Genomic DNA, 113,713 nt, shown 5'->3' on the forward strand with positions numbered 1-113,713 from the left:
CGCCAGGTCGCCGTGCGGCTTGAAGAAGAGCACGTGGTCGGCGAACTCGCTCGTGCGCGTGCGGCGCGTCGTCAGGTCGATGATCGTGACCTTTTCGCCCCGTGTGCGACGGTCCACCAGGCGCGAGAACAGCACAGGGTGCATCTCGGCCATGTTGTTGCCCCACATGATGGCCACGTCGCACCGGTCGAGATCGTCGTAACACCCCGGGGGCTCATCGACCCCGAACGTCGAGAGGAAGCCAGTTACGGCGGATGACATGCACAGGCGCGGGTTGCCGTCGATGTGGTTGTTCCCGAGGCCAGCCTTCATGAACTTGTTGCCGATGCAGCCCTCCGCGATCGTCCACTGGCCGGAGCCATAGAGGGCGAACCCCTTCGGGTTCTCGGCGATCTTGTCCGCGATGATCCCGATCGCTTCGTCCCACGAGATCGGCGTCAGTCGGCCGTTCTTGCGGAGCATCGGCCTGGTCAGTCGATCCTCGCCGTAGAGGATCGCTCCGACGTGGTAGCCCTTCACACACAGCAGGCCCTTGTTCACCTCCGCTTTCTGGTCGCCCTGAATGGCGACAACGCGGCCGTTCTCCGTGGCCACCATGACGTGGCAGCCAGTCCCGCAGAACCGGCACGGGGCCTTCTCCCAACGGAGGCCGGACCCCGGAAGGAGCGGCAGGGCGAACGACCGCGTCGTCCCCGCCGCCGCGGCCGTGGCCGCTGCCATCGCAGCCGACTTCACGAACGTGCGCCTGTCAACCGTCAGCATCGTCGGCTCCTTCCTCGCCGCCCCCGAAATCCACGAACGCCACGTCCACGAAACGCACACCGGGCGTGTTCCTCAACGTGGCGAAGACCTCCTCATCCTCGAAGCGGGATCCCGTCTCGACCACGATCGGCAACCGCTCGCCGGCGCGCTCGCCCAGCGTGATCCGGGGATCGCGCTCCAGCACGTGGATCGCGCGCTCCGCCAGCGGCCCGTCACGTTCGAGCGTCAGCACCAGTCCGCTGATGGACACGCGAGGGTCTCCTCTTCTCCATTTTGCCCGATCTGGTCGGGCGTTGCTTGATCGTCCACTCATTCACGATATCATCATCGACTACTCTTTTTGTCCGTTGACTGTAGGCTTTCAGACTTCATGCGGTCCTCACCCGCCGACTCCCCGATGCCCCGCTCGACAGGCCCGGCATGGGCTGGGTGGCTCTTTCTGCCCGGGTTTTTTCTCCTAGCGGGGTTCATGGCGCTCGACCCGATCGGGCCGCGCGTTCCCGATGCCGAGCCGGTGATCGTTTCGCGGCATGACCTCAACGTCGGTCCGCAGCGTGCCGCGATGGACGACCCTCCGCAGGCCCTCATCAACGGCGTCCCCCAAGGGTGCCAGGACTGCCATCGCATCTTCGTCTCGGTGGACAAGCCAATCGCCGAACTGAGCATGCACCACGAGATCGTCCTGAGTCACGGCCTCAACGACCGCTGCTTCAACTGCCACGACCGCAACGATCATGACCGGCTCCGCCTTCACGACGGCTCCACCGTACCCTTCTCGCAGGTTGCCACGCTGTGCGCCCAGTGCCACGGCACCGCCTACCGCGACTGGCAGCGCGGCACCCACGGCAAGACGCTCGGCTACTGGAACCGTGAACTCGGCGAGGCCCTCCGCCTCCGCTGCACCGAGTGCCACGATCCGCACTCGCCGCGTTACCCGCCGTTCACTCCCTTGCCCGGACCGAACACGCTGCGCATGGGGGATCAGGACGCGCACGGTCATCACGGGCCAGGTCGCCACCATCCGCTGCTGCGCCGGATCGGCGAGCCGGAGCATCACCAACCGGGGGGAAAGCCATGAGACTCCCCATCCTGAAAAGCCCCTCGAACGGGCACGGCGGCGGCGGTTCGTGCGGCAGCGGCTGCGGTTGCTCCTCCGGCAACGGGGGCACTCCTGCCGCGGATGGTCCCGGCATGTCGCGTCGCAGTTTCCTCCGCACGGGCACGGCGGCGGCGGGGGGGCTGACCGCGCTCGCGGCCGCGCTCAGCCCGCTCCGCGAACTCGAACGCGAGGACGCCCCAACCCTCGAACAGTTCCTGCAGAAGCACTACAAGGAGATGACGCCAGCGGACATGGAGCGTGCCCTCGAGCGCATCCGCGCTCAGGTCGAGCGCCGCTACGGCGTTCGCCCGGAACTACGCGACTACAAGCCCATGGACGGCGTCGAGTTCGTCTATGCGCTGAACATCAGCCGCTGCATCGGATGCCGCAAGTGCGTCCACGCCTGCGTCGCCGAGAACAACCAGAGCCGCTCGCCCGAGGTCCAGTACATCCGCGTGATCGAGATGCCCCGCGGCACGATGGACCTCGAAAAGGGCAACCACCACTACGACCGCCCGACCGTTCCCGATGAGGGGCACTTCTACCTGCCCGTGCAGTGCCACCAGTGTGCCAACCCGCCGTGCGTGAAGGTGTGCCCGGTGGAGGCAACATGGCAGGACGCGGACGGGATCACCGTCATCGACTACGACTGGTGCATCGGGTGCCGGTACTGCGAGGCGGCGTGCCCGTACTGGGCGCGCCGCTTCAACTTCTCGAAACCGCGCCTGCCCGCCGACCAGGTGAACCCGAACATGGGCTACCTTTCCAATCGCCCGCGCGACAAGGGCGTCATGGAGAAGTGCCACTTCTGTCTCCAGCGCACTCGGCAGGGGCGCATGCCGGCCTGCCTCGAAGTCTGTCCGACCGGCGCGCGAAAGTTCGGCAACGTGCTCGACCCCGAGAGCGAGGTCGCCCAGATTCTCCGTACCAAGCGGGTGTTCGTGCTCAAGGAGGACGCGGGCACGCTCCCGCGCTTCTTCTACTACTTCGATGAGCGCTACCCCAGCGGCCTCGACCCAGAGGCCGCCGAGATCGCGCGACGCCTCGAAGCCGAGGAGGGCGAGCGTTACGGCCGCCTTCCAGGGGAGGACGGCCCCGAACTGCGCTGGCGCGACATTGCGGACGGCGCGATGGGGGCGCTGGCGTGAGAACCTACCTCACCTTCCTGTGGCGCTGCTTCCGCCTCTCGTTCGTCGGCGACGGGCGGTACTACGCCTGGATGTTCTTCCTTACCGCCGTCGCCCTGCTCGGCCTGAATGCCTATTGCCGGCAACTCGTGCATGGTCTCGCCGTCACAGGGATGACCGACCAGGTCTCGTGGGGTTTGTATATCGCCAACTTCACGTTCCTTGTCGGCATGGCAGCCGCGGCCGTCATGCTCGTCATCCCCGTCTACGTCTACCGCAACCGCGAACTGCACGACCTCGTGATCTTCGGCGAGCTCTTCGCTGTCGCCGCCATCATCATGGCGCTCCTCTTCGTCACCGTGGATCTCGGCCGACCCGACCGCTTCCACCACCTCTTTCTCCGCTTCAACTTTCCCATCTCCATGCTCACGTGGGACGTTCTCGTGCTCAACGGCTACCTCCTTCTCAACCTGCACATCTGCGGCTACCTCATCTACTGCGCATACAGGGGGCGCAGGCCGGGCAGACTCTTCTACCTGCCCTTCGTCTTCATCGCCATCGTCTGGGCGGTGAGCATCCACACCGTCACAGCGTTCCTCTACAGCGGCCTCGGCAGCCGCCCGTTCTGGAACTCCGCCGTCATCGCCCCGCGGTTTCTGGCCTCCGCGTTCGCGGCCGGGCCGGCATTCCTCATTCTGACGCTCGGCGTGCTGCGTCGCATCGGGGCCTATGAGGTGCCGCCGAAGGCGTTCCTCACGCTCCGCAACATCGTGACAGTCGCCATGACGATCAACATGTTCCTCCTCGGGTCCGAGGTCTTCACCGAGTTCTACACCGACTCGGCCCACACCGCCTCTGCCCGCTATCTCTACCTCGGCCTCGACGGGCGAGCGGCCCTCGTTCCGTGGATCTGGTCGGCGATCGCCATGAACACCGTCGCCCTCGCGCTCCTCTACCTGCCATTCTCACGCCGCGAACGGTTCCTGCACATTGCCTGCGTGCTGATGATCGTCGGCATCTGGGTCGAGAAGGGCATGGGCCTCATCATCCCCGGGTTCGTGCCGACGCCCCTCGGCGAAATCGTCGAGTACACGCCCACGCTCAACGAGTCGCTGGTCTCCGCAGGGATATGGGCGTTCGGCCTGCTGCTCTTCACGATCATGGTGCGCATCACCGTGCCGGTACTGTCGGGCCGGCTCACGGAGCGGAGCGGGTACACGCCCGAGGCGCCGCCGCGTGCGCCGGGCCACGCCCACGCGCAGGAGGGCGCCGCGTGAAGCCGCACGTTCCATCCGCCGATGACGCCCGCATCGCCCTGCACGAGCACCTCGTGGAGAAGGCGACGAGCGCGCGCCTCCGCCACGGCCTGCTGATCGACGCGGACGCGATCCTCCGCATCCTCAACGACCGCGAGACCGTCCGTTACCCGGTCGAGGTCGCGTTCGACGCTCGTCCGCTCGAACCCGGCGAGTTTGCCTACCCGCGGCCGCTGGGTGAGCGCCCCTCCGACGGCTTCCGCCTCTGCCTGCACCCGTGGTTCGAACCGATGCCCGAGGTCTGGCCGCTCCTTATCGCCTATCACCTGCCGACCATCAACTACGGTGAGATCGCAGGGCCGGCCGAGGCGGAGCTGTTCGGTGCGGCCCTGCTCGGCATCGAACGAGAAGAGTATTACAACGCGTTGTGTGAACTCGCGGACTCCATCCCGGGGGAGAACTGAGCGCAGCAGATGATCCGCAGGACAAGCGGGAAGCGTTCCTGGGCCGAGCCGTACCGCATCAAGATGGTCGAGCCGCTCCGCATGACTACGCGCGCGGAGCGTGAGTGCGCCATCGCGGAGGCCGGCTTCAACACGTTCCTCCTCCGCAGCCGCGACGTTTACATCGACCTTCTCACCGACTCCGGCACCTCCGCCATGAGCGACCGCCAGTGGGCTGGGATGATGCTCGGCGACGAGGCGTACGCCGGCTCGGAGAACTACTACCACCTCGAAGACGTCGTCCGGCGACGGTACGGGTTCCGTCATCTCATCCCAACGCACCAGGGCCGAGGCGCGGAGCACATCCTCTGCCGCCTGCTCGTGTCGCCGGGCAGCATCATCCCCGGCAACATGTATTTCACGACCACGAAGGCGCACCTCGAGCTCGCCGGCGGCCGGTTCACAGACGTCATCGTCGATGAGGCCCACGATCCGCTGAGCGAGGCGCCGTTCAAGGGCAACGTGGACCTGCGCAAACTCCGATCGCTGATCGAGTCCGTCGGCCCGGGGCGCATCCCATTCATCTGGGTGCAGTGCAACGTCAACATGGCGGGAGGGCAGCCGATCAGCCTCGCCAATCTCCGCGCCGTCTCCGACCTCTGCCGCTCCCGTGGCATCCGCGTCATCCTCGACGCCACCCGCGCCGTCGAGAACGCCTGGTTCATTTCGCAGCGAGAGCCTGAGCACCGGGGCCGTCCCATCGCGGACATTCTCCTCGACCTCTGCGCCTGCGCGGACGGCTGCACCAACTCCGCCAAGAAGGACTGCCTCGTCAACATCGGCGGCTTTCTCTGCCTGAACGACGATGCGCTCGCCGGGAAGGCCCGCAACCTCGTCGTCGTCTTCGAGGGCCTCCACACCTACGGCGGGCTCGCGGGGCGCGACATGGAGGCCATGGCGATCGGCATCGAGGAGTCCATCCAGGAGGACCACGTCCGCGCCCGCGTCGGACAGGTCGAGTACCTCGGCACCCTCCTGCGAGAGGCCGGGGTTCCGATCGTGCTGCCGATCGGCGGGCACGGCGTGTTCATCGACGCGGCTCGCTTCCTCTCGCACATGCCGCGCGAGCAGTTCCCCGCCCAGGCCCTCGCCGCCGCGCTCTACGTCGAGTCGGGCGTGCGGGCCATGGAGCGCGGCGCGGTCTCCAGCGGCCGCAACCCGGACACCGGCGAGAACCTCTTTCCCGCTCTTGAACTCATCCGCCTCACGATCCCCCGCCGTGTCTACACCCAGGCCCACATGGACGTCACCGCGGAATCGGTGATCGAGCTCTTCGAGCATCGAGACCGCATCGTCGGCCTTTGCTTCACGCACGAGCCGGAGTATCTCCGCTTCTTCCAGGCACGGTTCCAGCCCGTGGTAGGATCGAAGGTGCTGCTCGACGCCGAGCACGGAGCGACGGCTCACGCCTGAGCCGCGCCGGAGCGACCATGGGCTACGCCCTGCCTCTGCTCGCCGATCGGACAACGGGCCAAAGCCCGCTGCGCCCTCCTCCCGCGCCGGTGGCGGCGACCGCACCGGGTCGCATGATCGACTCCCTCGGTCGGACCATCCGCGACCTGCGCCTCAGCCTCACCGACCGCTGCAACTTCCGCTGCGTCTACTGCCTCGAACCGGACGCACGCTTCATGCGCCGGCTCGACCTGCTCACGGATGACGAGATCGTCCGTGTCGCAGCCGCCTGCATCCGGCTGGGCGTTGAGAAGATCCGGCTCACAGGCGGCGAGCCGACGCTCCACCCGCGGCTCGCGTCCGTGATTGGTCGCGTCGCGGCTCTCGGAGTCACGGACCTTGCGCTGACGACGAATGGCTCGCGCCTCACTCCGGCGTCCCTCGCCGAGTGGCGAGCCGCCGGACTCACACGGATCACCGTCAGCCTCGACAGCATCCGGCCGGACCGCTTCGCCACGATGACCCGAGCGCGAACCACTCCGGAGCAGGTCATCGAGGGTGTGCGCCGAGCCATCGACGCCGGCTTTGTCCCCGTGAAGATCAACGCTGTCCTCATGCGAGGTTTCAACGAGGACGAGATCGTCCCGCTCGCCGCGCTTGCACGCGAACTCGGAGTCGAGATGCGATTCATCGAGTTCATGCCGCTCGACGACGCGCGGGGCTGGGACCGCTCCCTCGTGGTGCCCGCGTCGGAAACGCTCGAACGAATCGCTGCGGAGTGGCCCCTCGTGCCGGAGGGACGCGACTCCGACTCCTCCACCGCTCTCAACTTCGTCTTCGCGGATGGCGCGCTTGGCCGCATCGGCCTCATCGCGCCGGTCACCCGTCCGTTCTGCGGCCGGTGCAGCCGCCTGCGCATCACTGCCGACGGCAAGGTCAGGCCGTGCCTCTTCAGCACGCAGGAATGGGATCTGCGCTCGCTGCTGCGAGGGGGCGCGAGCGACGCGGAGGTCGACCGCTTCCTCATCGACGCCACGTGGACGAAGCAGGCGGGCCACGGCATCGAATCCGCCGCCTTCCGTCAGCCGGATCGCCCCATGTCCGCGATCGGCGGCTGAGGACACGCTCCTGTCGCGCTCTCGAAGTCCCGGATCGTGTTGATGTTGATCACCTCTGACACTGGGAGCGGGACCGTCGTCCACCGCTCTTGTTCAACCAGTCGCCACAACTCCAGCCGCGTGCCGGCGATCGCGCGACGCAGCGTGTTCTCGCACTGCGGCCGATACACGCCGAAGCAGGGTTCGATTCTCGCTGTCGCTCCTACCACCGCTGCCGCGCCGGTTTCGGCCGCCGCGGCTTCGAGCACGGCCCGCACGCCCGTAGCTGTCACGCTGGGCAGGTCTCCCGGAAGCACGAAGACGGCACACCCGAACACATCCAGCGCGGTCACGATGCCCCCGATCGGTCCCATCCCCGGGAAACCGTCGGCCAGGTGCGAATCGCCCCGCGTGGCCACCGCCGGATCGCAGTCGCCGACCAGCGCGACACATCGCCCGAACACCGCACGCAGAGCGGCGATCGGCCGATCAATCAGCAGCCCCCCCCCGAGAGGTTCGCGCAGCTTGTCGCGTCCGAACCGGCGACTCCTCCCGCCCACCAGCACCACGGGCTGCACGCGCTCGATCACGTCAATCTCCGTGCATCACGACCCGCCCGCTGGTCGGTTTCGCGTCCGCGCGCCCGTCGTCCTGTACCTCGCCCCGCAGCGTTTCCACCGCGTGGGGAAGCACGTCGAGCAGCGCGGCCAGTTGCTCCGTCGCCCCGCGCACCGACCCCGGCAGCGTCAGGATCAGCGTTCGTCCGGCGACGCCGGCCACGCCGCGCGAGAGGTACGCCCTCGGCGTGATGCTCAGGCACCGCGCGCGGGCCAGCTCCATCAACCCCGCGTGCGGCCGCTCGATCACCCGCATCGCCGCCTCGGGCGTCACGTCCCGTGGCGCAAGGCCGGTTCCCCCGGTTGTCACGGCAAGGTCGATCCGTCGCACAGGCTCAGCCCAGTTGCGGAGGGCACACTCGATGCGCTCGACCTCGTCGGGCACGCACACCGTTTCCACGATCTCGGCTGCCAGCCGCTCGCACAGCATCGCGGCGAGCGCGGGGCCGGACCTGTCCTCGGCCTCGCCGCGCGAGCACCGGTCGCTCACCGTCAGGACGGCGGCCCGGATAGCGTTCATCGCGAGTCCTCCGCGAGGTAGTGCCCGCTCCGACCACCCCATTTCTCGACCACGCGAAGCCGCTCGATCGCCATCCCGCGATCGACCGCTTTCCCCATGTCGATCACGGTCAGCGCTGCAACAGCCGCCGCCGCGAGCGCTTCCATCTCGACGCCGGTTCTGCCGTGGGTGCGGACCTCTGTCGAGATCCGCACTCCCTCGTCGACGGTTTCGATCGTTACTTCGGCATGATCGAGCGGCAACTGATGGCAGAGCGGGATCAGGTCCGCCGTTCGTTTCGCCGCCATGATGCCCGCGAGGCGTGCCACGTCGCGCACGCTGCCCTTCCCCAGCGCATCGCGGCGCACCAGTTCAACCAGGGCGGGCGACATGCGCACGAACGCCTCGGCCCGGGCGCCGCGCGAGGTGACCGCCTTCTCGCCCACGTCCACCATCCGGGCACGGCCGTCCGTGCCGACGTGTGTCATCCTGGCCTGGCCCTCATCGTTCTTCACGCCATGCCTCCGCCCGGCGTCCAAGCGTAGAACGGCCACGGCCCTGGGCCGCTCTCGCCCGGGGGGATCTCGACAAAGCCATCACTCGCGCTCACCGCGATCACGTCGCCGGAGCCTTTCGTCTTCACGCGCACCGCCCGTCCGGGCGTGGTCAGTCGCACGGGCCGATGAAGCCAGAGGGAGATCGCTCGCTCCGGTTCGCCGTCGAGCACGACCATGCCGTCGGCGCCCCATACATGATCCATGCCCGCTAGTCGCGCCAGCGCTGGCGCGCCGAATCTCCGCGCGGTGACCATCACCGAAACCGGGTTGCCGGGGAGCGCAAGCACGGCCTGGCCGCGCGACCCCACGCCAGCGAGCAGCGGCTTGCCCGGCCGCTGCGACACACAATGAAACACACGCTTCACGCCGAGCGATTCCAACACCCCCGGCACGAAGTCCCGCTGTCCCATCGATACGCCACCAGATACGAGCACGGCATCGGCGGCTTCGAGCGCGCGTCCCAGGGAGGCGCGCAACAGTGCTTGTTCATCCGCGCTCCGTTCGGTCGAGACCAGCATCAGCCACGGCACGCAGGCGACAAACGCTGTCAGTGCGGATGAGTTCGAGTCCCGCAACTGCCACGGCTCTACCCGGTGCTCCGGCGGCAGGATCTCGTCGCCCGTCGCCACGATCGCCACGCGCACGCGACACCGAACCGTCGGCGACGCCACGCCGAACGCGGCGAGCGCCCCCGCGACCGGAGGGGTGATCAGGCGACCAGCCTTTGCAAATACCGTGCCTGCCGGCCCATTCTCGCCCTGCCGCCGGATGTTCTCGTCCTCGTTCAATCGCGCGATCAGGTCCGCGCCGACCTCGATCCATCCGTCGCCTTCCACGACGTCCTCACGGCGCAGCACCGCTGTCGCGCCGTGCGGCACGGGCGCGCCCGTGACGATGCGAGCCGCACACACCTCACGCAGCGTTTCTGGCGCTCGCCCGATCGCCGCCTCGCCCGCAACGCTGATCCGTCCGGGCCGCAGGCGCGCGAGATGCACCGCGTACCCGTCCATCGCGCTGACCGTCAGCGGAGGGCTTGGCCGATCGGCGGCGGCATTCTCCGCCAGTACTCGACCGGCGGCCTCACGAAGTCCTACGCGCTCGGTCGCGACCGGGGATAACCGTTCCAGCAGCGCCCGCAGCGCGTCGCCCGGCGACGGCAGCGGGTGTTCCACGTTCATCGGTTCTTCTTCCGCTTCTCCCCACCCTTGCTCTTCTTGCCGTCCTTCGCAGACTTCGAGATCACATCTTCGACCCACCCTCGGTTGCGCATCATCGGCGGGAAGCCGATGGTCGGTGCGCACAGGTGTGCGACGTGCATCAGATCGTCCTCAGTCCACCCGGCCGCGAGTGCCTTGCGGCAGTGCGAGTGCGCCGCTCCCTCCAGCCCCGCGCCGAGCGAGATCGCCAGCTTGACCAGTGCGATGGTCTTCAGGTCCAGAGGCCCGGCGTTCGCGCACGCCTCGCCGAAGCGCTCGTAGGCCGCGAGCAGTTCGGGCTGTTCCTTGCCGATCCGTCGATACGCAGAGGGGAGGCTCATGCCGGGTTCTCCTGGATGGCTGGACGGTTCGATGCCGTGATCGTCCCCGGATTGTTGACCTTATACACTCCGCGTGATGGACGTCGCAGTCTTGCTCTTCGGTCCGGCCGCCGCCGTCGCGGGTTCGTCGGTGGTCGCCGTCCGGGCCGGCACGAACCCGACCGTCGCGTCGCTTGTGCCGCTGTTGCGAGATGCCTGTCCCGCAATTGCCCCGATGCTGCCGAGCCTGCGGATCGCGTTGAACGGCGAGTTCGCGCTTCCCGACGCGGTTGTCCGGGCCGGCGACGAAGTAGCCCTGATCGGCCTGGTTTCGGGGGGATAATGACGATCAGCGTCCAGATTGCGGACGGTCCGCTCGGAGCGCACAGGCTTGAGCCTCCGCTTCAGGGAAGCGGGGCGACAGTCGTCTTCGAGGGCATCGTGAGGCCCACCGAGAACGGTCTGCCGATCGACGGTCTGCACTACGAGACCTATGAGCCGATGGCCCAGCGACAGATGCACGCCATCGCCGCCGACCTCATGCAACGCTTCGGCCTGCTCCGAGTCGGCGTCGAGCACAGCCGAGGTTTCGTGCCGGTCGGGGAGCGTTCCTTCCGCCTCGTCATCCTCTCCGCCCACCGACGCGAGGCACTCGACGCGATGGACGAGTTCATCGATCGTCTCAAGCGGGATGTCCCGATCTGGAAGCGCGCCTCACCGCCGGCGGCGAGGCAGGAGAAACCTCAGGCCAGTGCCGAGTCGCCGTGAACAACTCGAGACGGGACATAGCGATGACGCTGGGCACGCCCCGCATGAACCCGGCCGCGGATCACATTGGACGGCGAATCACGACTACGGGCAGCCGGTCACGAATGCGTTGAGGAACGTCAGGAAGTCGAGCGTGTCCACCTTCGTATCCCCGTTGAGGTCCGGGTTGCCGATGTTCGTCGAGCCGGTGAAGTCATTCATGAAGGCCAGGAAGTCCTGCGTGTTCACCGTCCCATCGCCGTTGTAGTCCGCGAGGCAGTCGTCGCACTCGACGGCGACGATGGAGAACGCATCCACTCCCGCCTCGACTCCGGAGAAGTTGTTCCAGGACGAAGCCGAGAATCGAACCCGGACCTGCGATGAGAGCGGGACGTGCTTGTCGAGCCGCACGGTGTTCCGCTCCCAGCCCGGTGTGCTGAGGTGCGTCGCGATCTCCACCCACGCCGTTCCGTCGTGGCTCGCTTCTACCCGGAGCGGCGTGCTGCCGAGCGTCGTCTGGTGCCACGCGGCGTAGGAGACCTCGGCCGCCCCGGCCTGACTGAGATCGAAGGGGGGGGACAAAAGGATCGTCGGCCCGCCGATCAGCATCTCCCCGGGCACGGCTCCCGTGACCCACGCCATGCCCGAGCCGTCGTGATCTCCCTGCGGCTCGTACTCGTTCGCGGCGATCGGCTGTGTCCGTGTCCACGCGCCGGACTGCACCGACTGATTGGTCGTAGTCCAGCCGAGGTCCGTCGAGAAATCGTCGGCGATGACCCCCGCCTCTCCCGTCGCGGCGATGAGCGGATGGCCGCCCCCCAGCGAGGCATTCAGCACGTCGATGTAGAGCAGACCGTCCGTGTCCGCTGCGGAGAACCAGAAATCGGCCTCTTCATAGCACTCCATGGCGGGGATGGACGCCGTGTACACGGCCGCTGATTCCTGCGTCATCACGAACTCTGACGTCGCGCCATCCCTGCGGACGTGCAGCCTGACTGTCGCCGGATCCAGCGTTACGCCCTGCTCCACGATGCCGACCCGGACGGGCACGTTCACGCCCGGCTTGGCGAGCGTCGGCAGGCCGTCGGGGTAGTCGAACTGGAGCGAGTCCGTCCCGACGCGAACCAGGAAGAGTCCGCGTTCGATGTCGCTGATGGCGATGGTTCCGCTCGGCAGGAAGGGGTAGCAGTCCCACGCGCCGTGGTACCCGGGGGCGTCGCTCTCGGGGTGTGTATCGAACCACGCGATCTGCTCGGCATTCAGCGGATCGCTCACGTCAAACACACGCAAGCCAGAGAGGTAGTTCGCCTGGTAGGCCTTCCCGTCGAGAATGTACAGGTTGTGGTCCGTGCTCGTCTTCCCGCTCGTGAACCAACCCTTGTATACCGGGGAAGCCGGATTCTGCACGTCAACCACGTGCGTCCGGGTGGTCGGCGCCGGGTCCGGTTCGTCCATCTCGTCGTTGATGAGGAAGTACTTGCCGTCCTCTGTCAGCCATCCCTGGTGGCAGTACCGCGTTCCGGGGTACTTCAACCCGCCGATCCTGACCATATTGGACTTGTTCGTCACGTCCACGACGTCCAGCCCAGCCGATCCGGTACAGCAGTAGGCGATCTCTCGGCCCGCGAAGGGGCCGCTGGTGTACGTCACGATCTGCGCTTCGTGCACGTACCGCGTGTTCCAGCTCCCCACGATCTTGGGGTCGGTGGGGTCCGTGGTGCTGACCGCCACGAGTCCGCCGTTGGCGATGTTCGCCCCAGCCAAGTAGAGGTAGCCGGAGTCCGGGTTCGACGCGATGGTGTGCGTGGACGAATGACCGTTCTGTGTCTTGTTCTTGACGTGAACGACCGTACCACTATCCACGCCGCTCAGGTCGATGACCTGGATGCCCAGCCCACCCTCGCTCACCGCGTAGGCATGGTGCCCGATCACCTTGAAATCTCGCCACAGGCTTGTTGCGCCCGGAACATATCCGACGAGCACCGGCAACGTGGGGTTTGTCACTTCCAGCACGGCCGTCCCGCGTCGCAGGCCGAGCAAAATGTACTCGCGCCCGCTCGGAGAGACGTATCCCCAGCAGACATTCGCTGAGATCTGCGTGTCCGGGAACAGGTTCAGAGGCATCCACGACAGCAGCGTGACGTTGTGCGCGTCGAACTCAGCGATGCGCCCGTTCTCGGGCTTCAGCGGCCCGGACACCAAGGGGCCGTACACCGGCACGATCTGGTCCATCAGTTTGCGGCGATCGTCGTCCTGACCCGACACCGTGCTCGGCGACGCGACCAGGCCAAGAAACATGCCCGCGGACACTGCCGACACGAACCCTTGAACACAACGCCCTGCCTTGACGCCCATGTGATGCACTCCCAGCCAGATGCTTTCCAGCCCGTGTCAATCTACCAGATAGGCCGTTGCAAGGGAAGCAAGCCGACCCATAACGTCGCCCCGAGGAGGGTAACCCCCTGCGCCGACAGACAATCCCCTGATCCCTCCCAGGCCGCACATCTTCATTCCCGCTCTCCGACTGCCGATACCCCTTGCGGGTTCACGACCAACGGGAGGTGGTGCTGCGCCATGACTCAGAGCGGCGATCAGCCACATGCGGAAGCACGGCGGAGGCGTTCATTCGCTCCGGGCCGCTTCACCGGGGAGTCCGCGCCGGTCTGGGCGGCGTTGGCGATCATGCTGGTCGTGGTTGGTTCGGTGGGGGTAACAGCGTGGCTCACGGTTCGCGGTCACGCGAGGGCGATGAGGGAGGCGCGGGCGGCGCAGGTGGAGAACGCCTGCCGCTTTGTTGCCGAGGCCGCGTCTCCGCTGCTCGCGGCGGGTGATCTCACGGCCGTTCGCCGCATCGTCATCGACGCCGCTCGTGCGAACTCGCTCGACGACCTGCGGATCGTGCTCGGGGACGGTGGGGTTCTCGCCGCCGCCGACCCCGCGAAGATCACTCTGCACCTGCTGCCGAACAGACTTCCGGAGGTTTCGATCGCGCCCGCTGCGGCAAGCGACTCGCGGATTGTGCAGATCGCGCAGCCGGTTGACGTGCCGGGACGCGGGCGTGCTCGCCTGGAGGCGTCGGGTCCTGCCACCGTGCCCACGGGGGCGATGCGCGACGCGCAGGCCGCCGCGGGCATTGTCGGCGCTGTTGGGCTGGTCTCGCTCCTGCTCGTCTCACGCGTGCTCCAGCGTCGGCTCAGGGGCATGGCCGCCATTCGCGCCAGCCTGATCGCCTTCGAGCGGGGCGAGCGTGCATCGGCAACACTCATCGTTGACGAATCCCTCGGCGGCGAGGCCCGCGCGTGGAACGATCTGCTGGCGTTGCGAGACCTGGAGCGCCGCGCCGAGCGCGCGAAGCACGCGGCCGATGCGATGGGGGCGCATCGCGCCCAGCGCGGCGAACTCGACGACGCATGCGATGCGCTCTGGCAGGGTCTCATCCTCATCGACGAGAACCTGCGCTCGAAGTACGCGAACGGCGCGGCGGCGGTCTTCCTTCGCGCCAAGCGGGACGAGATCGTCGGGAGCGAGATCACGAAGTTCGTCGCGGACGAGCGGCTCGTGAACACGATCCGCGGCGTCGCCTCCGGCGTCATCCGCAACCGCCTTGCCGTCGAGGTCGAACGCACGGGGGACAACGGTTCCGGCGTGCTGCGATTCAGCGTGCGGCCTGTCCGGCGGGAGGATTCCGCGGCCGCGATGATCCTCATCGAGGACGTGACGCAGCAGCGCGTCGCCGACGCCGCCCGGAACGCCTTTGTCGCCCAGGCGTCCCACGAACTGCGCACGCCGCTGACGAACATCCGTCTCTACGTCGAGCAGCTCCTCGACGGCGAGCCGACGCCGGCCGACCGTGCGCAGGCCATCAACGTCATCAACCAGGAGAGCAGGCGGCTGGAGAGGATCGTTTCCGACATGCTCTCCGTCGCTGAGATCGAGGCGGGCCAGCTGCGCATCGTCGAGAACGATGTTCGCCTCGACGCCCTGTTCGCCGAACTCGAAGCCGACTACAGGGCACAGGCCGAGGAGAAGGGCCTCGACCTCCGGTTCGACCTCCCCCCCAAGCTTCCGGTCATCCAGGGCGACCGGGACAAGATCGCCTTGGCGCTCCACAACCTCATCGGCAACGCGCTGAAGTACACGCCCGCCGGAGGCTCGGTGCGCGTCATCGTTGCCGACGACGAGGAGAACTTCACGGTTGACGTTGTGGACACCGGCATCGGCATCTCGCCCGAGGACGCCGAGCGAGTCTTCGACAAGTTCTACCGAGCCAAGGACCGCCGTGTCACGGAACTCACGGGCACCGGCCTCGGCCTTGCGCTGGCACGAGAGGTCATCCGTCTCCACGGCGGCGACGTCACCGTCCAGTCCGAACTCGACAAGGGAAGCACCTTCACCCTCTCGATACCGATTCATGCGAGGGCCGCGTAGCGCACGCGCCCGGGGAGGGGCGACATGCAGATCATCGAGCAGCGACAGGGCGCCGTCACCGTTCTCAAGCCGATCGGGCCGCTGGTCCAGAAGGACGCCGATGCGCTGAAGACACGTGCGGCGGACGTCCTGCGCAAGAGCCTGGGACGGTTCGTCATCGACGCTTCCGCCATCGCGTACGCCGACAGCCGGGGCCTCGAAGTCCTCGTCGAACTCACGGAGGAACTCGGCACGGGCGGTCAGTCCCTCAAGATCAGCGCGGCCAACGAAACTCTCCGCGAAGTGCTCGAACTCACCGAACTCGCGCCTCTCTTCGAGTATCACGAGGACGTGAACTCCGCCGTGAGGAGCTTCCTGTGAGCGCGACGCCGTACAAGAAGATCCGCGTCGGGGAGGTGCTCCTCCAGGCGGGGCTTGTCAATGAGCAGCAGCTCCAGCGAGCGCTCGAGGACCAGAAGTCCACGGGCCAGATGCTCGGCGAGATGCTCGTTGAGCAGGGTGTCATCACCAGCGCCGCGCTCGTCAGGGCCATCGCGGACTGCCTTGGCGTCAGGGGGTGCCACCTCCGGCACGGCCTGATCGACCCCTCGCTGCTGCAGCTCATCGGCGAGGAAGAGGCCGAGCGACTCAAGGTGATTCCGCTCTTCCGCGTGCGAGACGTGCTCACCGTCGCCATGGCGGAGCCGCAGTCCCTGCCCACGATCGATCGGCTTCGTGCGGTCACCGGCTGTCGCATCAGGCCCGTCTTCGCGCTCGAAGGCAACATCCTTGAGTACATCCGCAAGTACGCCGGCGGGAACGTTGACGTTGACGAGTTCCTCACGTCGCTGGCCCAGACGGACGTGGAGGTCGTCGAGCGGGAGACCGTCGATGAAGGGCCGTCCACCGACCTCGACAAGATGGTCGCCGGCAGCCCGATCGTCAACCTCGTCAACGTCGCGCTGCTCACCGCCGTGAAGGACCGGGCGAGCGACATCCACATCGAACCAGACAAGCGCGGCACAAGAATCCGGTACCGCATCGACGGCGTGCTTCGCGACCTGATGAAGCCCCCCCCGGGCATGCACGCCGCCATCGTGTCGCGCGTCAAAGTCATCGGCAAGATGGACATCGCCGAGAAGCGGCTCCCGCAGGAGGGCCGCGTCCGGATCGTCGCCGAAGGGCGCGAGATCGACCTGCGTGTCAGCAGCCTGCCCACACTGCTCGGCGAGAAACTCGTCGTCCGCATCCTCGACAAGCAGAATCTCCGTGTGCGCCTCGAAGACCTCGGCTTCCGCCAGGACGCCATGGAAACCTTCAAGCGCATCCTGCGGCAGTCGCACGGACTCGTGCTGGTCACAGGCCCCACCGGCTCGGGCAAGACGACCACGCTCTACTCCGCTCTCGACCTCCTCCGCAGCCCGGAACGGAACATCATCACCGTCGAAGACCCGGTCGAGTATCAGCTCGATCTGGTCAACCAGACCGGCGTGAACGAGTCCATCGGCCTCACCTTCGCCCGCTGTCTGCGGAGCATTATCCGCCAGGATCCCGACATCATCATGGTCGGCGAGATCCGCGACGAGGAGACAGCCCGGGTCGCTGTTCAGGCGGCTCTGACGGGGCACGGCGTGCTGGCCACTCTCCACACGAACGACGCGCCGGGAGCGGTTGCACGCCTCCTCGACATGAACGTCGAGTCGTACCTGCTGTCGAGCGCGCTCAACGGCGCGGTCGCCCAGAGGCTGGCACGCACGATCTGTTCGTCCTGCGAGACCAAGTACTACCCGGCCGAGCACGTTCTCAGGGATGCCGGGCTGGACGGCCTTTCCGGGCGGGCGTTCAAGAAGGGCGCGGGGTGCCAGTCCTGCCACAACAGCGGGTACCACGGGCGGTTGGGCGTCTACGAGGTCATGGAAGTGACGTCCGACGTTCGCCAGTTGATCTACCGCGCCGTGCCGTCCCACGAACTCCGTAGGGCGCTGAAGACCCACGGGTACAAGTCGCTCCGCGAAGAGGGGGTGCTTCTCGCGCTCGACGGCAAGACAAGCCTCGAAGAGGTTCTGCGTGTCACCAAGACCGATGAGGGAGGAGATGATGTGACCGAGGTCGCTCCCGCCGTCGAACTCCGGAGGGCCGCATGAAGTTCGAGTGCGTCACCTTCGATCGCAACGGCCGCCGGCAGACCGAACGGGTCGAGGCGGCTTCGCGCGCGGAGGCGACCGAACTTCTCGGCCGCAAGGGGCTGTTTGTCCTTGAGGTCAGCGAGGCGAGCGAGGCTGCGCTCACGTCCGCAAATGCCAGGCGCGGGATTGCTCTCAGGGGTGCGGACAGGACCAAGTGCCTGGCGGAGTTCACGCGCCAGCTCTCGATCCTCGTCGGCACGGGCACGCCCGTCGTTCAGGCGATGGCGGCCGTAGAGCGTCAGACGAAGAACGAGACGTTCCGCGCGGTCGTCGCCGATGTTCGACGGAGGGTCGAGGAAGGATCGACGCTTGCCGACGCGATGGAGAAACACCCCCGCGTCTTCGACGCGGTTGCTCGCAGCCTCGTCGCCGCGGGCGAGTCCGGCGGGCATCTCGACGACATGCTCGCTCGCCTGGCCGCGCTCATGCGCCAGCAGGAGGTCATGCGCGGCTCCATTATCGGGGCGATGGTCTATCCAACCCTCCTGATCGTCGTTGCGTTTTCCGTGCTCATTCTTATGATCGCCTTTGTCATCCCGCGATTCAGCGGCCTCTTCGAGACCCTCGACGCTCCACTTCCGCCCACGACCGCCCTGCTCATGTCCACCAGCGAACTCCTCCGCGCGTACTGGTGGGGGGTCATCATCGTGCTGGGGTGCATCGGCGGGGGCGTGTTCTACTGGCTCGCAACGCCGAGCGGGCGAGAGCTGCTCGACACCCTCGCTGTCCGCGCTCCCAGGCTCGGCAAGCTGGTCCGCAGTCTCGTCACCGCCCGCATCGCTCGGTTGCTGGGGGTGCTGCTGGAAAGCAGGGTTCCGCTCCTGGAGTCGCTCGTGCTCACCCGGCAGGCGATGACCAACTCGCACTACCGGGCGCTGCTCGTGAAGATCGAGGAAGCGGTGACTCGCGGCGAGGCCATGAGCGACGCGCTGGCCGCCTCGGACCTCGTCACGCCGTCGTTCGCCGAGGCGGTTCGCAACGGCGAGCAGGGAGGGCGGGTGAGTTCCGTTCTGCTCAATCTTGCCAACTGCATGGACGAGGACAACGCGATGGTCGTCAAGTCCGTGACCAGCATCATCGAGCCGTTGATCCTGATCGGGCTCGGGCTTGTTGTCGGCTTCGTCGCCATCAGCATGTTCCTGCCGCTCTTCGACGTCACCTCCGTTGTTCAGGGAGGACCGTGACATGTCTCCGGGACTCGCGTCGGCCCGCCTGCGTTCATTCATCGGCATCGACGCCGGCGCGCACAGCGTCAAGGCCGTCCAGTTGTCGCGCGCGCCCGGGCGGCGACTCCACGCCTGCACGACCATGCGCCGCACCGCCGAGGGACAGATCACGCACGATGAGGCGGCGGCGCTCGCAGGGCTTCTCGCACGCCAGGGCTTCTCGGGGAACGATGTCGTCCTGTCGGTTCCGTGGTCTACGCTCCTCACGGGTATCCTCGATCTTCCCCCGCGTTCGTCCGGCGCGCCGGTCGAGCAACTCGCCCGCGTCGAGCTCGCGCGCATGCACAAGTGCGACCCGGGTGCATTCGAGATGGCCTGCTGGGAACTGCCGCCGTCGTCGCGTCGCGGCGCGGGAACGCCCGTCATGGTGGCCGCCTGTCCGCACTCTGACGCGGACGCGCTGATCGACACGTTTGAGGGCGCGGGCCTGCGGGTCGCCGCGCTCGATGTCGGCACGCTCGCGGCGGCACGCGCGTGTTTCGCGAAAGACGCGATCTCGGGGGCGCTGCACGGGCTGATCGATCTCGGGCACGCGGCAGCCCGTCTCTCACTCATCCACCAGGGGGCGTGCATCTACGCTCGCTCCGTGCCCGAGTTCGGCATCGCCTCCCTGCACGCGCGGCTTGCGGCCTCGCTCGATGTCGATGCCTCTGTCACCGAATACCTCGTCGAGGACGTCGGCCTGGCAGAACCTGACAACGCTGAACAGCCGAATCAGCGGGCGTTGCACGAGGCGCGAGCAGCCATCGCCGATCACGCGGCGGGCATCGTCCGCGAGTTGAACCTGTCGCTTGCCTACGCCTCGCACCGATATCCGGACGTGCAGGCCACGGGCGTTGTGCTCTACGGCGGCGGCGCGATGATTCCAGGCATGGCTCCGCACCTGGCCGATCTCACGGGCCTGCCCGTCCGTGCCGCGGAAACGGCCTCTGCTGTTGACGTGCCCGCGCGTCTGCTTTCCCGCGCGGCACGGATTCCCCTCACGATCGCGCTCGGACTTGCCGATCGGACCGACGGATAAGCCATGGTCGCCGTGAACCTCATCCCCTCCTCTCGCCTGCACGCGCGAATCCGTGCCCGCCGCGTCCGCGCGTGGGCCGTTGTCTCGTGCATCTACGCGCTCGCGCTCGCCGCTGGGTGCCTCGGCCTGCGCATCGGGCTCGAAAGCGATGACGCTCAGGCCAGGTCCGTTATCGTATCCGCTTCACAACAGATGGACGCGAGCCGCACCGCCATCGCGCGGCTGAAGTCGGAGCTGGCGGACGTTCGACGCCGTGCCGAAGCCGCGCGACAGATCACCAACCGGCCGGACTGGAGTGTGCTGCTCGCGTTGCTGTCGCGCGACCGCGGCGATGACCTCGCGCTCGTCAGCTGCCATCTCGAATCGCTCGACGAGGGCGGGTACCGGCTCTCGCTCGGGGGCGTGAGCCGGACCCCGGAGCACATCACGGAATTCACGCTTGCGCTCGAACGTTCGGGGGTGTTCGATCGTGTCCGTCTCGTCGAGACCGTGCGTCGCGCCACGCCGCGCGGCGAGGCGGTCGCCTTTTCGCTGGAATGCAGACTCGGCTGGCCCAGGGGGAACTGACCGATGCCTGATCCGAAGCCAAACCGCCTCGCGATCGACGCCCCTGCGATCGGGCTGCTGGCCGCCCTTACGGCCGGAGCGTGGTTCATCGGCGTCCAGCCCGCGCTGAAGGCTCGCGCCGAGCGAGAGACGCTCAACGCTCAGGCGGATACGCGCCTTGCGGAACTCACGCTCGCGCAGCACGAGCAACGGTTGCTTGCCGAATCGCTCGCTGAGGCACGCCGCGTGCTCGAGAACGTCACCGTTCAGCTTGTTCCCAGCCGGCGCATGAACGAGCGTGTCGCCGGCCTGACGAATCTCGCCCGCGAGAACGGGCTGCAACTCGACGAGATCAAGCCCGGCGCTACGACCCGTGAGGAACTTTTCGACCTCGTCGAGATCCGACTCTCCGGACAGGCGTCATATCCGGCATCGGCCGCATTCTTCAACGCTCTCCACACCAACTACCCAGACACGGAGGTCGCCTCGTTCCGCCTTGTCGCTCGCGGCGCGGGCGAACTGCCCGCGGATTCGTTCCAGTTCACCCTGTTGTGGTACGCCGCGCCGGCGGACGCCGCGGAGTAGTTTTTTGACGCCATTTCCCTTGCCCTTGCGTGCCGCGTATTCGCTTGTTGGGGCATGAGGCTCAACAAGCAGCGCAAGGTGTATCTCGGGTTGCTCGCGGTGGCGGGGCTGGCGCTCGCGGCGGACCAGCTGTTCTTCGGCGTTTCGGGGCCGCAGGGGGCTTCCGCCGCCATGCAGACATCCCTCCCGGCCGCCGCAGTCGCAACCTCGCCGACTGGACAGGCCGCTGCGCCGACGGACACCGCCAACGCCCGAATCGCCGGGGCAGCCAGGCTCGCCCAGATTCTCGACACGCTTTCCCGAACGGAGAACCTGACAGCCGCTTCGGCGACCGACGCCTTCGCCATTCCGCAGGAATGGTTGCCCGCTGCCGCGACGAACGACGCTGCGGCCGATAACCGCGACGACTCCGCGACCGTTCCCGCAAGCGCCCCCGTCTCAGAGACGCCGGTGGTGTCCGCAATCATGGCGGGCGGAGCAAGGCCTGCTGCGATCGTCAACGGCCGCCTCATGACGGTCGGCCAGGAGCTGTCGGGCGTCAGGCTGGTCGCGGTCGAAGCAGGAGTGGCGTATGTCCGCACTGCGGATGGCGTCGTCCACGAACTCCGGATTCGGACTCCCGGTGAGCAACCCCGGTGACCGGTGCTCTTCCCGGGGCGCCGTCGAACCGAGTGAACTTGTACGGGGTTTGACGATCGTCGCAGTCCGCCGCGGATCGGAAGCCTTAAGACGAGGGCGGGGGGGGTCGATTTATTCCATATTACCGGCTGCCGGGTTGCCGCCGGTTCCTGGGTCGGACACCGGAAGGAACACACGAGATGCACACTCACACGATCCATCGCAACAGAGCGTTCAGCCTCATCGAACTGGTCATCGTCGTCGTCATCCTGGGGATCATCGGCGCCATCGCCATCCCGCGGATGAGCCGCGGTGCGGCCGGCGCGGCGGACTCCGCGGTCGTCTCCGATCTCGCGGTCCTGCGCAGCGCGATCGACCTCTACCACACCGAGCACGGCGGTTCCTACCCCAGCTTCGCCAAGTTCGAGGAGCAGCTGACCCAGTACTCCGACATCAACGGCAACACCTCCGCCACCAAGGACACCACGCACATCTACGGCCCGTACCTGCGCAGCATTCCCAAGCAGAAGGTCGGCCCGAACAAGGGCTACGCAGGCGTCACCGATACCCAGGGTACCGCGAACTACGGCTGGTGGTACATCGCGTCAACCGGCACCATCAAGGTCAACGCCGCCGACACGGACAAGGACGATCGCGGCGTCGCCTACACCTCGTATTGATCCGGCCGCGTGAAGGTCTGACACGCTCGCTCGGAGGGCCGAACGCCTGAACGGCAACCCGATCCAGCCCACGACGATTCGACCCGGGACGCCCGCGACTCTCGCGGGCGTCCTGTCCAACCGGGGGGGTAGTCGGCGCAGCACGCAGCAGCCCGACAAACCGGGAATTGCCGGACCCAGCGCCATGTCACGAGCCTTCACCCTCATCGAGTTGTCCATCGTGATCGTCGTGGTCGGCGTGGTCGCGGCCGTCTCGTTCCCGAAGTACGCCGAGTCGCGCTCCCGGTACCAGGTCGAACTTGCCGCTCGGAAGGTGTGCGTAGACGCCACCTACGTACAGAACGACGCCCGCTACGGCAGCGTGACCCGCGTCATCGAGTACGACCTGCCCACCGACACCTACAAGTTCGCCTACGCCAGGCCCGGTGCTTCCGCGTCCGAAACCGCTCTCGTCATCCTCCGCGACGAGCCGTTCCGCGTGATGCTGCTGAAGGCGGACTTCAACTCCTCGTCCGTTCTCACGTTCAATGGCTTCGGGGTTCCCGTCGCGGGCGGCGACCTCGCGGTCGGCGCCAACACCAGGGGAAAGTCGATCACGGTCGATCCCGACACCGGCGCGGTGACGACCGCCACGCTGGACGCCGCGACCGTCAAGTCGCTTGCGGACGCGAGCGGCCCCTCGAAAGTGACGCTCACCGACGCCAACGGAAATCCCAAGGCCCCTGCGATGGTTGTTCCCAAGTAGCACGCGATGCGCAAACCCTCACCCAGCACGTCGCGGGCCTACTCCCTCATCGAACTGACGGTGAGCCTGGCGATCGTCTCGATCCTCGTGACGGCCATCGGCTCGCTCATCATCCTTGCCTCGAAGGCCATCCCGCGAGACGACGGCGTCTTCGCCGCCGCGCTCGGCGGGGCGGGCCTCGCCGAGGAACTGATCGACGACGCAGCGTTCGCGCTCGTCTTCAACGAGGTCTCGAAGACCGCGGTCGAGTTCACGCTCGCCGACAGGACAGGCGACGGCAAAGAGGAAGTCGTGCGCTACGCCTGGTCCGGCACGTCCGGCCAACCGCTCATGCGCACGATCAACGGATCGTCTCCCATCATCGTCCTGCCCGACGTGCGATCCCTCGAGTTCTCCGCGACCACACGGCCCGGGAGCGTGTTCCTCGGCAGCGACCAGTCCGCTTCATCCGGGGATATTCAGGAGTACGACTCGGCGCTGCCGCTCTCCCAGCAGGTTACGAACTCGAACTGGTTCGGGTTCTACTGCCCGCCGCCGCAGGCCTCGGGCGCTACCGGCTGGCGCATCACGCGAGTGCGAGTCAAACTTCTCCGTTCCGGATCCGGCGGCGGCACAGGCGATGTGCAACTCCGCAAGCCGAAGGCCGACGGCACGCCAAGCACAACGGTCTATGCCTCCGCCGCCTTCAACGAGGACAACCTCGGCGTCCTGCCCTCATGGCAGACCTTCAACCTCGATTCCGGCGTCGTTCCGGCCGGCCAGGGCATCTGCATCGTCATCCGCGGCACCAACGGGTCGAACGCGACCGGCGTCAGCTACTTCTCGTCCCTCGGCATCCCCGTCGGAACAGTTGGCATGGCTTCTACGAACTCCGGGAGCACCTGGACCACCTACGGAAGCACCTGCGCCCTCCATGACATCGACGGCACCGTCTACCTTACGAGCGAAGGACTCGTTGCCCGCGACTATGTGGACTTCCTCACGGTACGCATTCGCGCGGGCGCGTCCCAGACTGCCATCGAGAAGACCATCAGGCCGCTCAACCGCCCGGAGGTGCTCGATTGAGCCGAGGTCCGGCCTCCAATGCCGCCCGCGTGCAGGCACGAGGCTTCAGCCTCGTGGAGGTTATCGTTGCGATCCTTGTGCTCGCAGCGCTCCTCGCGGCATCGCTGAACACCGTCGCGGCCTCCGCCTCCATGCAGCGGCACGCCGCGGATCGCGCCCGCGCCCGCGTGCTCGCACTCGACCTCCTCAATGAAGCCCGCCGACATCCCTACGACGACCCGATCGCCGGCAGCGGCACCGGGCCCGGCGCCGGAGAAATCAACGGCACACGCTCGCTCTTCAACGACGTGGACGACTTCAACGGCTGGTCCGCATCGCCCCCGCAGCGTACCGACGGATCGGCCATCCCGGGATTCGACGGCTGGACCCGGGCCTGTACCGTCGAGTACGTCAGCGTCGCGAACCCTGCGACAACGGTGCTCACCGATTCGGGCGTCAAGCGGATCACCGTGACCGTCTATCGCGGAAAGCAACCCATGGCGACAGCGACCGGACTCCGCACCCGCGCCCTCGACAAGCACCTCGACTGACGGAGCGACACGATGCGCCACACGCCGACATCACGCCGACGCGGCAGCATCTACCTGCTTGTTCTCGTCACGGTCACCACCGTCACCGTCCTCGGCCTGGCGAGCCTGAGCATCGTCTCCTCCCGGCGCATCGAGTCCGAGAGCGTGGGCGCCGTCATGGACGCGCGCGCCGCGGCCGAGAGCGGGATCGATCTCGCTCTCGCGATCATGCACGACACGCCCGACTGGCGATGGTCGCTCCCCAACGGCGACTGGCGCGCGGATGCGCCACTCGGAGCGGCCACCTACACGATCAACGTCGTCGATCCCGCGGACGGCAACCTCGCCGACGACCCCTGCCAGCCCGTGCTCGTCACCGCGACCGGCCGGGCGTCTCGCGCCAGGTCGATCGTCTCTGTCCGGCTTGAGACCGAGGGACCGTTCGAGGGTGCGTACACCGGGGTGATGACCTCGCTCGCTCCGGTTTCCTACTGGCGGCTCAACGAGAACGCCGGCACGACCGCGATCGACACGATGGGCGAACGCAATGGCGCCTACAAGAACGGAGTTCTGCTCGCACGGCGCACCGGCCTCGGGTGCTCGACCGTTGCTTGGTTCGATGGGGTCAACGACTTCGCCGAGGTTGCCCATCGGAGCAAGTACGAGATCAAGCAAGGCTCCATCGCGCTCTGGCTGCGACCCGAGAAGGTGACGACGCGGATGGGCGTGCTTTCCAAGGCCGCGACCGGCTTCGGCAGCGGGGGGTACCTCGAGATCTTTGTCGATGCCTCGCGTATCCGCGCCCGCATAGCGGACAGCTCATCCTGGAACGTCGTGCGTTCCTCGACCATCGTGCCTGACCGGTGGTACCACGTCGTCCTCACATTCGGCGACGACATGCTTCTTTACGTCGACGGTGTCCTGGTCGATTCACGCGACTTTGACGTGGGCATCGACAAGAACAAGGAGCCGCTCGCCCTCGGCGTCTCCACGGTCAACTCCTCCTCAGGCTCCACCAACGGCTGGACCTCCCCCTTCAAGGGGTCCATCGCCGAGGTGGCGTTCTTCAACAAGATCCTCACCGCGACGGATATCGCCGACCTCTACGCGGCCTATCCACCTCCGCTCAGGATGCGCGTCGTTTCAACCAGTTGGGAACGCATCGCGGACTGAGTGACCGGCTGTCACCTGTCATTACGATCGCTTTGCTGCTTTGCTGCTTTGCTGCTTTGCTGCTTTGCTGCTTTGCTGCTTTGCTGCTTTGCTGCTTTGCTGCTTTGCTGCTTAGCCCGCCTCCGCCCTCGGGTGCGCCTGGTCGTAGGCATCGCGCAGCCGCTGCGTCGTCAGGTGCGTGTAGACCTGCGTGGTGCTCAGCGATTGGTGCCCGAGCAGTTCCTGGACGCTCCGCAGGTCCGCCCCGTTGTCCAGCAGGTGGGTCGCGAAACTGTGCCGCAGCGTGTGCGGGCTGATGGACGGGTCGAGCCCCACGCCCCGCAGGTACTTGTCCAGTTTCCGGCGTACCGACCGGCTGCTCAGCCGCTTCCCGTGCTTGTTCAGGAAGAGCGGGCTGTTGCGACCGGTCGCCCATGCCGATGCGAACCGCGGGTCGTTCTTCGCCATGTCGAGATAACGCCGCACGGCGTCCAGCGCGTGCGAACCCAGCGGCACGATCCGCTCCTTCTTGCCCTTGCCCTGCACGCGAAGGGCCTCGCCGGTCATGTCCAGATCACCGATCGTCAGGCCGACCAGTTCGCTCACACGGATGCCGGTCGAGTACAGCGTCTCCAGCATCGCCCGGTCGCGCCTCCCCAGCACGTCGTTCTCGTCCGGGGCTGCGAGCAACCGCTCCACCTGATCCACCGTGATCGCCTTCGGAAGCCGCTTGCCCTGTCGCGGCGTGCGGATCAGCGTCATCGGGTTCCCCGAGGCCAGACCTCGCCGATCAGCCCACTTGTAGAACGATCGCAGGGTGGCGATCTTCCTAGCCATCGTCGCCGCGGAGTAATCCTGCTCGCCCAGGTGCGAGAGGAATCCTCGGATCAGGTCCGCGTCCGCGGTACAGATCGTTTCCGTCAGCGTCGCGGGCGCGATCGTGCCGGCGACCGCCTTCGCTTCGCCACCGGCGGCACGCCGCTCGTAGGCAGCCTTCTCCGCGATCTCGTTCGGCCTGACGCCGGACTCTTCCGTCAGGTACTCCACGAACTGCCGCAGGTCTGCGCCGTAGCACCGTGCCGTGTACGGGCTGAAATGCCGTTCGTCCGTCAGGTAGGACGAAAACGCTTCAACAATCGCCAGCGTGAACATCACACACACTCCTGGTCCGAAGCAAGGCGCCCGCCTTGCTTCGTCGCTCCGTCATCGTGTCGCTTCACCACCCGCCATCGCGGCGGCGATCTGGCGCGCCACGAGCGCGCCCTCACCCACCGTCAACTGCCCCGCGGTCAACCTCGCCACGGCCCGCATGAGCGTGGCTTCGTCGCCGCGACGGCACGAGAACCGCCAGGTATGCCGTCCCTTCCACAGTGTGACGACGACCTCACCGCCCGATCCGAGCCGCGCCGCCGCGTGCGCCCGCCGTGTGTCGCGTGTTCCGGCGTCCATGCCGTTGCTCCCGTCTCGCCGGCCACGCCGGCTCTCGGGCCGACGGCTACCGGGCGTCTGTCACACGTCCCTGCCCACCGACCCGAGCCGCTTCACGTTCGAGCAGCCGGCGGACGACAAACTGCGACCCGAACTCCGTGTACAACTCCATGCTCGCGGTGTACCGCCTCCATCCGAACGCTCCATCCGGGTCGTGTCTTCCCTGCGAGTACGACCGCAAAGCGATGAGCACGTCGTGGCTCTTCGCATCGAGGTGCGCGCTCACAGCAGAGGCCGGCGTCGTCGCCCACGTGCTCGCGTCCGTTCGTCCTGTTCCGTCCGTCGCGAGCCGCCGCGGATCGACCCCGCCGGCTGTTCCCGCCAGCCGTCCGCTCCGAGCCAGCAGCGCGAGCGAAAGGCCGTAGGTGGGGGGGTCATATGGGTCATACGCCGTGACGGAGCCGACCAGCAGCCCGTCAACGCCCATCGCCGATGCCAGCGCCTCCGCGTCCTCCGGCGTGCGGATATCGTCGATCCCGATCGCCGCCATCGCTTCGAGCGTCCGGTTCACCGGCAGGCATGTGATCCCCAGCACCTGCTGCGCAGCCGCAACGACCTTGTCCGTGAGCAAGAGCGTGTCCGGCACGCTCGTCCCGGACTCGTTCCGCAGCGGGGCGGCCGCCCAGATCACCTCGCCGACCGTCGCCGCGTACGGCGACACCAACACGTGCGGCCGGATCAGCGCGGACTCACGCCGTCCCGACCCGCCGCACCCCGTCGGCGCACAAACGACCGCAGCGAGCGCAGCCGCGCACGCGGACACGCGCAATCCCCGCCCGATCATGGCGAGTTTCACCGAGAGCATGGTCTGTACACTTGTCATGGCTTCCTGCCGTATCGCTCGGGGTTCCACCCCTCGCACTCGCAACCCTTGGGCCAGTCGGCGCCGACCCGCTACGCACACAGTCGTCAGTCGCTGGACTCGACCTGGGCGATCGGCCCGCCGCTCGCCGCGGCCGACGCCAGCACGCGCCCCGCATCAACGCTCCAGATGCTCTCCGTCCCTGTTCGGTTCGACACGAAGTAGACACGCCCGTCGCTCGCCCACACGGGCAGGTGATCGCGCCACGGCCCGCCGGTCAGGGCGACCCGCCACGATCCCTCGACGTTTGTCATCCACAACTGGCCCGACGCCGCGGCCCCGTCCGTTGGCACGACGGAGTACACAACGTGCCGGCCGTCCGGGCTCCACGACGGGTTGATGCACGCCGCATCCGGCAGCGACACGAGGTGCATCGGCGACCCCGCCTCACCCCCGGCGAAGTCCATCATCCACACGCCGTATGCGCCGTCGTCGCGCTCTCGCGGCCGCTGATACACGATCCGATCCGCGCCGCCCGATCCCGTCCCCTGCACCGGGCACCAACGCGGCAGCAGCCCCTCGCCGATGTACCGCGACACCGAAGGGTTGTCCGCATCGACAACCCACAACTCCCACCGTCCGGACGAACGCCCCTGGCGACAGAACACGATCTTTGTCCCGTCCGGGCTCCACGACGGATGCAGATCGGGCGATGCGTCGCGCGTCAACTGCACCGGCCTGCCGCCCGTCACGGGCATCACGTAGAGGTTCCACGCACCGTTCCGGTCACTCACGAACGCGACGCGCTTGCCGTCGGGGCTGATCGCCGGCATCACCTCGCTCGACGACTCGTCCGTCAACTGCGTCAGCACGCTCCCGCCGACGTGTTTCAGGAACAGGTCGGGCGTCTCGCGGTGCCGCGTGCTCGCGAAGACTACGAATCGGCCGTCAGGCGAGACGCTCGGGTCGAAGTCCGCCCCGACGCGCCCGTCCGTGAACGGCGAGGCGTTCGCGCCAACCGAGCCGCCGCCGTGGGCTGGCCCGACCTGGGCGATCAGTCCGGGGATCGGCTCCGCATGGTTCGGCGTGGTTGGCTGTTCAGCGGGTAATGCCGCGGTCGAGGACCGCTGTCCGAACCCGCCGACACTGCACCCCGCTGCCGCGATTATCGTCGCCGCGGCCACTGAACCCGTCGCCAGTCTCGCCTTCGTGCTGCGATCCATGCTGGAGCCCCCGTGCCGCTCTGGGCGAACCAACCGGGCCGCACAGCGCACCCTCCTGCGCCGCCGACCATTACCGTCGCGGCAAGGCCGGCTCCCCTGGCCTCACGCACCCGCGACACGCCCCTCGGAGGGGCCTTATCGGACGCGCCTCCCCCGGCACTTGAGCCGAGAAAAAGCCGCCCAGCACTGTGGATCGGCCCCCAGACGCCCCGACATGAGTCCAGTAATCCAAAGTCCTGTGAACAGCAATGCGGTAGGGCCGGCGGACGCGGGGCTGGTCTCTTGACGACGGCTCGACCTGTCCTGAACGAGATGCCCTCGGCCCGGGATTGCCCTTGGCATGTACACCACCCCCAGTTGTGGGCGAAGCTGCTTCACAACGAGGAGGACTCGCCCTCCAAGGGAACGGGGCGGGTGTCGGGGCGTCAGGGTGGTTGCCCCTCGGTTCAGGCAGTTTGGCGCTTCGAGTAGGATGTACGTGCAACTCTGGGCACGAACGGGGTTCGCGTCGAGGCATATCAGGGGAGCACTTCGAGGCGATCGCAACATGCACGGTGACTTGGCGCGCCGATCCGCAAGTGAGAGGGCAATGTCGGCACATGGGCGGAGGTCGACCACGCTCATGCATGCGTTCTTGGCTGGAAGCTTCGCACTTGCGGGGTGTGGTTCTTGCGTGAAGCAAGACCTGCCGCAGGTCGGCACGTACCGCGTCGGCGTGATGGCAACAGTGAGAGAGGACCATTCTCGACAGGAGCAAGCAGTCTGGCTTCCCGGCGACAGAGACGGTGCGGGTCGGGTTGCCCGTCCGCTGGTTTGGCTGGTCTGGTATCCCGCGGTTGCATCCGCAAGGGAAGAGCCGTCGCGCGCGCACGAGATGGAGGTTCTATCCGGGAGTCCGAGCGAGGCTGCCTTCGCGAAGTGGTTCGAGGCCTACTCTGCCGGTGTTTTCGAGCAGAATTCGCCGCAGCCTGCGGTCGAAACTCGCGACTCTGATGGCACCGGGGTAGCGATCCGTCGCCCATCCGAGCTCGGCACGGTGAGCGCGGTTCCGAACGCACCGCCTGCTCTTCCTTGTGACGGGTTCCCGATCATCGTCTATCACTGCGGGGCGGCCTCGAGCTTCGTTGAAAACGTACCCATGTTCGAAGATCTCGCGTCGAGCGGGTATATCGTTGTAACAAGCGACTTCCATGCCTCGGGACGCGAGGAGTTCTCGATTGATGGCGCCGAGGCGTCGACCGAAGACGTAGACGTGCTGCTTTCGTGGGTAGCGAGTCTTCCGTACGCGGACGTGACTCGAACCGCCATGATCGGCCATAGCCTCGGAGCACAGGTGGCTTTGCGGCATGCGGCGACGTCCTCGAATCCGATGGCTGCCTACATCTTGCTTGAAACAACTCAAGACCCTGCTCGCGTGACGACCACGTGGATGTGGTCGTTCCTTGAGCCGGTGCTTGCTCGCAAGGAGTCGGTACGTTCGCCCCTGCTCTTCGTGGCCGAACCCCACGCAGGATTTGAACTTGGAGACTTGCTGGTGAACGCCGATCGTTGGTACCTCACGCTCCGCGGGATGGGTCACGACGATTACACCCGCGTGGGACTTGCCCGGACCGTTCTCGGCGGCGGTGAACCAGCGAGACAGGCACGCGACGGCCACGAGGCTGTCATGGTCGCCATCGAGTCATTCCTGAACGTCCACCTGCGTGGCGGGCATGCGCACGATGAGTTTGTCGCCTGGATGTCCGCATCGCCGGGCCTGGATTCTCCGTGTCTCGAACACGCGCCACCAGGCACAGGTTCTCCTCGGTATCCGATCAACGCGGATCGCGCCCCTACCCCTCGAGAGGCGCGAAGCCTGCTCGACGACGGTCTGGATGCATTCCTGTCGATCATCTCCGAACATCGCTCGCAGTGGAGCGGATCGGCGATCTACGACGGGAAGTACCTCTATTGGCAGATTCTGGGTTTATTGGATCAGGATCGTGCGGCGGATGCTCGTCGGCTGTGGTTGGGCTATCGGGCACTTGCGCCCGACTCCGACCGGCTGCCGCGACAGTTCGAGTCGCTGGCGGACGTCCTGGAGGCTCATGGAGCAGTTGATCAGGGGGTCAGGCTGCGCCGATATGCGGCAATCTTGCTCGGCGTCAGCGACGCCCCTGCGAGCGGTAATTGAGGGATGGTGCGGTGTCGCTGCGCGCGATCCAAGGCGATCGTTGCAGCCATGCGGGTGTCACGCATCCGACTCACGCGCCATGATCGCGGGTGTTTCACCTCTCCGGACCCACCGTGCCCCCGGCCCGCGCGGCTCGCGGCTCGCCAGCAGCCGTTCGAGATAGTCCGCCAGCCGCTCGTCTGTGAATCCCTCCAGAAAGTCGCGCGAGCGTCCTCCGGTCAGTTCCAGGATCCGGGACATCAACTGTTCACGGCTCAGGCCCCCTGACCCGCTCTCTCGCGACGAGCCGCGACCGTGAGCGTGCGGCTGTCCCTGCGAGTTCTCACTCGCCGTCGCTTCGAGCCTCGCCTTGCGCTCGCGTTCCTCTCGCGCCCGGATCGTGCCGCACGCCACGCCCTCGAACAGGTTGTCGGTCATGGCCGGATTCTCCACGACGTCTCCAGGCCTCCCGCCCGTGCATCGCCTTTTACCGCCGGCCTCCGGCCGAGCCGCCATCCTCGTGCCCCCCGCACGAAGCCGACCACTATCGGCTTCCATCTTCGGGACCGGCCAGAACCGCGTTCATCGCGCATCGCTTGCGCAACCGAATCACGCCCTACCCTCCCGCGTGATCGCCTCCGACCGCCTCGTCCTCTGGCATCGCACACCCGACGGTGCCGAACTGCTGCGTGCTTTCGCCGATGCTGAGCCGCCCTTCGCCGTGTTCGCCGACTCGAACCCACTGGCAGACGATCCCCGCGTTCTCGCGGTTGAGTTCGCGGGGGCACCGCGCCTGCTTCTCCCGACCGGTCGTATTGACGCCACAGACCCGGCCGAAGCCGCCGTCCGAACCTGGAGCCGCCAGTCATGGGCCACGCTCTCCCGCTTCTGCGGCGAGGTCACCAAGTCCGGCCTGCGGCTCTGGCTCCTGCCCGCCGCTGGCGACGTGCTTTCGGATGCCCCTCGAACGGCCGCGTTCTTGGCGGAACATCCCGGCCTTGGGTTCGTGCTCGAACCGGCCGCGCTGCTCACGCCCGGCATGCTCGACCACGCCGACGACCATCTCGACCGCATCGCCGGCTCGCTCGGCCACCACTCGGCCTGCGCGGCGTTGTTCATCAGCGACGCGAAGGTCTCCGCCGGGTCGCTCGTGCGGTGCCAAGTCGGTCATGGGGCGATCGGCGCGAGGCGACTTGCTCGGTTCCTCACGGCCTGCCGCCCCGACGTTCCGGTCGTGCTCTTGGCCGACGCCGCCGAGGAGCAGCAATCCGCTCTCGCCGACGCCGCGCGGGCGATGCCCTAGACTGATCCCCGCACGCGGAGCCGACCATGCCGAATCTCGATCACCCGACCTTCGCCCTCGTGAAAGGCCACTTCCCCGGCAAGCGCTTCCGTGCCACGGAGTTCCGCGGACAGTCCACGCTCATCGTCGAACCGGCGGACCTGCACGAGGTAATGCGACTCCTGCGCGACCACGAGTCCGCCCGGTACGACTTCCTCTCCGACGTTCTCGGGGTCGATTACCTGAACTACCCCGCGAGGATGCCCGGCCGGTTCGCGGTCGTCTACAACCTGGTCTCCACCTTGCGCGACGACCGCTTCTTTGTCAAGACCTTCCTCGACCCCTCGATCCCCACCGACGGCATCGATGAAGACCCCGCGCTCTGGGTCGATTCGGTGACGGACCTCTGGCCCGGCGCGGAATGGCGCGAGCGCGAAGTCTTCGATATGTACGGCATCCGCTTCCGCAACCACCCCGACCTGCGCCGCATCCTGACGTGGAAGGATTACCCCGCCCACCCGCTGCGCAAGGACTACCCGCTTCGCGGGCGTGGCGAGCGCGAGTCCTACCGCGTGATCGACCGTTCGAGCGCGTGAGTCAGCGCGGTGCGCGGGCCGGCCCCGGTTCGCGCACCTCGATCCGGTCCGTCACGAGATTCCAGAAGATGCGCCGCGCCGTCACCGGCGAGGTTCGCCCGACCTCGACCACCGTGACCACCCCCCCTTCATCGGCGAAAGCCTCGGCTGTGCCCGCGATCGCGTCGTATTCCAGCCGGTGCCCGGTCAGCTCGTGCCGACCGGATCGCACCCAGACCTTGCCGACGGCGGTCGCGTACTCGAGTTCGCCGCTCAGGTCGCCGGCCTCGTCGGCGGATGCGTTGCGGATGCGTGCGGTGATCGACTCCGCTTCGAGGTCGGTCCGCAGGCTGTCGGCAAGCCTTCGATGGCTCAGCCGCACGCCGCCGTGCATCGTCGCCTCGCTCTTCGCCTGATCGACGTGGAACGACTGAGACCAGTCGAAGAGCGCGGTGCCGCGGTTGCCGTCATTCGAGCCGGCTTCGGTGTCCGCGCGCAGGTCCGCGACCATGAGCCGACCCGCGCCCGGCACGTCGAGCGTGCCCGCCGTGTTGTCCGCGATGATCTCGTGCCCGAAGAGCGTGAAGGCCCGCGCCAGCCGTGGGGGCGCATCCGGGCCGGCGTCGATCGAACGCGTGCTCTCAACGGATGCCGGAATCGGAACGGTGTCATCGTCCGCTTCGGGCGGTGCGGCCCAGGCGTGCATGCGCAGCACGCGCCGCGAACGCGACTGTGCCGCCGGGTCCGTCGAGTCGAGCGTGACGGCCTCGCCCTCGGGCGCCGGTTCGAGTTCGACGCGAACGCGCTCCGCCCGGATCGTGTCGCGGGAGACCGGGTCCGGCTCGCTGATCGCAACGACATCGCCGGTCGCTTCAAGGATGCCGGTCCGGTCGTCGAAGGTCATGCCCGCGGCCCACTCGGCGTGGGTGCGTGTGGGCGGCTCGCCCGGGTTGCGGGTGCGGTGCTCGAACGTGCCCGCCCCGAGCGAGGTCGCGGTGCGGCGCGTGCCGTCCAGGCGGACCTCGTCGCCGGTGATGCGCGTCCCCTCGCGTTCGACGAGCGTTCCATCACCCGCGACTTCGAGCCGCTGCTCGTCGAGGTTCGCCCAGAGCGATTCGCCCTCGATGCGCAGGCGATCCGAGCGGCGCGAGAATCGGACCTCCCCGCGTGCGGAGACGGTCTGCGCGACCACCGCGCCGCGGTCATCGGTCGTCAGGTCGGCGTCGATCGCGCGGGCGCGAACCTCGGCGTCGTTCTGCCGGAAGCGACCGTTCCCCTCGGCGGTGACGCGGACGGGATCGACGCCGTCGCCGGCTTCGTTGGCCACGAAGTCGATGCGGAGCCTGTCCCACGGTCCGCCGCCACCGCCCTTGCCGTCGTTCACCACGGCCGCGCCGATCGCGTCGATGCTGCGCAGCCCGGCGGCCTGCGGGGCGTTCGGCTCGAAGACGGCGCGAAGCAGGTCGGCTTCGAGCGAGGCATCCTCCTCGGCGGCGCGCACCTTGCCGACGAAGTCCGCTCGCAGCAGTTCGCCGGTCATGGTGCCGTCGCGCACCATGAACCAGAGGTCGGCCCGCTCGCCCCAGTCGATGCGGCTCAGGCCGTTCATCGACGAAGCGACGCCCGAGCCGCGCGCGACGGCGACGCCCGTGTCGAGCGGGAGCTCGAGCCTGCCGACGCGGACCGAGCCGCCGGATTCGCCCGGCTGTTCCAGCAGCACGCCTTCCTGGCCCTGTCCGCTGAGGACGACGACCCGGCGCGTCGCGGCGTAGTCAACCTGCGCGGCCCGGCCCGTACCGCCCGATTCGGTATCGGCGAGCTGGACGACGCCCGTCTCTTCAGCGGTGATGCGAGCCGCCACGTGGTCTTCGGCGAGTGTGGGCGGACGATCCGCGAGCGGACGGATCTCGAGCGGCCCGGTCCACGTCAGCTCCGCCGGGCCGTCGGCCGCGGGACGACCGAAGACGGGAACGGCGGCGGGGGTCTGCGCTTCGGGCGGGCGATCGGCTTGCGGCTTCGGCGCTTCACGGACGACGGCTTCCCCGGTACCTTCGCGCGGCGTGACGCGCGGCGGGGGTGTCGGGGCAGGTTCAGCCTTGCGGGGTTCGCCGATCGCATCCTCGGGAAGCCGGTTGTCGAGCAGGCGCGTCCAGACGCTCATCCGGTCGCCGCGCACGGACTGCGAGCCTTGCGTCAGCACCACCTCGCGCTGAAAGAGCGCGTGATAGAACGACTCCTTCGGCTCGACGGCCGGGGCAGGCTCGGACGCTGGGGGGGGTGGCGGCGTGCCGGCCGCGCGGTCGGCCCGGACGGTCGCGCCCGGCCGTGCGTCGGCTTCGGCCCGCGTGGCGGCAGGCTCGGGCCTCGCGGCCGCCTCGCGGCGCTCGCGCATGCGGGCGGTCGAGCGGGCCCGCTCCGCGGGATCGACGCGGAGGTACTCGCCGCGCGCGACCGTCGCCACCTCGAGGCGTTCGAGCACCTGGTTGACGAGAATCTTCACGTCCGATCCGGCGAACTCGACCCCCTGGCCGTTGAGCAGGAGGCGGTCCGGCGTCGAGACCTCGCCGAGCGTGAAGTCGAACGTGAGCGACTCGGTGCGCGCTGTGAGGGCAGGTTCGTCGGAGTCGATGTCCGGCCTCGTGCCGTCCGCCGGCATCTCGAAGAGACGGATGACGACCGATCCGACGAAGCGCCCGGACTCCGGCTCGCGCGAGCGGTCGGGCATGTAGAGCGTGCCCTCGTTCGCCTCGACGTGCACGGCCCGCCCGTCCTTCAGGAACATCCAGGCCCTCGGCGTGCCGACGTGGTACCGCCCCGGGTTCGTCGGCTGCACCGTGCGCGAGCGCAGTTCCCCGGCGAGCCGCGTCGGGTCGTTGCGGTCCATGACCTGCACGAAGAGGCCGGACGCGCCCGTGGGCTGCGGCTGGCCGCCGAGCAGCGTCGCGTCGCGCGCGCCGGGCGGGATGAGGTCGGGGAAGTCGCCCGGGTTCGTGCCGTGCTTCGCCCCCGGGCCGCGCACCGCGAGGAACACGACGGCGACCACGACGACGCCCGCCAGCGCGATCGACGCGAGCATGACGGTTCGGCGCGGGTCGCGGGGGGGGGCTGGGTCAGGTCTGGGTGCCATCGTACCTCCGGAAGAGCGGCGTGAGCGCGTCGCGTGCTTCGAGCAGGTGCTCGACGGCCTCGCGGACCGCGCCGCGGCCGCCGGGCGCACGCGTCACGAACCGTGCCCGCTCGCGCACGCGCGGGTCCGCGTCCGCCACCGCCATGGGATAGGCGACGAGGCGCATGGCGGCGAGGTCGGGCCAATCGTCGGCGAGGTAGGCCGCGCGGTCCGGCGCGACGCCCGTTCGCCGGCAGACCTCCCGCACGGCATCCCCCTTGTCGCCGGCGGCTTCGATGACGGATTCGATGCCGAGTTCCGCGGCGCGCCTGCGCACGGCCTCGCCGCCGCGGCGGGTGACGATCGCGCACGCCCCCCCCGCCTCGACCCACAGCTTCACGCCGAAGCCGTCGCGGACGTTGAAGGCCTTGGTCTCGCCGCCGCGGTCGTCGTAGACGATGGACCCGTCCGTCATGACGCCGTCCACGTCGAGGATCAGGAGTGTGACGGAGGCGGGGACGCTCACGGGTCGTTCCTGACGAGGCGCATGGCGACGAGGTCCTGCACGTCGAGCAGCCCGACGGGGCGGCCCTCGCCGTCCACGACCGGGATCTCGTCCTGGCGGTGCTCGCGCACCATGCGGACCGCGTCGCGCAGCAGGGCGTCGTGCGGCAGCGAGCGCGGCGAGCGCGTCATCACCTCGCTGATGGGGCGTGCGAGTTCGGCCGCGTCGCGCAGGATGAGCCGCCGCAGGTCGCCGTCGGTGAAGATGCCCGAGAGCCTGCCGCTCGCCGGGTCCACCAGCAAGATCGCGCCCGGTCGTCGGCCCGCCCGCGAGGCTTCGCGCAGGGCGTCGGCGACGGAGCGGTCGTGGGGGATGAGCGGCGTGTTCACGCCCGCGCGGAACCGGAGCAGTTCGGTGATGGGACGGAGCAGGCCGCCCAGCGCCCCGCCGGGGTGGCGCTTGGCGAAGTCGGCGTCGGTGAAGTTGCGCCGGCGCGCGGCGGCGAGGGCGAGGGCGTCGCCGAGCGCGAGCGTCGCGGCCGTGGACGAGGTCGGCGCGGAGACCGGCCCTGCCTCGTCGCCGTCACCGAGCGTGAGCGCGACCGTGGCGAGCCGTTCCAGGCTCGACCGGGGCCGGTCGGGGTCGCGTCCGTCGCCGCCGGTGATCGAGATGATCGGGATGCCGTCCTGCCGCAGGACCGCCGCGAGGTTGACGACTTCGTCCGTCTCCCCGGAGCGGCTGAGGGCGATGACGGTGTCGGCGGGTCGGAACCGGCCGAGGTCGCCGTGGGCGGCCTCGGTGGGGTGGACGGGGTGCGAGGGGATGCCGAGCGAGGAGAGCGTCGCCGCGATCTTCGCCCCGATCAGCCCGCTCTTGCCCAGCCCGGTGACGAGGACGGCGCCGCCCGCGTCGGGGCACCGGGCGAGCAGGTCGACCGCGAGCGTGAACCGCGAGTCCAGCTGGTCGGCGAGGGTGTCGAGGGCGTCGGCCTCGGCGCGGATCACGCCCCGGGCGAAGTCGAGTTCGGCCTCGGCGGGCGGGTTGGCGGTGGGGGGCGCGGTGGGCGGCTGCGCCGGTCGGGTCCGCGGCATGAGGGAAGGGTACACTGGCCGGGAAAGCAAAGCAGCAGCAAGGGGCGGACGGACCGGACGGGGATTCGTGGGGGGCGGGGTTCGCAAGGAGCGGCGGGTGGCGCAGGGCGAGTACACGGTGCGGCTGGAGGCGTTCGAGGGGCCGCTCGACCTGCTGCTTTACCTGATCCGCAAGGCCGAGGTGGACGTCGCGGACATCCCGGTCGCCACGATCGCGGACCAGTACCTCGGCTCTCTCTCGCACGTCGAGCGCGTGGACGTGGAGCGGGCTGGCGAGTTTCTCGTCATGGCCGCGACGCTCATGGAGATCAAGTCGCGCCTGCTCCGGCCTCCATCCGAGGGGGGGGCACGGGCGGGTGAGGGTGAGGGGGGGAGCGGGGGAGGAGAGTCGGGCCGCGAGGCGGACGACCCGCGGGCCGAACTCGTCCGCCAGCTGCTCGCCTACAAGATGTACCGCGACGTGGCCGACGAGCTGGCCCGCCGCCACGACGAGTGGCAGCGGCGTTTCCCCGGCGGGCGGGCGGGCTTCGACCGGGCGGCGGCGGCCGACCCGCAGGGCGATGAGCAGATCGACCTGGAGGACGTGTCGCTGATCGATCTCGTCGAGGCGTTCCGGCGCATCAGCGAGACGGTGGCCTTCGATCGGCTGGGCGAGCACGAGGTCGTCGCGGACGACACGCCGATCGAGCTGCACGCCGAGGACGTGCTGGACCGCCTGCGCCGCGAGCCGGACGGGATCGAGCTGCGCGCCCTGTTCGCGGGGCGCACGCGCCCGGAGGCGATCGGGCTGTTCCTGGCTGTGCTGGAACTGGTCAGGCGGCGTGCGATCTCGGTGATGCACGAGGCCGAGAGCGGCCGGTTCGTGCTGCGGCTGCGCGGGGAGGATGACGCGCTGCCCTCGCCCGCGCCCGGCGAAGATTCTTAGTTGTTCATTTGGCCCTTTGGCGCTTTGGCCATTTGGCGATTTTCTCAAGTGAAACAGGGCGCCGGGCCTTCGCCCGACGCCCCGCGTGCTTCTGATCGTGTCGGCTTGCTAGGCAGCCAGGCGGACGCGCTCGCCCTGCTCGGCGTTCTCGTCCTGCTCGCCCGCGGAGGCGGTGAAGACGGAGACGCCGCCGACGCCGAAGTTGACGACGAAGAGCGCCGGCTCGCCGCGCCTGGTCGAGCGGACGGCGGTGACCCTGTAGAGGACGGTGGCGGCCCCGGCGGGGAGCGACTCATCGGCGAAGGTGCGTTCGCCGACGGAGCCGACGAAGACGTACGCCCCGTCGCCGACGCGGCGCTGCACCTCGTACATGGTTCCCGCGGAGCCTGCGGGGTTGTCGCACTTCCAGCGCAGGGCCAGTTCGCCGCTCTGCATCAGCGAGACGCGGGGCTGGTAGGGCGTGCCGGGGGCGGGGGAGGGGGCGCGGATGCTGCGCGAAACGCCCCGGCGCGTGCGGGAACCGCGTGCGGACCTTCGCGGAAGCCCGCAAACGGTCGCTGTTGATCCATCAACAGCCGTTGTTGCTGCATCCACGCTCGCCGTCGGGCCATCGACGGTCGGCGTTCATGGGCCGGCGACGGGCGTGGACCCGGCAGCGGACGGGTATCGCGGATGGTGCGCGGGGACACATCGGCGCAGGGCCGCACCGCCGCGGGGCCGGGGGCCTCACGCCAGGCGCGAGAGGAACCCACCCAGCGCCGCCACGCCGCGCTCGACCTGGCTCTCTGAGCAGGCGAAGGTGATGCGGACGTGGTTCTTCGCGCAGCCGCCGAAGTCTTCGCCGGGGACGATGGCGACGCGGGCCTCGTCCAGCAGCGCCTCGCACAGCGCGAGCGACGAGTCGATGCGCCGGCCACCCGGCGACGTGCGGCCGAAGTGCGATGAAACGTCGGGGAAAACATAGAACGCGCCGGTGGGGCGCACGGTCCGCACGCCGGGCACGCCCGCCAGCAGCCGCGTGATGAGATCGGCCCGGCGCGCGAAGGCGTCGCGCATGCGCCCGGCGTCGGCGGCGCACTCGGCCAGCGCGGCCCGGATCGCGGGGTAGACGAAGGAGGTGATGTTGGTCGTCATCTGGCCCTGGAGCGTCGCCATCGCGCCGATGAGGCGCTTGCCGAACTCGCCGGGCATCGCGGCGTAGCCGACGCGCCAGCCCGTCATCGCGAAGGCCTTGCTCATGCCGTTGACCGTGAGAACGCGGTCGGCGACCTCGGGGACCGAGCCGATCGAGAAGTGCGCGATGCCGCCGTAGACGATCTTCTCGTAGATCTCGTCGGAGATGACGACGAGGTCGGGCGCGGTCGAGCGCGCGGCGTCGGCGATGACGGCGGCGAGCGCGCGCAGCTCCGACTCGGTGTACATCGTGCCGCAGGGGTTGCTCGGGCTGTTGAGGATGAGGAGCCGCGAGCGAGGCGTGATGGCGTCGCGCAGCTGCGCCGGCGTGATCTTGAAGTCGTTGGCCGGGAGCGTGGGCAACTCGACGACGCGCGCCCCCGCGAGTTCCGCGATCGGCGCGTAACTCACCCAGCCGGGGACGGGGATGATGACCTCGAGCGGCGCCTGCCCCGGCGGCGGCGGGTCCAGCAGGCACTGCATGGCGACGTAGAGCGAGTGCTTGCCGCCGGAGGAGATCGCGACGTGGTCGCCGGTCAGGCCGGGGATGCCGTTGTCGCGCGTGAACTTGTCCGCGATGGCCTGGCGCGTGGCCGGGTCGCCGAGCGTGGGCATGTACTTGGTCTGGCCCGCGAGCAGGGCGTCGATCGCCGCCTGCTTGATGGGCTGCGGGGTGTCGAAGTCCGGCTCGCCGAGCGTGAAGTCGAGGACATCCACGCCGGAACGCTTGAGGGCCTTGGCCTTGTTGCCGAAGGCGACGGTGACGGAGGGCTTCAGGCCCTCGACCCGGCTGGAAAGCCGCATGGGTGTCCTCCCGGCCGGCGGTCCGACGCCGGACGGAGGGAGGATACGGCCCGTGGGTGAAGCGCGGGGGGTGGGAGGAGCGCGGCAGGCCCGATCGGTTGATGGCCGGGCAGCCTCGGCCTAGGATCGGCCCTCGACGGGATGGCTCGGCGCGGTGGGACTGCGCCGGGCGACCGTGCCACCCTTCAGGCCAGGAACCAACGCGCCATGGCGACCGCCGCCGAGACCCGCAGACAGATCGTGACGGACTTCGCCCGCCGGGAGGGCGACACCGGCTCGCCCGAAGTCCAGATCGCCCTGCTCACGGACCGCATCAAGCAGGTCTCGGAGCACCTGCGCTCGCACCGCAAGGACTTCCACACGCGGCGCGGCCTGATCATGATGGTCGGCAAGCGCAACCGCCTGCTCCGGTACCTCGCCAGGACCGACCGCGACCGCTACCTGGACACCATCCAGCGGCTCGGCCTGCGGAAGTGAACCAGCACGGGCCTGTCCGCGCGAGCGGGGAGGCCCGATTCGTTTGAGAACGCGGCCTGCCGGTCCTCAGCGGCAGTGGGCAGGCGGCAGCCGATCGTCGTGGGAACAGGCTGCATCCTGCCTTCTGCCTCTCGGGTGGCCGGGGGAGCCGCACACGCACGTGCCGGCCCGCGATGCGCCCGCGAATGGGCGCGCGCCGACCGGCGATGATGAAAGAGGCGGAAGCACATGGGTCAGTATGCGTCGAAGTTGGGCGCGGTCCGCGTCGAGCGCGAGATCGGCGGTCGCACGCTCGTCCTGGAGACCGGCCGGATCGCACGGCAGGCGTCGTCGGCGGTGTTCGCCACCTACGGCGAGAGCACGGTGCTGGCGACCGTCGTCCGCGCGCCCGCACGCGAGGGGCTGGACTTCTTCCCGCTCACGGTGGACTACCGCGAGAAACTGCCCGCGGCGGGCAAGTTCCCGGGCGGATTCCGAAAGCGCGAGGGCGCGCCGAACGAGAAGGAAATCCTCACGATGCGGATGATCGACCGCCCGATCAGGCCGCTCTTCCCCGACGGGTTCGTGGACGAGATCCAGGTCCAGGTCTGGGTGATGAGCCACGACGGCGAGAACGACACCGACGTGCTCGCGGGGACGGCGGCGTCGGCCGCGCTCGCGATCTCTGACGCGCCGTTCGAAGGGCCGACGGCGACCGTTCGCGTGGCGCGCATCCACACCGACGACGGGCCGCGATTCGTCGTGAACCCCACCGTCAGCCAGATGGACTACTCCGACCTCGACCTCGTGCTCGCGGGGCACAAGGACGGCGTGAACATGATCGAGGTCGGCGCGGCGGAGATCACCGAGGCGGACATGGTCGAGGCCATCCGCTTCGGGCAGTCGCAGATCGCCGAGACGCTCGCCGCGATCGAGGAACTGGCCGCGAAAGCGGGGCGCGAGAAGCGCGTCGGCGACCTCTCGCTCCCCGACCCCGAAGTCGTTGCGAAGGTGAAGGCGGTCGCCGAGGCGCCCCTGACCGCGGCCCGGAGACTGCCCGGCAAGCAGGAACGCAACGACGCGGTCGATGCCCTGCGGGCGAGGGTGCTCGACGAGCACTTCCCCCTCAGGACCGGCGGCACGTACGAGGAGTACGCGAAGTCGGCCAGGGCGCGCGCACAGGCGGTCGAGGCCTTCCGCACGCTGGAGAAGAAGATCACCCGACGCCTCATCGTGGAGAGCGGCGTGCGGGCCGACGGACGGAAGTTCGACGAGATCCGCCCGATCGAGTGCGAGGTCGGCGTCTTCGCCCGCACGCACGGGTCCGCTCTCTTCCAGCGCGGCGAGACCCAGTCGCTCGTCTCCTGCACGCTCGGCACCGCCCGCGACGAGCAGATCGTGGACGGGCTGATCCCCGAGTACTCCAAGAAGTTCACGCTGCACTACAACTTCCCGCCCTTCTCGACGGGCGAGGCCAAGCGCATCATGGGGCCGGGGCGGCGAGAGATCGGGCACGGCGCGCTCGCGGAGCGGTCGCTCATGGCGATCCTCCCTTCGCCCGACGTGTTCCCGTACACCATCCGCGTCGTCAGCGACATCACCGAGTCGAACGGCAGCTCGTCGATGGCCTCGGTCTGCGGCGGGTGCCTCGCGCTGATGGACGCGGGCGTGCCCATCACCGCGACCTGCGCCGGCATCTCCGTCGGCCGGTTCACGGATGACTCCGGCGGGAGAGAGGTCTTCGTCACCGACATCATCGGCGAGGAGGACTTCTTCGGCGACATGGACTTCAAGGTCTCGGGCACCCGCGGCGGGATCACGGGGATTCAGCTCGACCTGAAGGCCCGCGGCCTGAACGTCGAGCAGATCACCCGCATCTTCGAGCAGGCCCGCGTCGCCCGGCTCAGGATCATCGACCGCATGGAAGCGTGCATCGCCAGGCCGCGCGAGTCGATCTCGGTCTACGCCCCTCGCCTCATCACGCTCAACATCCACCCGGAGAAGATTGGCAAGCTGATCGGGCCGGGCGGGAAGACCATCCGCGCCCTGCAGGACAAGCACGGCGTCACGATCGACGTCGAGGACGACGGCACGGTGATGGTCTCCGCGCCGAACGGCGAGTCGATCGACGCCGCCCGGGCCGAGATCGAGGCGCTCTGCGAGGAGATCAAGGTCGGCACGGTCTACAACGGCAAGGTGATCTCGGTGAAGGACTTCGGCGCGTTCATCGAACTCGCGCCGGGCACCGACGGCATGTGCCACATCTCCGAACTCGCGGAGGGCTACGTCAAGAGCGTGACCGACGTGGTGAAGGTCGGCGACATCGTCAAGGTGAAGGTGATCCTCGTGGACGAGCAGGGCAGGATCAAACTGAGCCGGAAGCAGGCGATGTCGGAGCAGGCCTCGGCCGCGGGGGTTTGAGCAACCTGGGCCGTCGGGGGTGGTGTGCGCTAACCCCATTCGTGGAGGGTGTTTGCGCGCGCTTTGCTCCTCCTGCGCCTGTCCGGTTGACCGCCGGCGCGTTTCTGGTAATCTGGACAAGGTCCGTGGTCGGGCTGTCGTGGCATCGCGACCGCGGCGCTCGCTCGTGCGTGCCGCGATCCGCGGCAGATGGTGCAGGGGGTTTGTGTTGAAGTCCCGGCATGACAGCAAGTTCTCGTCTCTGCCGTTCGTTGGTGCGGGTGTGGGCGTCTTCACGCGACGTTGGGGGATCGTTGCATGACCGAGTTGCCGCCGCAGACCATCACGGAGACCGAGGGTGTCGTGAAGTGGTTCGACCCGCGCAAAGGGTTTGGTTTCATCATCGGCCCCGATGGGCAGGACATCTTCGTCCATTTCTCCGCCATCGATGGGGATGGGTTCCGCGCGTTGAAGGATGGCTCGTCGGTTGTCTACGACGCCCAGATATCGGACAAGGGCTGGAAGGCTACGAGAGTGCGCCGCTCGGACCCGGTGGTGACGGTGATGCCGAAGCGGAACTACGCCCGCACACCGAGGCGGTGAGCGAGCCGGCCCCGGCGCGGGGGCGCGTCTCGCGGTGAACGAAGGTTGGCCGGTATCCTTCGGCACGCTTGATCCTCGTCAACACCGCCATCGCGATCTCGACCGAAGCCCGACTTCTCCCGGGGTGGTTTGCGCCAGCGATGATCGGCTTCGCCGTCGGGGTCGCCTTCGCCGCGCTGATGGCGAGGGGGCTGCTCCGACGGCAGGTCAGGCGGGTCCGGGCCGCGGAACGCAGGGCGCGGGGGGCAGAGCGACTGGCCGAACTCGGAGCGATGACGAGTGGCCTGGCGCATGAGATCAAGAACCCGCTCTCAACCATCGGCCTGAACGTGCAACTCCTCCGCGAGGGCGTCGGCGAGATTCCGGGCGAATCGGACGAGAAAGGACGGCTGCTGCGGCGACTCGACTCCCTCGGGCGCGAGGTCGATCGGCTCCGGGGCATCCTGACGGACTTTCTGGAGTACGCGGGCGAACTCCGCCTCGACCCCGCGCCAACGGACCTGAACCGGGTGGTCAGCGAACTGATCGACTTCTTCATGCCCCAAGCCGAGCGGCATCGCGTGCGGCTTCGGGCGGACCTGGCGCCGGGTTCTCTCGCTGCCGTCGTCGATGCGGCCCATCTGAAGCAGGCGCTGCTCAACCTGATGCTCAACGCCGTGCAGGCCATGGCGGGTCTGGGCGACGACCGCCCGCGTGAACTGATCGTTCGAACAGGGCACGAGGGCGCGAGTGACGGTGCATCGTTCGTCATCCACGTCATCGATACTGGCCCGGGCATCCCTGCGGAAACACTCGGTCGAATCTTCAATCCCTACTTCACCACGCGATCGGGCGGCACGGGACTCGGCCTGCCGACGGCGCGGCGGATCGTCGAAGCGCACGGCGGCCGGATCGAGGTCCACTCCGAGGTGGGCAAGGGCACGGACTTCACGGTCGTGTTGCCGGCGCAGGGCTCAGAGGAAGAGGAGCGGGAGTAGCGTGGCCTGCAAAGGCGCTGCCCCATGACACGGGAGGAAGAGGAGGGGAGCGGGCGAGTTTCCACCATCGGCGCATGGTTAGAGTGTGCCGTACACACCACCGATGATGGTCGCAGCCCGGCGGAGTTCGTCCCGCGTGTTCAGGATGTCGGGGCAGAGTCGCACGTAGCCGGAGGAGGGGTCGTGCGGCGCTGGTCTGCTGTCGGTGTTCACGCCTGCCTCGTGCAGCCGTCGCGTCATCTCGGCGTGCTGGGGAGTCGGGACGAGCAGGAAGGCCCCGTGCGGCTCGACATCGAGCACAGGAACGCCTGCTCTTGCCATCTCATCCTCGAGGTAGGCCTGCTGTTCAAGGCTGTAGCCGCGCAGCCGCTCGACACCGAGTGCGAGCGTGAGCTCCAGCCCTGCGAGCGACTGGAAGCAGGTGAGGACGGCCGGGGTCGCTTCGAGCCAGGCGTCCCCGCCGGGGCTGAGTTCCGGCCGCTCGGGTCGCCGGAACGCGAAGGTGTCGCGTTTGGCGAACCAGCCGGTGTCCGTCGTAAAGAGAGCGGGAAGCGGGCCTTGTTCGAGGTGCCTGGGGTTGATGGCAAGCCATCCCGCGCCGGGGCCGCCGCGCGTGTACTTGTAGTTGCCGCCGATGGCGAAGTCCGGGCCGAGACGGTCGAGTTGTAACGGGATTGCCCCGGCGGCGTGGTAGGCGTCGAGCAGGATGAGGGCGCCGGCGTCGTGGGCTCGCGCGATGATGCGGTCGAGGCCTTCGAGAACCTGGCCAGTGACGAAGTAGACGACGCTGACGACGACGAGGTCGGTGTCGGCATCGATGGCGTCCATGATCGCGTCGGCGGAGAAGAGGCCGCGATCGTCCGGCGCAACCCAGCGTACGTCCGCCCTCCCCTTGCGCTGGTAGGTCTTGAGGATGAAATCGACCGAGTCGAACTCGCCCCGCGTCGTGACGATCCGCGGACGGTGTGTCGGGAGCGAGTTGATCGCGGCTCGCAGCCCCTGCCCCGCGGAGACGCGCGGCACGACGGCGTCCGGCCGCGAGCACCCGACGAGCGCGGCGAGCATCGCGCGAGAGCGGCTCGATGCCTCGATCCAGGACGGCCATGCGCCGTCGAGCCGCTCGTACCACAGGTCGAGGGCGTGTCGGATGTCGTCCGCGGTTCGGTCGAGCGGGCGGCCGAGCGAATGGTTCGAGAGGTAGATTTCATCCCGGCGCAGCACGCGAGAGAAGAGCGGGTGGACGTGGCGAACGAGGTCTTCCTCGGTGAGCGCGCCGTCGCCCATCGCTCGCACGGCATCGGCGATCTCCGCTCCGAACGAGACACCGGGCGGGGGGGATTCGAGAACCTGCGTGCCGTGTGCCATCACATGCCCCCCGGGCCTTGGACGAGGGTGCGGACGTCCCAGAGTTCCGGGAAGAACGTGCGTTCGGTGGCGTGCTTCAGATAGGCGACGCCGGCGGTGCCGCCCGTGCCGCGCTTGAAGCCGATGATCCGCATGACGACCTTGAGGTGGCGGAACCGCCAGAGCGCGTACTGCTCGTCAACGTCCACGAGTTTCTCGCACATCTCGTAGGCGTCCCAGTGCGAACGCGGCTCGTCGTAGATTCGCTTGATCACGTCGATCACGCCGGGGTGCGACTCGTGCGGGCGCGAGGTATCGCGGCGCAGTACGTCATCGGGGATCGGAAGCCCGCGTCGAGCAAGGTGGCGGAGGAACTCGTCGTAGAGGCTGGGCGCCCGCAGGGCCTGCTCGAGTTCGGCGTGCGTCTCCTTCTTGTGGCGGAACACAGCGAGCATCCGCTCGTCCTTCGCACCGAGCAGGAACTCGACCATACGGTGCTGGGCGGATTGCAGCCCGCTCGCCGGGCCGAGCACGTGGCGGAACTGGACGTACTCGCTCGGCGTGAGCGTTGCGAGCACGCTCCACTGGTCGAGCAACTGCGACTGAACATGCTTGACGCGGGCGAGAATCTTGAACGACGGTTCAAGTTCATCGCGCCGCACGTGCTCGATCGCGGCCCGCAACTCGTGGATGATGAGCTTGAACCAGAGTTCGGTGGTCTGGTGCTGGATGATGAAGAGCAGTTCGTCGTGATGGGGGGGGGAAGACAGCGGGCGCTGCGCGCTGAGCAGCGTGTCGAGGGACAGGTACCCGGCGTAGTCGAGTCGGCCTTCGAGGTCGGTGGTCATGTCCACCCGCGACGGCGGGCCGGATTGGTCGGAGGGCATCGGTCGCTCCCGTCGTGCTCGCGGGGCGGCAGTGCCCACACGCCCCGGTTCGGGAGCCTAGACAATCGGTCAGACAGCCGGTGGCCCGAACGGCGGCTAGCGAACGATGCTGTCCAGCGAGCCGCGGTCAGCGGCGGCGAGGTCGTTGCGGAGCAGCGCGGCCCGGCGGGCGTGGACCGGCTCGATGCTGGAGCCGTCGCCGGCCAACGGCTGGAAGACCACGCCCCGCAGGAGCATGGATTCCTCGGCCGCCGAATACCCGCAGCCCGTGGCGGCCAAGGCGAGGGCGATGAGGCCCCCGAGGGCGGCTCTGCTGCTCATTCGCGGACAGATCATGGGAGTCTCCAAGCCTCGCAACCTGTGCAGTCTCCCTGCCATACCGATATCACCATCGGCCGTGGCGGGGGGCCGCTTCGGTCGAGTTATCGTGCGCAAGTCGATTGCCGGGTCAGGAGTGCCGCCGAGGCGGGTTGTGGGGGCGGCACCTGTCGCTAAGTCCTGTATTCCCGGTCTCTTACAGGTTGTTCGACATTTTTGTGACCTCCGGTTCCAGTCAATATCGGACTTCAGCCCGCGTGGCCATGCGCTGTCGATCGGTTTAAGTTCGGGTATCGCAGTCGGTCGGTGAGGCCGATCGTGTGCTGTTTGACGGTTCCCGACGTGGCACTACCATCGAGCCGCATTCACCCGATCTGCGCGATCGACGACTCACGGACGACACGAGGCGATGGCATGAAGACGGCATTCAGCACGGTGGCCTGTCCGGAATGGACGCTGGGGCAGGTCTTCGACTTCGCCGCCCATCTCGAGTTCGACGGCGTCGAACTGCGCACGCTCGGGTCCGCATCGACCGATCTGGCGTGCGACCCGGCCCTGACTGACCCCGACAAGACGCGACGGCTGGCCGTCGAAGCGGGTCTGGCGATCCCGTGTCTGGCTACTTCGGCGAGGTTTGACGCGCCGATCACGCCGCCGGTCGTGGGGCTGGTTCTGGGCGACCCCATGCGGCAGGTTCGCCTGGCTCAGCGAGAGGTTGAACTGGCGGACAGCCTTGGGTGTGCGTTCGTGCGTGTCTTCGGGTTCGAGGCGCCGAAGCGGGAGAGGGTTGAATCGTGCATGAGCCGGATCGCGCCACGACTTCGAGCTGTCGCGGACTCGGGGCGTGCGCGCGGGGTGCGGATCGTCGTCGAGAACGGCGGATCATTCCACACCGCTTCGGACCTCATGGACCTGATCGACCGGGTGGGGCATCCGATGCTCGGAGCCGCCTACTCGGTCGCGGTCGGGCATGCGGCGGGCGAGCAGCCTCGCGACGCCATCCGCACGCTCGGCGATCGGCTCTGGATCGCCAGAGTGAAGGATCTGGCTGGCGGACAGCCGTGTGCGCTCGGCCGCGGCGACGTGCCCTGCCGGGCAGCGGTGGACGCCCTCTCGGAAGAGAGCTTCGGCGGCTGGCTCGTCTACGAGTGGGACCGGCTGTGGTTGCCGGGCCTGGATCCCGCGGAGCAGGCGCTGCACGCTGCGGACGAGACGCTGCACAAGTGGATCGGCGCGACGCGAGCGGCCGGCGGTGCCGTCTCCGGCAGTCGATCATTGGCCGTGGTCTGATCGTGCTGGAAAGTCGGTCGGCGTGGTCTCTAGTGTTGCGACGGACGCAACGGCAGTCGCGGCCTGAGCAGGCCCGGAGGTGCGGTCATGGCCATTCGGATCGGGATCAACGGGTTCGGACGGATCGGTCGGCTGGTGTACCGCATCGCCGCGGAAGACCCGCGTTTGGAGATCGTGTGGGTCAACGACCTGGTGCCCGCCGACAACCTGGCGTACCTGCTGAAGTACGACACCATGCACGGCCGATTCACGCTCGGCGGCAAGCCGGCGGTGATCGAAGCGACGGATTCGTCGTTCACCGTGAATGGGCGCGCGACACGGACGACGGCCGAGCGCGACCCGTCGAAACTGGCGTGGGGCGATGCGGGCGTGCAATACGTGCTCGAATCGACGGGATTGTTCACCGACTACGAGGGCGCGCATAAGCACGTTGAGAACAACGGTTGCCGGCGGGTGGTCATTTCCGCCCCGACGAAGAGCACCGAGCAGGTGCCGACGCTCTGCTACAAGGTGAACCACGAGCAGTACGACCCGGGGAAGCACGACGTGGTCTCGAACGCGAGTTGCACGACGAACTGCCTCGCGCCGGTGGCCAAGATCATCCACGATTCGTTCGGGCTTGATGAAGGGCTGATGACGACGGTGCACGCGGCGACGGCCACCCAGCCCACGCAGGACGGCCCGAGCAAGAAGGACTGGCGAGGCGGCCGCAACGCCTACCAGAACATCATCCCGGCCAGCACGGGCGCGGCCAAGGCGGTTACGCTCTGCATCCCGAGCCTCAAGGGCAAACTGACCGGCATGGCCTTCCGCGTGCCGACCGCGGACGTCTCGGCCGTTGACCTGACATTCCGCACCGCACGCCCGACCACCCTCGACGCCATCCATCAGGCGATGCGGCAGGCGGCGGAAGGGACGATGTCCGGCGTGCTCGGGTACACCGACGAAGAGGTCGTGTCGAGCGACTTCATCGGGGATCGCCGCTCGTCGATCTACGACGCCAAGGCGTGCATCCAGTTGAACGATCGGTTCTTCAAGGTCGTGTCGTGGTACGACAACGAGGCCGGATACGCAGCGCGGTGCATCGACTTGATCCGCTTCATGGCAACACGCGACGGCGTCGCCTGAGCGTGCAACCGCGGGGAGTCCCTCGGTTCAGCGGCATCGGTCGCGTCCATGGTTCGATGGCCTTTGTCGGCCCGGGCGCCTCTGGTACAGTGGCTTGGCGGGAACGCCGCGAGTCTTCGGAGGCCGCCCGTGCGGAGAGCGACAATCGGTTGCGCGTTGGTCGCGTCGTGCGCTGCGGGCGGGCTTTCGCGCGCTGTGGATGAAGCGAGGCTCGTGGCCGTGCGCGACAACACCCTCTGCGAAACGGACGACGGCTCGCTGAGCAACGGTGCAGGGCAGCACTGCTTCGCGGGCACGACCGCGCTGGGAGAAAAGCGGAGGGCGTTGGTCGCGTTCGACGTCGCGGGCGTGGTGCCCGAAGGCTCGGTCATCCTCCGCGTGACGCTCACGCTCCAGATGTCGAAAACGATCGTCGGCGGCGTCGATGTCGCCGTCCATCGCGTGGTGCGAGACTGGGGCGAAGGAGCCTCGGACGCCGTTGGGGCCGAAGGCCAGGGCGCGGCCGCTGAGCCTGGCGACGCCACGTGGCTCCACACGTTCTATCCGGGCGAGTTCTGGGATGCGCCGGGCGGTGACTTCGATCCGACGTCTTCCGCGAGCATCGTGGTCGGCGCTGTCGGGCCGTATGTCTGGGGTTCGACCGGCCGCATGGTGGCCGACGTGCAGGCCTGGCTCGATGATCCGGCGTCGAACTTCGGCTGGATCGTGATCGCCGACGAGAGCGTGATTCCCGGCGCGAAGCGGTTCGACACGCGCGAGAACCCCGACCCCGCGGTTCGTCCGGCGCTGTGGGTCGAGTTCCAGCCGCCGTGCGTCGCGGACTGGAACCGCGACGGCGAGGTCACGACGCTCGACTTCCTCGCGTTTCTCAACGACTGGGCCGGGGGCGAGGAGCGCGCCGACCTGAACGGCGACGGGACGGTGAACACGATCGACTTTCTGGCGTTCCTGAACGCTTGGAGCGCGGGCTGCGGCTGAGCGAGATCGGGCGGTCTGCCGGGGAGGTGCGAAGATGGTGTTGAAACGTGCGATGATGACCGCGGCGACGGTTGCGGCAGCCGTGCTGACGCCGATAGCGATCGGGCAGCGAACGCCGGAGGTCGCTCCTCCTGCCGCGCTTGTTCAACCGCGCTTCGCGGTCGAATCGGTCGTCCCGCCGCCCGAGTTCCTGGGGTTCGATCGCAACGGCGTCGTCATCGTCCGTTTCACGCTGCCGATCGATCCCGCGACGCTCGACGCGCTCACGCTGAATGTGGCTGGGCGTTGGAGCGGCCCGGTCGCGGGCGAGCACGTGCTGCTGGACAGCCGCACCGTGGCCTTCGTGCGCCCCCGGCCGTACTCGCCCGGTGAGCGTGTGACCGTTCAGGTCTCGCGTGGGCTGAAGGCGATCAACGGTGACTCGCTCGATCGAGGGTTCACGTCGGGCTTCTGGGCACGCACCGGGCCGGGTTCGCTGAACTTCACGATGACGGGCGTGCTGATCCCTGGCGACGTCCCCTACGGCGCGCACGGCGGTGATCTCGACGACGACGGCGACCTCGACCTCGCCGTGCCGAACGAGGCCACTTCGAACGTTTCCGTCTTCCTCAACAACGGCGACGGCACGTTCACCGCACCGGTTCACTACGGCGCGGGGCTTCACTGCAGCCCGAACGAGGGGCTGGACCTCAACGGCGACGGCATCGTGGACCTCGCCGTCGCCAACATCCTGGACCACAACGTCTCGATCCTGATCGGTGTCGGCAACGGCACGTTCCTGCCGCAGGTGAAGTACGCCGTGGGACAGCAGCCTCGCGGGCTGGCGGCGTTCGACGCCGACGGCGACGGCTTCCCGGACCTCGTGACCGCGAACCGCGTCTCCTCGACGCTCTCGTTCCTGCGCAATCGCGGCGATGGAACCTTCGACCCCGCCGTCAGTTTCGATGCGGGCGTGAACGGCGAGACCGGCGTCGTCGCAGCGGACATGAACGGCGACGGCGTCATGGACCTGATCGTGATCGGGTGGAGCAACTCGCGCATCTCGACGATGCTCGGCAACGGCGCGGGCGGATTCACGCTCCACGGGTCGATCCCCACCAGTTCGCGCCCGTGGATGGTCGCGTGCGGCGACCTCAACGGCGACGGCATCCCAGACGCCGCCGTCGCGTGCTCGTCCGCCGGGCGTGCCGCCATCCACTTCGGCGACGGGCTGGGCGGGCTGGGGCCTGAGACGTGGTTCGATTCAGGCGAGTTTCCGATCGCCATCGATCTCGGCGACCTCGACGGCGACGGCAGCCTCGACATGGTCACGTCGAGTTACGGCTCCGGGGACTTCCACGTCTACACCAATAACGGCAGCGGCGTCTTCACGATGCGCTTCACGCTCCCTGCGGTCATGGCCGGCTCGTGCGCCGTCCTCCACGATCGCGACGGCGACGGGGACACCGACATCACCGGGATCGACGAGAACGCGGACCGGATCATCCTCTACCGTCAGGACTGACGGACCCGACAAACGAAAACAGCCCGGGCGCGCGTGGCCCGGGCCGGTGTGGTTGCGCTCGCATTGAGCGATCGGATCAGTTGCGCCCGTACTTCACGGAGCAGCCGTAGGGCTTGGCGTAGGGCGTGGCAACGGTGCTGCCGGCGAGGACGGCTTCCAGCGCGTCCTTCACGTAGTTGGTCTGGCCGAGGCGGTTGGGGCTGGAGTCGCTGTCGATCGCGCCGGCGTACGCGACGATGCCGTTCTTGTCGATGACGAACATGGTCGGCGTGTTCTTGGAGCCGTAGGCGCGGCCGGTCTCGCCGGTGTAGTCGTGGAGAATCGGGTACGCGATGCCCCACTCCTTGCGGAACTTCTCGTTCACCTCGGGGCCGGTTGTCGAGTTCCCCTCGTGGCCCGAGTTGATGGCGAGCCAGACGACGCCCTTGTCCTTGTAGGCTTTGGCAAGGTCCGCCATCGTCTTGTTGTGGGCGTGGTGCTTCACGACGTAGGGGCACTCGCCGTTGAACCACTCGAGCACGACGACGTTGCCCTTCTTCACGTACTCGCTCAGGACGTGCGTCTTGCCCTCGGTGTCCACCAGCTTGAAGTCCGGTGCCTTCTGGCCGACGAGTTTCTCCGTGTCGGCCATCTTGACGGCGGCGGGTTTGACGGCGTCCTGGGCTGATGCGAGCGGCGCCGCGAGCGTCATCGCGCACGCAGCGACGAGAGCGGCGATCGCGCCGGACTTGCGGGAACGGGTCAGCATGAATGGCCTCCTTGTGCGTTGTCCGGGAGGGCCGGCGCGTCGGCGACGCGGGGACCGGTTACACACCCGGGCGAGCCGCGGACGGCGGCTCCGTGAACACTCGGTACACGGCCGACGGCCCCTCGCCGATCGGCCACACTTCCATGACGCCGTGGACGGGTTGATCGCCCTCCCGGAAACGCACGGCGAGCCGACCCCCTTCGGCCACGCCGTCGTCAATGATAGATACCGGCTCCAGCGAGTCGCGCCGCGGATAAAAGGCCACGCGGGAGGCGTTTGAGGCCGTCAGCACGAGCGTACGGTTATCCCATTGGAGCGAATCAGGGGGAATCTCTCGGGGGAGGCGTGCCCGCGCCTCCTCGAAGAGCCGCAGGTCCCGGGAGACTCGCCGAGGCTCGCCGGGTCGGCCGATCAGGACGCGGGCCTCGAGATAGGTCGACTCCGGCAGGCAGAGGTCGGCGCAGACCAGCCAGGAAAGCGAAATCCTGAATCGCTCGACCCGACCCGGGCGCGCGGATGCGGGTATTTCCAACGGCAGCAGGAGGGTGGCACGATCCTCGTAGACGTGGTCGAGGATGCTGGCGGAGGGAAAGTAGCGCTTCGGCGCGGGCCAGTGGATGTCGCCCAGTCGCCATCCCTCCGGAAGGTCCGCTTCGATCTCGACGGCCATGCCGGAGTCGTTGATGCCGTCCCAGTAAATGTGCCATCCTTCGTCGATCTCGAACGTGACGCCGATCCAGGCGACTTCGCCGGGAGACGCGGCGAGATGTTCGACCACGATCCGTGGCCTGGCGTGCAGGGCCTGCTCGGGCTGGGTGTGCGCGAGTGTCGCGCAACACGTCGCGACCATTATGGCGCCGAGCTGGAGCATCAGGTCTCTCCCGGGGGCTCACCCCGGTCGTCGGGCGGATCATGCCGTACAGCCCGACTATTCTCCCCGCATGAGGACTCGGAATCGACCGTCGGGGGCCTGGATTCTGGCGTTCGGGATCGGCACGGTGGCCGGAGCCTTCCTTTCCGGCTGCGGCACGACCACGAGCGACCGGCACCTGGAGCGAACGAGGATTTCGACGGACGAGGTTCGCCGTCTGACACAGGAAGCAGAGCGGCAGCCGAGAGCGATCGTGCTGCTGGACACCCGCTCCGAGCAGGAGTTCCGAGCGAGGCACATCGCGGGCGCGCGCCGGATCGACCTGACAAAGCTCCCCGTGCGCGGCGGGCGAGACCCCGATCTGGAGTCGTTCCGCAACCTGGTGGTGTACGGGAACAACCGCGGTACCGCGACGACGAAGGCTGTCGGCAAGCGGCTCATGGAACTCGAGTACAAGAACGTTCGCTGGTTCGCGGACGGGCTTGATGCGTGGGTCGCCGCGGGTTACCCGACGGCAACGAGTGACTGAACCCCTCAGATCGGCGCTTTGTTTGCTCGCGAGCGTGATGGCGAGTGAGATTCGCTGCGGGTAAAGGAAAGCGGAGCGGGGCCAGATGGCACACCGCTCCGCGAGGGGGGCGTTGTTGGCTGGTTGAGTCAGCCGAGCGTGGGAACGGCGTTGGTGAGTCCGAAGGGCGCGCCTCCGGTGCCCCAGCCGCCGCGGAGGAAGAGGTCGTAGTGGCTGAAGCCCACGATAACGGGGATGGGCGCGGTCGCGGAGATCGAGAAGAAGTTGAGTCCGGGTCGGCCGAGCACGGCGAAGGGATCGAAGTGGGCCGGACGGTTCGCGTTGGCCTGGAAGGCGGAGCCGAGCACCTCGTGGAGTCGGACCTCGGTGAAGGCGCGTGCGCCGACGGGAACGACGAGGGTGTCATCGGTGCCGTCGAGGAAGAGCAGGCGGACGGAGATGTTCGTGGAGACGGGCGTCGGATTGTAGAGGGTGAGGGTCTCGAAGTAGGACTCGCCGGCGAGGACGGTGTTGATGAAGGCGTCGCCGAAGAACCACCCGGTCGCGGCGAGGTTTGCGCCTCGGACGTCGTGGCCTTCACCGAATCGGCGTTCGGAGCCGAACGCGCTGACGGGGACGTTCGAGGTGAAGCGGACGCCGACCGGCTGGCCGGCCGCGAAACCGAGGTCGCCGCCTGCGAGGACGAGGGTGCCGCGCGCGGGGATCTCGACGGTCTTGACGACGTCCGGCAGAGCGACGCGGATGTAGCGCCCGCGGACGGTGACGGAGGCAGGGACGGGGTTGGAGTTGTACAGGACGAGTTCGGCGGTTGAGCCGTTGCCGTTGGTGAGTCCCGGGACGGCGCCGATCGTGGTTCCGCCGGTGGAGTCGCCGAGGGAGCCGAAACCGGCCATGCCGGGCGAGTCGTAGTGGCTGATGGCGGCGACGATGCCCCTGAAGGCGGCGGCGTTGGCCGGATCGGCGGCGGCGGCGGTAACACGCGCGCCGAAGACGCCGGTCGGGAGCGTGTTGATCTCGCTGATGTTCCACCCGCCGCGACGCAGCCCGCCGACGGTGGACGTGAACGAGATCTCGTTGCCGTTGGTGTCGTGCGCCGTGAAGGTGACGTTTACGTCGAAGTCGAACGGGTTGTAGAAGACGATGAAATCGAAGATGGAGCCGGGCACGCGCTCGACACGCGCGAAGGTCCAGATCGTGGAGATGCGTCCGGTGAAGGCATCGCCGATGGCGCTGTTGAAGTCGTAGCGGGCCATGGTCGCGGCGAGCGGCCCGCCGATGGACTCGACGATGACGGAGTACGGTTCGGTGCGCGCGCCGACGGGCGAGCCGTTGGCCGCGTCGCTGATCGTCACGCCGCCGCGGCTCCCGGCGGCGATGGTCTCGTTCTGGACGATGACCTGATCGCGGTCTCCGGTTTCGTAGCGGAGGGTGATGGTGTAGGTGACGGGGAATGGATTCGGGTTGTTGAGCGAGACGAACTCGCGGATCGTCGAGCCGGTGAAGCCCTCGGGGTAGTACAGCTTGAAGACGGCGGGCGGCGTGTCGAGTCGCAGGGTGTACGAGCCGACGCCGTTGCCGAGGCCGGTCACGATGATCCAGAACTGCTGGCCCGCACCGGCAACGTCGTAGGCAAGATTCGCGGACGCACCGGGGATGCCGGTCGCGTCGAAGGCGTGGACGGCCTCGAAGTTCGGTGCGTTGAGGATGGTGACGCTGGCGTCGAGCAGGGAACCGGTGGGGGTGACGACCTGGACGTAGACGCGGCCGACGCCGAGCGTGGTGAAGGTGAAGAGGTCGCGTTCGCCGGGTCGGGAGATGACGCCGCTGATGGAGCCGTCGCCGTCCTCCGTGCTGAGGGTAATGACGGTGGGGTTGTCGAAGTCCACGTCTCCGTCGCCGCCGCCGGAGCCGTCGCCGGGCGGGCCGTCGACGTGGAGGCGGTACTCGCCGGTGCGGTTGTTGAGGTTGGCCTCGACGAGGACGTAGTAGCGCTGGTTGATGAAGGTGTTGGTGAGGACGATCGCGACGGCTTCGCCGGGTCCGGTGCCGATGACGGGGTTTACGGACACGTCATCCGTCACGAGGTTGAAGTCGGCGTCGAAGATCGACAGCTTCGCCGTCATGGCGATCTGGGTGGTGTCGAGCGGGGTGAGGGTGACCGTGACGACGCCGTTCGCGATCGTCAGGAAGGTGAAGAGGTCGGAATCGCCGAGCGGGAAGATCGTGGGGTTCGACGGGTGGCCCATCGTCGTCGTGCCGACCACGCCGTCGCCGGTCGCGGCGTCGAGCGGGATGGGGGTGGCGAGGAACCACTCACCCGCGTTCGGGTGGTCGTCGATCGGGGGGACGAGCATGTTGACGGTGTACGCGCCGGTGCGTTGCGAGCCGGACGCGATGGTGGAAGCCTCGATGAGGATGAAGTAGGTCTGTCCGCGGACCACCTGGCCCTGGATGGCGGCGGGGATGACGCCGTCCACGGGCGCGACCACGTCGTTCCCGCTCGAGTCGAGCAGCGAGACCTTCGGCAGGAAGTTGCTGCCGGTGGGACGGCTGATGGTGATGCGAGCGAGGCCGCCGGCCGGCGCGGTGAAGCGGAAGAGGTCGGTATCGCCGATGACCTCGATGATGCCGCTGGACGCGCCTTCGCCCGTGCTGGAATCGACGGCGATGGGCGTGGCGAGCGAGAACTGTCCCTCGTCGGCGTGATCGTCGGTGGGGGGGAAGCCTATGTCGAGCCGGTAGTTGCCGAAGTCGGTGTTGGCGTTGGAGCCGCGAACGACGAGGTAGTACCAGGGGTACTCAAGCCCGGTGGCGTCGCTGATCCGGTCGCCGTTGACCGCGAAGACGACGCGGGCGTTGGTGTCCGTGCCGCTGAGATCGTCGTTGCTGCCGATGCGGAGCAGGATCGTGTGTCCCGCGGGATCGACGGAGGTCTCGTAGACGTCGAGCCTGGGGTTGAAGCCCTGCGTCAGGCTGGTGACAGTGGCGGTGAACTGGGCGAAGTCCTTCGAGCGAACCTTGAAGACGTCCGAGTCGCCCGAGCCTTCGATGCGCCCGGTGGCGGAGCCTGAGCCGAGGAAGTCGAAGACCTCGATCTCGGTCGCGTTCTGGACGTCGCGCCACATCGCATGGTCGTCAACGTATCGCAGTCCCGAGAGCGTGAGGTCGTAGACGCCGGACGTGCCCCCGCCCGCGCCGATCTCGATGAAGAAGCGTTCGCCCTTGGCGACGGGGAAGGTCAGCGTGAGTCGCCCGTCGCTCGCGGCGGTGCCGAACGCGAACGGGTTGAACGCCCCGCCCTCAAGGCGATAGACGACGACATCCGGGATGAGCGCGGAGCCTTGGGCGCGGTTGACCTGGAGAGTCGCGGTGCCGTTGATCGGGGCGATGAAGTTCAGGAGGTCGGGCGTGGTCGCGCTGGCCGTGCTGGAGTTGGTCGCCACGCCCTGGTCGTCGATGGCGAGCGTGGGCGAGTTCTGGAGTGCGTTGTTGGTCGATGGGACCGTGTGAACGAGCAGGTTGTACGCGCCGGTGAGGTGCTGCCACTGGACGGGGAGGGTCGGGTCGTCGAGCCAGGCGGCGTAGTTGTCGCGCTGACCGCTCTCGACCTGGATGTAGTACACCTCGCCCTGGGTGACGGGGAAGACGATCCTCGCATCGCGGTCGTGGAAGGTGAAGGTGCCGAGCGAGCCGATGAAGGCTGCCTCGGTGACGCCGACCATGGCCGGGTTGCCGGCGTTGAAGGCGATCTCTTCGAGGTCGCGGTTGAAGATGCGCAGTGCGGAGTGGAAGTTGCTGTTGTAGGTCTTGCTCTTGCTGACCGTGCGGACGGTCGGCAGTTCGGCCTTCTCCTGGTCGGGCCGCTCGTCCCAGTCCACCTCGATCTCATCGAAAGTGCGCGTGATGGCGGTGCTGTTGATGCGGACCTCGGCGAAGCCGTTGCGGGGGGCGGTGATGAAGTACAGGTCGGAGTCGTTCGGGTGCATGATGACGCCGCCCGAGGACTCCTGAATGATGCCGATGCCGTTCTCGACGATCGTCGGGTCCTGGTAGTAGCCGGGGAAGCCTTCCGGGATGACCGCGCCGTTGATCGAGTAGGCGCGTTCGTAGTGCGCGGAGCGGTCGAACCATCCGCTCGGCCCGCCGACGGGGGCGGTGCCGTCCCCTGTCGCGGGGTTGAGAGCGATTTCCGCAGCAGCCGTCCACTGCCCGGCGTTGGTGTACTCCTTGATGCGCGAGAACGGGGCGCCGTTGAAGTCGCCCTCGCCGATCGTCCACTGCTGCGGGTCAACGATGTTGGCCGGATCGGTAGGGTCGAAGGAGGCATCGACGATGACCTCAACGGAATAGCGGCCGGTGCCGGTGCCGGAAACCTCCAGGTAGTAGGTTTCGCCCGCCCAGGCCTCGATGCCGATGACAGGGCCGTTGAACGTCCAGTTGGGGTCGAACCACGGATCGACGGGGACGGCACGCCTGGGGTAGCGAGCGGGATCGATCATGCCCGCAGGCTCGCCGCCCATGGAGGGATTGAAGATGAAGTCGTTGAACGGACCGCCCGTCGGGTAGACGACGTCGCCGTTGGAATCGAAGACGCGGATCTGCGTGTTCAGGAAGTTGAAGGGCGGATGCAGCGGATCGACGATGTCGTCCGGGTACATCATCACCTGGATTTCAATGCGTGTGGAGGGGCGGTAGCCCTCCCACCAGATGCGGTCGTCCGTGCCGCCCTCGTCCTGCGGCCGGGTGTCGGTGCGGCCGGCGAAGTCGCCCAGCATGTCCACGGGCGGGACGAAGGCGAAGAGGTCGGTGTCCGGCTCGCTGTGGAGGCGCCCCGTGGCGTGGCCCGTGAAGACCTGCGCGTGGTCGGCGACCGGCGCGTAGGTCCAGCCGGGGATCATGGTGTTGAAGTCGGTCGGGCTGGTGGCCGCGCGCGGCGTCGTGTCGCCGATCCAGTTCCACACGATGGGCGTCGCGTTCGGGAAGTCGCCTGCGTTCGCGTGGTCGTCGACGTTGCCATTGTTCAGCGTGTGCGGCGACTCGATCTGGATCGCGTAGGTCGCGCCGCCGGAGACAAAGTTGTCGATGGTGACGAAGTAGGTCTGGCCGCCGATCAGGTCCACGTCGAGTTGGGGGCTGTCGCCGAAGAAGTCGGTGCTGATGGCGATGAGGTTCCCATTCGGACCGTAGAGGCGCATCGTCGGGTCCACGACGAAGGCCATGCCGACGCCGGTGGCGGAGATGATGGTTCGGCCGGTGCCGAGCGCGACGAAGGCGTGCGACTCGATCCCGCCGCCGTTGACGCCTGTGAAGCCGACGAAGCCGTATCGCCGGACAGGGTCGAGCGAGAGGCTGGCAGCGGAGGCGTCCGTGACCAGGGAGAAGTCGCCCGACCACGGCCGACCGGGCGCGAACTCGTCGCTGCGGACGCGCACAAAGTACGTGGAACTCGGGCTGCCCTTGAACGAGGTGTAGGCGTTGGTCAGGAAGGCGGTCTGGCTGTCGCCGGCGATGAACTGGCCGGTCGCGCTGTAGACGTCAAGCCGGGTGTCGAGCTGGGCCGCGTTCGCGGTGGCGACGGCGGTGACGAGGCTGTTGAAAGCCTCCGCGCTCCCCGTCTCCAGCCGGTAGATGCGGTCCTGCAGCTGGCGGTTCAGGTTGCCGTTGGTCGTGACCGGGTTCTCGGATGGTGAGGGGGTGATGAGCGTGCTCTGGGTGCTCACGCGCAGGGTGTAGTCGCCCGTCGCGTTCACGCCGGTCTGCTGGTCGCTCAGAACCCGGATGTAGTACGTGGCGATGTTGGTCTGCGGGTCGAAGTGGCCGGTGGTCGGGACGAAGCCGACCCAGGCCTCGGTCGGGGTGCCGGCGGAGAGCGTGCCGCTGTTGGACGAGGAGAAGATGAGGGCCTGGTTGCGGTCGAAGATCTCAAGGCGCGTGTCCACGCGGGCGTTGAAGTCCGCCTGGCTCTGGCCCGCGCCCTTCAGGGCGTCGGCGAGGATGGTGATGAAATCGGAGGTGGTGACCTCGATGCGGTAGAGGTCGTCGTCGCCCTCGAAGTCGATGGCCTCATCGAAGGTTCCGTTGCCGCTGCCGTCGAGCGAAACGAACTGCGCGTTGTCGAAGTCCGGCCATCCGGGCACGCCGTCGAGGAGCACCCTGTTCTCGAGGTGTTCGAGCGGCGCGGCGTGCGCACGATCGCCGAACGGACGCCCCGCGCGTGCGCGGACGCGGCGTGCGGGAGCGGTGTTCGCGTGTGCGCTGGCGTGTGCGAAGTGGCTACGACGCTCCCATCGGCTCATTCGAGTGCTCCCGTCTGTCGCCGTTGTGTCGGCGTGGTTCGGCGTCCCTGTGGGCCATCCGTCGTTGGCCGCCCGTTGTGCGCCCCGCGTCCGGGGCCTGCATCATGCGTGGGCGGGGTGTCGGGCCGGCGCGGGTGGCGGGGTTGGTCGTGGGCTGGCCCCGCTGGCCGGGGCCTGTCGGCCGGCTGCCGCCTCAGCGTATCACAAACCGCATCGGCGCGTCCAGCGGGTTGCGCCGGGTTCCGCCGAGGAGTTTGTTCGGCCCCCGCCTCGCGCGGGAGCGACGGGCACCCCCGGTGCCCCACGATCGGACTGTTCGGCCTGCGGGCATCGAAGGTTCCCCGGGTTCCTGCCTCAGTTCGCCACTGCCCGTCGGGCAGCCCCCTCCGCGAGGATCGCCACCGCATCAAAGACCGGCAGCGGCGACTGCTCCGCGGTCACCAGCAAGGGGGCCTCGGAACAGCCCAGGATCACCCCCTCGCAACCCCTCGCGCCGAGGGTTGCGATGATGTCCATGACCTTTCGCTGCGATTCGGGCACCTGCCGGCCATAGATCAACTCGTTGAAGATGATCGCGTTGATGGCTTCCGCGTCCCGCTCATCGGGCGTGAGGACATGGATGCCCCTGAGACCCAGCACGGTCTGGTAGGTGGAGCCTGCCATGACCAGCCGGGTGCCGATGAGGCCCACGGTTCGGAGCCGGGCCGAGACCACCGATTCCGCCACGAGGTCGGTGATGGTCAGCCAGGGGATCGGGGAACCGACCTCGGCCAACTGGATGGCGTGCTGAACGGCGTTGTCCGGTGTGAGGCAGAACTCGGCGCCGCACCCGGCCAGTTTCTCGGCGGACCGACGCAGCAGGCCGCCGATCCGCATCCAGTCGCCGACCTGAAGGGCGTCGATGTAGGCGCCGAGCGGCTCGTTGTGGATCGAGATGCGTGGGTGGTCGCGTGGCGCGAGTTGATCGGGCGGAATAGCGGCGAGCCGACGGGAGAGGCTGCGGTAGAAGAGGGCCGCACCCTCGGGGCTGACCGCGGCGATGCCGATGTGACGTGGCACTGGCGGCGTGTCCCTTCCGAGCCGGCCCCGGCTCGCTGCCAACCATCCTCGACGGGCGGCGAGCGGATGTCAACGGGAGCGACTGCGCCGGGTCTAAAGTCGGTCGTGGATCCCTTTGAAACCCTCGGATTGCCGGCCCGGTTCGATCTTGACGAGGGCGCCATCCGCCGGGCGTACTTGGCGAGGGTCGCTGCTGTCCACCCGGACGCTGCGGGCGGTGAAGGCGATCAGGCGTCGGTTCTGAACGAGGCGAGGACGGTCCTGAGCGACCCCGAGCGACGGGCGAACGCGCTGCTCGTCCGGCTGGGAGGGCCGTCGAAGGAAGCGGACCGCTCGCTGCCCGGAGGGTTCCTTGCCCACATGATGGAGGTGCGAGAGACGATCGAATCCGACCTTGCCACGGGTGGCGACGAGGCTCGTCAGCGGTGGGAGGCGTGGGCGACGCAGCAGCGTTCGGAGTACGCACGCCGCGTGGGCGAGATGTTCGCCGAGCTGGCCGATCCGGCCCCGATCGATGCACGGCGCGCGATCCGAACGGAACTGAACGCCTGGCGGTACGTCGAGCGGCTGATCGAGCAACTCGACCCGCAGTATGATGCGACGCGCGAGGCCTGAGCGGCGACAACGCCCCGCTCCGGCCCGGAGATACAGCCGGGGTGTTCTTCTGCTCCGGCGGCCGACATGCTCCTTGCCGACCTGCCGCTGATCCTGATGCTTCCGGCGCTCGTGGTCGCGTCCGCGCTCTGCTCGGGGAGCGAGACCGCGGTCTTCGGGATGTCGCACGCGGAGCGGGTCAGGCTCCGCCAGCGCAGCCCCGGCTCGGCGGCCGCGCTGGCGTGGCTGCTGGAGAAGCCGCGCCGGCCGCTCATCACCATCCTGCTGCTGAACATGGTGGCGAACGGCGGCTACTTCGTGGTCTCGTCGGTGCTCGCGCTGCGGAGCGAGTCGGTGGGCGTGCGGGTCGCCGTGAGCGCGGCGTCGCTGATAGCGATCGTGCTGATCGGAGAGATTCTCGCGAAACTCGTGGCGGCGGCGCACCGCGCGACGTGGTGCGTCGTCGCGGCACGCCCGCTCGTGCTCGTGGTGCGGGCGCTGGGGCCGGTTGTCGGTTTCATCGACGGGTGGCTGGTCGCGCCGCTGTCGCGGCTGGCGCTGCCCGGCAAGCGCAGAGCGGAACGGGGGCGGCTGTCCGCCGAGGAGCTCGAGGCGCTGATCGATCACAGCGCACGCCGAGGGGTGATCGACCCGGGGGAGCAGCAACTGCTCGCGGACGTGCTTGGACTCGGTGAACGCCGCGTGCGCGAGGTGATGGTGCCGCGGCAGGACGTGCGCTGGGTGGACGCCGACGCCGCGCCGGACGAGGTGCGCGCCGCCGTCGAAGAGACCGGGCACACGACGCTCCCTGTCGCGCGCGGCTCGCTCGACGACGGCGTGATCGGCATGCTCGACGTCAAGCGGTACCTGCTCACCTGCGAGCGAGCCGGGTCCGCGACGGTCGCTTCGCACCTGCGCCCCGCGCTCTTCGTGCCCGAGAACGCGAGACTCGACCGGCTGCTCGAACGCTTCCGCGAGGCCGAGAGCAGCGTGGCCGTGTGCGTGGACGAGTACGGCGGCGTGTCGGGTCTCGTCTCCATCGAGGATGTCGTCGAGGAACTCGTGAGCCATCAGCCCGACGCGGAAGGCGAGCCGGAGAGCGAGGTGCGCTCGCTCGGCAGCGGGCGGTGGCTGGTGCCCGGCCGGCTGGGCGTGCGTGAATGGGCGGAGCTGCTCGGCGTGGAGACGGCGCTGCTCGGCGCACACCCCAGGGTGGCGACGGTCGCGGGCCTGCTGATCGCGCGCCTGGGGCGCATCCCGGCCGTGGGGGACGAGGTCTCCATCGGCAACGTGCGGCTGCGCGCCGAATCGGCGCGCGACCGCGTGGTGGACACGGTGCTCGTCACGCTCGAAGGGAGCGCGGCGTGACGACGCAGGAGTCGCTCTTCTGGGCCGCGCTCGCCGCGACGGGTGTCGTCGGGTCCGCGCTCTGCTCCGGGCTGGAGATGGGGCTGTACTCGCTGAGCCGGGTGCGGCTGGACCTGCGGGCCGGCGCGTCGCCCCCGGACCGGTCCGCGAGGATGCTCCACCGGGAACTGGAGCGGCCCGATCGGATGCTGACGACGCTCCTGCTGGGCAACAACGCCTTCAACTACCTCGGCATCCTGGGCGTGACGGCGCTGCTGGGGGGAGCGGGCTACTCGGAGGCCGCGATCATCGCGTTCAGCGTGCTCGTGGTGACGCCCGCGCTGCTCGTCGTGGCGGAGAGCACGCCGAAGGAGGTGTTCCGCGTCGGCGCGGATCGGCTGACGCCCGCGTTCGCCGCGCCGCTGGCGGCGATGCGCTGGGCGTTCACGGTCTCGGGGGCGCTCCCCGCGCTGCTGGCGATCGGGCGATGGGCGGCGCGGCTGCTCGGCGCCCCGACCGGCGATACGACCGGCGACGCGCGGCAGCGCGTGGCCGTGCTGCTCATGGAGGGGGCGGGGCACGGCGTGCTCAGCGAGTCGCAGTCGTCGCTGCTGGACCGGGCGCTCGCGCTCCGCAACGCGCGTGTCGGCGACGAGATGGTGGCGTGGTCCGCCGTGAGAACGGTCGGCGCGGACTGGCCGCGCGGGCGGGTCGTCGCTGCGCTGTCGCAGGTTCGGCACACCCGGCTTCCCGTGGTGGACGGTCGCGGGCGTGTCGTCGGCGTGCTCCGGCAGATGGACGTCCTGCTCAGGCCGCGGGCGTCGGTGCGAGAACTGGCGACGCCGGCCTTCCGGCTCGACCCCGGCGCGTCGGTGCAGGACGCCCTGGGCGCGATGAGGCGCGAAGGGGCCACGCTCGCGATCGTCGAGCGTGGGGGGCGACCTCTGGGGATCGTGACGGTCAAGGATCTTGTCGAGCCGCTCATCGGGGACATCCGCGAGTGGTAGGGAGGGGCGCAGGCATGAAACGCAGACCCTGGCAGACCGCGATGATCGTCGTGTCGGCGGCGGTGGTCGTGCTCTCCGCCCTGCACGTCCTGCGGGGCGGGACCGCGCCGATGCCCGCCCCGTTCGCGGGCGGGGCGACCGTCGATGACGCGATCGCGGCGTCGCGCGAGAGCGGCAGGCCCGCGCTGGTCTTCGCGACCGCCGACTGGTGCGGTCCGTGCCGGTCGTTCAAGCGGGGCGCGCTGGCCGACGCACGGGTCGGGGCGTGGATCGAGGCGCACGCGCACCCCGCGCTGGCCGACCTTACCGGCTCGAACGACGCCGGGGCGAGAGAGCTCGCGGAGCGGCTGCGCATCAAGGGCGTGCCCGCGCTGGTGATGCTGCGGGACGGGCGCGAAGTGGCGAGGCTCGAGGGCGTCGTCGGCGCGGACGAACTGCTCCGGTGGCTGGAGCGGGCCGCTACGACAGGGGGTTGATGAACAGGCCGGTCGCCAGTTTCGGGTAGAAGAAGGTCGATTTCTGGGGCATGAGCTCGTTGGCGCGGCTGACGTCGCGCACCGCGTCCAGCGGCGTCGGGCGGACGATCACGGCCAGCTGCGCGAAGCCGGCGCCGCCGCCGGCGCCGGTCTCGACGCCCCGCCCGATCTCCATCGCTTCCGCGACCGAGTGCGGGAACGCCCACTTCACCGGCTTGCCGCCGTTGAGCATCGGCTCGCAGATCTGCTCGACGATCAGGTGCTGCACGATCGCGACGTCGAGCGTCCGCCATGCCCGGGGCTTGTCGGGGAACTGTTCCTCGAGCGGATCGGCGACGGCGGGCACGGCGACGGAGCACAGCCCCGTGGCGAAGTCGATCAGCCCGAAGACGTTCTCGTGCCCCTCGGAGGCGACCTTGCGCATCTCGGCCTCGATCTTCGCCGGGTCGTTCTCCACCGCGCGCACGTCGAGCAGACCCGCCGCCTCTTCGATGAACCGCTCGACCGAGTAGTCGCGCATCCCCCCCAGCACGCGGTGCGTCGGCCCGATCACCAGCCCCGGGTCGGACATCCCCACGAGCACGATCATCACGCGGCGGGCGGGGTGGTCCGCGGGGACCTCGCCGCGCTCCTCGAGGGAGCGGAGGTAGTTGAGGGCCGTGTTGTACCGGTGGTGCCCGTCGGCGATGAAGACGTCCTCGCCCGCGAGCGCATCGGCGTAGGCGCGGATGGCGGCGTCGTCCTCGACCGTCCAGACCTCGTGCAGCACGCCGTCGCCCGTGCGGGCGGTCATGTCCGGCGCGCGGGCGGAGGCGACCGACGCGAGCAGGCGCGTGGCCGCGCCGTCGTCGTCCGCGTGCAGGCCGAAGATCGGCGAGAGTTGGGCCGCCGTCGCCTTCATCAGCGCGAGGCGGTCTTCCTTCGGGCCGGAGAAGGTCTGCTCGTGGGGGAGGATGCCGCCGCCTTCGCGCGGGCCGAAGGGGAGGGCCTCGACCGTGCACGCCATGCCGCTGCGCTTGTGGGTCCTGCCGTCGAACGCGAAGGTCTGCCGGTAGACGAACATGGCCGGGCGCTCGCGCCGGGCCAGCGTGCCGTCGGCGAGCCACGAGCGGTAGAGGTCCGCCGCCGCGGCGTACGCCGAGGGGGGGCCGAGCTCCTTGGCGGGCGTGTGGGGCAGATCGACCGCGACGACGTTGCGGGCGTCGCGGGCGAGCAGGGCGCGCTTCGACTCGGCGTCGAGGACGTCGTAGGGCGGCGAGACGAGGGCGCTCACGTCGCCCCGGCCGTGGGCGTACTGCACCGCACGGAATGGATGCACGTTCGGCATGGTGGTCGGCCCCCGCGACTCCCACGACCCCCACAAGCCGTGTGGGCTGTCGCGTGGCCGAGTATAGGCGGGGATCGCTCCGGACTATGCTTGCCCGATGCCGCGTGCGCTGGTCATCCGGACGGCGGGAACGAACTGCGACGCGGAGATGTGCCGCGCCTTCGCGCTCGCCGGGGCGGAGCCGGGCCTCGTCCACCTGGACCGTCTCATCGCCGACCCGGCGGGCCTCGACGCCTACGACCTGGTCGGCCTGCCCGGCGGGTTCAGTTACGGCGACGACGTGGCGTCGGGGCGCATCTTCGCGGTGAAGGTCCGCGAGCGGCTCTACCCCGCGCTGCGGGCGGCCGTCGAGCGGGGCGCGCCGATCATCGGCGTGTGCAACGGCTTTCAGGCGCTCGTGCAGTGCGGGCTGCTTCCCGGGCCGGCGAAGGGCGAGGCCTGGCCGACAAGCCGCGCGCCCAGGCAGCGGCTTTCGCTGCGCGACAACGCTTCGGCCCGGTTCATCGACAGGTGGGTGCGCATCCGCCCCGAGCCGGACTCGGTCTGCGTGTGGACGAGGTCGCTGGGGGCGGTGAAGTCCGGCTCGGACGACGTGCTCATGCTGCCGATCGCGCACGGCGAGGGCCGCCTCGTCGCCGACTCGCCGGAGACCATCGCCGAACTCGAGCGCAACGGGCAGGTCGCGCTGCGCTACGCCGCGGATGTGAACGGCTCCGAGGAACGGATCGCCGGCGTGTGCGACGCGAGCGGCCTGGTCTTCGGCCTCATGCCGCACCCGGAGCGCTACCTCGACTGGACGCGCCACCCGTACTGGACGCGGCTGTCCGCCGACGTGCGGCGCGGCGTGACGCCCGGGCTGTCGATCTTCCGCGATGCGGTGGAAGCCGCTTCACGCGTCTCGGTCTGAGGGGGGAGTGAGGGGGGAGAACGCGGAGGCGCGGGGGTGGAACGCGAAGGCTCGAAGAGGGTGAAGGGGATTGAACGCGGAGGACGCGGAGGGGGACGCGGAGTGCGCGGAGGAGATGGGGGGCGTGGACGCGAAGGGCGCGAAGAGGGGAGTCGGGGGGGGAGGAAGGATCAAGGGATCGAGCGGGGTGGGGAGGATTGCTCGCCCCTCGAACGCTTTGCGGCCATGCTCCCCCAATAGCGCTTCAGCGTGTCCGGATCATATGATGTGCCGCATTCCGGACAGGAACCCGAATCGGGTAGCCCCGTGAGATCGTAGCAGCAGCGTGAGCAGAGTCTGCCCTTGGCGGCCCTGACATCTCTTACGAGAGAAAGTTGCGCGAGTGCGGACATGAGTTGGCCCGCCAGAATCGCCGCACAGACAATCCACGGATGTACGGGCAGATCAAAGGCATAGCCGCCGAGCAAGACAACCATGCCCACGACAAACCCGGCCAACAGCCACACAATAACCCACCGTCGGCGAGCCATGACGTGCTTCTCTACGGCTCAACGATCACCACGCCGCACGCTTCGAGGTCGAGAGCGAGTTGCTGCTTTGCTGCGTCAAGCGCAATACTATGCTGTGTCCCGCATGCTTCATACATAAGCGCCGATGTAGCGACACACAGACCTACACAGACGACCGACGCGATCCAACTCACGCCAGGAATGACGGTTGCCACAACACCGCATCCAGTCATGCAAATGACGAACACGGCCCACGCGTTGTCGTAGCAAGCCTCGGCGCTCTGGTTCGCGGCATTCACCGCGATATTGTACCGTCTGTAGGCACGCTCAACACAGGCGACGTCGACGCCAGGGACATTCCCTCCCTGCCTGAAAATGGTACTCACGTCCGAACCGTGAATCCACATGGCCTCGGCACTAGTGGCCAGCGCCAACGGAGTCGATGACAAGGTTGTTGCATCGATGATCCTCACGCCGCCGGCGATGCGTCCGGCCTGCGCGAAGACCTCGAAATCCGCTTCACTGAGAACCGCGTTAACGAGGAGCAGAAAGACGTCCTCTTCAACGAGAATCACTCCCCTCGTCCGAATGACTACTCCAGCGATCGGAACCTGTCCCTCATCACCTGAGAGGCGACCGATGACCGGATGGCACGTGACTCCCTGCGCGGCGAGTTCCGGCGTCACGCTTTCGACGTCAACCTGGACTACCCAGACGGCCTCGAACTCGATCTCCCTCTCTTCGTGGTTGATGCCCGTGTAGTAGCCTGGTCCCTGCACGGCCGTGTCGATGACGTATGCCGCGCTCGGTTCCGCAGCGTCGGCGAAGATGGCCTGATGAACTTGGCACTGGAGATCGACCCACGGCTGAATCTCAGGTGGCACTGAGACGCCGCCGTTACAGACAGGATGCTCATCGTCCCACACTGCTCCGTGGGCCATCAGGGGAAGCTGAAGTGACAGAATCAGACCGACCGCGATGCCCATCCCGAACGCGTTCGATGCGACGCGGCGAGCGATGCTGATCATCTTCGATCCTCCCTTTCGATGCGGTCCGTGGTCCGGCTTTCCCCGCTTGGCCGGTTCCTGCTTCAACGGTCGGGCTCACGCGACCCTCGGCGCCGCGGAGTATACCGGCTCCGAAGGATCGTGCAACCCCCTTCCCGGCCAAGCCTCACACAAGAGTCGGCGTGGCGAAGGGAGGAGATCGGGGCGGAACCTGACCGGTCAGAGGGCTGATGTTCGGGCCCACGTTCGGGGGGAGAGTTCGGTGGCGCCGGACGCGGGGGTGAGAGCGGCTACGGGGGCGGCGGGGGGTTCGTCGCGGACCTTGCGACGGCTGTCGCGGCCCTTCGGGCGGTGGGCGCGGCTTCCGCGGCGTCCGTCGCGGCCCCTGCGCCGTCTGTCGCGGCTCGCGCGGCGGCCGTCGCGGCTCCTGTGACGATCGTCGCGACTCTCGCGACAGCCGTCGCGGCTCCCGCGTCAACGGGCGTACAGGGACCGGACGGCGCGGCGCATGGCGTTGTAATACGGAACGCGGGAAGTCCTTGCGCGGCGGTAGGAGTGGAAGCGGCAGAGCCGCCACGGAGTGGCGGTGTACCCGAGGCGCAAGGACTTCCCGCGTTCCGTATAAGGTCTTGTCCGGCAGCAGGTTGGAGCGGAAGAGAGGGGGCCAGCAAGGCCCCGCCCCGCGAGGAGGAAGCGGCCCTCTCCCCTTCGCGCCCTTCGAGCCCTTCGCGTTCACGACCTCGGGCACGACCGTCGGGAAGGAAGGGAAGAGGAAAGGGCAAGAGGCCGACGGTCGTGGCCGACCCCTTCCCCCCCTCCGCGTCCTCCGCGTTCCCCTCCGCGCCTCCGCGTTCTTCTTCATTTCGCTCAAGCCGCGCGCTGCGCCGGCCGATGCCGCGTCATCCGCACAGAGGGCGGAAGAAAGGACACGATCATGGCAGTGCTTCCAGGCTCGCGCCTTGCGCGCATCGAGTGGTTCGAGCAGCGGCTGGCCGGCTGGGCCGCGAACGCGGCGGCGATCGGGCTGAACCCGGCGCAGGTGATCGCGCTCCAGCAGCGCGTCACCGCCGCCCGCACCGGGTACAACGGCGCGCAGCAGTCGCGCAACGGGTCCAAGGCGTCCACGGTGACCTTCCACACGTCCGAGGACGAGATGGCCGACCTCGGCCGCGACCTCATCAAGACCATCAAGGCCTTCGCCGAGACGACCAACGACCCCAACGTCTACGCGCTCGCCGAGGTGCCCCCCCCCGCGCCGCCCACGCCCGCCGGGCCGCCCGACGCCCCGACCGACCTGCGCGGCTCGATCAACAACGACGGCGCGGTCGAACTGAAGTGGGAGGGCACGCTCAGCCACCGCACGTTCTACGAGGTCTACCGACGCGCCGAGGGCGAGAGCGCGTGGTCGTTCATCGCCAGCATGGGGGCCAAGTCGTTCCTCGACGACACGCTCGCGTCCGGCTGCTCGGCGGTGCTCTACCGCGTGCGCGCCAAGCGCGGCGACCTCGTCAGCGAGTCCGCCGACCCCATCCTCATCCGACTCGGCGTCGAGCCGGTCGGCGCGACGACCAACGCCGCCGAAGAGCCGCCCTCGCAACTCGGCCTCGCGGCCTAGAGCCTCCCCCCAAACTCCTGATTCACCACAGAGGCACAGAGAGCACAGAGGCGGGAATCCAGGCCTTTCTCTCTGTGCCCTCTGTGCCTCTGTGGTGAGATTGATTCTCCGAGGTTACGGGAGAGCTTCCACGCGGAGGACGCGGAGGACGCGGTCAGGGCTGGGAACCCGCGACAGGGGACAGGCCGCGGAGGCCCCTCGATCCCTTCCCCATTCGCCCTTTCCGATATCGTGTCGCCGTGAGCGATGCGGCGGCGAGCGGAGGTGACGGCCGGGTGCGGCTGCTGTCGTACTCGGTGCCGTGCGCTTCGTGCGGGTACGACCTGGTCGGGCTGCCGGTTGAGGGCGTGTGCCCGGAGTGCTCGTTCTCGGTGCGTTCGTCGATGGTGCGGCACGGGGGTCGGCGCGCTGCGCCGGTGCGGCGGGTTGACCGGGCCGAGTGCGTCGGGTGCGGGTACGACCTGCGCGGGCTGCCCCTCGACGCGGTCTGCCCCGAGTGCGCCACGTCGATCCAACGGTCGATGCGCGGCGACCTGCTGCGCAACGCGCCTCTCGCGCACCTGAGGCGATTGTCCTCGGCAGGCTCCTACATGAGTGCGCTCGTGTGGATCGTGCTCGTCTCGTGGTGCTTCCCGCCGATTGGCGTGATCGCGGCGTGGTGCTGGGCCGTCGGTTGGTGGGGCGTCCTCCGCCCCGACCCGGAGTTGCGGGGCAACGCGCCCGGTGAACGATGGCGGATCGCTGCGTGCCTGCTGACGCCGGTCGCGCTGCTGGCCGGGCTGGTCGCCGTTGCGGCGAAGGTCGTTATGCCGAGCGGTGTGGGGGCCGGCGCACCCCGATTGCTGGTCGTGCCGTGGTCCGACCTGGCGGTCGCGGTCGCGATCGTCGCGGCCCTCGCGCAGCACCACACGAGCCTGATGTTCGTGCGGCGGTTCGCCCGGCGCGTGCCCGACCGGACGCTGCGGGCAAGGGCGGGCTGGTTGCTCTGGGTCGGGCCGATTCCCGCGGCCATCTGGCTGGGACGCGAGGCGGCGACCCGGCTGGGCGTTCCGCCGTCCGTGCGCCTGGATGGCGTCACGATGCCCGCGGCGTTCATTCTCTTCGTGGTCTGGATGTTCGGGTATCTCGGACTGACCGCGCGGCTCGGAGCGATCCTGGCCGAGGAGTACGTGTACGCGGACGGGTTGAACCAAATGGCCAAATAGCCAAATCGCCAAAGGGCCAAAGGGGGAGGAACGCGGAGCGCGCGGAGAGGAACGCGGAGGGGGCGGAGGGGAGCGGCCCCGCTTCCCTCGATCCACTCCTCCGTCAGTCCCTTCTTCGCGCCTTTCGCGCCCTTCGGGTTCACTCCTCAGTTCCTCTCCGCGCCCTCAGCGTTCCCCTCCGCGAACTCCGCGTTCTGCCTTCACTGCCACGCCGTGCCTCGTCCGCCGGTACATTCCCGGCATGAGCCCCATCGATCCGTCCATGCTGAGGCCGGTGGGGGAGGGTCGGCCTGTCGAGCCGGGGCGGTCGTGCGCCAGGTGCGGGTACGACCTGCGCGGGCTGTTCGTCGGCGGCAACTGCCCCGAGTGCGGGACGCTCATCTCGCGGGCGGGAAGCAAGGCCGCGGTGCGGGACTCGCTCACGCTCGCTCCGCTCGCGTACCTGCGGTGGCTGATGTGGGTGTGTGTCGGCCTGGCGGTGCTCGGGCCGCTGAACGGCGTGGCGTTCTTCATCGCGGGGGCGACGCGCGCCGCCTGGCCCGAGGCGCTGCTGGCGGTGGTGGGCCTCGCGTGGGCGTGGATCGTCTGGCAGGTGACGAGGCCCAAGCCGCACCGTGCCGGGCTGTCCGAGTCGCCCGAGAAGGAGATGCTGCGCGTGCGGCGGTCGGCGCGGCTGACGCAGTGCGCCTGGCCCGTCGCCGGCGCGCTCAAGGCGATCGCGGCCGGCATGGCGGGCGCGGGTGCGCCGATGCCCGCCGTGCTGCCGTTCCTGATCCTCGCGGGCGTGCTCACGGTGGTCGGGTTCATGGGGTTCGTGCCGCTCTCGCTCTGGCTGGCGGATCTCGCGGACTGGGCGATGGACACGTCGCTGGGCGACCGGCTGCGCGTGGTGGCGTGGATGATCGCGTTCGGCGGCTCGATCGCCACGATCGCGTGGAGCGGCGCGGCCGTCGCGGCGGCCGTGGGCGCGGTGGTCGGGCCGTTCGCCCTCGTCGGGTACATCGCGACCATCGCGGCGCTCGTCGGGCTGCTCCTGCTCATGGTCGCGGAGGTCCAGCTGCTCAACATGGCGCGGTGGGCGAGACGGAACGCCGTGGCCGGGATGGACCGCGACCTGCGCGTGGCGATCCGCAAGGCGCGAAGGTTCGACGGCACCGGGCCCAAGGCGACGGCCGACGCGCCGATCCCGGCCGGGGCGGGGGCGCACCTCGGCCCGTTCAGCCCCTGCCCGAACTGCGGGTACGAGCAGGAGGGCCTGCCGCCGGGCGCGCCCTGCCCGGAATGCGGCCGCGAGCCGGAGGGCGGGCCGGGGCGAGGCATCGTGATGCGGCCGCTGAAGCGGGACCCGACGCTGGACGTGCCGATCCCGCTCAGCGAGAAACCGCCGCCCCGGCCGTAGTTCGTGGGGCTTCCGGGGGTCGCGGGCGTCGTGGAGGTTGTGGGGGTTCGTGGTGGTTCGGGGGCGCGGAGCGTCGAACAATCACGCATGGACGGCCTGCCCCGCGGGGCGAAGGTGCTGGTGGCGATGTCGGGCGGCGTGGATTCCTCCGTGGCAGCGGCGATGCTGGTGCGCGCCGGGTGCGAGGTCGTGGGGTGCTTCATGCGTCTGGGCACGCCGGGCGAGCCGGCCGAGGGGATGGTCCGGTGGGACGCGAAGGCCGAGGCGTGCGCCGCCAACCGCGAGCGGCGGCAGGGCTGCTGCTCGGTGAACGACGCCGCGGACGCGAGGCTGGTGGCGGCGGAACTGGGCATCCCGTTCTACGTCTGCAACTTCGCGCGCGAGTTCGGGCGCGTCATCGACTACTTCGTCGATGAGTACGCGAACGGACGCACGCCGAACCCGTGCGTGCGCTGCAACGACTGGCTGAAGTTCGGCCGCCTGCACGAGTACGCGCGCCGGATCGGGGCGTCGTTCATCGCGTCGGGACACTACGCGCGCGTCGAGCGGGGAGCGGGCGCGGACCGCTGGGGGCACGACGGGCCTCGGCTGCTGCGGGGCGTCGATCGTGGCAAGGACCAGTCGTACGTGCTCTTCGGCTCGCCGCGCGAGAGGCTGGGCGAGATGCTGCTGCCCGTCGGCGGGATGCCGAAGCGCGAGGTGCGCGCGCTGGCGGAGCGGTTCGGCCTGCCGGTGTTCGACAAGCCGGACAGCCAGGAGATCTGCTTCGTTCCCGACGGCGATTACGCCGCGCTCGTCGAGTCGCGCCGCCCCGGCGCTGCCGCGATGGGGCGGATCGTAGACACGGACGGGAACGAAGTCGGCGAGCACGCCGGTCAGCACCGCTACACGATCGGGCAGCGGCGGGGCGTGGGCGTCGCGCTCGGGCGCCCGATCTACGTCATCGGGCGCGACGCGGAGACGAACACGGTCGTGGTCGGCTCGCGCGAGCGGCTGCTGGCGAACGGGTGCCAGGCGGGACAGGTGAACTGGCTCACGGAGCGGGAGCCGTTCGACGACTGGAGGCCCTGCCTCGCGCGGTGCCGGTACAACACTGAGCCGGTGGCGGCCCGCTGCCGTCTGTCGAGCGAGCGGCTGGAGGTCCGGTTCGACGAGCCGCTCGCGGCGGTCGCCCCCGGGCAGGCGGTCGTCGTGTACGACGCCGAAGAGCCGGATTGGGTGCTCGGTGGCGGTTGGATCGACCGGGGAGTCTTCGGGGGATAGCCACGCGAAGCGCCTGAGGGGCGTGTCGCGGTCCGGCGGGGATGTTCGGGGGTTTCCGGCCGAGGTAACCCCTTTCATTCCGCGAACCGATGGTGTAGATTGGTTGAATCTCCTGTCCGGGGAATCCCGGTGTGTCCCGCTGCGCCGGACGGGGAGGAGTTGGACCGACCATTCAAAAGGGGGCTTGTGGTGGAGAACGGCGCGGGAACGGACCTGTCGTACGACGTGGCGATCATCGGCGGCGGGCCGTCCGGCTCGACGGCGGGATCAATCCTGAAGAAGTACAACCCCGCGTTGCGCGTGGGCATCTTCGAGAAGGAGAAGTTCCCGCGCGAGCACGTCGGCGAGAGCCTGCTGCCCGCCATTTCGCCGATCCTCGACGAGATCGGCGCGTGGGACAAGATCGAGGCCGCGAACTTCCCGATCAAGGTCGGCGCGACGTACCGCTGGGGCCAGAATCACCAGTTGTGGGACTTCGAGTTCCTGCCGCTCGGGATGTTCAAGGACGAGCCGCGGCCCGCGAAGTTCGAGGGTCAGCGGAAGATCACCGCGTTCCAGGTGGAGCGGTCGAAGTACGACGACATCCTGCTCCGGCACGCGGCGGAGTTCGGGTGCGAGGTGCACGAGGAGACGATGGTCCGCGGCATCGACCGCGACGGCGACCGGGTGGCGGGGCTTCGGCTCGGGGACGGCCGGCGCGTGACGGCCCGGTACTACATCGACGGGTCGGGATACAACGGCACGCTCCGGCGCGGGATGGGCATCGGGCGCACGATCCCGACGCACCTGATGAACGTCGCCATCTGGGATTACTGGGAGAATGCGGACTGGGCGGTCGAGATCGGAGTCGGCGGGACGCGGATCCAGATTCTGAGCGTCGGCTGCGGGTGGGTCTGGTTCATCCCGATCGGGCCGACCCGGACCTCGCTCGGCTTCGTCTGCCCGGTGGAGTACTACAAGACCTGCGGCAAGACGCCCGCGGAGTTGTACGAGTGGGCCGTCAACGAGGAGCCGCGCGTGCGTGCCCTCACCAAGAACGGCCGACGCGAGAACAACGTGCGGACGACCAGCGACTGGTCCTACGTCTCGGACCGGCTCGTCGGCGAGAACTGGTTCCTGGTCGGCGAGTCCGCGGGCTTTGCCGACCCCATCCTCTCCGGCGGGGTCACGCTGGCGCACACCAGCGCCCGCGAGGCGGCGTACTCGATCATGGAGTTTGACCGGGGCGAACTCGACGCCCACTGGCTCAAGGCGAACTACGAGGACCGCCAGAAGAAGCGGGTGATGCAGTACATCCGCTTCGCGGAGTTCTGGTACGCGGCCAACGGCTGCTTCACCGATCTCGAGGACCACTGCGCGAGGCTGGCGAGCGAGTCCGGCCTGAAGTTCACCCCGCGAGAGGCGTTCCGGTGGCTGAGTTTCGGCGGCCTCGCGCACGAGGACTTCCTCTTCCCCGGTGTCGGCGGGTTCGACCTGCTGGCCGTGAAGGAAGTGACCAAAATGTTCACGAAGGAGGAGGGCGGAGGCGACGCGGCGCAGTGGGAGATCAATCGCTACAACGTCTTCAGGCTGAATCTCGCCGACGCGAAAAAGGGACACATGCCCGTCTATCACGCGGGGAGGATCACACGCACGGAGGCCTACTTCCGCGGCGGGCAGCTGCTCCCGGTCGCCGGCCTGTACGGACTGATGATCGGCATCCTGAAGGACGCCCCGGACATGACGACGATCGCCAACCGCCTCAACGAGTTCGTTCGGCGGGGCGGGCGGATCGGCGAGATCACCGGCACGCATCTCGTCGTGCAGGCCGCGGCAACGCTGGAGGCCATGCTGCTCGAAGGCTGGGTGACGGGCAAGCTCGACCCGAAGCGCCCCCGGATGTCGTACGCCCCGCGCGCGTCGGGCGCGAGCAACTTCCATCCCAACTACGACAATATTGTCGAGGAACCCTCGCCCAGGCAGAAGCCCACCCACTCCAAGCCGCGTGAAGGTGTCATCCTCGGCGCTTCGGCGGGCGCGGCGTCGACCCCGAACGGCGGACCAGCAGCAGGTGGTTGAACCCGCGCAGGAGCGGGCCGGCTCCCGTCGCCGCTCGCTTTCGACCGGTGTCCTTCAGGTCCGCGTTGCGGCGGACCACCGCGATCCAGTCCACGAGTTCGAAGCGCGGTCGGAGCAGCGACCACAACTCGGCTCCGATCGGCAGCAGGCGGCCGCTCGCCCATGAATCACTGACGTAGACGGCCGCGTGGCGACCCGGGCGCAGCACGCGGTGCATCTCGGCAAAGACCTGCCGCATGGCGTCGTAGTACGCGCGGCCCTCGTCTTGTCCGCCCGCGTCGAGTCGGCCGATGCACGCGGGGTCGTCCGAGTAGCGCAGGTGCGTCGAATACGGCGGATCGATGAACACGAAATCAACGCTCCCGCGGGCCAAGGGGAGACTGCGGGCGTCGGCACGACGAATGTCCGTTCTGCGGGGGGCGAGATCGAAGCCCATGCCGACACGACCGAGATCGGCTGCGACGTCGAGCGTGGTGCCGGAGCCGCACATGGGGTCGAGCACAGTCTCGCCGGGCGAGGTGCAGCGCTGGAGGAGTTGCCAGACGACCCAGGAGGGCGTCGCACCCTCGTACTTGGGATCGCCCTGCACACCCTGGGTCGAGCTGGTGCGCACGATCCGGCCGCCGGGCAACTCTTCGTAGTCGAGGTAGTGCTGGCTGGGAAACTCCCACAGGGAGGTTGTGAAGAGGCGCAGGACGGGCTTGCGGAAGGTTGTGCCGCGCTGGCGGGAGGGCGTCACCTTGGGTCCGTGCCGACCGGCCATGGAGCCTCCATCAGAGGAGGGCCTGGGTAAGGGCTTCGAGCAGGCGCGTTCTGGTTTCCGCCAGCGGCGCGGTGACGCGGGCGCCCGCGGCACGGGCGTGCCCCCCCCCGCCGAGCGAGCGGGCGATTTCGTTCACGTCAAGTGCGCCGGGTCCGTCCTTGCTGCGAAGACTGATCTTCGTGAGGGGCGGTTTGCCCTGCGAGCCGTCGGAGACCTCCGTCAGCACCGCCGCAACCACAACCGTGCGCACGGCGAGCACCTTGTCGGCAAACCCGCCGGAGTCCGTTGCGTCCGCCTTGGCGTGGTGGAAGTCCTCCATCCGCAGCGACATCAGCGCGATTCGCTCGTCCGCATGGAACTCGAGCGAGGACAGCGCCGTGGCCAGCAGCCGGAACCGACCCGGCTCGTCCTGCTGCTCGACGACCCGGAACAGTTCGGTATGGTCCGCGCCGGCTTCGATGAGGTCGGCGGCGAGGCGCATCACGGGCGGTCGCACGTTCGAGTAACGGAACCAGCCCGTGTCGGTGGCGAGGCCCAGGTACAGCGGCGTCGCCACCCCGGCGGGCAGACGCGACGGCGAAGGCAGGCCGAGCAGATCGCAGCACACCTGCGCGACCGGCTGGCACGCTGCTGCCGACTCCGTATCCAGCAGACGGAGTGCGGCGATATCCCCGTCGCCGTGCAAGTGGTGGTCGATCACGAGCGTGCGGTCGGTGCGGGCGGCGAGCCATTGGAGCAGGCCGTCCAACTGAGACCAGGAGCCGGTGTCGAGCAGGACGACGCCGTCGGGGTCGGCATCGGCGGAGAGGCCGTCGCGCTCGATCGACCGGATCGGCGTGTCAAGGGCGATCTCGGCGAGCCAGGGAGGCAGCGCGCCGAGGTACCACACTTCGGTGCGCACACCGCGCGACCGCAGCACCCGCGCGAGGGCGAGCGTCGAGCCGACGGCGTCGCCGTCGGGCTTCGTGTGTGTCGTGACTACGACAAACGTCTTGTCCGCGAGCCAGCGTGCCGCGCCGGCGGCGTCGGTGTTCGCGGCCCACCGGTGCAAATCCGCGCCGGTCTCTGTCATGAGTGCGCTCCTGCGGCGGCGGGTTGAGGCGTGGAGACCCGGGCGACGATGCCCCGTACGCGGTTGCAGTCGCGGTGCATCTGGGCGATCAGCGAATCGACGCTCTCGAAGCGGAGCTGTTCGCGCACCCAGCCGACAAGGGCGATGCGGAGGTTCCAGCCATACTCTGGCAGTCCGGCAAGGCACGGTCCATCCCCCGTGGGCGCGTCGAGGAGAGAGGCCTCGACCGCGCGAGCGGCGCCGTTGAACATGGGCTTGCTGCCGACGCTGACGGCCGCAGGGAACGAGCGGCCGTCGTCGAGGAACGCCACGCCGGCGTACACGCCGTCGGCCGGCGGCAAACAGGGCGTATCGAGGTTCGCGGTCGGGAAACCGAGGCCTCTGCCGCGCCTGTCGCCCCGGACGACGCGGCCCGTGAGCTCGTGCGGCCGCGTCAGCACGGCCCACGCGTCGCGTACTCGTCCATGCTGCACGAGCCATCGGGCGATGGTGCTGGAAGCCGTGACGACCGATTGATCGTTGAGCGCGACGGCGACGGGCGGCACGACATCGACGGCGAAGCCGTGCCGCTTTCCGATCGAGGCGAGGACGGAGGTGTCGCCGGTGCGCCCCTTGCCGAATCTGAAGTCCGGTCCTTCAACGAAGGCGATCGGCGCGAGACGGTCAGCGATCGACTCGACGAATGACTCGGGCGACTGCGAGAGCAGTTCGGACGTGGGTTCGAGGCGTTCGACACGGTCCGCGCCGGCCTGGCGGAGCAGTTCCGATCGTCGCTCGAACGAGCCGAGCCGCGGCGGTGCGGATTCAGGGTGCAGGCGCGTCGCGGGGTGCGGATCGAACGCCAGCACGACCACCTCTGCACCGCTGGCCCTGTCCGCGATGGATCGGGCGCGGGCGATCAGCGCGGCGTGTCCGGCATGGACACCGTCGAACGTGCCGACGCTGACCACCGAGCGGGGCATAAGAGGAGAGCGTAGGCGCGATCATGCCCCGCGACGGGAGGCGCATTGCGGACGACTTTCGCGCCGGAGTAGTCCGGGTTCGTCCGGGCCGTCCGTATACTCCTTCGCCCTCGATCGTGCGATCGTGCCGGCGCGCCCGCCTCCTGCGTCTGGACTCACGCGATGTCGATCTTCCGCCGCAAGTCTGCTTCTGCCGTCATCGTCGAACCTCCGCCCCCGACGGGGGGAGAGGAACGCACCTACCAACTCGGCCGGGACCTGCTGGAGCGTGCCCGTGGGCACCGCGCTGGCCTGCTTTCCGCGAAGTTCTACTCGGACAAGCTCATGGACTGGTCGATGCGCGACCGGGACTTCAAGGTCCAGTTGTTCCGGTTCGTGGACGCGTTCCCGATGCTTCGGACGCCGGACGCGGTGCACGACCACCTCGTCGATTACCTCTCTCAGCCGGGTGTGAAGCTGCCTCCGGGCATGGACCTCGGGCTTCGGGCGGGGGGCGTGGCGAAGGGGCTGCTCACTTCCACGGTCTCGTCGCAGATCAAGGGCATGGCGTCGAAGTTCATCGCGGGCGCCGACGCGGCGAGCGCGCTCCCGGGGTTGCGCGATCTCTGGAAGGAAGGCATCGCGTTCAGCGTGGACCTTCTGGGCGAGGCGTGCGTGTCCGATGCGGAGGCGGACGCCTATCGCGACAAGTACCTCGACCTCGTGACAAATCTTCCCGGCGAGGTCGCCTCGTGGAAGCCGAACCCGAGGCTTGAGTCCGACCATCTCGGCGGCATCCCCCGCACGAACGTCTCCATCAAGGTCAGTTCGCTGAGCGCGAAGTGCGATCCGATCGACACGGAGGGGGCGATCCGCGACTCGATGACGCGGATCGTGCCGATCCTGGAGGCGGCGCGGGAGCGGGGCGTGCTGATCAACTTCGACATGGAGCAGCACTCGCTCAAGGACCTGACGATCGAGTTGTTCATGCGGTGCTGCGAGGCGGTGGACTTTCACGCGGGACTCGCCATGCAGGCCTACCTCAAGAGCGGAGTGGAAGACGCACGCCGCGTGTGCGACTGGGCGAAGCGCACGGGCCGCGTCGTGACGGTGCGCCTCGTGAAGGGGGCGTACTGGGATTTCGAGACGATCCACGCCGAGCAGCAGGGTTGGCCCTGCCCGGTCTGGAACGAAAAGTGGCAGACGGACCGGTGCTTCGAGGAGATGACGGGCGTGTTCCTGGACGCCTGCCCGAGGGCGGAGAGCGGACAGCGGGCGGCGGAGAGCGGGCGGTTGGGGCCGACGAGACTCGCGCCCGGGGCGGGGGGGGTGAAACTGGCGCTCGGGTCGCACAACGTGCGGTCGATCGCCAGCGCCATCTCGGGGCTGGAGCGGCGGTCACTGCCGACGGGCGCGATCGAACTCCAGATGTTGCACGGCATGGCGGACCAGTTGAAGCACGCGGCGGCCGAGACCGGGCTGCGAATCCGCGAGTACGTGCCGGTGGGGGAGATGATCCCCGGCATGGCGTACCTGGTGCGCCGACTGCTGGAGAACACGTCGAACGAGTCGTGGCTGAAGGCGGGGTTCCTCGACAACGCCGACCCGCGGACACTGCTGCGCGAACCCGCGCCGACGCTGAACGGCGAGCCCGCGCCGAAGCCGAACCGGGACCTGTACGAGCTCGCGCCGGAGCGGCATCGGCTGTCGCACGCGGAGCCTGGCGTGGGCGACGGCAAGCCCTTCATCAACGAACCGCTGCGGGACTTCTCCCGCCGCCCGGTGCGAGAGAACTTCGCCGCCGCGGTCGCAGGCGCGACCGTGCCGAACGTGGCCAACGACCGGACGCCGACGGACGCCGCCCGCATGGTGGAGTCCGCGCACCGCGTCTTTCCTGCGTGGCGTGACGCGGACCCGACGCTGCGTGCCCGTGTGCTCGTGCAGGCGGCGGCGGCGATGCGGGCGAGGCGAGACGAACTGGCGGGCATCGTCATCAAGGAGAACGGCAAGTGCTGGCGTGACGCCGACGCCGACGTGGCCGAGGCGATCGACTTCTGCGAGTACTACGCCCGCGAAGCCGTGCGGCTCTTCCGGCGCGAGCGGATCGGTCGGTTCATCGGCGAGCTGGACGAGCAGTGGTACCAGCCGCGCGGCGTGGCGGCCGTCATCAGCCCGTGGAACTTCCCGCTCGCGATCTCGTGCGGCATGGCGACGGCTGCGCTCGTCACGGGCAACCCGGTCGTGCTGAAGCCCGCCGAGCAGACGCCGGGCATCGCGAAGACGCTGTGCGAGGTGCTATGGCGCGCGATGGAAGAGGCGGGTGTTCGTCGCACGGGTGTCGATCCTACGAACGTGCTGCACTTCTGCCCCGCACCGGGCGAGACGACCGGGGCCGCGCTGGTGCGAGACCCGCGCGTGGCGGTGATCGCCTTTACGGGGTCGAAGGCCGTCGGGCTGGACATCATCCGCGCCGCTGGGGTCACGCCGGAGGAGCAGCCGTTCGTGAAGCGCGTGGTGTGCGAGATGGGCGGTAAGAACGCGATCATCATCGATACCTCTGCCGACCTCGACGAGGCGGTTCTCGGCGTTCGGCACTCGGCGTTCGGGTTCCAGGGGCAGAAGTGCTCTGCTTGCTCGCGCTGCATCGTCGTCGATCCCGAGGGGCCGGGCGGCGCGGCGACGCGAACCTTCGTCATGCGGCTCGTGGAGGCGACACGCTCGCTCGTCATCGGCGACCCGACGCGTCCGGGGACCGACATCGGGCCGGTCATCGACGAGGAGTCGGCGCAGCGTATTCGTCGATACATCGAGACAGCCCGCTTGGAGGGATGCTGTGAGGAACTGTCGATGGACCTTCCCGCGCCCGCCGGTGTGGCGGGCGATTCGTCCCCCCGCGTGAGCGGGCTTCAGCCGACGCACTACGTCGGTCCGCACATCTTCAGCCGCGTCGAGCCGCGTCACACCATCGCGCGCGAGGAGATCTTCGGACCCGTGCTCGCCGTCATGCACGCGCGGACGTTCGACCAGGCCCTCGCGATCGCCAACGACCACCCGTACAAGCTCACGGGCGGCGTCTTCAGCCGCAAGCCGGCGCACCTGGAACTGGCCAAGCGCGAGTTCCGTGTCGGCAACCTGTACCTCAATCGCGGGTGCACCGGCGCGCTCGTCGCCCGCCAGCCTTTCGGCGGCTTCGGCATGAGCGGTGTCGGCTCGAAGGCGGGAGGACGGGACTATCTGCTCCAGTTCGTCGAGCCGCGGGCGACTTGCGAGAACACCATGCGCCGCGGGTTCGCGCCGGAACTCTGAGATCAGGCCGGTCAATCGCCTCGCACAGGGACGCACGAACCGCCCGCTTCCGGGATAACTGCGTCTCGGGCACCGAACGTTCCGCGAAACAGGCTCCAGCCTCCCCCCGGGCCGTCCGATAGTGCCGGTATGGCGTCCGCTCGGCCCGACCAGCCCGGTCCGCCCCGCGATCGAGCCGCGCCCGCGTTTCGCGGCGTGGTTCGATCCGCGATCGGTTCCTCGCCGTGGATGGTGCCGATCGGAGTGCTCACGGCCCTGCTCTTCGTCGCGGTCGCAGTCGAGGTCGTCACCGCGTTATTTCTGCCGCAGTTGCTCCCGACCGGCACGCCCTTCTGGGTCGAGGCCGCGATCGACACGGTTGCGCTCGCGGTGCTGGTGGGCGTGACGGCGATCCCGCTCGCGGTTCGGCCCGCCATGCTCGCTCGGAGGCGCATCGCCGGACACATCGGGCTGCTCGAGCGTGTCGCGGCCGGCGCTCACCTTCCCGAGTGCCTTGACCTCATCACCCGATTCATCGAGAGCGAGTGCCCGGGCACAAAGGCCTCCATCCTGCTTCTCAAGGACGGTCGCCATCTCGTCCTCGGGTCCGCGCCGAGCCTTTCCGGCGAGTACAACGCGGCTGTCGATGGGATTGAGATCGGACCATCGGTCGGCTCCTGCGGCACGGCTGCATGGAGCGGGCGGCGCGTGATCGTCTCCGACATCTCGGCCGATTCCCGCTGGGCCGGTTGGCGCGATCTCGCCCTCAGGTACGGGCTGCGGTCCTGCTGGTCGCAGCCGATCCGATCGTCGAAGGGGGAGATCCTGGGTACGTTCGCGATGTACAGGCCGGTCGTCCATCGGCCGAATGCGGCCGAAGCCCGCACCGTCGAAGAGGCGTGCCATATCGCGTCCATCGCCATCGAGCGGCATCTCGCTTGGCAGGCGGAGCGGCGAAGCGAGGCGAGGCTGCGCGCCGTCGTCGCTTCTGCGCCCGACGCGATTCTCACAGCCGATGGGAGCGCGGTCATCACGTGGACGAACGCGCAGGCGGAGAGGCTGCTCGGCTACGGCCCGGGCGAACTCCAGGGCGTGCCGCTCGGGCGACTGATCCCGGACCGGTTCCGTGCCGCCCACCAGGCGGCCTTCAGGCGAGTCGTGCAGTCAGGCGGAGAACGAACGCTCGGCGGCCCGCGCGAGGTGCGAATCCTCGGCCGCGACGGAGAGGAAATCCCGGCCGAACTCTGCCTCGGGTTCGGGAGCGCGGGCGACGAGGCCGTCGTTACGGCCGTCATCCGCGACGTGCGAGAGCGGCTCGCGCGCGAGAGCAAACTCCGTCGGCTCGCGCGCGTCGTCGATGCCGCCGATGACGGCATTCTCCTCACCGACGCCTCGGGCGCGGTCCTCGACGTCAACACGGCGTTCACGCGCATCACCGGGTACAGCGCCGACGACGTGCGGGGCCAGACCCCGCGCTTTCTCAAGAGCGGGAGACATGCGGACGACTTCTACCGGGAGATGTGGGAGACCATCCGAGCGGGCAGGGCGTGGTCAGGGCGCGTGATCGACCGTCGCAAGGACGGCTCGCTGTATCACGCCTCGCTGAGCATCTCTCCGGTCACAGGCGAGGACGGCCGAATCGAGGGCTACGTCGGCATCCAGCGCGACGTGACCGCGGACGTGGAGCGTGAACGCGTGCTGCTGCTCGCGACAAGGCAGGCCGAGGCGGCCAGCAGGGCAAAGACCCGCTTTCTCGCCAACATGAGCCACGAGATCCGAACCCCGCTGACGGCCATCCTTGGCTACGCCGAACTGCTGGAGATCGAGACTGACGACCGGATGCTCACGCCCGAAGCCCGGCGGGAGTACGTCTCCACCATCAAGCGGCAGGGAACGCACCTCCTCTCGATCATCAATGACGTGCTCGACCTTGCCAAGATCGAGGCGGACAAACTGACGGTCGAGCGAGAGTCCGTCAGCCCGGCAGGGATCGTCGACGAGGTGCTCGCTCTCATGCGCGTTCGGGCCGCGGAACGAGGCGTCGAGCTGCACGCGGAATACCTCTCCTCGCTCCCGCGGTACGTCAGCACCGATCCGGTCAGAGTCCGCCAGGTGCTGCTCAATCTCGTGGGCAATGCCATCAAGTTCACCATGCGCGGCGAGGTTGTCATCCGTGCTTCGTTCGACGCTGCTGGCGCCAAGAACCCGGTCCTCCGCATCGCCGTCCACGACACAGGGATCGGCATGGACAGAGCGCAGGTCGAACGCCTGTTCACGCCGTTCGAGCAGGGTGATTCCTCCACCACTCGCCGATTTGGCGGAACTGGACTCGGCCTCGTCATCAGCCGCGGGCTGGCGCACATGCTCGGCGGCGGAATTTCCGTCGAGTCTGAGCCGGGGCGAGGAAGCGTCTTCACGCTCTCGATCCCCGCCGGTCCGCTCGACGGCGTCGAACTCGTGGAACCCGCGGAACTCGCCCGCCTGACAAGCGACACGGCGTCCAGAAACCTCGCCGCCATGCCACAGGGCGCAGCGCCGACCCTCGCCGGCGCCCGCATCCTGCTCGCCGAGGACGGACCCGACAATCAGCGGTTGATCTCGGCGTTTCTGCGCCTCGCGGGTGCGGAGGTCGAGATCGCTTCCAACGGGCGCGACGCTGTCGATCTTGCCACCTCGGGGCCATCCCGCGACGGAAAGCCGTTCGACCTCGTCCTGATGGACCTCCAGATGCCGGAGCTCGACGGGTACGCGGCGACCCGGCTGCTCCGGCAGCGGGGATACCGAGGGCCGATCGTCGCGCTGACCGCGCATGCGATGGAAGGCGACAGGCAGCGGTGCCTCGACGCCGGATTCGATGATTACGTGCCCAAGCCCATCGATCGGGAACACCTGATCAACGAGTGCGTGCGACGGACGCGGTCGGCGCGGCCTGAAACCGAGCGCAAGACCGCCGCATAGCGATCAAGCCTTCGCCGGCGTGCCGCATTCAGGACAGGTCGCATCGGGCGCAAGCCCGGCGCGGGGATATCCGCACGCCAGGCACCTCCCGCGCAAGCGCCGAACCACCGGCAGCGAAAGCGTGACACCCGGCAGGATGAGCAGGAGGAACGCGACGCTCCACAGCGGCACGCGGAGGGCGTAGAAGCCGTGCCGGTCCGGGAGACTGGCGGAGAACCACCAGCGAACCGGCCCGTCGATGGGTCCGAACGTCCAGGATCGGTGTATGCCGAAGAAGCGCGTGGGGTGGTACGTGCCATAGATATAACCGCGGCCGAGCCCGATCTGCACCGTCGGCCCGTCGCCATCCGCGCGGGGCTGGGAGTTGTAGACCACGCCTCGGAAGAGGCTCACCCCCCACGCGACGGCGACCAGCCCGCACAGGACGAGGCACGCCAGACACAGCCGCGAGACTCGTGGCATGATTCGCGATGATACAGAGAGGCCGAGCGAGCGTTCAGCCCTGCGTGATGTACGCCTCCATTGCACGGACGGTGACCATGAGGTCCTGGTTCAGCGCGGCGTTGAGGTCGCCGATCGAGACCATGCCGATTGGCCGGCCTTCATCCAGCACAGGGACGTGGCGGATGCGTCGCTCGCGCATCGTCCGCCGAACCTCGTCGAGTGTCGTCTGCGGAGTGCAACTGAGCACCGCCCGCGTCATGATCTCGCCGACGGTGGTGGAGTCGGGAGGCTTGGCGACGGCCACGAGCCGGCGCAACACGTCGCGTTCGGTGACAATCCCAACCATCCGTCCCGCCGGGTCCGTAACGACGAGCGCGCCGACATGGCGATCGCTCATCAGCCGGGCCGCATCGCGAGCGGTGGCCTCCGGTTTGATGGTCACCACCGCCTCGACCCGGTCGTACGAGTCGTCCCAGTGCTGCTTGGCGGTGAGCAGGTTCGCGACGGTGTGCATGGCGATCTCCTTTCGCATGTCGGGCACGAGCGTCCCTGACCCGCGGGCACGATCCGTGCGCCACCCCCAGTATGCCAAGACGGGCCTTTGAGGGGAAGCCCTTTTCGGCAACAATGCGGGGAAAACCGGCTCCCGGGGCCGTGCAGGGGTCAGGACCAGCGCGACAGGTGCCAGGTTTTCTTACCCCGGCGCAGGGCGAGGAAACGTCCGTGGAGGAGGTCGCCCGTTGTCAGGGTTCGGTCTCCCCCTGCCACCGTGCCGTTCACGGAGACCGACCCCGAGGCGAGGAACTCGCGGGCCTCGCGCTTGCTCTTGGCCAGGCCCGTCTCGACAAGGAGGTCGAGCAGGGCGACGCCCCCCCCCGCGAGGCGATCGCGCGGGTGGTCGCTGGTGGGCGCGCCGGCGAGCGCCTGCTCGAGCGTCGCGGGCGGGAGTCCTGCGATGTCGCCGGAGAAGAGGGCCTGCGACGCGCGCTCGGCGAGGTCGGCCTCGGTCGGGCCATGCACGCGCGCCGTCACCTGTCTGGCCAGCGTCCGCTGGGCCTCGCGCGCCCCGGGGTTGCTCGCGTGCGCTACCGAGAGGGCCGCGATCTCCTCACGCGAAAGGAACGTGAAGAGTTTGAGGTAGCGGACCACGTCGTCATCGGTGGAGTTGAGCCAGAACTGGTAGAAGGCGTACGGGCTGCTCCGTTCGGGCGTGAGCCAGACCGCGCCCGCCTCGGTCTTGCCGAACTTGCCTCCGTCGGAGCGGGTCACGAGCGGGGCGGTCAGGCCGAAGGTTTCGACGGTGTGATCGTGCGCCATGCGGCGGATGAGGTCCGCGCCGCAGACGATGTTGCCCCACTGATCGGAGCCGCCCAGCTGGATGGTGACGCCCATCCTGCTGTGCAGATGCCAGAAGTCGTAGGCCTGCAGGATCATGTAGCTGAACTCGGTGTACGAGATGCCGTGGTCGCGGTTGTGCAGCCGCTCGCGCACGGACTCCTTCTGGATCATCATGTTCACGGAGAAGTGCTTGCCCACGTCGCGCAGCACGTCGAGGTAGCCCAGCCCGCAGAGCCAGTCCGCGTTGTTGACGATCACGGCCGCGTTCCGGCCGGAGAAGTCGAGCAGCGCCTCGAAGATGCGCCGCTGGCAGTTGACGTTGGCATCGACCTGTTCACGCGTCAACAGTTGGCGCTCGGCGGACTTGCCGGAGGGGTCGCCGATCAGGCCAGTCCCCCCCCCCATGACCACGACCGGCGTGTGCCCCGCCCGCTGCAGGTGCGCGAGGGCGGTGATCGGCACGAGGTTGCCGATGGTCAGCGAGTCCGCCGTCGGGTCGAAACCGGCGTAGGCGCGGCGCGTGCCGGTGGCGAGGTGGCGACGCAGGCCGGCTTCGTCCGTGCACTGGTGGAGCAGGCCGCGCCAAGCGATCTCTTCGAGAAAGTCCGGTCGTGCCGTCATCGGGGCGAAGGGTACACCGGGATCGTGCCGGTCGCGTCGCGGTCTTGACGACGAGGATGTCCACGGATACGGTTGGGCGCAGTTGCGAATCAGTCTCATTTGTGACGGGGTACGCCATGAACGACCAACCACGGCAGGCCGCGCCCGGGCAACCTTCCCCGAAGCCGGGATTCCGGGGCTGGGTCGCCCGGTTCGGCGTGGTCGGGCTGATCTTCTTCACGCTGAAGGGGCTGCTGTGGCTCCTCGTTCCCGCGCTTGCCGCCGCAGGCATCTTCAAGTCCGTAGGTTGATGGGAGAGGGGCGTACGGATGCACACAACACCCGACGTGATGGACCGGTTGAAGCAGGAGACGGCCGACCTGCACGCGGCCGCTGAACGGCACCCGTTCCAAGCCGCCATGATCCGTGGGGCACTCGGCCGCGAAGGGTACGCCGCCTACCTCGGCCAGATTCTGCTCGTGCATCGCGCGTTGGAGGACCGGCTCGGGTCGCTCCGCGCCGACGCGCGCGTCGCGGCTATCGCTACGGACGCCAGATTCCGAACCGCCGCGATCGTCGAGGATCTCGCGGCTCTCGACGGGCGCGACACCGACCATGCTGCAACACAGGGGACGGCGCGACTGATTCAGTCGATCGAGGTCGCCGAGATTCCTGAGTTGCTGGGGATGCTGTACGTTCTCGAAGGCAGCACGAACGGCGGGCGGTTCATCGCCAGGGCCGTTGGCCGGTCGTTGGGCCTCTCGCCGGGTCCGGGGCTGCGCTATCTCGACCCGTACGGCGACGAGCAGCCGGCGCGATGGGAGGCGTTCAAGGACGATCTCCGTGCCGCAGCCTTCACCCCCGCCGAGCACGGCCGCATGGTCGATGGGGCGAAGGCGATGTTCAGGGGGCTTGTGCGCGTGTTCGACGATCTCCAGAAGGTATCTGCCAGACCGCTCGCCTCGTGACCTTGAGCGGGACAGGATCGTCGCCCGGGGACGCGGAGTTGCGTCCGGGCTGGTGATGCCGAATGTGGATTCAGACACGATCATCCGGTCGGGCGCGAGCGAGTGTTTCGGGCTCGAGACCACACACCCGGCTCTCGCGTCCCTCGACTGTCAGCGGGACCGTGCCGTAGAGGTCGGCGGTGACGACGGGTTTCTGCACGCGGATGCGCCGGTCGGCATCGGGATGGTCGCGGTCCTTCATGATGCGTCGCAGGTTGCCGGGGAGGGCGAACTCGACGTCCTCGTCGAAGACGTCGCGGGTTTCGATCGTCGCCCCGTAGCGTTGAACAAGGGTGCGGCAGACGCCGGCGACGAGGTCCTCAGGCGCTGATGCGCCGGCGGTGACGAGGACGGTGAAGCCCTCCGAGTTTGTGAACCACTCATCTTCGACACCGGAAGCGTCGTCGATGAGGCGGGCGGGGGCGCCGGCGTTTTCGGCGATCTCGGTCAGGCGGACGGAGTTCGAGGAGTTGCGGCTGCCGACGACGAGCACCAGGTCGCACTCGGGGGCGAGCATCCGGACGGCGTGCTGGCGGTTCGTGGTCGCGTAGCAGATGTCCTCGCTCGGCGGGGCCTTGATGTTGGGGAAGGCTTGTTTGAGGGCGTCGATGATGACGGCCGCGTCGTCGGTGGAGAGCGTGGTCTGCGTGAGATACACGAGGCGGTCGGGGTCGCGGATGGTCAGGTGGGGGATGTCGTCCGGGGTCTCGACGACCTGGGTGGCGTCGGGGGCCTCGCCGGTGGTGCCGATGACCTCCTGGTGGTTGCGGTGGCCGATCAGGAGGATCTGGTACCCCTGGCGGGCGTAGCGGATCGCTTCGGAGTGGACCTTGGTGACGAGTGGGCAGGTGGCGTCGATGGCGTGCAGGCCGCGCTCGGCGGCTCGGGCGCGAACGGCGGGGGGGATGCCGTGGGCAGAGAAGACGAGGATCGAGCCGGGGGGCGGGTCCTCGACGGACTCGACGAAGACGACGCCGCGGCCGCGGAACCGGCCGACGACGTGGCGGTTGTGGACGATCTCGTGGTAGACGTAGATGGTTTCGCCGGGGAAGAGGTCGAGGACGCGGTCGACGACGTCGATGGCCATGCGAACGCCGGCACAGAAGCCGCGGGGATTGATGAGGAGGAGGCGCACCGGGGGAGGATAGAGGGCCATGCCCGCCTCCGAGCCACGACCGTGAGGGAGTGGCGGGGGTTCACAATCGCCCCACGCCAGGAGGGGGAGACCGCTCCCTGACGGTCGCGGCTCGTTGATCCCACCCCGCCCCCGATGCCCCCCCATGAAGACTGCGCAAGCGGCGTGCGGCGGCCGGGCGGGGGTCGGAGGCGGTCGGTATACTGCGGCCGCGTGGGGTCGCCCGGTTGCGGGCGGCGAGTCTCAGGCCCCGGTTCGGGGCGCGGGTCGGGATGGGAATCGAGCCGATGGGACAGAAGGTCAAAGCGTGGCAGATCGCCCTGTTCGTGGCGGCGGCGGCCGTGCTGGCGGTATCCATCGCGTACACGTTTCGGGGGTCTGGTGTCGAGTTCGCAGACAAAGTGATGCTCGTTGACGTGAAGACCGGTCAGGTGTTTTCCGTCGACACCTCGAAGCGCACCATCGGCATTCCTGCCCGTCACCCAGAGACCGGCGAACGGACTCTGTACCCGATCAGACGAGAGAATGGCGGTGAGTGGGTCATCGAACCGAGAGCGCTCGGCGCTCTTGTGAGCGCTGGGGTGGCAGCGCCGGACGTGGTAGACCCAAACTCTGGGAAAGTGATCGGAGCAACCAGCAGGGTTCGGAGTCTCTCTCCCAGAGACTTGATGTCCAAGAACAGTCCAGGGGTGATCGGAGGCTGATCGATGGCAATCACTCGTGTTCAGGCCGGGCTTCCCAGGGCGTTCACCTTGATTGAACTGCTCGTTGTGATCGCGATCATCGCGATGCTCATCGGTCTCCTGCTTCCGTCGCTCGGCAAGGCGCGAGAAGCGGCCCAATCCATGGTGTGTTCTGGAACGCAGCGGTCCTTGGGACAGGGCCAGCAGTACTACATCAACGACAATCAGGGGTACCTCGCCGGGCCGCACACTTCGTCGTTCAAGTATGCGCTCATGGTCGCCAGGAAGCAGGCGACGCTGAAGTCGATATTCAACTTTGAGACCTCGTCGGATACGCCGACAACCAACTGGGACTGGGTCAGCCCAACCATCGGACAGGGGGGGGTTTTCTCGTCCAATCGTTCGCAGCGAACGCTTCAGTTGCTCAACATGTACGGCTGCGCCTCCGCGAAAGTACTGAATGACGAAGTGTGGCCGGGGCCTTCCGCCGCGGACGACTTCGACCAGTTCGATGACGTGGCGCTGAGCACCGGCTACCGCCAAGTGAGTTTCATTGCGCCAGCCGGCTTCTTGCTCGACTCGCACGAGCGATGGAAGGCGACATTCGACTTTTATCTCAAGTCAGAGCAGATATTCCTCACGACGACGATCTACCCGAAGATGCAAGGTGACGGACCGCAGTTCCAGGTCATTCGTGACCGAAACTACCGTCCGAGAGAGGACTTCCTCGGTGTGCAGGTGAGCAACAAGGTGCTCGTCGCGGACGGAACGAGATACTACGATTTCCCGCGCAGAGTACTCGACTTCGACGTGTCTCCGATGGCCGAGAACTTCAGTTTCTTCTCCGACGGTGGCCCCATCTACCACGGCTCAAGAGTCTACGGCCGGGAACCGCTTGGTCACGATGGAACCGGGTACAACATCAAGCTCAGCGCGCGCCACTCCCGGTCGAGCATCAACGCGACATACTGGGATGGTCATGTGGGTAGCATGACAATTCAAGAGGCGTGGACGGACCCCGTCCCGTGGTACCCCGGTCGTACGCAGTACATCGGGAACTCCGCAACGCCGGAGTCGAGGGCGTACTTCAAGGCAGGGGAGTTCATTCCCTGATTCAGCGAGGCGGAGCAAACTGCTATAAGAGAGGAGATAAGCATGTCGACCGCACGCGTGTTGGTTCTTCTGGTTGCGGCCACACTTGCTATGACGTTCTCGACAGCCTGCAGAGCCCAGGATTGCATCTACGGGTGGACGTTCGCAGACATCGACGTCACTGCTCACACAGGGACGACCTTCGTGCTGGACGAGGCGTACTCGATCGCCTTCGCTGCTGGTGTCGCGGCCACGTTCGGTGAAGACTGCAACTGTCCCTGCGTGCTGTCCGCTGCAGACGCCGAGGTCGATTTCGACCCCGACCACGACGGCTTCACAGTGGCGCGAGCAGGGGTCTCGCTCGGCGGCGTTGACAGGGGGTTCCGTCATGAGGTGTTTTCGGAAGCCGCCACCTGGTTCGGGTCTTGGTTTGCCGGGCTCCATCTTCACGGTTACATCGAGAAATGCGACGACGGGCTTCCACACTGCTGGACGTTGGCGGGACTTGTGGCGCACGCGGATCCAGCGATCAGTTTTACGGTTGATGGACCCTGGGATGCAACCGTGACAATCACGCTCGGCGGTGGGATGAGCGCGCCGCTCAGCAGACCCCGCCGGGTGTCGGGAATGTTCGGACGGATTGGTACGGTTGGATCGACGCAGCCGATCGCGCTCGTCCTGATCGAGACGGACGCTGGCTCGAACGGCATCGGAGTCACGGAGGATTCGCCAGGTGAGTACATCGGCGAGATGAATCTCTCCGGCGGGGCTGGGGATTTTGTCGCATTCACGTTCATGGCATCTTTTTCTGACGGCGATGTGGATGTGGACGGCGACGGCAGGTTCTCTCAGTCCGATGTGGACGCGCTCTCTGACGTCGTGGGCACTCAGGATGCGACGAACCCCGAGTACACTGACTGGTGGGACTTTGACCGCGATGGAGAGATTACAAGCAACGATGTCGAGATCATGCAGTCCTTCATCGATGCCGGGTGTGGCAGCGGCATCCTCGGTGACTTCAACCTCGACAATGTCGCCGACTGCGATGACCTGGCGGCGATTCTCGACGCGATCGACAACGAGGAAGACCCCTTCGACGACTACGTGATCGGCGATGCGGAGTATCGGATCGAACTCGATGCCGATCTCGACGGCGACAACGACGCGGACGATTGGAACATCATCTACGGTTTGCTCCAGCCTGCGGACATCAACCGTGACGGCGAGGTCAACAGTGTGGATTTCGTGCAGTACCTGAACCTGTACAACGCGCAGGACCCCGCGGCCGACATGAACGGCGACGGGCAGGTCAACTCCGTGGATTTCGTGATCTACCTGAACTCCTACAACAACCCCTGCTGACGAGCAGCCCTTCGGGCTGCCGAGGGAACGTGGGTTTTTTCCGGGGGTCGCTGGCGCGACACCCCCGGCTACTTACGAACAGCCCTTCGGGCTCTATCTGCTGACGGACCTTCGGGATCTACTTGCTGACGGCCCTTCGGGCTGAGGGCAACGAGCAACGGGTGCAACGACCTTCGCCGGGAGTGATCCATGTCGTCCGAAACTGCACTAGCGTGGCTGGGGGCACACGAGAAGGAGTCGATTTCCCGGCTCGTGGACTGGCTGCGCATCCCGAGCGTCTCGACGCAGCCGAAGCACAAGGGGGACTGCGAGCGGGCGGCCGCGTGGGCGGCGGATCGGTTGCGGGAGTGCGGGCTGAGCGTCGAGGTGCTGCCGACGGGGGAGCCGCCCGGTTCGGGGCATCCCGTGGTGCTCGCGGAGGCTCCGGGGGCTGCTGGGTATCGCGGGCCGCATGTGCTGTTCTACGGGCACTACGACGTGCAGCCGCCGGAGCCGCTGGAGTTGTGGGAGAGTCCGCCGTTCGAGCCTGTGATCCGGCCCGCGTCGGGAGAGGTGGGTGAGCGGATCGTCGCGCGCGGGGCGGTGGACGACAAGGGGCAGGTGATGACCTTCCTTGAGGCGCTGCGGGCGTGGAAGGAGTCCGGGGGGGCTGCCGCGGCCGGGGTGCGTCTCACGGTGCTGCTGGAGGGTGAGGAGGAGTCGGGCTCGGTGAACCTCGAGCGGTTCGTGCAGCAGCACGCGGAGCGCCTGGGCAAGTGCGACGTGTGCGTGATCAGCGACACAGGGATGCTGGGACGCGGGCGGCCCGCGATCACCTACGGCGTGCGTGGGCTGACGTACACGGAGGTCGTGCTGCACGGGCCGAACCAGGATCTGCACTCGGGGCTGTGGGGCGGGCGGTGCCCGAACCCGATCAATGAACTGGTCACGGTGCTCGCGGGCCTGTGGGACAAGGACCGGCGCGTCACCATCCCCGGTTTCTACGACGACGTGCGCGAACCGACGGCCGAGGAGCGGGAGGCGTGGCGGCGGCTGGGGTTCGACGCCGCGGACGCGCTGCGGAAGATCGGCCTGCCGCCGGAGGCGGACGTGGGCGAGGCGGGATTCACGGCGATGGAGCGCGAGTGGGGCCGGCCGACGTGCGACATCAACGGCATCGTGGGCGGCTACACGGGCGAAGGGGCGAAGACGGTCATCGCGTCGCACGCCTCGGCGAAGGTGAGTTTCCGGCTGGTCGCGGACCAGGACCCGGCGAAAGTGACGGCGGCGTTCTTCGCGTGGCTGCGCGAGCGCACGCCGCCGGGATGCCGGTGGGAGTTCATCGAGCACGGCGGCGGGTTCCCGGCGACGGTGCCGACGGACTCGCCGACGCTGCGTGTGGCCCGGCGTGCGCTGGAGCGTGCGGCCGGGCGCGCCCCGGATCTGATCAAGTCCGGCGGGTCGATCCCCGTGGCTGGGCTGCTCAAGCAGCGGCTCGGGCTGGACACGGTGTTCATGGGGTTCGGGCTGGATGACGACCGGGTGCACTCGCCGAACGAGAAGTTCGAGTTGGAGTGCTTCAGATTGGGGGCGCGGGCGCATGTCGCGCTGCTGGATGAGTTGGCGAGGATGGGGAGGGAGTGAGCGGCGGCTGCAACGCCTCGCCCCGAGTCGTGGAGCGGTCAGGCGGCGGCGCGGGTGGCTGGCTCGTCTTCGAGAATGATGACGTCTCCCGGCTCGTCGTCGTCCACGATCGTGATCGAAGCGTTCAGGTGTTCCTCGGCGCGGCGCTTGAGGTCGGCCACGCGCCTGCGGAGGGTGATCTCGGCTCGGGTGTCGCGGATCTGGCCGGCGATCGCGTTGAGCATCCCCAGCACGCACAGCCCGATGATCAGGGCGATCAGGATCAGGCTCTCGGAGGGAATGGCAGCCACAAGGGGGAAATCGGCCGCAACCGGGCGGGGCTTGAGCCTATTAGAATCCTGACAATGACGGATTCCCTCGGGAACCTGGTGCGGGCGGTCGTGTGGTCGCTAGCGGCACTCTTGGCGGTCGGCCCGGCGGCGGCCCAGCGCGACCTGCTCGCGCCCGAAGGGGCGGATTCAGTCCCGGCCGCGCCGATGGGCGAGGTGCAGGTCGATCTCGACCGGTTCGGCTTCTCCGGCGCGGCACGAGCGGGGGAGTGGACCGGAATCAGGCTGCGGGTCTTGGACCGGGCGGAGCGGCAGCGTGACGTGCTGATCCGTGTGTCCGTGCCGGACCCGGACGGCGACGTGACGCAGTACCGCGTTGCGATGACGACGAACCCGGGGCTGTCACAGCCGGTGTGGGTCTACCTGCGTCTGCCGGGACGGTTCGAGTCGGCGGACCTGCTGAACGTGACGGTGTTCGAGGCGGAGGAGGGTGGCGGCGGCGAGGTGCGCGAGGGGCGCGTGATCGGACAGACCAGGGTGACTCCGCCTCGGCTGCTGGAGGCCACCGAGTCCGTCGCGGCGGTGATCGGCGACCGCTCGCACGGTCTCGGGCAGTACGGGACGCGGTACCAGAACTCGTCGTATGCACCGCTGGGGCATGAGCTGCTCGACGCGCGGACCGGGAACACGCCGGACGACGTGCCGGACCGGTGGCTCGGGATGGCGCCGGTGGAGGCGGTGGTGTGGACGCGCGGCTCGCCGGGCGACCTGACGATCGAGCAGGTGCGTGCGCTGCGGGAGTGGGTCGAGCGGGGGGGGCACCTGATCGTGTGCCTGCCGCCGGTGGGGCAGGACTGGATCACGATCGCGAACCGCGAGTTGGCGGAGATGATGCCGGCGGTGAGCATCGGTCGGCGCACGGGCGTGGACCTCGGCGCGTATTCGACGCTGCTCACGTCGCGCGCGGACGCCGTGCTGCCGCAGGGCGGGACGGTGCATTCGTTGACACCTCGCGCGGATACGGACCCGGGGCAGGCGATGCGCGTCCTGAACGGGCCGGATGGTGAGTGTGTGGTGGCGCGTCGGCTGGTGGGGGCGGGGGCGGTGACGCTGATCGGGATTGATCTCGGGCATCCGGGGCTGATGCAGGCGGGGTTGCCGGAGGCGGCCGTGTTCTGGCATCGTGTGCTCGGGCGGCGCGGGCAGGTGATGTCGCAGGCGGAACTGGCGCAGTTGGAGGCGCGGAGCAGCCGGCCGCTGGGGTTCCGGACGACGGTGGACTATGACCAGGACCTGCCGTCATCGATCGCGAAGTCCGGGCGTGCCGTGGCGGGCGTCTTCCTCGGGTTCGTGGTGTTCGCGGTGTACTGGATCGCGGCCGGGCCAGGCGGGTTCGGCCTGCTGAAGCGGCGGCAGGCGGTGCGGCACGCGTGGGTGGCGTTCCTGGCGACGAGCCTGGTGTTCACGGGGTTGGCGTGGGGTGGCGCGCTGTTGCTCAGGCCGAAGCGGCTGGAGGCGACGCACCTGACGTTCCTCGACCATGTCTACGGCGAGCGCAAGCAGCGCACGCGGACGTGGATGAGCCTGCTCGTGCCGAGTTACGGCGAGGCAACCGTGACCGTGGGCGAAGAGCCGGATGTTGTCGGGGGGCCGCGGGTGCATCAAGCGATCGCGCCGTGGGATCAGCCGCGCACGCTCGGCATCTCTGGCCGGGGCGGGTTCCCTGACGCGAGAGGGTACACGGTGGACGGCCGCTCACCGAACTCGATGACGTTCCCGACGCGTGCGACGGTGAAGCAACTTGTGTCGGACTGGTCGGGCGGCATGGCGTGGCGATCGATCCGGCCCATCGTTGATGCGACTGGCAACCCCGACACGGCGATCCGGTTCCGGCGCAGTGACATCGGCAACCACCTGCTCGAAGGCGTCCTGACGCATGAACTGCCGGGTGTGCTGGAGAACGTGGTGATTGTGGTGGTGCGTCGGCAGCAGCCGATGTGGGTGCCGCCGGGCGACCAGTTGATCTGCACGGCGTATGCGTTCAAGCGGACCGGCGTCTGGCAGCCGGGCGAATCGCTGAACCTCGAACTGGCGACGGTGCTCTCGGGCACGGACGTGCTGGCGCAGAACTACCTGGGCGACCTGACGCGGATGTCGTCGAGCGTACCGGGCGGGTTCGGCGAGCAGACGGCGGACCCGCGGCGTGCGCCGGATCGTCTGGCCGCGCTCGCGCTGTTCAGCCACCTCGCGCCCCCGGACTTCAGCCGCGGGGTGACGGACACCTCCGCGCCGGTGTTGGCGAGGCGGGCGGGGGCGCAGCGGTGGGATCTGGGGAGGTGGTTCACGCAGCCGTGCGTGATCGTGATCGGGCACCTGAAGGCGTCGGGGAAGGACGCGTGCCCAACGCCGATGCGTGTGTCGATCGGCGGGCAGGAGCGGACGGTTCACTTCGACGGGACAACGGTGGTCCGCTGGATCTATCCTCTGCCCGACGATCCGCCGCTGGTCGTGCGTCCGGCGCGAGGGGATGAGCCCGCGGCGGTCGGCGGAACGGAAGGCGGCGGTTGATCGGCGAGGGAGACACTGCGTGCGGATGATCGAGACGATCAACCTGACCAAGCGCTACGGCGAACTCGTCGCGCTCGACAACCTCAACCTGACCATCGACGAGGGGGACTGCTTCGGGTTCATCGGCCCCAACGGCGCGGGCAAGACGACGACGATCAAGATCCTGGCGACCCTCCTGAAGCCTTCGAGCGGGCAGGCGCAGGTGTGCGGGCTGACGATCGGGTACCAGAACCGCCAGATCCGGCCCATGATCGGGTACGTGCCGGACTTCATGGGCGCGTACGAGGACATGGTGGTGACCGAGTACCTGGAGTTCTTCGCCGCGGCGTACAACATCCACGGGCAGGAGCGCCGCCGGGTCGTGAACGACGTTCTGGAACTCACGGACCTGACGTACAAGGCGACGGCCGAGGTGAACAGCCTGAGCCGCGGTATGCAGCAGCGGCTGAGCATCGCGCGGGTTCTGCTGCACGACCCCAAGGTGCTGCTGATGGACGAGCCGGCCTCGGGGCTGGACCCTCGGGCGAGGATCGAGATCCGCGAGTTGCTCAAGGAACTGAAGCGGATGGGGAAGACCATCCTCATCAGTTCGCACATCCTGCACGAGCTGGCGGAGTTGTGCAACGTCGTCGGCATCATCGAGCGGGGCAAGCTGCTCTACAGCGGGCCGGTCGCGGACATTCTGCGCAAGGCGCGCGTGGGGCACGTGATCCACGTCGGTGTCGTGGGCGACCCGCAGCGTGCGGAGCAGGTTCTGCAGGCCTACCCCGGCGTGAAGAAGGTCGCGATGGCCGACGGCACGGGGAGCGTCAACGGTCAAGCGGGCACACTCTTCCATGTGACATTCGAGGAAGCAGGCGGGCGGTCCTACACCGACCTGCCGAACCTGCTCATCAACGGTGGATTCAGGCTGACGCAGTTCACCGAGGAGCCGGTGAACCTCGAGACGGCGTTCATGCGGCTGACGAAGGGCCTGGTGCAATAGGCGAGCATCCCCGATCGGGGTGTAACCGGGGTGGGGTGACCGTTGCACGGCGGAGTTGGGATCAGCCCCGTGACAAAGATGCCCCGGGGCTTGAATCCCGGGGCTTCTCTCTCTCTCTGCCTCCCGCGCGGTCGCGCCTCAACTAGACTGGCGCGAGACCATTCGCCCTAGCACAGGGCGAGAAAGCTGAGCAGCGCCAGCAGGGCAACGCGGCGCTGGTTGGGTGTGATCGTGAGAAGAGACTTCACCGTGCGCTCTCCCGCTGTCGATCCGTCACTCACGCTTCAACGCGCGTGCCGGACCGATGTGCGCGGGGCCGATCGCCCTTTACAGTGTGCCAGCGACATCCGGTCGCCCGATAACGCTCGGCGCTGGTCGCGGATGTTGCCGGTTCGCAACGCGGTCCGTTGCGTCGTCGCAGCGTTGTGCGTGGCGGCAGTCGGCATGGCTGGGGGGCGTGCGGCCCAGCCGACGGGGCAGCGTCATGGTGAGCCGACGCCGGCAGAGGCCATGAGAGCGTTCCAGCAGGTGGAGGCTTGGTTTGCTGCGTGGGCTGTGCCGAGGCAGGGAGAGGTTGAGCGGGGCTTGGAAAGGCCCCGCCACGAAGAACGGGGAGGCGTGGAAGGGGGCCAGCAAGTCACTGCTACGGGAGGGCGAGGAGGGGGGGTGTGCGTCACGGTGCGGCTCGGTGGGACGGTGCTGGCGAGGGAGGTTTCGCTGGTGGAGGGCGAGGATGGGATAGCGCGGGCTGCGGCAGCGGCGATGTCCGCGGTCGAGGAGCGCCTCGCGGTCGTGCGCGACGCGACATGGCGAGAACGGATGACCGCGTTTGCTCCGACCCTCGAAGTGACGCTGGAACTCGCAGGGCCGCTTGTGCCGCTGACGCAGGAGGAGCTGGCCCGCCCGTCGTCGATGCTGTCGCCCGGTGTGCACGGCGTGGCGGTGAGAGTGGGGGATTCGTGGCGGGCGACGTTCCCGGCCGAGATGCTCGCGTCGGGCGCACCGTTCGAAGTCGAGCTCTCGTCGCTCGTGGCGCGTGCGGTCGGCGATCCGCAACTCGGGGCGCGCACACCGACCGATCTTGCACGCTCGGAGGGGGTTGTCTTCTACCGCTTCCGTACGGTGCATCTTGCACATCCGGCGCGGGGCGAGCCGCCGGTCTTCCTGTACCGGGGCGCGAGGCTCGTCGATCGGGCATCGCTCGGCACGGGCGACCTGCGTGCGCTCGCGGATCGCTACGCGGATCACTTGATGGCGCGGCGGTGGCGCGACGCGGGGCGGTACGGGATGGTGGGGACGCTGTTGCCGGTTGCCGGTCGGGCGGAGCCGCCGTTCGCATCGCCGTTGCAGCAGGGGTTGGTGGCGTTCGCGCTGGCGGAGTATGCAGCGGGAGCGAAGCCCGACCGATCGGAAAGGGCACGATCTTTCGCGATGTCGCTCCTCGAGGACCTGGCCGTGGTTGAGCCTGGGGAGACCGACCCGCTTCGGGACTCGGCGTCGGTCGCCATGCTGTGGGTGGCGGTACATCGGCTCGGAGCACGCGCACACGCAGACGACGACGTGCGGGGTTTCCTTGACGCGCTGGACGCGGCGATGGCCGAGTTGGAGCGTGCGCCGCTCGGAAGTCCGCCTTCGGCGCGGGACGCGGTGGTAATCTGGGCACGGGCGGTACGGGCTGCGGCCGGGCACGGGGATGCGGGTGCCGCGGAGCGAGACCTGCGGGCTGTGTATGGAGCGATCGGTACGGCGAGCATGGTGTCGCTGTTGCCGTGGCTGGGTTGGGCGGAACTGGCGCTCCACCCTGCGGGCGAGGTGCCGGCCGCGCAGGCGATGTGGGACGTCCGCGACCTGGTGTGGGAGCACCAGCTGTCGGACAGAGACGCGACGGCGGATGCTCTGGACCTCGTGGGGGGCGTGGTGTTCACGCGGTCGGAGAACCCGTTGCCGACCTGGCATACGGTGCGCGTGCTGCCGCTCATGGCGACGATGCTGGCGGACGAGCGTCTGACAGAGCGTGAGCTGGTGCTGCCGGAGTTGTCGCGACTGCTGGCATCGCTGCGGTTCGTGCGCCAGTTGACGGCGGATGAAGCGGTGTGCCATCTGTACGCGGACCGTGAACGGGCAGCGTTCGGCGTTCGGAGCGCGCCGTGGGACCAGCGGATGCCGCCGGAGGCGACCGCGCTGGCTTTGTTGACGCTGACGGAGGTGTTTCAAGCCATGGATGCGCGTGCAGAGAAGACGCCGTGAGCGGGTTTCTCCCGAGCACAGGCGGTGGTCCGTGGCGCGGGGAAGGGCGGCTTGCAGCAGGAAACGAAGGGCGGTTTTGCCTATGATTTCCCGTCCATCCCGGCGCCTTCCGACCGCACCCCGCGACGCCCTGAGAGACCTCCCGAATGGCTGACGACACCACCGCTTCTCTCCCGCCCGACGAGACCCCTCCGGGCGGGCACGACGCCGGTAACGTGGTCGAGTTGCAGATCGAGGATGAACTCCGCGACTCGTACCTGACGTATGCCATGAGCACGATCATGGACCGGGCATTGCCCGACGTCCGTGACGGGTTGAAGCCGAGCCAGCGTCGCATCCTGGTCGCGATGAACGACCTGAACCTGCGGCCCGGCCGCAAGCACCTGAAGTGCGCGAAGATCTGCGGCGACACGAGCGGCAACTACCACCCGCACGGCGAGTCGGTGATCTATCCGACGATGGTGGGGATGGCGCAGCGGTGGCGTATGCGCGTGCCGCTGGTCGATCCGCAGGGGAACTTCGGCTCGATCGACGGCGACCCGCCCGCGGCGATGCGGTACACCGAGGCGCGGATGACGCACGCCGCGGTGGACATGCTGGCGGACATCAAACTGGACACGGTGGACTTCCAGCCGAACTACGACGATCGCCTGCTGGAGCCGCTGGTGCTGCCCGCGAAGTTCCCGAACCTGCTGATCAACGGGGGGATGGGAATCGCGGTGGGGATGGCGACGAGCCTGCCGCCGCACAATCCGACGGAGATTTTCGACGCGATCACGCGGGTGATCGACAACCCGGAGATCACGCTGCGCGAGCTGATGCAGGACGAGACGAACGCCGAGGGGAAGGTGACGCGACTTGGGGTGAAGGGGCCGGACTTCCCGACCGGGGGCGTGATCCACGGGCGAGCGGGGATCGTGGAGGGGTACGACACGGGGCGCGGGCGGCTGGTGCTGCGCGGGCGGACCCACGTCGAGGAGGTCGGGCGCGGCGACCGTGAGCTGCTGGTGATCGATGAGATTCCGTACTCGCTGATGCAGAACACGCTGGTGGAGCGCATCGTCGAGGCGATCCGGGACGAGCGGATCAAGGACGTGTCGGACGTGCGCAACGAGTCGGGGCGCGAGGCGCAGACGCGGATCGTGATCGAACTCAAGAAGGGAGCGGACCCGCGCGTCGTCGAGAACCAGTTGTACCAGTTCACGCCGTTGCAGCAGACGTTCAGCATCATGAACATCGCGCTGGTGAACCGCCAGCCCCGCACGCTGGGGCTGCGAGAACTGATCGACTGCTACGTGCGGCACCGTGCGGACGTGGTGCGACGCCGGACGACGCACCTGCTGCGCGAGGCGAAGAAGAAGGCCCACGTGCTGGAGGGGCTGATCTTCGCGGTCTGCGACGTGGACGAGGTGATCCGGCTCATCCGCGCGTCGCGGACGCGCGAGGATGCGATCGCCGCGCTGATGGCCCGGCGCTTCCGCATCCCGGCGGGGCACCCGTACGCCGCAAAGATTCCTTCGCGCCTGCTGGAACTCGCCGAGCGGAGCGGCTCAGCGGGCGTCGCGCTGACTCGTGTGCAGGCGGACGCGATCGGCGCGCTGCGGCTGATCCAGCTGGTCGGGCTGGAGATCGAGCGGCTGGTGGCGGACTATCGCGCGCTGGTCGAGGAGATCGAAGGGTACGAGGCGATCCTCGCGGACGACCAGCGCGTGCTGGACATCATCAAGGCCGACTGCGAGGAGATGAAGGCTCGCTACCGAACAGAGCGGCGGACCGCGATCGAGGACGCGGAGGGCGACATCAACATCGAGGCGCTGATCCAGGTCGAGGACATGGCGGTCACGATCTCGCACCATGGGTATGCGAAGCGCGTGCCGCTGAACACGTACCGCTCGCAGGGTCGTGGCGGGGTGGGCGTGCGTGCGTCTGACTTCCGCGACGAAGACTTCATCGAGCACCTGTTCGTGGCCAGCACGCACGACGACCTACTGTGCTTCACCGACACCGGGCGGGTGTTCAAGCTGAAGGTGTACGAGCTGCCCGAGATGTCCCGCACGAGCAAGGGGCGGGCGATCGTGAACCTGCTGGATCTGCGCGAGGGGGAGCGGACCTGTGCCTATCTTGCCATCAGCAACTTTGAGGCGGGGAGCAACTACCTGACGTTCCTTTCGCGCGGCGGGATCATCAAGCGCACGCCGCTGAAGGCGTACTCGAACGTGAACCGCGCGGGGATCATCGCGGTTGGACTGAAGGATGGGGACTCGCTGCTGGACGTGCTGCTCACGTCGGGTTCGGACGACTTGATCCTCGTGACGGCGCATGGGATGGCGATCCGCTTCAACGAGGACGATGCCCGCGACATGGGCCGGCAGGCCGCGGGGGTGAAGGGGATCGAACTCGGCGAGGGCGACGCGGTGATCGGGGCTGTCCGTGTGCCGATGGTGCGCGACGCCGAGGGCGACCTGATGACCGACCCTGCGTACCTCGAGCGGGGCCTCGCGCTGCTCACGGTGACGGAGAACGGCTACGGCAAGCGCACGGCCGTGGACGAGTACCGCGTGCAGCCGGAGACCGGCAAACCGCGCTCGCAGTCGCGCGGCGGGAAGGGCCGTGTGGACATCCGCACGTCGGCCCGCAACGGCCCGTCGGTCGCGGCCGTCGGTGTCTGCGAGGGGGACGACGTGGCGGTCATCACCCGTGGCGGGCTGCTGGTGCGGATGCCCGCCGCCTCGATCTCGATGATCGGCCGAGGCACGCAGGGGGTGCGGGTCGTCAGCCTCAAGCCGGGGGATGCCGTCGTGGCCGTCGAACGGGTCGAGGAAGGCGACGGGGAGGAGACCCCCGCCTGACCGGGCGGACCCGATGCGGTACACTGCGGCCCATGCCCATCGACTGGTCCGACACGATCGTCGTCGCGGAACTGGCCGACGAGCCTGCGCTCTCGGACGAGTTCAACGCGCTCTTCGAGCGGCTGGGCGACGCCCCGCCGAACAAGGTGCCGCACGTCGTGCTGAACTTCGCGAACGTGACCTACGTGAACAGCTCGAACCTGGCGCAGCTGCTGCGGCTGCGGAAGATGCTGGCGGACGCGGGTCGTTCGCTGCGGGTCTGCTCGGTGACGGACGAGGTGTGGTCGGTGCTGATGGTGACCGGCCTGGACAAGGTGTTCAAGTTTGCGCCGGATCCGCTGACCGCGCTGGCAGGGTTGCAGTTGGAGGATGCGGAGGGGTGAGCGGCCGCAACCTCGGCGGCTTCGACACCTACACTTCAATCCCATGCCCGATTCCGCAACCGCTCCGCCCGTCGCTGAACTGATCGGCGTCCGGAAGACCTACTACAAGCCCGACGGCTCGGTGATGGTCGAGGCCCTGCGCGGCATCGACCTCGCCATCCGGCGGGGTGAGTACGTTGCGATCATGGGGGCTTCAGGGTCGGGCAAGTCCACGCTGATGAACGTGCTGGGTTGCCTCGACCAGCCGACGGAGGGGCGGTACCACCTCGCGGGCAAGGACGTCCAGAGCATGAGCGACGAGGAGCTTTCGGACTTCCGGGGGCGTACGGTCGGGTTCATCTTCCAGGCCTTCAACCTGATCCCGCAGCTGACCTTGGAGGACAACGTGGAGGTGCCGCTGGTGTATCAGCGCGTCCCGAAGATGGAGCGGCGGCGCCGCGCGCTGGAGGCGATGGCGCTGGTGGGGCTGGCGGATCGCGTGGGCCACCGTCCGCGAGAACTCTCGGGAGGGCAGCAGCAGCGGACGGCGATTGCGCGCGCGCTGGTGACCCGACCGGTGATCCTGATGGCGGACGAGCCGACGGGGAACCTGGACTCGACGACGGGCGAGGCGATCCTGCGGGTGTTCGAGAACCTGCACGCGCAGGGGATGACGATCCTCATGGTGACGCACGACGACAGCATCGCCGACCGGTGCGAGCGGATCGTGCGGCTGCGGGACGGTCTGATCGAGACGGACACGGTGCTGCGCAAGCGTGCGCCTGTGCCGGCGTGACCTGAGGAAAGCGGTTGAACGCGACGGGTTTGAAGAGCGCGAAGTGGCGAGCGTTTCGAGCGGGCTTTATGCGGCTGCGCGGTGCTGGACAGCCGCGGCGTCAGTTCGCCGGATGGCAAGAGCCGTGACATCGTCCCGCTGGTGGAGCGAGCCGGACTGGGCGTCGAGGAGGCCGGTGAGCTCGAGGAGTGCCGCGCCGACGCTTCCGGTTGCATCCGCGCGGTTGCCGAGGCTGCCGAGGTGGCGCAGGTAGGCGGAGGTCGGCTTGCCGAGCGATCGGCGGTCGGCGCCGGTGGGGAACGCTGTTTCGAAGCCGTCGCTGTAGATGAGGAGCGTCTCGCCCGGGGCGAGGCGGAATCGGGACTGCTCGAACTCGGCTGCGTCGAAGACGCCGAGGAGCGGGCCGTCGGCGGGGATCCGGTCCACCGTTCCTGCACGCAGCCGCAGAGGGGACGGATGGCCTGCGACGCAAGCGGTGACTTCCCATGTCTCGGCATCGACGACGCCGAAGACCGCGGTGGCGAACTGGAAGGAGCCGGCGCCCGCGCCGCAGAGATCTCGGTTCAGGCGGCGCATGGCCTCGGCGGGATCGACCGCGCCGCTCGGCCCCGCGTCGTCGAGCGTGCGGCGCAGCGAGCGGCTGATGACCATGGTGAGGAGTGCGGCGGGCACGCCGTGGCCGACCGCGTCCGCGAGCAGGAAAGCAACGCGGCGTTCGCCGATGCGCACGCAGTCGTAGACGTCGCCGCTGACGAAGCCCGCCGGACGGAAGAGAACGCCCAGGTCCAACCCCTCGACCCGGGGCAGTTCGCGCGGCATGAGTTCGCGCTGGACCGAGGAGGCGAGGTTGAGTTCCTCGTGGAGTTGAGCCATTTGTCCGCTGAGGCCGCCGTGGGCGGCGCGGGTGAGGTTCAGTTCGCGTGAGAGGCGTTCGATCATGCACTCGCGCTGGCAGAGGGCGTGCAGAGCGGCGGCGAGGGTTGCGGGATTGGTATCCCACGATTCGATGAGGACACCCTCGGCTTCGAGGTCGTGCGCCTGGAGCGCGTTCTCGGCGGGAAGGAGGATGAATCCGGCGGTCCGCGCGGCGATGAGGTCGTCCACGAGGCGTGCGACGCCGGCTCTGCTGTCATTCTTGTCGAGGACGGCGAGCGCGAGTTGGGCGATGGGACGCTCGAGGAGGGCCTCCGGCAGGTGCTCGAACTCAACGTCCACGATGGTGGGACTGTGGCCGGCTCTTGGCCAGGATTCGAGAACGGCTGCGCCGAGATGTTCCCGGACCTTTGGCGGAACGGAGGGCGAGGCGACGAGGAGAATCCTCTGCTGGCGCATGTCGGGCGACCTCCGGCGCGCGGCCGCCTGCGGCGCGCCGTGACGCCGCCCGGGGCCGACCCCGGAGCGACTATCGGTCTATTTCGCCCGTGCCTTCAGCCTGGCGGTGTCGAGTGAGATGCGGTCGCCGGCCTTGAGTTCGAGGGTTTCGAGCGTGCCCCCGGCGAGTTCGATGACGAACTGGCAGTCGAACCGGCTGGAGTAGCGTTTGAGGCGTTCCTCATACTGCCAGTCAGACTCGCCCTCACGCCGCGGTTCTTCGGCCTCCATGTGGTGCATGGCGACGACGCGGCCGCTGGGGTCGAGGAAGATGATATCGATGGAGATGGGGCAATCGCGCATGACGAAGGAGCGCTTGGCGGCGGCGGGGAAGACGAAGAGCATGCCGCCGTCCGGCTCGATGAACCCGCGACCCCCAAGTCCTTTCATGCGTGTCGGTTCGTCGAGAGCGAGTTCGAGGTGGAACCACTTGCCGGCGATCTGGACGCTCTCGACGTTCGCGCTGACGGCCTTGTCGGAGCAGGAGGCAAGGGCCAGGCCGATGGTGCAGAGCGCGAGGACCATTCCACCAATGCGATTCATCCTTTCAGGAGCCATCGTTCGTCCTCCGGGCGCATGACGGCCGCCGACCCGGGCATGGTAGCAGGATCGAGGCGGTCGCTGAACTCTCGTGCGTCCATCTCGTCGGCGTCGATGCCGCACCAGCGAGCGAGGAGGCCGATGATGCGCTCGGGTGAAACACCGCGCGCCCGATAGGTGTCGAGCCGCGTGTCGCCGTGGCGTTTGGCGAGGCGTCGGCCGTCGGGGCCGACGACGAGGGGGAGGTGCAGGTAGCGTGGCTCAGGGGCGAAGCCCAGAGCACGATAGAGCAGGAGCTGGCGAGCGGCGGAGTCGAGCAGGTCGTTGCCGCGGATGATGTCGGTAATGCCCTGACGGTGATCGTCAACGACGACGGCGAGCTGGTAGGCTGGCTGGGCGCGCCTGGTCCAGACGACGAAATCGCCGATGGTGTCTGCGGGCGAGATCGCCCGTGGGCCTGCAATGGCGTCGTGGAAGCGGACGACGCCGTCCGCGCCGGTGGGCACGGCGAATCGCCAGTTGGTTTCGCGCTCGTCAAAGTCGCGCGGCGTGAGGGGGGGGCGGAGTTCGGGCGGAAATCTCACCTCTCGTCCACCGAACGATGGGGAGGGTGTCTCACCCGCCGCGCGCATCGGCTCGTCGTGCGGGGCCGAGGCCGCGGCCTCGATCTCTGAGCGGCTCAGTTCGCAGGGGTAGACGTGCCCCTCCTTGGCGAGCAGGCGCATGGCTTCGACGTGGGGTTCGAGGTCGTGCGACTGCACGATCGGTCCCACGTCCCAGTCCATACCGAGCCATTCGAGCAGCGAGATGCAGGACTCGGTCGCGCCCGGCTTGACGCGCGGGCTGTCGAGGTCCTCGACGCGGAGGACGATCCGCCAACCGGCGCGGCGTGCGATGGCCCAGGTGACCAGAAACGTGCGGGCGTTGCCAAGGTGGAGCGCGCCCGTGGGCGATGGCGCAAGGCGAGTGACCCCGGAGGCGTGGCGAGAGACGGGTTTTCCTCGGGTATCGTCGCTCACGGGCCGGGCATGGTAGACTGGTGTTCCCGCCCATCGAACCGCAGGGGAGCGCCGCGTGACGACGAAACTGAGCGAATCGGAGATTCAGGACGCTCTCGCAGAGACGCCGGAGTGGTCGGAAGTCAGCGGCGCCATCCAACGCACCTACGACTTCAAGGACTTCGTCCAGGCGATGCGGTTCGTCAACAGGGTGGCGGAGTACGCGGAGAAGGTCCAGCACCACCCCGACATCCTGGTGCGGTACAACAAGGTGACGATTTCGGTGAGCACACACGATGCGGGGGGCATCACCGAGAAGGACTTCGCGCTGGCGAAGGCGGTGGATGGAATGCAGCGATGAAGAGGGCTGAGCGGGGACTGCAAGGCCCCGCCCGGAAGGGACGGAAGGAAGGGCTTTGAAAGGCTCCGCGGCTAGCGGAGTTCGACGGACCAGTAGGCTTCGTCGAGGAAGGCCTTCCACGAGGCGTACTTCTCGCTGCCGAGGCGGAGCGAGATCATCGGGTTGCGCTTAGGGCGAACGACAGGCCTGACCAGCCGCATGTGGGCCTGCTCCGGGGTGCGTCCACCCTTGCGGGCGTTGCAGGGGACGCAGGCGCAGACGAGGTTCTCCCAGGTGTCGCCGCCGCCTTGGGCGCGCGGGACGACGTGGTCGATGGTCAGTTCACTGGTCGGGAAGAAAGCCCCGCAGTACTGGCAGCGGTTGCGGTCGCGGGCGAAGAGATTGCGGCGGTTCAGTTTCACCTGCTGCACCGGCAGGCGGTCGTAGCCAAGCAGGCGGATGATGCGGGGCACGGCGAGATCGCAGCGGACGGTGCGCACCCAGTCGTGCTTGGCCGGCTCGAACTCGCGCTGCAGCTCGGCGATCTCCGCCCAGGTGGCGAAGTCGTAGTTCAGGTACTTGCCGTTCTCGACGTGGATGACCTCGGCGTGGTTGCGGAAGAGGAGGGCGAAGGCCCGACGCGCGGAGACGACGCGCACGGCAACGTACAGCCGGTTGAGCACCAGCACCTTGGCCGACATGCCCTCGTTTCGCGGCAGGGAGAGCGATACCCCCGAAGGCAACCCGTCCTCCGAAAGCCCGTCCGCTTCGTTGAGCGGAACACCGACAGTCTGGTCCAGGTACCGGCTCATGCTCCCTCGGGCGGTCTTGACCCGTTCGGCCGCCCCAATGTCATAGTAGGTCGTCCCGGCCCGATCAACACTTTCCCCGATGTTGGGCATCAGGGCGAGGCGGGGATCTCGTCCTGTCTCTCGCCTTCGGCCTGTGGCCATGGGCCTCAATGACGGAATCGCCTGATGCCGGTCGTCACGCACGTCACGCCTCGGTCTTGACAGAGCGTGAACGTCTCGGCGTCGCGTCTGGAGCCGCCCGGGTGGACGATCATCGTCACGCCGGCGTCGATGAGCACGCGCGGTCCGTCAGGGAAGGGAAAGAAGGCGTCGCTGACGGCGATCGCGCCACGGGAGAGGACGCCCGCCTTCTCGGCGGCGATGCGGCAGGAAGCGAGGCGGTCCATCTGACCCGCGCCCGCACCGAAGAGCCGCACCCCCCCCCCTTCAGGGGCCGTGCCGCCGATGGCGACGGCGTTGCTGGACAGAGCGCGGACGACGGCTTCCAGGGCGCGGGCCTCGGCGAGGCGCTCTGGCGTCGGGGACGGGCCTGCGGCGTGGACCCACGAAGTGGTGTCGCCGGGCCTGTCGTCGCGCTCCTGCAGCAGCAGCCCGCCGGCGATCGATCGGGCCTCGAGCGTGCCGAACGGGCGCGCGCCACGGCCGGTTTGCAGGATGCGGAGGTTCTTCCAGCGTTCGCGGAGGCGTTCGAGCGCGGCCCACTCGAAGGATGGCGCGACGACGACCTCGAAGAAGGCGTCCTCGGCGCAGAGGCGCTCCGCGGCCGCGGCGTCCACCTCCGCGCTGAGCGCGACGATGCCGCCGTAGCCCGCGAGGGGGTCGCCGGCGATCGCGAGTTCGACGGCGAGCGTGGCGTCGTCGGCGAGGGCCGCGCCGCATGGGTTGGTGTGCTTAACGACGCACGCGCCGACACGGCCCGAATCGCACGCCGCGAGCATGAGCGCAAGGTCGAGGGCGGCCGCGGCGTCGAGCAGGTTGTTGTAACTGAGCGGCTTGCCGTGCAGTTGCTCGGCGGTGACCACGCTCGGACCGGTCCAGGCCGAAAAGGCGTATGCGGCGGCGGCCTGGTGGGGGTTCTCGCCGTAGCGGAGTTGGGCGCGCCGCTCGTAAACCAGCCGGAGTTGGAGAGGGAATCGCTCGCCGCTCGTGCCGAGCAGGTAGGCCGCGACCGCGGCGTCGTACGCGCTGGTGTGGGCGAAGGCGGTGGCAGCGAGGTCGGTGCGGAGGGCACGGGTGGTCGCGCCACCGGTGCGTTCGATGACGTCGAGCACGCGCCGGTAGTCCGCGGGATCGGAGACGACTGCGACCCACTCGTGGTTCTTCGCCGCCGAGCGGACCATCGCCGGGCCGCCGATGTCGATTTGCTCGACGGCTTCATCCCGCGCGACGCCAGGTCTGGCGATGGTTCGTTCGAAAGGGTAGAGGTTGACGCAGACGAGGTCGATGGGGCCGATGGTGTGGCGGCGCATCGCTTCGGCGTGGTCGGGGTTGTCGCGCAGGGCGAGGATGCCGCCGTGGATGGCGGGGTGAAGGGTCTTGACTCGGCCGTCCATCATCTCGGGGAAGCCGGTCACACGCTCAACGGGTGTGACGGTGAGGCCGGCGTCGGCGAGTGCGCGAGCGGTGCCGCCGGTGGAGACGAGTTCGACGCTCAGGGCGGCGAGGGCGCGTGCGAACTCGACGATGCCGGTCTTGTCGCTGACGGAGAGCAGCGCACGGCGGATCGGGACGAGGTCGGGCATCGCGCGGATGATACCGTGGCGAGAATCAGGAGCGCGGGACGAACTTGGCGACGACTCCCTGCGCGCTGACGGCGTAGAGGTTGCCGTCCACGAAGGCGTCGGGCCGCAGGATGGCGACCCCGGGGAGCGCGGCCCGTTCCACGACGTCGCCGGTGTCCGGGTCGAGGGTGAGGGCTTCGCGGCCGTTGAAGACGAGCAGGCGGCCGGCGCGGACGCCGATGACGGTGCCGGTGACGCCCGAGGCGGCCCAGCGTTCCGTGCCGGTTGCGGCGTCGAGGGCGAGCAGGCCGCGATCCTCGGTGCCGACGTAGACGACGCCCTGATGATGAGTGGGCTGTTGGCGGAGCGGCCGCGCGGTGCGTACGCGCCAGGCGAGTTCGCCACCGTGGGCGTGGAAGGCATAGATGGACTGGTCGAGGCTGGCGATGAACATGGTGGAGCCGTCGGCTGCAGGGGTCGCGTCGCTTCCTGCGAAGATGCGTGCGCGGCCGACGAGGCTGCCGGAGGCGGCGTCGAGGAAGGCGACGTTGCCGGAGCGAGAGACGAGGCCGACGGCATCGCCGACAATGACGGGGTCGGTGTCGATCGGATCGCCCATGCCGAAGGCCCAGGCGCGAACGGGCGCGCCGAGCAGGTACGCCGAGGCCTCGCCGGCGGGCGTGCCGTTGATGATGAGCCCCTCGGCGAGCATGGGGCTGGTGCTGGCGACTTTGGCGAGAGGCTTGCGGTCGAGGAGGTTGCCGGTCGTCACGTCGATGGCGAAGAGTTCGGATTCGCTGGAGACGATGACCCGTGAGCCGTCGCGGACGTGGCCGAGAAAGCGCGTGAGCGGCGTTGCGAGTTCGTTTGCGTTGCGGAGCGCGCCCGTATCGGCTTCGAGAACGCTGAGCACGCTGCCGGACTCGTGGACGACGACAATGTCGTCGTAGGGGGTCAGGTGGGTGACGCGCTGGCGCGGGCCGACGTGGGCGAAGCCGCGCCAGTCGAGGCGGTAGCCGAGGCGGCCCCAGTCGTCGTGATTGACCTGGAAGGCCCTGCGCCTGGCTTCGATTGTTGACGCGCCGGGCGAACGAGCGGAAGTCGTGCGGGTAGTCGAGGCGGATGACGACGGCCCTTCGTCGCTCGTGCAGGCTGCCGTGCCGCAGAGTGATGCGAGCGTCAGCAGGCCCCCCAGCCCGACTGACAGAGCCATCCGGGCCGTCCGCTTCCGATCGCCACGCTGTGCCATCCGCATCAGCCTCCCGGGTGTCCGAGGGTGGAGGGTCGGGGGACCGGTGGGCGTTCGCACGCCCCGGCCCCGCCCGCAGGGACCGGCAGTATCCGGCCTGACCCTCCGTTGGTCAAGCCTAGGACGGGTTGGCGCGTTCGCTCGGCGAGGTTTCTACGCTGTCGGCGTGTTCACCGGCATCGTTCAGGCTGTCGGGCGGGTGGATGCCCTCACGCCGATCCCGGCGGGGCTGCGGATCCAGATCGACCCGCAGGGGTGGGCGTGCCGGCCCGAGCCTGGGGAGTCGATCGCGGTCAACGGGGTGTGCCTGACCTGCCATGCCCTTCCGGACGAGTTGCCGATGCTGGTCTTCGACGCGGTTCCTGAGACGCTGACGCGGACGACTCTCGGCTCGCTCGCTCCCGGGTCGCGGGTGAACCTCGAGCGATCGCTGCGTGCGGACTCACTGCTCGGCGGGCACCTCGTGCAGGGGCACGTCGATGCGCTGGGGACGGTGGAGCGCATCGCGCGCGAGCCGGAGTGGCGCGTGCGAATCCGCACGCCGGAGTCGCTCACGCCGCTGGTGGTGCCGAAGGGGTCGATCGCGGTGGACGGCGTGTCGCTGACGATCGCTTGCACGGAGCCGGGACGGGCGGCGTTCGAGGTTGCGCTGATCCCCGCGACACTGGAACGGACGACGCTCGGTGGCCTGGTCGAGGGAACGCACGTGAACCTCGAGACGGACATCATCGCGCGGACTGTGGTGCACGCGCTGGCGCGCATCCGCGGATGACCGCACTGGGTGGCGGGTGCGAGCGAGTGTGATGAAAGCCGGCGCACCCTTTGATGGGGTGCGCCGGCGAGGCGTGCGGGGCGTCTCTCTCGTGTCGCCCCGGGGAGCCTCAGGCGAGGCGTCGGCGGCGTACGGGGATGAGGAGCGTGCCGCCGAGGAGCGCGAGTGTCGCGGGGCCGGGGACGACGTTGAAGCGGTCGAAGGCATCGAGCCGGCGGGTGAAGTAGTCATCGCCGTCGTAGTCAGCGACGAGCCAGTAGGAGCCCATCTCGCTGAGGGGCGAGAGCGTGTGATTGAAGAGTTCGCCCTCGCTGTCCATCGGGGCGTAGGTGAGGATTTGTCCCTGGAGAGAGAGGGGGAGGTCGCGGTCGGGGCGCGCGGTGAGGAGCAT

At 68.4% G+C, this 113,713-nt stretch carries 101 protein-coding genes and 1 pseudogene (2 of these 102 cut by a window edge); 61 read left to right on the plus strand and 41 right to left on the minus strand.

The window, feature by feature from the left end:
- On the minus strand, positions 1 to 762 hold the beginning of the coding sequence (locus tag FBT69_00505) for a nitrate reductase (protein ID MDL1903280.1). The gene continues 1,644 nt to the left of window position 1, outside the view; only the first 762 of its 2,406 coding nucleotides appear in the window; it begins with the start codon at positions 760 to 762; its stop codon lies beyond the left edge, outside the window.
- Positions 749 to 1,012, minus strand: coding sequence for a hypothetical protein (locus tag FBT69_00510; GenBank protein MDL1903281.1), 264 nt, complete (start codon positions 1,010 to 1,012; stop codon positions 749 to 751). Before FBT69_00510 ends, FBT69_00505 begins: the two co-directional genes overlap by 14 nt.
- A gap of 120 nt (positions 1,013 to 1,132) precedes the next feature.
- On the opposite strand from FBT69_00510, the gene FBT69_00515 reads away from it, so the two are divergent.
- The 6 genes from FBT69_00515 (at position 1,133) to moaA (ending at position 7,257) form a co-directional block, all read left to right on the plus strand.
- Entirely contained in the window at positions 1,133 to 1,840 is a 708-nt protein-coding gene (locus tag FBT69_00515; GenBank protein MDL1903282.1) for a hypothetical protein, read from the plus strand.
- A 113-nt stretch (positions 1,841 to 1,953) separates the two neighbouring features.
- Entirely contained in the window at positions 1,954 to 3,009 is a 1,056-nt protein-coding gene (locus FBT69_00520) for a 4Fe-4S dicluster domain-containing protein (GenBank protein MDL1903283.1), read from the plus strand.
- 71 nt (positions 3,010 to 3,080) lie between these two features.
- Positions 3,081 to 4,265, plus strand: a complete 1,185-nt coding sequence (locus tag FBT69_00525) for a polysulfide reductase (protein ID MDL1903284.1) — start codon at positions 3,081 to 3,083, stop codon at positions 4,263 to 4,265.
- Positions 4,262 to 4,708: a hypothetical protein gene (locus FBT69_00530; protein ID MDL1903285.1), complete on the plus strand. Its 447-nt coding sequence runs from the start codon at positions 4,262 to 4,264 to the stop codon at positions 4,706 to 4,708. The genes FBT69_00525 and FBT69_00530 overlap by 4 nt, the downstream gene beginning before the upstream one ends.
- Positions 4,709 to 4,717: 9 nt before the next feature.
- The gene (locus FBT69_00535) at positions 4,718 to 6,160 is read left to right on the plus strand and encodes a tyrosine phenol-lyase (protein MDL1903286.1); all 1,443 of its coding nucleotides are present in this window, start codon (positions 4,718 to 4,720) and stop codon (positions 6,158 to 6,160) included.
- A gap of 113 nt (positions 6,161 to 6,273) precedes the next feature.
- Positions 6,274 to 7,257 carry a GTP 3',8-cyclase MoaA gene (gene moaA, locus FBT69_00540; protein ID MDL1903287.1) on the plus strand — a complete coding sequence of 328 codons (984 nt, stop codon included), beginning with the start codon at positions 6,274 to 6,276 and terminating at the stop codon, positions 7,255 to 7,257.
- On the opposite strand, the gene FBT69_00545 is transcribed toward moaA, so the two are convergent.
- Genes FBT69_00545 through FBT69_00565 form a run of 5 tightly spaced genes read right to left on the minus strand, consistent with a single transcriptional unit; the run spans position 7,221 to position 10,419 of the window.
- On the minus strand, positions 7,221 to 7,832 hold the full coding sequence (locus tag FBT69_00545) for a molybdenum cofactor guanylyltransferase (protein MDL1903288.1): 612 nt from the start codon (positions 7,830 to 7,832) through the stop codon (positions 7,221 to 7,223). The genes moaA and FBT69_00545 overlap by 37 nt on opposite strands.
- On the minus strand, positions 7,828 to 8,364 hold the full coding sequence (locus FBT69_00550) for a MogA/MoaB family molybdenum cofactor biosynthesis protein (protein MDL1903289.1): 537 nt from the start codon (positions 8,362 to 8,364) through the stop codon (positions 7,828 to 7,830). Before FBT69_00550 ends, FBT69_00545 begins: the two co-directional genes overlap by 5 nt.
- Before the next feature lie 5 nt (positions 8,365 to 8,369).
- Entirely contained in the window at positions 8,370 to 8,840 is a 471-nt protein-coding gene (moaC, locus tag FBT69_00555) for a cyclic pyranopterin monophosphate synthase MoaC (protein ID MDL1903290.1), read from the minus strand.
- 23 nt (positions 8,841 to 8,863) lie between these two features.
- Complete coding sequence (locus FBT69_00560; GenBank protein ID MDL1903291.1) at positions 8,864 to 10,087, minus strand: molybdopterin molybdotransferase MoeA; 1,224 nt, start codon at positions 10,085 to 10,087, stop codon at positions 8,864 to 8,866.
- Positions 10,084 to 10,419: a carboxymuconolactone decarboxylase family protein gene (locus FBT69_00565; GenBank protein MDL1903292.1), complete on the minus strand. Its 336-nt coding sequence runs from the start codon at positions 10,417 to 10,419 to the stop codon at positions 10,084 to 10,086. Before FBT69_00565 ends, FBT69_00560 begins: the two co-directional genes overlap by 4 nt.
- A 103-nt stretch (positions 10,420 to 10,522) precedes the next feature.
- On the opposite strand from FBT69_00565, the gene FBT69_00570 reads away from it, so the two are divergent.
- A complete protein-coding gene (locus FBT69_00570; protein MDL1903293.1) occupies positions 10,523 to 10,768 on the plus strand; it encodes a MoaD/ThiS family protein in 246 nt (81 codons plus the stop codon).
- Entirely contained in the window at positions 10,768 to 11,193 is a 426-nt protein-coding gene (locus tag FBT69_00575; protein MDL1903294.1) for a molybdenum cofactor biosynthesis protein MoaE, read from the plus strand. Before FBT69_00570 ends, FBT69_00575 begins: the two co-directional genes overlap by 1 nt.
- Before the next feature lie 84 nt (positions 11,194 to 11,277).
- Here the strand turns inward: FBT69_00575 and FBT69_00580 are convergent, their stop codons facing one another.
- On the minus strand, positions 11,278 to 13,527 hold the full coding sequence (locus FBT69_00580; protein ID MDL1903295.1) for a choice-of-anchor B family protein: 2,250 nt from the start codon (positions 13,525 to 13,527) through the stop codon (positions 11,278 to 11,280).
- 3 nt (positions 13,528 to 13,530) lie between these two features.
- On the opposite strand from FBT69_00580, the gene FBT69_00585 reads away from it, so the two are divergent.
- From FBT69_00585 to FBT69_00645, 13 genes are all read left to right on the plus strand, one after another.
- Positions 13,531 to 15,600 carry a PAS domain-containing sensor histidine kinase gene (locus FBT69_00585; protein ID MDL1903296.1) on the plus strand — a complete coding sequence of 690 codons (2,070 nt, stop codon included), beginning with the start codon at positions 13,531 to 13,533 and terminating at the stop codon, positions 15,598 to 15,600.
- A 24-nt stretch (positions 15,601 to 15,624) separates the two neighbouring features.
- Positions 15,625 to 15,960 (plus strand): STAS domain-containing protein, encoded by a 336-nt coding sequence (locus FBT69_00590; GenBank protein MDL1903297.1) that lies wholly within the window; start codon positions 15,625 to 15,627, stop codon positions 15,958 to 15,960.
- A complete protein-coding gene (locus FBT69_00595; GenBank protein MDL1903298.1) occupies positions 15,957 to 17,723 on the plus strand; it encodes a type II secretion system protein GspE in 1,767 nt (588 codons plus the stop codon). The genes FBT69_00590 and FBT69_00595 overlap by 4 nt, the downstream gene beginning before the upstream one ends.
- Positions 17,720 to 18,949 carry a type II secretion system F family protein gene (locus FBT69_00600; GenBank protein ID MDL1903299.1) on the plus strand — a complete coding sequence of 410 codons (1,230 nt, stop codon included), beginning with the start codon at positions 17,720 to 17,722 and terminating at the stop codon, positions 18,947 to 18,949. The genes FBT69_00595 and FBT69_00600 overlap by 4 nt, the downstream gene beginning before the upstream one ends.
- A gap of 1 nt (position 18,950) precedes the next feature.
- A complete protein-coding gene (locus FBT69_00605) occupies positions 18,951 to 20,012 on the plus strand; it encodes a hypothetical protein (protein ID MDL1903300.1) in 1,062 nt (353 codons plus the stop codon).
- Between the two features lie 3 nt (positions 20,013 to 20,015).
- Positions 20,016 to 20,579, plus strand: a complete 564-nt coding sequence (locus FBT69_00610; protein ID MDL1903301.1) for a PilN domain-containing protein — start codon at positions 20,016 to 20,018, stop codon at positions 20,577 to 20,579.
- Between the two features lie 3 nt (positions 20,580 to 20,582).
- Complete coding sequence (locus FBT69_00615; GenBank protein MDL1903302.1) at positions 20,583 to 21,143, plus strand: hypothetical protein; 561 nt, start codon at positions 20,583 to 20,585, stop codon at positions 21,141 to 21,143.
- A gap of 54 nt (positions 21,144 to 21,197) precedes the next feature.
- Entirely contained in the window at positions 21,198 to 21,782 is a 585-nt protein-coding gene (locus FBT69_00620) for a hypothetical protein (protein MDL1903303.1), read from the plus strand.
- A gap of 179 nt (positions 21,783 to 21,961) precedes the next feature.
- On the plus strand, positions 21,962 to 22,441 hold the full coding sequence (locus FBT69_00625; protein MDL1903304.1) for a prepilin-type N-terminal cleavage/methylation domain-containing protein: 480 nt from the start codon (positions 21,962 to 21,964) through the stop codon (positions 22,439 to 22,441).
- 184 nt (positions 22,442 to 22,625) lie between these two features.
- The gene (locus FBT69_00630; GenBank protein MDL1903305.1) at positions 22,626 to 23,186 is read left to right on the plus strand and encodes a prepilin-type N-terminal cleavage/methylation domain-containing protein; all 561 of its coding nucleotides are present in this window, start codon (positions 22,626 to 22,628) and stop codon (positions 23,184 to 23,186) included.
- A gap of 6 nt (positions 23,187 to 23,192) precedes the next feature.
- A complete protein-coding gene (locus tag FBT69_00635; GenBank protein MDL1903306.1) occupies positions 23,193 to 24,251 on the plus strand; it encodes a prepilin-type N-terminal cleavage/methylation domain-containing protein in 1,059 nt (352 codons plus the stop codon).
- Positions 24,248 to 24,781: a prepilin-type N-terminal cleavage/methylation domain-containing protein gene (locus FBT69_00640; GenBank protein MDL1903307.1), complete on the plus strand. Its 534-nt coding sequence runs from the start codon at positions 24,248 to 24,250 to the stop codon at positions 24,779 to 24,781. The genes FBT69_00635 and FBT69_00640 overlap by 4 nt, the downstream gene beginning before the upstream one ends.
- Positions 24,782 to 24,793: 12 nt before the next feature.
- Positions 24,794 to 25,933, plus strand: coding sequence for a LamG domain-containing protein (locus tag FBT69_00645; protein MDL1903308.1), 1,140 nt, complete (start codon positions 24,794 to 24,796; stop codon positions 25,931 to 25,933).
- Positions 25,934 to 26,044: 111 nt separating this feature from the next.
- Here the strand turns inward: FBT69_00645 and xerC are convergent, their stop codons facing one another.
- The 4 genes from xerC to FBT69_00665 form a co-directional block, all read right to left on the minus strand.
- Positions 26,045 to 27,064: a tyrosine recombinase XerC gene (xerC, locus tag FBT69_00650; protein ID MDL1903309.1), complete on the minus strand. Its 1,020-nt coding sequence runs from the start codon at positions 27,062 to 27,064 to the stop codon at positions 26,045 to 26,047.
- Between the two features lie 51 nt (positions 27,065 to 27,115).
- Positions 27,116 to 27,361, minus strand: a complete 246-nt coding sequence (locus FBT69_00655) for a hypothetical protein (GenBank protein ID MDL1903310.1) — start codon at positions 27,359 to 27,361, stop codon at positions 27,116 to 27,118.
- Between the two features lie 46 nt (positions 27,362 to 27,407).
- Complete coding sequence (locus tag FBT69_00660; GenBank protein ID MDL1903311.1) at positions 27,408 to 28,223, minus strand: hypothetical protein; 816 nt, start codon at positions 28,221 to 28,223, stop codon at positions 27,408 to 27,410.
- Between the two features lie 86 nt (positions 28,224 to 28,309).
- Entirely contained in the window at positions 28,310 to 29,425 is a 1,116-nt protein-coding gene (locus FBT69_00665; GenBank protein MDL1903312.1) for a hypothetical protein, read from the minus strand.
- Between the two features lie 340 nt (positions 29,426 to 29,765).
- On the opposite strand from FBT69_00665, the gene FBT69_00670 reads away from it, so the two are divergent.
- On the plus strand, positions 29,766 to 31,598 hold the full coding sequence (locus tag FBT69_00670; GenBank protein MDL1903313.1) for an alpha/beta hydrolase: 1,833 nt from the start codon (positions 29,766 to 29,768) through the stop codon (positions 31,596 to 31,598).
- Positions 31,599 to 31,655: 57 nt separating this feature from the next.
- On the opposite strand, the gene FBT69_00675 is transcribed toward FBT69_00670, so the two are convergent.
- A complete protein-coding gene (locus tag FBT69_00675; protein MDL1903314.1) occupies positions 31,656 to 32,015 on the minus strand; it encodes a hypothetical protein in 360 nt (119 codons plus the stop codon).
- Between the two features lie 190 nt (positions 32,016 to 32,205).
- On the opposite strand from FBT69_00675, the gene FBT69_00680 reads away from it, so the two are divergent.
- Entirely contained in the window at positions 32,206 to 32,880 is a 675-nt protein-coding gene (locus tag FBT69_00680) for a hypothetical protein (GenBank protein MDL1903315.1), read from the plus strand.
- A 26-nt stretch (positions 32,881 to 32,906) separates the two neighbouring features.
- Complete coding sequence (locus tag FBT69_00685; protein MDL1903316.1) at positions 32,907 to 33,455, plus strand: NADH-quinone oxidoreductase subunit C; 549 nt, start codon at positions 32,907 to 32,909, stop codon at positions 33,453 to 33,455.
- Between the two features lies 1 nt (position 33,456).
- Here the strand turns inward: FBT69_00685 and FBT69_00690 are convergent, their stop codons facing one another.
- The 3 genes from FBT69_00690 to FBT69_00700 are packed head-to-tail and all read right to left on the minus strand — an operon-like array spanning position 33,457 to position 38,136.
- Positions 33,457 to 36,561 (minus strand): hypothetical protein, encoded by a 3,105-nt coding sequence (locus FBT69_00690; protein ID MDL1903317.1) that lies wholly within the window; start codon positions 36,559 to 36,561, stop codon positions 33,457 to 33,459.
- Entirely contained in the window at positions 36,545 to 37,015 is a 471-nt protein-coding gene (locus FBT69_00695) for a phenylphosphate carboxylase subunit delta (GenBank protein MDL1903318.1), read from the minus strand. Before FBT69_00695 ends, FBT69_00690 begins: the two co-directional genes overlap by 17 nt.
- Before the next feature lie 47 nt (positions 37,016 to 37,062).
- Entirely contained in the window at positions 37,063 to 38,136 is a 1,074-nt protein-coding gene (locus FBT69_00700; GenBank protein MDL1903319.1) for a KpsF/GutQ family sugar-phosphate isomerase, read from the minus strand.
- On the opposite strand from FBT69_00700, the gene FBT69_00705 reads away from it, so the two are divergent.
- On the plus strand, positions 37,868 to 39,061 hold the full coding sequence (locus FBT69_00705; GenBank protein ID MDL1903320.1) for a hypothetical protein: 1,194 nt from the start codon (positions 37,868 to 37,870) through the stop codon (positions 39,059 to 39,061). The genes FBT69_00700 and FBT69_00705 overlap by 269 nt on opposite strands.
- Before the next feature lie 272 nt (positions 39,062 to 39,333).
- A pseudogene (locus FBT69_00710) lies at positions 39,334 to 39,552 on the plus strand (hypothetical protein).
- Between the two features lie 235 nt (positions 39,553 to 39,787).
- Here FBT69_00710 and FBT69_00715 read toward each other — a convergent pair.
- Positions 39,788 to 41,038 carry a pyridoxal phosphate-dependent aminotransferase gene (locus FBT69_00715; protein MDL1903321.1) on the minus strand — a complete coding sequence of 417 codons (1,251 nt, stop codon included), beginning with the start codon at positions 41,036 to 41,038 and terminating at the stop codon, positions 39,788 to 39,790.
- Positions 41,039 to 41,245: 207 nt separating this feature from the next.
- Between FBT69_00715 and rpsO the strand changes: the two genes are divergently transcribed.
- The 4 genes from rpsO (at position 41,246) to FBT69_00735 (ending at position 45,474) form a co-directional block, all read left to right on the plus strand.
- Positions 41,246 to 41,515, plus strand: coding sequence for a 30S ribosomal protein S15 (gene rpsO / locus FBT69_00720; protein ID MDL1903322.1), 270 nt, complete (start codon positions 41,246 to 41,248; stop codon positions 41,513 to 41,515).
- A 228-nt stretch (positions 41,516 to 41,743) separates the two neighbouring features.
- Entirely contained in the window at positions 41,744 to 43,915 is a 2,172-nt protein-coding gene (pnp, locus tag FBT69_00725) for a polyribonucleotide nucleotidyltransferase (protein MDL1903323.1), read from the plus strand.
- Between the two features lie 297 nt (positions 43,916 to 44,212).
- Positions 44,213 to 44,497 carry a cold shock domain-containing protein gene (locus FBT69_00730; protein ID MDL1903324.1) on the plus strand — a complete coding sequence of 95 codons (285 nt, stop codon included), beginning with the start codon at positions 44,213 to 44,215 and terminating at the stop codon, positions 44,495 to 44,497.
- Between the two features lie 68 nt (positions 44,498 to 44,565).
- Positions 44,566 to 45,474: a two-component sensor histidine kinase gene (locus FBT69_00735; protein MDL1903325.1), complete on the plus strand. Its 909-nt coding sequence runs from the start codon at positions 44,566 to 44,568 to the stop codon at positions 45,472 to 45,474.
- A 78-nt stretch (positions 45,475 to 45,552) separates the two neighbouring features.
- On the opposite strand, the gene FBT69_00740 is transcribed toward FBT69_00735, so the two are convergent.
- The 3 genes from FBT69_00740 to FBT69_00750 form a co-directional block, all read right to left on the minus strand.
- On the minus strand, positions 45,553 to 46,839 hold the full coding sequence (locus FBT69_00740; GenBank protein ID MDL1903326.1) for an aminotransferase class V-fold PLP-dependent enzyme: 1,287 nt from the start codon (positions 46,837 to 46,839) through the stop codon (positions 45,553 to 45,555).
- Entirely contained in the window at positions 46,839 to 47,705 is an 867-nt protein-coding gene (locus tag FBT69_00745) for a tryptophan 2,3-dioxygenase (protein MDL1903327.1), read from the minus strand. The genes FBT69_00740 and FBT69_00745 overlap by 1 nt, the downstream gene beginning before the upstream one ends.
- Positions 47,706 to 47,801: 96 nt before the next feature.
- Positions 47,802 to 48,026: a hypothetical protein gene (locus tag FBT69_00750; protein ID MDL1903328.1), complete on the minus strand. Its 225-nt coding sequence runs from the start codon at positions 48,024 to 48,026 to the stop codon at positions 47,802 to 47,804.
- Positions 48,027 to 48,437: 411 nt separating this feature from the next.
- Here FBT69_00750 and FBT69_00755 point away from each other — a divergent pair, with 411 nt between their 5' ends.
- From FBT69_00755 to FBT69_00770, 4 genes are all read left to right on the plus strand, one after another.
- Entirely contained in the window at positions 48,438 to 49,313 is an 876-nt protein-coding gene (locus FBT69_00755) for a sugar phosphate isomerase/epimerase (GenBank protein MDL1903329.1), read from the plus strand.
- An 87-nt stretch (positions 49,314 to 49,400) separates the two neighbouring features.
- Positions 49,401 to 50,441 (plus strand): type I glyceraldehyde-3-phosphate dehydrogenase, encoded by a 1,041-nt coding sequence (gap, locus tag FBT69_00760; GenBank protein MDL1903330.1) that lies wholly within the window; start codon positions 49,401 to 49,403, stop codon positions 50,439 to 50,441.
- A gap of 48 nt (positions 50,442 to 50,489) precedes the next feature.
- A complete protein-coding gene (locus FBT69_00765; protein MDL1903331.1) occupies positions 50,490 to 51,419 on the plus strand; it encodes a DNRLRE domain-containing protein in 930 nt (309 codons plus the stop codon).
- 34 nt (positions 51,420 to 51,453) lie between these two features.
- Entirely contained in the window at positions 51,454 to 52,923 is a 1,470-nt protein-coding gene (locus FBT69_00770) for a hypothetical protein (protein ID MDL1903332.1), read from the plus strand.
- A gap of 76 nt (positions 52,924 to 52,999) precedes the next feature.
- Here FBT69_00770 and FBT69_00775 read toward each other — a convergent pair whose 3' ends face one another.
- Positions 53,000 to 53,554: a thioredoxin family protein gene (locus FBT69_00775; GenBank protein MDL1903333.1), complete on the minus strand. Its 555-nt coding sequence runs from the start codon at positions 53,552 to 53,554 to the stop codon at positions 53,000 to 53,002.
- A 175-nt stretch (positions 53,555 to 53,729) separates the two neighbouring features.
- Entirely contained in the window at positions 53,730 to 54,542 is an 813-nt protein-coding gene (locus tag FBT69_00780; GenBank protein MDL1903334.1) for a hypothetical protein, read from the minus strand.
- Between FBT69_00780 and FBT69_00785 the strand changes: the two genes are divergently transcribed.
- Positions 54,370 to 55,071: a rhodanese-like domain-containing protein gene (locus FBT69_00785; GenBank protein MDL1903335.1), complete on the plus strand. Its 702-nt coding sequence runs from the start codon at positions 54,370 to 54,372 to the stop codon at positions 55,069 to 55,071. The two genes, FBT69_00780 and FBT69_00785, sit on opposite strands and share 173 nt — an antisense overlap.
- A 128-nt stretch (positions 55,072 to 55,199) precedes the next feature.
- Here FBT69_00785 and FBT69_00790 read toward each other — a convergent pair whose 3' ends face one another.
- Both FBT69_00790 and FBT69_00795 read right to left on the minus strand, forming a co-directional pair.
- Positions 55,200 to 61,367, minus strand: a complete 6,168-nt coding sequence (locus tag FBT69_00790) for a hypothetical protein (GenBank protein MDL1903336.1) — start codon at positions 61,365 to 61,367, stop codon at positions 55,200 to 55,202.
- A 354-nt stretch (positions 61,368 to 61,721) separates the two neighbouring features.
- Positions 61,722 to 62,468 carry an amino acid racemase gene (locus FBT69_00795; protein ID MDL1903337.1) on the minus strand — a complete coding sequence of 249 codons (747 nt, stop codon included), beginning with the start codon at positions 62,466 to 62,468 and terminating at the stop codon, positions 61,722 to 61,724.
- 24 nt (positions 62,469 to 62,492) lie between these two features.
- On the opposite strand from FBT69_00795, the gene FBT69_00800 reads away from it, so the two are divergent.
- The 4 genes from FBT69_00800 to FBT69_00815 all read left to right on the plus strand — a co-directional run bounded on the left by FBT69_00800 (position 62,493) and on the right by FBT69_00815 (position 65,850).
- Positions 62,493 to 63,041 carry a hypothetical protein gene (locus tag FBT69_00800; GenBank protein MDL1903338.1) on the plus strand — a complete coding sequence of 183 codons (549 nt, stop codon included), beginning with the start codon at positions 62,493 to 62,495 and terminating at the stop codon, positions 63,039 to 63,041.
- A gap of 66 nt (positions 63,042 to 63,107) precedes the next feature.
- Positions 63,108 to 64,388 carry an HlyC/CorC family transporter gene (locus FBT69_00805; GenBank protein ID MDL1903339.1) on the plus strand — a complete coding sequence of 427 codons (1,281 nt, stop codon included), beginning with the start codon at positions 63,108 to 63,110 and terminating at the stop codon, positions 64,386 to 64,388.
- A complete protein-coding gene (locus FBT69_00810) occupies positions 64,385 to 65,374 on the plus strand; it encodes a DUF21 domain-containing protein (protein ID MDL1903340.1) in 990 nt (329 codons plus the stop codon). The genes FBT69_00805 and FBT69_00810 overlap by 4 nt, the downstream gene beginning before the upstream one ends.
- 14 nt (positions 65,375 to 65,388) lie before the next feature.
- Entirely contained in the window at positions 65,389 to 65,850 is a 462-nt protein-coding gene (locus tag FBT69_00815; protein ID MDL1903341.1) for a hypothetical protein, read from the plus strand.
- Here the strand turns inward: FBT69_00815 and FBT69_00820 are convergent.
- A complete protein-coding gene (locus FBT69_00820) occupies positions 65,834 to 67,177 on the minus strand; it encodes a DUF1015 domain-containing protein (GenBank protein ID MDL1903342.1) in 1,344 nt (447 codons plus the stop codon). The genes FBT69_00815 and FBT69_00820 overlap by 17 nt on opposite strands.
- Before the next feature lie 97 nt (positions 67,178 to 67,274).
- On the opposite strand from FBT69_00820, the gene FBT69_00825 reads away from it, so the two are divergent.
- Together FBT69_00825 and FBT69_00830 are read left to right on the plus strand one after the other, a co-directional pair.
- Positions 67,275 to 68,084, plus strand: coding sequence for a phosphoribosylformylglycinamidine synthase subunit PurQ (locus FBT69_00825; protein MDL1903343.1), 810 nt, complete (start codon positions 67,275 to 67,277; stop codon positions 68,082 to 68,084).
- A 36-nt stretch (positions 68,085 to 68,120) separates the two neighbouring features.
- Positions 68,121 to 68,324 carry a hypothetical protein gene (locus FBT69_00830; protein MDL1903344.1) on the plus strand — a complete coding sequence of 68 codons (204 nt, stop codon included), beginning with the start codon at positions 68,121 to 68,123 and terminating at the stop codon, positions 68,322 to 68,324.
- Between the two features lie 301 nt (positions 68,325 to 68,625).
- Here FBT69_00830 and FBT69_00835 read toward each other — a convergent pair whose 3' ends face one another.
- Positions 68,626 to 69,621 carry a hypothetical protein gene (locus tag FBT69_00835; protein MDL1903345.1) on the minus strand — a complete coding sequence of 332 codons (996 nt, stop codon included), beginning with the start codon at positions 69,619 to 69,621 and terminating at the stop codon, positions 68,626 to 68,628.
- Positions 69,622 to 70,534: 913 nt separating this feature from the next.
- Here FBT69_00835 and FBT69_00840 point away from each other — a divergent pair.
- From FBT69_00840 to FBT69_00860, 5 genes are all read left to right on the plus strand, one after another.
- Positions 70,535 to 71,215 carry a hypothetical protein gene (locus FBT69_00840; protein ID MDL1903346.1) on the plus strand — a complete coding sequence of 227 codons (681 nt, stop codon included), beginning with the start codon at positions 70,535 to 70,537 and terminating at the stop codon, positions 71,213 to 71,215.
- Positions 71,216 to 71,454: 239 nt separating this feature from the next.
- Complete coding sequence (locus FBT69_00845; protein MDL1903347.1) at positions 71,455 to 72,420, plus strand: hypothetical protein; 966 nt, start codon at positions 71,455 to 71,457, stop codon at positions 72,418 to 72,420.
- Positions 72,421 to 72,661: 241 nt separating this feature from the next.
- Complete coding sequence (locus FBT69_00850; GenBank protein MDL1903348.1) at positions 72,662 to 73,819, plus strand: zinc ribbon domain-containing protein; 1,158 nt, start codon at positions 72,662 to 72,664, stop codon at positions 73,817 to 73,819.
- A 126-nt stretch (positions 73,820 to 73,945) separates the two neighbouring features.
- On the plus strand, positions 73,946 to 75,082 hold the full coding sequence (mnmA, locus tag FBT69_00855) for a tRNA 2-thiouridine(34) synthase MnmA (protein ID MDL1903349.1): 1,137 nt from the start codon (positions 73,946 to 73,948) through the stop codon (positions 75,080 to 75,082).
- Between the two features lie 99 nt (positions 75,083 to 75,181).
- Positions 75,182 to 77,140 (plus strand): NAD(P)/FAD-dependent oxidoreductase, encoded by a 1,959-nt coding sequence (locus FBT69_00860; protein ID MDL1903350.1) that lies wholly within the window; start codon positions 75,182 to 75,184, stop codon positions 77,138 to 77,140.
- Here the strand turns inward: FBT69_00860 and FBT69_00865 are convergent.
- From FBT69_00865 to FBT69_00875, 3 genes are read right to left on the minus strand one after another with little or no spacing between them, the layout of a single operon-like run.
- Complete coding sequence (locus tag FBT69_00865; protein ID MDL1903351.1) at positions 77,076 to 77,903, minus strand: class I SAM-dependent methyltransferase; 828 nt, start codon at positions 77,901 to 77,903, stop codon at positions 77,076 to 77,078. The genes FBT69_00860 and FBT69_00865 overlap by 65 nt on opposite strands.
- 10 nt (positions 77,904 to 77,913) lie before the next feature.
- Positions 77,914 to 78,975, minus strand: a complete 1,062-nt coding sequence (locus FBT69_00870; GenBank protein MDL1903352.1) for a hypothetical protein — start codon at positions 78,973 to 78,975, stop codon at positions 77,914 to 77,916.
- Positions 78,972 to 79,937 (minus strand): bifunctional riboflavin kinase/FAD synthetase, encoded by a 966-nt coding sequence (locus tag FBT69_00875; GenBank protein MDL1903353.1) that lies wholly within the window; start codon positions 79,935 to 79,937, stop codon positions 78,972 to 78,974. Before FBT69_00875 ends, FBT69_00870 begins: the two co-directional genes overlap by 4 nt.
- A 162-nt stretch (positions 79,938 to 80,099) precedes the next feature.
- On the opposite strand from FBT69_00875, the gene FBT69_00880 reads away from it, so the two are divergent.
- Positions 80,100 to 83,222, plus strand: coding sequence for an aldehyde dehydrogenase family protein (locus FBT69_00880; protein ID MDL1903354.1), 3,123 nt, complete (start codon positions 80,100 to 80,102; stop codon positions 83,220 to 83,222).
- Positions 83,223 to 83,351: 129 nt separating this feature from the next.
- Complete coding sequence (locus tag FBT69_00885) at positions 83,352 to 86,159, plus strand: PAS domain S-box protein (GenBank protein ID MDL1903355.1); 2,808 nt, start codon at positions 83,352 to 83,354, stop codon at positions 86,157 to 86,159.
- Between the two features lie 3 nt (positions 86,160 to 86,162).
- On the opposite strand, the gene FBT69_00890 is transcribed toward FBT69_00885, so the two are convergent.
- The 3 genes from FBT69_00890 to FBT69_00900 form a co-directional block, all read right to left on the minus strand.
- The gene (locus FBT69_00890; protein ID MDL1903356.1) at positions 86,163 to 86,621 is read right to left on the minus strand and encodes a hypothetical protein; all 459 of its coding nucleotides are present in this window, start codon (positions 86,619 to 86,621) and stop codon (positions 86,163 to 86,165) included.
- Between the two features lie 34 nt (positions 86,622 to 86,655).
- Positions 86,656 to 87,135: a CBS domain-containing protein gene (locus tag FBT69_00895; protein MDL1903357.1), complete on the minus strand. Its 480-nt coding sequence runs from the start codon at positions 87,133 to 87,135 to the stop codon at positions 86,656 to 86,658.
- Between the two features lie 131 nt (positions 87,136 to 87,266).
- Positions 87,267 to 88,562: a tyrosine--tRNA ligase gene (locus tag FBT69_00900; GenBank protein ID MDL1903358.1), complete on the minus strand. Its 1,296-nt coding sequence runs from the start codon at positions 88,560 to 88,562 to the stop codon at positions 87,267 to 87,269.
- Positions 88,563 to 88,870: 308 nt separating this feature from the next.
- On the opposite strand from FBT69_00900, the gene FBT69_00905 reads away from it, so the two are divergent.
- Entirely contained in the window at positions 88,871 to 89,509 is a 639-nt protein-coding gene (locus FBT69_00905) for a biliverdin-producing heme oxygenase (GenBank protein MDL1903359.1), read from the plus strand.
- 70 nt (positions 89,510 to 89,579) lie between these two features.
- Here FBT69_00905 and ispH read toward each other — a convergent pair whose 3' ends face one another.
- The gene (gene ispH / locus FBT69_00910) at positions 89,580 to 90,683 is read right to left on the minus strand and encodes a 4-hydroxy-3-methylbut-2-enyl diphosphate reductase (GenBank protein MDL1903360.1); all 1,104 of its coding nucleotides are present in this window, start codon (positions 90,681 to 90,683) and stop codon (positions 89,580 to 89,582) included.
- 287 nt (positions 90,684 to 90,970) lie between these two features.
- Between ispH and FBT69_00915 the strand changes: the two genes are divergently transcribed.
- The 4 genes from FBT69_00915 to FBT69_00930 all read left to right on the plus strand — a co-directional run bounded on the left by FBT69_00915 (position 90,971) and on the right by FBT69_00930 (position 95,443).
- Positions 90,971 to 91,387 carry a hypothetical protein gene (locus FBT69_00915; GenBank protein ID MDL1903361.1) on the plus strand — a complete coding sequence of 139 codons (417 nt, stop codon included), beginning with the start codon at positions 90,971 to 90,973 and terminating at the stop codon, positions 91,385 to 91,387.
- Positions 91,388 to 91,390: 3 nt separating this feature from the next.
- The gene (locus FBT69_00920) at positions 91,391 to 92,479 is read left to right on the plus strand and encodes a prepilin-type N-terminal cleavage/methylation domain-containing protein (GenBank protein ID MDL1903362.1); all 1,089 of its coding nucleotides are present in this window, start codon (positions 91,391 to 91,393) and stop codon (positions 92,477 to 92,479) included.
- 42 nt (positions 92,480 to 92,521) lie between these two features.
- The gene (locus FBT69_00925) at positions 92,522 to 93,820 is read left to right on the plus strand and encodes a hypothetical protein (GenBank protein MDL1903363.1); all 1,299 of its coding nucleotides are present in this window, start codon (positions 92,522 to 92,524) and stop codon (positions 93,818 to 93,820) included.
- Positions 93,821 to 94,009: 189 nt separating this feature from the next.
- The gene (locus FBT69_00930; GenBank protein ID MDL1903364.1) at positions 94,010 to 95,443 is read left to right on the plus strand and encodes a M20/M25/M40 family metallo-hydrolase; all 1,434 of its coding nucleotides are present in this window, start codon (positions 94,010 to 94,012) and stop codon (positions 95,441 to 95,443) included.
- 38 nt (positions 95,444 to 95,481) lie between these two features.
- On the opposite strand, the gene FBT69_00935 is transcribed toward FBT69_00930, so the two are convergent.
- On the minus strand, positions 95,482 to 95,733 hold the full coding sequence (locus FBT69_00935) for a hypothetical protein (protein MDL1903365.1): 252 nt from the start codon (positions 95,731 to 95,733) through the stop codon (positions 95,482 to 95,484).
- Between the two features lie 54 nt (positions 95,734 to 95,787).
- On the opposite strand from FBT69_00935, the gene FBT69_00940 reads away from it, so the two are divergent.
- The 6 genes from FBT69_00940 (at position 95,788) to FBT69_00965 (ending at position 105,519) form a co-directional block, all read left to right on the plus strand.
- Positions 95,788 to 98,280 (plus strand): hypothetical protein, encoded by a 2,493-nt coding sequence (locus tag FBT69_00940; protein MDL1903366.1) that lies wholly within the window; start codon positions 95,788 to 95,790, stop codon positions 98,278 to 98,280.
- A 25-nt stretch (positions 98,281 to 98,305) separates the two neighbouring features.
- The gene (locus tag FBT69_00945) at positions 98,306 to 99,265 is read left to right on the plus strand and encodes an ABC transporter ATP-binding protein (protein MDL1903367.1); all 960 of its coding nucleotides are present in this window, start codon (positions 98,306 to 98,308) and stop codon (positions 99,263 to 99,265) included.
- 666 nt (positions 99,266 to 99,931) lie between these two features.
- Entirely contained in the window at positions 99,932 to 101,512 is a 1,581-nt protein-coding gene (locus FBT69_00950; protein ID MDL1903368.1) for a hypothetical protein, read from the plus strand.
- Between the two features lie 146 nt (positions 101,513 to 101,658).
- Positions 101,659 to 104,361, plus strand: coding sequence for a DNA gyrase subunit A (gene gyrA, locus FBT69_00955; GenBank protein ID MDL1903369.1), 2,703 nt, complete (start codon positions 101,659 to 101,661; stop codon positions 104,359 to 104,361).
- Positions 104,362 to 104,393: 32 nt separating this feature from the next.
- Positions 104,394 to 104,744 (plus strand): STAS domain-containing protein, encoded by a 351-nt coding sequence (locus FBT69_00960; GenBank protein ID MDL1903370.1) that lies wholly within the window; start codon positions 104,394 to 104,396, stop codon positions 104,742 to 104,744.
- Positions 104,745 to 104,787: 43 nt separating this feature from the next.
- Complete coding sequence (locus FBT69_00965; GenBank protein ID MDL1903371.1) at positions 104,788 to 105,519, plus strand: ABC transporter ATP-binding protein; 732 nt, start codon at positions 104,788 to 104,790, stop codon at positions 105,517 to 105,519.
- Positions 105,520 to 105,585: 66 nt separating this feature from the next.
- Here FBT69_00965 and FBT69_00970 read toward each other — a convergent pair whose 3' ends face one another.
- The 3 genes from FBT69_00970 to FBT69_00980 form a co-directional block, all read right to left on the minus strand.
- Complete coding sequence (locus FBT69_00970) at positions 105,586 to 106,851, minus strand: hypothetical protein (protein MDL1903372.1); 1,266 nt, start codon at positions 106,849 to 106,851, stop codon at positions 105,586 to 105,588.
- Positions 106,852 to 106,929: 78 nt separating this feature from the next.
- Positions 106,930 to 107,448, minus strand: a complete 519-nt coding sequence (locus tag FBT69_00975) for a DUF192 domain-containing protein (protein MDL1903373.1) — start codon at positions 107,446 to 107,448, stop codon at positions 106,930 to 106,932.
- Positions 107,430 to 108,533, minus strand: a complete 1,104-nt coding sequence (locus FBT69_00980; GenBank protein MDL1903374.1) for a tRNA glutamyl-Q(34) synthetase GluQRS — start codon at positions 108,531 to 108,533, stop codon at positions 107,430 to 107,432. The genes FBT69_00975 and FBT69_00980 overlap by 19 nt, the downstream gene beginning before the upstream one ends.
- Here FBT69_00980 and FBT69_00985 point away from each other — a divergent pair.
- Complete coding sequence (locus tag FBT69_00985) at positions 108,505 to 108,789, plus strand: 4a-hydroxytetrahydrobiopterin dehydratase (protein ID MDL1903375.1); 285 nt, start codon at positions 108,505 to 108,507, stop codon at positions 108,787 to 108,789. The genes FBT69_00980 and FBT69_00985 overlap by 29 nt on opposite strands.
- A gap of 71 nt (positions 108,790 to 108,860) precedes the next feature.
- On the opposite strand, the gene FBT69_00990 is transcribed toward FBT69_00985, so the two are convergent.
- The 3 genes from FBT69_00990 to FBT69_01000 form a co-directional block, all read right to left on the minus strand.
- Positions 108,861 to 109,469, minus strand: a complete 609-nt coding sequence (locus FBT69_00990) for an HNH endonuclease (GenBank protein ID MDL1903376.1) — start codon at positions 109,467 to 109,469, stop codon at positions 108,861 to 108,863.
- Positions 109,470 to 109,726: 257 nt separating this feature from the next.
- Positions 109,727 to 111,322 carry a bifunctional phosphoribosylaminoimidazolecarboxamide formyltransferase/IMP cyclohydrolase gene (gene purH / locus FBT69_00995; GenBank protein ID MDL1903377.1) on the minus strand — a complete coding sequence of 532 codons (1,596 nt, stop codon included), beginning with the start codon at positions 111,320 to 111,322 and terminating at the stop codon, positions 109,727 to 109,729.
- A gap of 25 nt (positions 111,323 to 111,347) precedes the next feature.
- Positions 111,348 to 112,556: a hypothetical protein gene (locus FBT69_01000; protein MDL1903378.1), complete on the minus strand. Its 1,209-nt coding sequence runs from the start codon at positions 112,554 to 112,556 to the stop codon at positions 111,348 to 111,350.
- A 160-nt stretch (positions 112,557 to 112,716) separates the two neighbouring features.
- Here FBT69_01000 and FBT69_01005 point away from each other — a divergent pair, with 160 nt between their 5' ends.
- Positions 112,717 to 113,322 (plus strand): riboflavin synthase, encoded by a 606-nt coding sequence (locus FBT69_01005; protein MDL1903379.1) that lies wholly within the window; start codon positions 112,717 to 112,719, stop codon positions 113,320 to 113,322.
- 109 nt (positions 113,323 to 113,431) lie between these two features.
- Here FBT69_01005 and FBT69_01010 read toward each other — a convergent pair whose 3' ends face one another.
- Positions 113,432 to 113,713: the 3' end of a M23 family metallopeptidase gene (locus tag FBT69_01010; protein ID MDL1903380.1), read on the minus strand. It continues 1,368 nt past the right edge of the window; the window shows 282 of its 1,650 coding nt (coding positions 1,369-1,650); the start codon falls outside the window, past its right edge; it ends in the stop codon at positions 113,432 to 113,434.

Source organism: Synechococcales cyanobacterium CNB (assembly GCA_030263455.1).
Classification (GTDB): domain Bacteria; phylum Planctomycetota; class Phycisphaerae; order Phycisphaerales; family UBA1924; genus CAADGN01.

What these genes read in the sequence shown, in the direction of transcription:
- FBT69_00975 (MDL1903373.1), bottom strand. Translation starts at nt 107,448, where the DNA reads ATGGCTCCTGAAAGGATGAATCGCATTGGTGGAATGGTCCTCGCGCTC.
- FBT69_00775 (MDL1903333.1), bottom strand. Translation starts at nt 53,554, where the DNA reads ATGGCCGACACGGAGAAACTCGTCGGCCAGAAGGCACCGGACTTCAAG.
- FBT69_00920 (MDL1903362.1), top strand. Translation starts at nt 91,391, where the DNA reads ATGGCAATCACTCGTGTTCAGGCCGGGCTTCCCAGGGCGTTCACCTTG.
- pnp (MDL1903323.1), top strand. Translation starts at nt 41,744, where the DNA reads ATGGGTCAGTATGCGTCGAAGTTGGGCGCGGTCCGCGTCGAGCGCGAG.
- FBT69_00850 (MDL1903348.1), top strand. Translation starts at nt 72,662, where the DNA reads ATGAGCCCCATCGATCCGTCCATGCTGAGGCCGGTGGGGGAGGGTCGG.
- FBT69_00930 (MDL1903364.1), top strand. Translation starts at nt 94,010, where the DNA reads ATGTCGTCCGAAACTGCACTAGCGTGGCTGGGGGCACACGAGAAGGAG.
- FBT69_00705 (MDL1903320.1), top strand. Translation starts at nt 37,868, where the DNA reads ATGCCGAGCGAGGAGAGCGTCGCCGCGATCTTCGCCCCGATCAGCCCG.
- purH (MDL1903377.1), bottom strand. Translation starts at nt 111,322, where the DNA reads ATGCCCGACCTCGTCCCGATCCGCCGTGCGCTGCTCTCCGTCAGCGAC.
- FBT69_00945 (MDL1903367.1), top strand. Translation starts at nt 98,306, where the DNA reads ATGATCGAGACGATCAACCTGACCAAGCGCTACGGCGAACTCGTCGCG.
- FBT69_00800 (MDL1903338.1), top strand. Translation starts at nt 62,493, where the DNA reads ATGTCAACGGGAGCGACTGCGCCGGGTCTAAAGTCGGTCGTGGATCCC.
- FBT69_00875 (MDL1903353.1), bottom strand. Translation starts at nt 79,937, where the DNA reads ATGCCCCGCTCGGTGGTCAGCGTCGGCACGTTCGACGGTGTCCATGCC.
- FBT69_00675 (MDL1903314.1), bottom strand. Translation starts at nt 32,015, where the DNA reads ATGACCGACAACCTGTTCGAGGGCGTGGCGTGCGGCACGATCCGGGCG.
- rpsO (MDL1903322.1), top strand. Translation starts at nt 41,246, where the DNA reads ATGGCGACCGCCGCCGAGACCCGCAGACAGATCGTGACGGACTTCGCC.
- mnmA (MDL1903349.1), top strand. Translation starts at nt 73,946, where the DNA reads ATGTCGGGCGGCGTGGATTCCTCCGTGGCAGCGGCGATGCTGGTGCGC.
- FBT69_00590 (MDL1903297.1), top strand. Translation starts at nt 15,625, where the DNA reads ATGCAGATCATCGAGCAGCGACAGGGCGCCGTCACCGTTCTCAAGCCG.
- FBT69_00620 (MDL1903303.1), top strand. Translation starts at nt 21,198, where the DNA reads ATGAGGCTCAACAAGCAGCGCAAGGTGTATCTCGGGTTGCTCGCGGTG.
- moaA (MDL1903287.1), top strand. Translation starts at nt 6,274, where the DNA reads ATGATCGACTCCCTCGGTCGGACCATCCGCGACCTGCGCCTCAGCCTC.
- FBT69_00610 (MDL1903301.1), top strand. Translation starts at nt 20,016, where the DNA reads ATGGTCGCCGTGAACCTCATCCCCTCCTCTCGCCTGCACGCGCGAATC.
- FBT69_00915 (MDL1903361.1), top strand. Translation starts at nt 90,971, where the DNA reads ATGGGACAGAAGGTCAAAGCGTGGCAGATCGCCCTGTTCGTGGCGGCG.
- FBT69_00805 (MDL1903339.1), top strand. Translation starts at nt 63,108, where the DNA reads ATGCTCCTTGCCGACCTGCCGCTGATCCTGATGCTTCCGGCGCTCGTG.
- FBT69_00940 (MDL1903366.1), top strand. Translation starts at nt 95,788, where the DNA reads ATGACGGATTCCCTCGGGAACCTGGTGCGGGCGGTCGTGTGGTCGCTA.
- FBT69_00585 (MDL1903296.1), top strand. Translation starts at nt 13,531, where the DNA reads ATGCACTCCCAGCCAGATGCTTTCCAGCCCGTGTCAATCTACCAGATA.
- FBT69_00765 (MDL1903331.1), top strand. Translation starts at nt 50,490, where the DNA reads ATGGTTCGATGGCCTTTGTCGGCCCGGGCGCCTCTGGTACAGTGGCTT.
- FBT69_00740 (MDL1903326.1), bottom strand. Translation starts at nt 46,839, where the DNA reads ATGGCACACGGCACGCAGGTTCTCGAATCCCCCCCGCCCGGTGTCTCG.
- FBT69_00770 (MDL1903332.1), top strand. Translation starts at nt 51,454, where the DNA reads ATGGTGTTGAAACGTGCGATGATGACCGCGGCGACGGTTGCGGCAGCC.
- FBT69_00900 (MDL1903358.1), bottom strand. Translation starts at nt 88,562, where the DNA reads ATGACGGCACGACCGGACTTTCTCGAAGAGATCGCTTGGCGCGGCCTG.
- FBT69_00990 (MDL1903376.1), bottom strand. Translation starts at nt 109,469, where the DNA reads ATGTCGGCCAAGGTGCTGGTGCTCAACCGGCTGTACGTTGCCGTGCGC.
- moaC (MDL1903290.1), bottom strand. Translation starts at nt 8,840, where the DNA reads ATGACACACGTCGGCACGGACGGCCGTGCCCGGATGGTGGACGTGGGC.
- FBT69_00835 (MDL1903345.1), bottom strand. Translation starts at nt 69,621, where the DNA reads ATGATCAGCATCGCTCGCCGCGTCGCATCGAACGCGTTCGGGATGGGC.
- FBT69_00660 (MDL1903311.1), bottom strand. Translation starts at nt 28,223, where the DNA reads ATGACAAGTGTACAGACCATGCTCTCGGTGAAACTCGCCATGATCGGG.
- gap (MDL1903330.1), top strand. Translation starts at nt 49,401, where the DNA reads ATGGCCATTCGGATCGGGATCAACGGGTTCGGACGGATCGGTCGGCTG.
- FBT69_00645 (MDL1903308.1), top strand. Translation starts at nt 24,794, where the DNA reads ATGCGCCACACGCCGACATCACGCCGACGCGGCAGCATCTACCTGCTT.
- FBT69_00630 (MDL1903305.1), top strand. Translation starts at nt 22,626, where the DNA reads ATGTCACGAGCCTTCACCCTCATCGAGTTGTCCATCGTGATCGTCGTG.
- FBT69_00825 (MDL1903343.1), top strand. Translation starts at nt 67,275, where the DNA reads ATGCCGCGTGCGCTGGTCATCCGGACGGCGGGAACGAACTGCGACGCG.
- FBT69_00575 (MDL1903294.1), top strand. Translation starts at nt 10,768, where the DNA reads ATGACGATCAGCGTCCAGATTGCGGACGGTCCGCTCGGAGCGCACAGG.
- FBT69_00965 (MDL1903371.1), top strand. Translation starts at nt 104,788, where the DNA reads ATGCCCGATTCCGCAACCGCTCCGCCCGTCGCTGAACTGATCGGCGTC.
- FBT69_00960 (MDL1903370.1), top strand. Translation starts at nt 104,394, where the DNA reads ATGCCCATCGACTGGTCCGACACGATCGTCGTCGCGGAACTGGCCGAC.
- FBT69_00780 (MDL1903334.1), bottom strand. Translation starts at nt 54,542, where the DNA reads ATGCTCCAGCTCGGCGCCATAATGGTCGCGACGTGTTGCGCGACACTC.
- FBT69_00785 (MDL1903335.1), top strand. Translation starts at nt 54,370, where the DNA reads ATGTGCCATCCTTCGTCGATCTCGAACGTGACGCCGATCCAGGCGACT.
- FBT69_00690 (MDL1903317.1), bottom strand. Translation starts at nt 36,561, where the DNA reads ATGGCACCCAGACCTGACCCAGCCCCCCCCCGCGACCCGCGCCGAACC.
- FBT69_00820 (MDL1903342.1), bottom strand. Translation starts at nt 67,177, where the DNA reads ATGCCGAACGTGCATCCATTCCGTGCGGTGCAGTACGCCCACGGCCGG.
- FBT69_00635 (MDL1903306.1), top strand. Translation starts at nt 23,193, where the DNA reads ATGCGCAAACCCTCACCCAGCACGTCGCGGGCCTACTCCCTCATCGAA.
- gyrA (MDL1903369.1), top strand. Translation starts at nt 101,659, where the DNA reads ATGGCTGACGACACCACCGCTTCTCTCCCGCCCGACGAGACCCCTCCG.
- FBT69_00970 (MDL1903372.1), bottom strand. Translation starts at nt 106,851, where the DNA reads ATGCGCCAGCAGAGGATTCTCCTCGTCGCCTCGCCCTCCGTTCCGCCA.
- FBT69_00750 (MDL1903328.1), bottom strand. Translation starts at nt 48,026, where the DNA reads ATGAGCAGCAGAGCCGCCCTCGGGGGCCTCATCGCCCTCGCCTTGGCC.
- FBT69_00695 (MDL1903318.1), bottom strand. Translation starts at nt 37,015, where the DNA reads ATGACGGACGGGTCCATCGTCTACGACGACCGCGGCGGCGAGACCAAG.
- FBT69_00840 (MDL1903346.1), top strand. Translation starts at nt 70,535, where the DNA reads ATGGCAGTGCTTCCAGGCTCGCGCCTTGCGCGCATCGAGTGGTTCGAG.
- FBT69_00790 (MDL1903336.1), bottom strand. Translation starts at nt 61,367, where the DNA reads ATGAGCCGATGGGAGCGTCGTAGCCACTTCGCACACGCCAGCGCACAC.
- FBT69_00670 (MDL1903313.1), top strand. Translation starts at nt 29,766, where the DNA reads ATGTACACCACCCCCAGTTGTGGGCGAAGCTGCTTCACAACGAGGAGG.
- FBT69_00880 (MDL1903354.1), top strand. Translation starts at nt 80,100, where the DNA reads ATGTCGATCTTCCGCCGCAAGTCTGCTTCTGCCGTCATCGTCGAACCT.
- FBT69_00895 (MDL1903357.1), bottom strand. Translation starts at nt 87,135, where the DNA reads ATGCGAAAGGAGATCGCCATGCACACCGTCGCGAACCTGCTCACCGCC.
- FBT69_00700 (MDL1903319.1), bottom strand. Translation starts at nt 38,136, where the DNA reads ATGCCGCGGACCCGACCGGCGCAGCCGCCCACCGCGCCCCCCACCGCC.
- FBT69_00570 (MDL1903293.1), top strand. Translation starts at nt 10,523, where the DNA reads ATGGACGTCGCAGTCTTGCTCTTCGGTCCGGCCGCCGCCGTCGCGGGT.
- FBT69_00520 (MDL1903283.1), top strand. Translation starts at nt 1,954, where the DNA reads ATGTCGCGTCGCAGTTTCCTCCGCACGGGCACGGCGGCGGCGGGGGGG.
- FBT69_00745 (MDL1903327.1), bottom strand. Translation starts at nt 47,705, where the DNA reads ATGCCCTCCGACCAATCCGGCCCGCCGTCGCGGGTGGACATGACCACC.
- FBT69_00625 (MDL1903304.1), top strand. Translation starts at nt 21,962, where the DNA reads ATGCACACTCACACGATCCATCGCAACAGAGCGTTCAGCCTCATCGAA.
- FBT69_00525 (MDL1903284.1), top strand. Translation starts at nt 3,081, where the DNA reads ATGTTCTTCCTTACCGCCGTCGCCCTGCTCGGCCTGAATGCCTATTGC.
- FBT69_00600 (MDL1903299.1), top strand. Translation starts at nt 17,720, where the DNA reads ATGAAGTTCGAGTGCGTCACCTTCGATCGCAACGGCCGCCGGCAGACC.
- FBT69_01000 (MDL1903378.1), bottom strand. Translation starts at nt 112,556, where the DNA reads ATGCGGATGGCACAGCGTGGCGATCGGAAGCGGACGGCCCGGATGGCT.
- FBT69_00905 (MDL1903359.1), top strand. Translation starts at nt 88,871, where the DNA reads ATGCACACAACACCCGACGTGATGGACCGGTTGAAGCAGGAGACGGCC.
- FBT69_00560 (MDL1903291.1), bottom strand. Translation starts at nt 10,087, where the DNA reads ATGAACGTGGAACACCCGCTGCCGTCGCCGGGCGACGCGCTGCGGGCG.
- FBT69_00665 (MDL1903312.1), bottom strand. Translation starts at nt 29,425, where the DNA reads ATGGATCGCAGCACGAAGGCGAGACTGGCGACGGGTTCAGTGGCCGCG.
- FBT69_00715 (MDL1903321.1), bottom strand. Translation starts at nt 41,038, where the DNA reads ATGCGGCTTTCCAGCCGGGTCGAGGGCCTGAAGCCCTCCGTCACCGTC.
- FBT69_00870 (MDL1903352.1), bottom strand. Translation starts at nt 78,975, where the DNA reads ATGACAGAGACCGGCGCGGATTTGCACCGGTGGGCCGCGAACACCGAC.
- FBT69_00615 (MDL1903302.1), top strand. Translation starts at nt 20,583, where the DNA reads ATGCCTGATCCGAAGCCAAACCGCCTCGCGATCGACGCCCCTGCGATC.
- FBT69_00885 (MDL1903355.1), top strand. Translation starts at nt 83,352, where the DNA reads ATGGCGTCCGCTCGGCCCGACCAGCCCGGTCCGCCCCGCGATCGAGCC.
- xerC (MDL1903309.1), bottom strand. Translation starts at nt 27,064, where the DNA reads ATGTTCACGCTGGCGATTGTTGAAGCGTTTTCGTCCTACCTGACGGAC.
- FBT69_00655 (MDL1903310.1), bottom strand. Translation starts at nt 27,361, where the DNA reads ATGGACGCCGGAACACGCGACACACGGCGGGCGCACGCGGCGGCGCGG.
- FBT69_00865 (MDL1903351.1), bottom strand. Translation starts at nt 77,903, where the DNA reads ATGGCCGGTCGGCACGGACCCAAGGTGACGCCCTCCCGCCAGCGCGGC.
- FBT69_00685 (MDL1903316.1), top strand. Translation starts at nt 32,907, where the DNA reads ATGCCGAATCTCGATCACCCGACCTTCGCCCTCGTGAAAGGCCACTTC.
- FBT69_00515 (MDL1903282.1), top strand. Translation starts at nt 1,133, where the DNA reads ATGCGGTCCTCACCCGCCGACTCCCCGATGCCCCGCTCGACAGGCCCG.
- FBT69_00890 (MDL1903356.1), bottom strand. Translation starts at nt 86,621, where the DNA reads ATGCCACGAGTCTCGCGGCTGTGTCTGGCGTGCCTCGTCCTGTGCGGG.
- FBT69_00605 (MDL1903300.1), top strand. Translation starts at nt 18,951, where the DNA reads ATGTCTCCGGGACTCGCGTCGGCCCGCCTGCGTTCATTCATCGGCATC.
- FBT69_00755 (MDL1903329.1), top strand. Translation starts at nt 48,438, where the DNA reads ATGAAGACGGCATTCAGCACGGTGGCCTGTCCGGAATGGACGCTGGGG.
- FBT69_00925 (MDL1903363.1), top strand. Translation starts at nt 92,522, where the DNA reads ATGTCGACCGCACGCGTGTTGGTTCTTCTGGTTGCGGCCACACTTGCT.
- FBT69_00535 (MDL1903286.1), top strand. Translation starts at nt 4,718, where the DNA reads ATGATCCGCAGGACAAGCGGGAAGCGTTCCTGGGCCGAGCCGTACCGC.
- FBT69_00730 (MDL1903324.1), top strand. Translation starts at nt 44,213, where the DNA reads ATGACCGAGTTGCCGCCGCAGACCATCACGGAGACCGAGGGTGTCGTG.
- FBT69_00580 (MDL1903295.1), bottom strand. Translation starts at nt 13,527, where the DNA reads ATGGGCGTCAAGGCAGGGCGTTGTGTTCAAGGGTTCGTGTCGGCAGTG.
- FBT69_00815 (MDL1903341.1), top strand. Translation starts at nt 65,389, where the DNA reads ATGAAACGCAGACCCTGGCAGACCGCGATGATCGTCGTGTCGGCGGCG.